At 31.2% G+C, this 115,343-nt stretch carries 109 protein-coding genes, 1 tRNA gene and 1 other RNA gene (1 of these 111 running past the window's edge); 61 read left to right on the top strand and 50 right to left on the bottom strand.

Features of this window, described 5'->3' with window-relative positions; all coding sequences use genetic code 11:
- Positions 1-165, top strand: partial view of a DUF4861 family protein gene (locus tag MC378_RS11650; RefSeq protein WP_242178932.1) — the 3' end only. The gene continues 1,011 nt to the left of window position 1, outside the view; 165 of the gene's 1,176 nt are visible here — the last part of the coding sequence; its start codon lies beyond the left edge, outside the window; the stop codon is at positions 163-165.
- A 69-nt stretch (positions 166-234) separates the two neighbouring features.
- Here the strand turns inward: MC378_RS11650 and MC378_RS11645 are convergent, their stop codons facing one another.
- The 12 genes from MC378_RS11645 to ssrA form a co-directional block, all read right to left on the bottom strand.
- The gene (locus MC378_RS11645) at positions 235-1,260 is read right to left on the bottom strand and encodes a T9SS type A sorting domain-containing protein (protein ID WP_242178931.1); all 1,026 of its coding nucleotides are present in this window, start codon (positions 1,258-1,260) and stop codon (positions 235-237) included.
- 103 nt (positions 1,261-1,363) lie between these two features.
- Positions 1,364-1,534 (bottom strand): hypothetical protein, encoded by a 171-nt coding sequence (locus MC378_RS11640; RefSeq protein ID WP_242178930.1) that lies wholly within the window; start codon positions 1,532-1,534, stop codon positions 1,364-1,366.
- A gap of 26 nt (positions 1,535-1,560) precedes the next feature.
- Positions 1,561-3,792, bottom strand: a complete 2,232-nt coding sequence (locus tag MC378_RS11635) for a LamG-like jellyroll fold domain-containing protein (RefSeq protein WP_242178929.1) — start codon at positions 3,790-3,792, stop codon at positions 1,561-1,563.
- Positions 3,793-3,892: 100 nt separating this feature from the next.
- Positions 3,893-5,899 (bottom strand): C10 family peptidase, encoded by a 2,007-nt coding sequence (locus MC378_RS11630; RefSeq protein WP_242178928.1) that lies wholly within the window; start codon positions 5,897-5,899, stop codon positions 3,893-3,895.
- A 91-nt stretch (positions 5,900-5,990) separates the two neighbouring features.
- Positions 5,991-6,878 carry a LamG domain-containing protein gene (locus MC378_RS11625; protein WP_242178927.1) on the bottom strand — a complete coding sequence of 296 codons (888 nt, stop codon included), beginning with the start codon at positions 6,876-6,878 and terminating at the stop codon, positions 5,991-5,993.
- A gap of 35 nt (positions 6,879-6,913) precedes the next feature.
- Positions 6,914-8,425 (bottom strand): RagB/SusD family nutrient uptake outer membrane protein, encoded by a 1,512-nt coding sequence (locus MC378_RS11620; protein ID WP_242178926.1) that lies wholly within the window; start codon positions 8,423-8,425, stop codon positions 6,914-6,916.
- Between the two features lie 5 nt (positions 8,426-8,430).
- Positions 8,431-11,793: a SusC/RagA family TonB-linked outer membrane protein gene (locus tag MC378_RS11615; RefSeq protein ID WP_242178925.1), complete on the bottom strand. Its 3,363-nt coding sequence runs from the start codon at positions 11,791-11,793 to the stop codon at positions 8,431-8,433.
- A gap of 104 nt (positions 11,794-11,897) precedes the next feature.
- Complete coding sequence (locus MC378_RS11610; protein ID WP_242178924.1) at positions 11,898-13,106, bottom strand: FecR family protein; 1,209 nt, start codon at positions 13,104-13,106, stop codon at positions 11,898-11,900.
- Between the two features lie 174 nt (positions 13,107-13,280).
- A complete protein-coding gene (locus MC378_RS11605; RefSeq protein ID WP_242178923.1) occupies positions 13,281-15,845 on the bottom strand; it encodes a M14 family zinc carboxypeptidase in 2,565 nt (854 codons plus the stop codon).
- A gap of 119 nt (positions 15,846-15,964) precedes the next feature.
- Complete coding sequence (locus tag MC378_RS11600; RefSeq protein ID WP_242178922.1) at positions 15,965-16,525, bottom strand: RNA polymerase sigma factor; 561 nt, start codon at positions 16,523-16,525, stop codon at positions 15,965-15,967.
- Between the two features lie 48 nt (positions 16,526-16,573).
- The gene (locus MC378_RS11595; protein ID WP_242178975.1) at positions 16,574-17,488 is read right to left on the bottom strand and encodes a glutaminase; all 915 of its coding nucleotides are present in this window, start codon (positions 17,486-17,488) and stop codon (positions 16,574-16,576) included.
- A gap of 315 nt (positions 17,489-17,803) precedes the next feature.
- Positions 17,804-18,197, bottom strand: a transfer-messenger RNA (tmRNA) gene (gene ssrA / locus MC378_RS11590).
- Between the two features lie 231 nt (positions 18,198-18,428).
- On the opposite strand from ssrA, the gene MC378_RS11585 reads away from it, so the two are divergent.
- Together MC378_RS11585 and MC378_RS11580 are read left to right on the top strand one after the other, a co-directional pair.
- On the top strand, positions 18,429-19,634 hold the full coding sequence (locus tag MC378_RS11585; protein ID WP_242178921.1) for an NAD(P)-dependent oxidoreductase: 1,206 nt from the start codon (positions 18,429-18,431) through the stop codon (positions 19,632-19,634).
- Positions 19,635-19,856 carry a DUF3820 family protein gene (locus MC378_RS11580; protein WP_242178920.1) on the top strand — a complete coding sequence of 74 codons (222 nt, stop codon included), beginning with the start codon at positions 19,635-19,637 and terminating at the stop codon, positions 19,854-19,856.
- Here the strand turns inward: MC378_RS11580 and MC378_RS11575 are convergent.
- Complete coding sequence (locus MC378_RS11575; protein ID WP_242178919.1) at positions 19,853-20,416, bottom strand: hypothetical protein; 564 nt, start codon at positions 20,414-20,416, stop codon at positions 19,853-19,855. The genes MC378_RS11580 and MC378_RS11575 overlap by 4 nt on opposite strands.
- A gap of 32 nt (positions 20,417-20,448) precedes the next feature.
- Between MC378_RS11575 and MC378_RS11570 the strand changes: the two genes are divergently transcribed.
- Entirely contained in the window at positions 20,449-20,820 is a 372-nt protein-coding gene (locus tag MC378_RS11570; protein ID WP_242178918.1) for a DUF1801 domain-containing protein, read from the top strand.
- Positions 20,821-20,836: 16 nt separating this feature from the next.
- Here the strand turns inward: MC378_RS11570 and kdsA are convergent, their stop codons facing one another.
- Positions 20,837-21,655 (bottom strand): 3-deoxy-8-phosphooctulonate synthase, encoded by an 819-nt coding sequence (gene kdsA / locus MC378_RS11565; RefSeq protein ID WP_242178917.1) that lies wholly within the window; start codon positions 21,653-21,655, stop codon positions 20,837-20,839.
- A 76-nt stretch (positions 21,656-21,731) separates the two neighbouring features.
- On the opposite strand from kdsA, the gene MC378_RS11560 reads away from it, so the two are divergent.
- From MC378_RS11560 to MC378_RS11550, 3 genes are all read left to right on the top strand, one after another.
- On the top strand, positions 21,732-22,688 hold the full coding sequence (locus MC378_RS11560) for a M28 family peptidase (protein ID WP_242178916.1): 957 nt from the start codon (positions 21,732-21,734) through the stop codon (positions 22,686-22,688).
- 12 nt (positions 22,689-22,700) lie between these two features.
- Positions 22,701-23,225 carry a DUF4136 domain-containing protein gene (locus tag MC378_RS11555; protein WP_242178915.1) on the top strand — a complete coding sequence of 175 codons (525 nt, stop codon included), beginning with the start codon at positions 22,701-22,703 and terminating at the stop codon, positions 23,223-23,225.
- 745 nt (positions 23,226-23,970) lie between these two features.
- The gene (locus MC378_RS11550; protein WP_242178914.1) at positions 23,971-24,378 is read left to right on the top strand and encodes a hypothetical protein; all 408 of its coding nucleotides are present in this window, start codon (positions 23,971-23,973) and stop codon (positions 24,376-24,378) included.
- 206 nt (positions 24,379-24,584) lie between these two features.
- Here MC378_RS11550 and MC378_RS11545 read toward each other — a convergent pair whose 3' ends face one another.
- Together MC378_RS11545 and MC378_RS11540 are read right to left on the bottom strand one after the other, a co-directional pair.
- The gene (locus tag MC378_RS11545) at positions 24,585-25,031 is read right to left on the bottom strand and encodes a hypothetical protein (RefSeq protein WP_242178913.1); all 447 of its coding nucleotides are present in this window, start codon (positions 25,029-25,031) and stop codon (positions 24,585-24,587) included.
- Between the two features lie 96 nt (positions 25,032-25,127).
- A complete protein-coding gene (locus MC378_RS11540) occupies positions 25,128-31,718 on the bottom strand; it encodes an alpha-2-macroglobulin family protein (RefSeq protein WP_242178912.1) in 6,591 nt (2,196 codons plus the stop codon).
- Positions 31,719-31,888: 170 nt separating this feature from the next.
- Between MC378_RS11540 and MC378_RS11535 the strand changes: the two genes are divergently transcribed.
- Positions 31,889-33,241, top strand: a complete 1,353-nt coding sequence (locus MC378_RS11535) for a UDP-N-acetylmuramate--L-alanine ligase (protein ID WP_242178911.1) — start codon at positions 31,889-31,891, stop codon at positions 33,239-33,241.
- Here MC378_RS11535 and MC378_RS11530 read toward each other — a convergent pair.
- The 7 genes from MC378_RS11530 to trkA form a co-directional block, all read right to left on the bottom strand.
- On the bottom strand, positions 33,225-34,337 hold the full coding sequence (locus tag MC378_RS11530; RefSeq protein ID WP_242178910.1) for a nucleotidyltransferase domain-containing protein: 1,113 nt from the start codon (positions 34,335-34,337) through the stop codon (positions 33,225-33,227). The genes MC378_RS11535 and MC378_RS11530 overlap by 17 nt on opposite strands.
- The gene (locus tag MC378_RS11525; protein WP_242178909.1) at positions 34,327-35,463 is read right to left on the bottom strand and encodes a phosphoenolpyruvate carboxykinase (ATP); all 1,137 of its coding nucleotides are present in this window, start codon (positions 35,461-35,463) and stop codon (positions 34,327-34,329) included. Before MC378_RS11525 ends, MC378_RS11530 begins: the two co-directional genes overlap by 11 nt.
- Before the next feature lie 85 nt (positions 35,464-35,548).
- Positions 35,549-35,719, bottom strand: coding sequence for a hypothetical protein (locus MC378_RS11520; RefSeq protein WP_242178908.1), 171 nt, complete (start codon positions 35,717-35,719; stop codon positions 35,549-35,551).
- Positions 35,720-35,746: 27 nt separating this feature from the next.
- Positions 35,747-38,971: a T9SS type A sorting domain-containing protein gene (locus tag MC378_RS11515; protein WP_242178907.1), complete on the bottom strand. Its 3,225-nt coding sequence runs from the start codon at positions 38,969-38,971 to the stop codon at positions 35,747-35,749.
- A gap of 104 nt (positions 38,972-39,075) precedes the next feature.
- Positions 39,076-39,843 carry a hypothetical protein gene (locus MC378_RS11510; protein ID WP_242178906.1) on the bottom strand — a complete coding sequence of 256 codons (768 nt, stop codon included), beginning with the start codon at positions 39,841-39,843 and terminating at the stop codon, positions 39,076-39,078.
- A 60-nt stretch (positions 39,844-39,903) separates the two neighbouring features.
- Positions 39,904-41,403 (bottom strand): TrkH family potassium uptake protein, encoded by a 1,500-nt coding sequence (locus MC378_RS11505; protein ID WP_242178905.1) that lies wholly within the window; start codon positions 41,401-41,403, stop codon positions 39,904-39,906.
- 3 nt (positions 41,404-41,406) lie between these two features.
- Positions 41,407-42,753: a Trk system potassium transporter TrkA gene (trkA, locus tag MC378_RS11500; RefSeq protein ID WP_242178904.1), complete on the bottom strand. Its 1,347-nt coding sequence runs from the start codon at positions 42,751-42,753 to the stop codon at positions 41,407-41,409.
- A gap of 385 nt (positions 42,754-43,138) precedes the next feature.
- Here trkA and radC point away from each other — a divergent pair, with 385 nt between their 5' ends.
- The 3 genes from radC (at position 43,139) to MC378_RS11485 (ending at position 46,079) form a co-directional block, all read left to right on the top strand.
- The gene (gene radC / locus MC378_RS11495; RefSeq protein ID WP_242178903.1) at positions 43,139-43,825 is read left to right on the top strand and encodes a RadC family protein; all 687 of its coding nucleotides are present in this window, start codon (positions 43,139-43,141) and stop codon (positions 43,823-43,825) included.
- A gap of 94 nt (positions 43,826-43,919) precedes the next feature.
- Positions 43,920-45,224, top strand: a complete 1,305-nt coding sequence (locus tag MC378_RS11490) for a polysaccharide deacetylase family protein (RefSeq protein ID WP_242178902.1) — start codon at positions 43,920-43,922, stop codon at positions 45,222-45,224.
- On the top strand, positions 45,225-46,079 hold the full coding sequence (locus MC378_RS11485; protein WP_242178901.1) for a hypothetical protein: 855 nt from the start codon (positions 45,225-45,227) through the stop codon (positions 46,077-46,079).
- Here the strand turns inward: MC378_RS11485 and MC378_RS11480 are convergent.
- On the bottom strand, positions 46,019-47,314 hold the full coding sequence (locus tag MC378_RS11480; protein ID WP_242178900.1) for an MATE family efflux transporter: 1,296 nt from the start codon (positions 47,312-47,314) through the stop codon (positions 46,019-46,021). The genes MC378_RS11485 and MC378_RS11480 overlap by 61 nt on opposite strands.
- Position 47,315: 1 nt before the next feature.
- Positions 47,316-48,449 carry a glycosyltransferase family 4 protein gene (locus MC378_RS11475; RefSeq protein ID WP_242178899.1) on the bottom strand — a complete coding sequence of 378 codons (1,134 nt, stop codon included), beginning with the start codon at positions 48,447-48,449 and terminating at the stop codon, positions 47,316-47,318.
- Positions 48,450-48,523: 74 nt separating this feature from the next.
- On the opposite strand from MC378_RS11475, the gene MC378_RS11470 reads away from it, so the two are divergent.
- Positions 48,524-49,207, top strand: a complete 684-nt coding sequence (locus tag MC378_RS11470) for a YjjG family noncanonical pyrimidine nucleotidase (protein WP_242178898.1) — start codon at positions 48,524-48,526, stop codon at positions 49,205-49,207.
- Between the two features lie 50 nt (positions 49,208-49,257).
- Positions 49,258-50,049 carry a hypothetical protein gene (locus MC378_RS11465; RefSeq protein ID WP_242178897.1) on the top strand — a complete coding sequence of 264 codons (792 nt, stop codon included), beginning with the start codon at positions 49,258-49,260 and terminating at the stop codon, positions 50,047-50,049.
- Here MC378_RS11465 and MC378_RS11460 read toward each other — a convergent pair.
- The gene (locus MC378_RS11460; protein WP_242178896.1) at positions 50,046-51,317 is read right to left on the bottom strand and encodes a replication-associated recombination protein A; all 1,272 of its coding nucleotides are present in this window, start codon (positions 51,315-51,317) and stop codon (positions 50,046-50,048) included. The two genes, MC378_RS11465 and MC378_RS11460, sit on opposite strands and share 4 nt — an antisense overlap.
- A 76-nt stretch (positions 51,318-51,393) precedes the next feature.
- Between MC378_RS11460 and MC378_RS11455 the strand changes: the two genes are divergently transcribed.
- Entirely contained in the window at positions 51,394-52,044 is a 651-nt protein-coding gene (locus MC378_RS11455) for a rhomboid family intramembrane serine protease (protein ID WP_242178895.1), read from the top strand.
- Positions 52,045-52,077: 33 nt separating this feature from the next.
- On the opposite strand, the gene rlmB is transcribed toward MC378_RS11455, so the two are convergent.
- The 7 genes from rlmB to MC378_RS11420 form a co-directional block, all read right to left on the bottom strand.
- Positions 52,078-52,821: a 23S rRNA (guanosine(2251)-2'-O)-methyltransferase RlmB gene (gene rlmB, locus MC378_RS11450; protein WP_242178894.1), complete on the bottom strand. Its 744-nt coding sequence runs from the start codon at positions 52,819-52,821 to the stop codon at positions 52,078-52,080.
- An 87-nt stretch (positions 52,822-52,908) separates the two neighbouring features.
- Complete coding sequence (locus tag MC378_RS11445) at positions 52,909-53,643, bottom strand: DUF1735 domain-containing protein (RefSeq protein ID WP_242178893.1); 735 nt, start codon at positions 53,641-53,643, stop codon at positions 52,909-52,911.
- Between the two features lie 62 nt (positions 53,644-53,705).
- Positions 53,706-55,178: a RagB/SusD family nutrient uptake outer membrane protein gene (locus MC378_RS11440; RefSeq protein WP_242178892.1), complete on the bottom strand. Its 1,473-nt coding sequence runs from the start codon at positions 55,176-55,178 to the stop codon at positions 53,706-53,708.
- Between the two features lie 22 nt (positions 55,179-55,200).
- Positions 55,201-58,413: a SusC/RagA family TonB-linked outer membrane protein gene (locus MC378_RS11435; protein WP_242178891.1), complete on the bottom strand. Its 3,213-nt coding sequence runs from the start codon at positions 58,411-58,413 to the stop codon at positions 55,201-55,203.
- Positions 58,414-58,778: 365 nt separating this feature from the next.
- Entirely contained in the window at positions 58,779-60,248 is a 1,470-nt protein-coding gene (locus tag MC378_RS11430) for a SusD/RagB family nutrient-binding outer membrane lipoprotein (RefSeq protein WP_242178890.1), read from the bottom strand.
- Positions 60,249-60,260: 12 nt separating this feature from the next.
- Entirely contained in the window at positions 60,261-63,521 is a 3,261-nt protein-coding gene (locus MC378_RS11425; protein WP_242178889.1) for a SusC/RagA family TonB-linked outer membrane protein, read from the bottom strand.
- A gap of 134 nt (positions 63,522-63,655) precedes the next feature.
- Positions 63,656-65,320: a POTRA domain-containing protein gene (locus tag MC378_RS11420; protein ID WP_242178888.1), complete on the bottom strand. Its 1,665-nt coding sequence runs from the start codon at positions 65,318-65,320 to the stop codon at positions 63,656-63,658.
- A gap of 176 nt (positions 65,321-65,496) precedes the next feature.
- On the opposite strand from MC378_RS11420, the gene rpsL reads away from it, so the two are divergent.
- From rpsL to MC378_RS11230, 38 genes are all read left to right on the top strand, one after another.
- The gene (rpsL, locus tag MC378_RS11415; RefSeq protein WP_242178887.1) at positions 65,497-65,871 is read left to right on the top strand and encodes a 30S ribosomal protein S12; all 375 of its coding nucleotides are present in this window, start codon (positions 65,497-65,499) and stop codon (positions 65,869-65,871) included.
- Between the two features lie 27 nt (positions 65,872-65,898).
- Positions 65,899-66,378 (top strand): 30S ribosomal protein S7, encoded by a 480-nt coding sequence (rpsG, locus tag MC378_RS11410; RefSeq protein WP_091891496.1) that lies wholly within the window; start codon positions 65,899-65,901, stop codon positions 66,376-66,378.
- A gap of 5 nt (positions 66,379-66,383) precedes the next feature.
- Positions 66,384-68,501, top strand: a complete 2,118-nt coding sequence (gene fusA / locus MC378_RS11405) for an elongation factor G (RefSeq protein ID WP_242178886.1) — start codon at positions 66,384-66,386, stop codon at positions 68,499-68,501.
- A gap of 20 nt (positions 68,502-68,521) precedes the next feature.
- Positions 68,522-68,827: a 30S ribosomal protein S10 gene (rpsJ, locus tag MC378_RS11400; RefSeq protein WP_075342599.1), complete on the top strand. Its 306-nt coding sequence runs from the start codon at positions 68,522-68,524 to the stop codon at positions 68,825-68,827.
- A gap of 289 nt (positions 68,828-69,116) precedes the next feature.
- Positions 69,117-69,734: a 50S ribosomal protein L3 gene (gene rplC, locus MC378_RS11395; protein ID WP_242178885.1), complete on the top strand. Its 618-nt coding sequence runs from the start codon at positions 69,117-69,119 to the stop codon at positions 69,732-69,734.
- On the top strand, positions 69,734-70,363 hold the full coding sequence (gene rplD / locus MC378_RS11390; protein ID WP_242178884.1) for a 50S ribosomal protein L4: 630 nt from the start codon (positions 69,734-69,736) through the stop codon (positions 70,361-70,363). Before rplC ends, rplD begins: the two co-directional genes overlap by 1 nt.
- A gap of 9 nt (positions 70,364-70,372) precedes the next feature.
- Positions 70,373-70,663, top strand: a complete 291-nt coding sequence (rplW, locus tag MC378_RS11385; protein WP_242178883.1) for a 50S ribosomal protein L23 — start codon at positions 70,373-70,375, stop codon at positions 70,661-70,663.
- 11 nt (positions 70,664-70,674) lie between these two features.
- A complete protein-coding gene (rplB, locus tag MC378_RS11380) occupies positions 70,675-71,499 on the top strand; it encodes a 50S ribosomal protein L2 (RefSeq protein ID WP_242178882.1) in 825 nt (274 codons plus the stop codon).
- A 6-nt stretch (positions 71,500-71,505) separates the two neighbouring features.
- Entirely contained in the window at positions 71,506-71,784 is a 279-nt protein-coding gene (gene rpsS, locus MC378_RS11375; RefSeq protein WP_015482224.1) for a 30S ribosomal protein S19, read from the top strand.
- A 7-nt stretch (positions 71,785-71,791) separates the two neighbouring features.
- Positions 71,792-72,196, top strand: coding sequence for a 50S ribosomal protein L22 (rplV, locus tag MC378_RS11370; protein WP_242178881.1), 405 nt, complete (start codon positions 71,792-71,794; stop codon positions 72,194-72,196).
- A gap of 11 nt (positions 72,197-72,207) precedes the next feature.
- Positions 72,208-72,933, top strand: coding sequence for a 30S ribosomal protein S3 (gene rpsC / locus MC378_RS11365; RefSeq protein ID WP_242178880.1), 726 nt, complete (start codon positions 72,208-72,210; stop codon positions 72,931-72,933).
- 22 nt (positions 72,934-72,955) lie between these two features.
- Positions 72,956-73,387 carry a 50S ribosomal protein L16 gene (gene rplP / locus MC378_RS11360; protein WP_105050450.1) on the top strand — a complete coding sequence of 144 codons (432 nt, stop codon included), beginning with the start codon at positions 72,956-72,958 and terminating at the stop codon, positions 73,385-73,387.
- An 11-nt stretch (positions 73,388-73,398) separates the two neighbouring features.
- The gene (gene rpmC, locus MC378_RS11355; RefSeq protein ID WP_087565044.1) at positions 73,399-73,590 is read left to right on the top strand and encodes a 50S ribosomal protein L29; all 192 of its coding nucleotides are present in this window, start codon (positions 73,399-73,401) and stop codon (positions 73,588-73,590) included.
- Between the two features lie 20 nt (positions 73,591-73,610).
- The gene (gene rpsQ, locus MC378_RS11350) at positions 73,611-73,868 is read left to right on the top strand and encodes a 30S ribosomal protein S17 (protein WP_018943599.1); all 258 of its coding nucleotides are present in this window, start codon (positions 73,611-73,613) and stop codon (positions 73,866-73,868) included.
- A 1-nt stretch (position 73,869) separates the two neighbouring features.
- Complete coding sequence (gene rplN / locus MC378_RS11345; protein ID WP_004568733.1) at positions 73,870-74,238, top strand: 50S ribosomal protein L14; 369 nt, start codon at positions 73,870-73,872, stop codon at positions 74,236-74,238.
- Between the two features lie 11 nt (positions 74,239-74,249).
- Entirely contained in the window at positions 74,250-74,552 is a 303-nt protein-coding gene (gene rplX / locus MC378_RS11340; protein WP_242178879.1) for a 50S ribosomal protein L24, read from the top strand.
- Between the two features lie 8 nt (positions 74,553-74,560).
- Positions 74,561-75,112, top strand: coding sequence for a 50S ribosomal protein L5 (rplE, locus tag MC378_RS11335; RefSeq protein WP_242178878.1), 552 nt, complete (start codon positions 74,561-74,563; stop codon positions 75,110-75,112).
- A 3-nt stretch (positions 75,113-75,115) separates the two neighbouring features.
- Complete coding sequence (rpsN, locus tag MC378_RS11330; protein ID WP_158841435.1) at positions 75,116-75,385, top strand: 30S ribosomal protein S14; 270 nt, start codon at positions 75,116-75,118, stop codon at positions 75,383-75,385.
- A 163-nt stretch (positions 75,386-75,548) separates the two neighbouring features.
- Positions 75,549-75,947: a 30S ribosomal protein S8 gene (gene rpsH / locus MC378_RS11325; RefSeq protein WP_223444810.1), complete on the top strand. Its 399-nt coding sequence runs from the start codon at positions 75,549-75,551 to the stop codon at positions 75,945-75,947.
- Positions 75,948-75,957: 10 nt separating this feature from the next.
- Positions 75,958-76,503: a 50S ribosomal protein L6 gene (rplF, locus tag MC378_RS11320; protein WP_242178877.1), complete on the top strand. Its 546-nt coding sequence runs from the start codon at positions 75,958-75,960 to the stop codon at positions 76,501-76,503.
- Positions 76,504-76,514: 11 nt separating this feature from the next.
- Positions 76,515-76,865, top strand: a complete 351-nt coding sequence (rplR, locus tag MC378_RS11315; RefSeq protein WP_242178876.1) for a 50S ribosomal protein L18 — start codon at positions 76,515-76,517, stop codon at positions 76,863-76,865.
- 3 nt (positions 76,866-76,868) lie between these two features.
- Positions 76,869-77,393: a 30S ribosomal protein S5 gene (rpsE, locus tag MC378_RS11310; protein ID WP_338048448.1), complete on the top strand. Its 525-nt coding sequence runs from the start codon at positions 76,869-76,871 to the stop codon at positions 77,391-77,393.
- An 11-nt stretch (positions 77,394-77,404) separates the two neighbouring features.
- On the top strand, positions 77,405-77,587 hold the full coding sequence (rpmD, locus tag MC378_RS11305) for a 50S ribosomal protein L30 (protein WP_242178874.1): 183 nt from the start codon (positions 77,405-77,407) through the stop codon (positions 77,585-77,587).
- A gap of 14 nt (positions 77,588-77,601) precedes the next feature.
- Positions 77,602-78,051, top strand: a complete 450-nt coding sequence (gene rplO, locus MC378_RS11300; protein WP_242178873.1) for a 50S ribosomal protein L15 — start codon at positions 77,602-77,604, stop codon at positions 78,049-78,051.
- Positions 78,052-78,065: 14 nt separating this feature from the next.
- Positions 78,066-79,388, top strand: coding sequence for a preprotein translocase subunit SecY (gene secY / locus MC378_RS11295; RefSeq protein WP_242178974.1), 1,323 nt, complete (start codon positions 78,066-78,068; stop codon positions 79,386-79,388).
- A gap of 1 nt (position 79,389) precedes the next feature.
- A complete protein-coding gene (infA, locus tag MC378_RS11290) occupies positions 79,390-79,605 on the top strand; it encodes a translation initiation factor IF-1 (RefSeq protein WP_004568721.1) in 216 nt (71 codons plus the stop codon).
- A 14-nt stretch (positions 79,606-79,619) separates the two neighbouring features.
- A complete protein-coding gene (gene ykgO, locus MC378_RS11285; RefSeq protein ID WP_004568720.1) occupies positions 79,620-79,736 on the top strand; it encodes a type B 50S ribosomal protein L36 in 117 nt (38 codons plus the stop codon).
- Positions 79,736-80,101: a 30S ribosomal protein S13 gene (gene rpsM / locus MC378_RS11280; RefSeq protein WP_165732607.1), complete on the top strand. Its 366-nt coding sequence runs from the start codon at positions 79,736-79,738 to the stop codon at positions 80,099-80,101. The genes ykgO and rpsM overlap by 1 nt, the downstream gene beginning before the upstream one ends.
- Positions 80,102-80,177: 76 nt before the next feature.
- Positions 80,178-80,561, top strand: a complete 384-nt coding sequence (rpsK, locus tag MC378_RS11275; protein ID WP_036825729.1) for a 30S ribosomal protein S11 — start codon at positions 80,178-80,180, stop codon at positions 80,559-80,561.
- 82 nt (positions 80,562-80,643) lie between these two features.
- Positions 80,644-81,249: a 30S ribosomal protein S4 gene (rpsD, locus tag MC378_RS11270; protein ID WP_242178872.1), complete on the top strand. Its 606-nt coding sequence runs from the start codon at positions 80,644-80,646 to the stop codon at positions 81,247-81,249.
- A 93-nt stretch (positions 81,250-81,342) separates the two neighbouring features.
- Positions 81,343-82,335: a DNA-directed RNA polymerase subunit alpha gene (locus tag MC378_RS11265; RefSeq protein WP_242178871.1), complete on the top strand. Its 993-nt coding sequence runs from the start codon at positions 81,343-81,345 to the stop codon at positions 82,333-82,335.
- 60 nt (positions 82,336-82,395) lie between these two features.
- Positions 82,396-82,869, top strand: a complete 474-nt coding sequence (rplQ, locus tag MC378_RS11260) for a 50S ribosomal protein L17 (RefSeq protein WP_242178870.1) — start codon at positions 82,396-82,398, stop codon at positions 82,867-82,869.
- A gap of 94 nt (positions 82,870-82,963) precedes the next feature.
- A complete protein-coding gene (gene carA / locus MC378_RS11255; RefSeq protein ID WP_242178869.1) occupies positions 82,964-84,079 on the top strand; it encodes a glutamine-hydrolyzing carbamoyl-phosphate synthase small subunit in 1,116 nt (371 codons plus the stop codon).
- A 108-nt stretch (positions 84,080-84,187) separates the two neighbouring features.
- On the top strand, positions 84,188-85,474 hold the full coding sequence (gene eno / locus MC378_RS11250; RefSeq protein WP_242178868.1) for a phosphopyruvate hydratase: 1,287 nt from the start codon (positions 84,188-84,190) through the stop codon (positions 85,472-85,474).
- Between the two features lie 187 nt (positions 85,475-85,661).
- Positions 85,662-86,948 (top strand): citrate synthase, encoded by a 1,287-nt coding sequence (locus MC378_RS11245; RefSeq protein WP_242178867.1) that lies wholly within the window; start codon positions 85,662-85,664, stop codon positions 86,946-86,948.
- 84 nt (positions 86,949-87,032) lie between these two features.
- A complete protein-coding gene (locus MC378_RS11240) occupies positions 87,033-87,947 on the top strand; it encodes a dimethylarginine dimethylaminohydrolase family protein (RefSeq protein WP_242178866.1) in 915 nt (304 codons plus the stop codon).
- Between the two features lie 113 nt (positions 87,948-88,060).
- Positions 88,061-88,996 carry a citrulline utilization hydrolase CtlX gene (gene ctlX / locus MC378_RS11235; RefSeq protein WP_242178865.1) on the top strand — a complete coding sequence of 312 codons (936 nt, stop codon included), beginning with the start codon at positions 88,061-88,063 and terminating at the stop codon, positions 88,994-88,996.
- Positions 88,997-89,043: 47 nt separating this feature from the next.
- A complete protein-coding gene (locus tag MC378_RS11230; protein WP_242178864.1) occupies positions 89,044-89,718 on the top strand; it encodes a PrsW family intramembrane metalloprotease in 675 nt (224 codons plus the stop codon).
- Position 89,719: 1 nt separating this feature from the next.
- On the opposite strand, the gene pafA is transcribed toward MC378_RS11230, so the two are convergent.
- The gene (pafA, locus tag MC378_RS11225; RefSeq protein ID WP_242178863.1) at positions 89,720-91,360 is read right to left on the bottom strand and encodes an alkaline phosphatase PafA; all 1,641 of its coding nucleotides are present in this window, start codon (positions 91,358-91,360) and stop codon (positions 89,720-89,722) included.
- Positions 91,361-91,471: 111 nt separating this feature from the next.
- Between pafA and MC378_RS11220 the strand changes: the two genes are divergently transcribed.
- The 4 genes from MC378_RS11220 to MC378_RS11205 all read left to right on the top strand — a co-directional run bounded on the left by MC378_RS11220 (position 91,472) and on the right by MC378_RS11205 (position 94,675).
- Positions 91,472-92,212, top strand: a complete 741-nt coding sequence (locus MC378_RS11220) for an MlaE family ABC transporter permease (RefSeq protein WP_242178862.1) — start codon at positions 91,472-91,474, stop codon at positions 92,210-92,212.
- Positions 92,213-92,983 carry an ABC transporter ATP-binding protein gene (locus MC378_RS11215; RefSeq protein WP_242178861.1) on the top strand — a complete coding sequence of 257 codons (771 nt, stop codon included), beginning with the start codon at positions 92,213-92,215 and terminating at the stop codon, positions 92,981-92,983.
- Positions 92,984-93,040: 57 nt separating this feature from the next.
- A tRNA-Lys gene (locus MC378_RS11210) sits at positions 93,041-93,113 on the top strand.
- Between the two features lie 104 nt (positions 93,114-93,217).
- Positions 93,218-94,675, top strand: coding sequence for a DUF389 domain-containing protein (locus MC378_RS11205; RefSeq protein WP_242178860.1), 1,458 nt, complete (start codon positions 93,218-93,220; stop codon positions 94,673-94,675).
- Positions 94,676-94,709: 34 nt separating this feature from the next.
- On the opposite strand, the gene MC378_RS11200 is transcribed toward MC378_RS11205, so the two are convergent.
- From MC378_RS11200 to MC378_RS11185, 4 genes are read right to left on the bottom strand one after another with little or no spacing between them, the layout of a single operon-like run.
- On the bottom strand, positions 94,710-95,303 hold the full coding sequence (locus MC378_RS11200) for a SprT-like domain-containing protein (RefSeq protein ID WP_242178859.1): 594 nt from the start codon (positions 95,301-95,303) through the stop codon (positions 94,710-94,712).
- Between the two features lie 4 nt (positions 95,304-95,307).
- Complete coding sequence (locus MC378_RS11195; RefSeq protein ID WP_242178858.1) at positions 95,308-95,988, bottom strand: SDR family NAD(P)-dependent oxidoreductase; 681 nt, start codon at positions 95,986-95,988, stop codon at positions 95,308-95,310.
- A 50-nt stretch (positions 95,989-96,038) separates the two neighbouring features.
- The gene (locus MC378_RS11190) at positions 96,039-97,544 is read right to left on the bottom strand and encodes a hypothetical protein (protein WP_242178857.1); all 1,506 of its coding nucleotides are present in this window, start codon (positions 97,542-97,544) and stop codon (positions 96,039-96,041) included.
- Positions 97,545-97,588: 44 nt separating this feature from the next.
- A complete protein-coding gene (locus tag MC378_RS11185) occupies positions 97,589-98,629 on the bottom strand; it encodes a glutaminyl-peptide cyclotransferase (protein WP_242178856.1) in 1,041 nt (346 codons plus the stop codon).
- 259 nt (positions 98,630-98,888) lie between these two features.
- Here MC378_RS11185 and MC378_RS11180 point away from each other — a divergent pair, with 259 nt between their 5' ends.
- The 4 genes from MC378_RS11180 (at position 98,889) to MC378_RS11165 (ending at position 103,053) form a co-directional block, all read left to right on the top strand.
- Entirely contained in the window at positions 98,889-99,140 is a 252-nt protein-coding gene (locus MC378_RS11180) for a type B 50S ribosomal protein L31 (RefSeq protein ID WP_068363688.1), read from the top strand.
- Between the two features lie 183 nt (positions 99,141-99,323).
- Complete coding sequence (locus tag MC378_RS11175) at positions 99,324-100,829, top strand: FMN-binding glutamate synthase family protein (protein WP_242178855.1); 1,506 nt, start codon at positions 99,324-99,326, stop codon at positions 100,827-100,829.
- A 132-nt stretch (positions 100,830-100,961) separates the two neighbouring features.
- A complete protein-coding gene (locus MC378_RS11170; protein WP_242178854.1) occupies positions 100,962-102,722 on the top strand; it encodes an aromatic amino acid hydroxylase in 1,761 nt (586 codons plus the stop codon).
- Positions 102,723-102,738: 16 nt separating this feature from the next.
- Positions 102,739-103,053 (top strand): rhodanese-like domain-containing protein, encoded by a 315-nt coding sequence (locus MC378_RS11165; RefSeq protein WP_242178853.1) that lies wholly within the window; start codon positions 102,739-102,741, stop codon positions 103,051-103,053.
- Between the two features lie 3 nt (positions 103,054-103,056).
- Here MC378_RS11165 and MC378_RS11160 read toward each other — a convergent pair whose 3' ends face one another.
- The 12 genes from MC378_RS11160 to alaS all read right to left on the bottom strand — a co-directional run bounded on the left by MC378_RS11160 (position 103,057) and on the right by alaS (position 114,056).
- A complete protein-coding gene (locus tag MC378_RS11160; protein ID WP_242178852.1) occupies positions 103,057-103,443 on the bottom strand; it encodes a hypothetical protein in 387 nt (128 codons plus the stop codon).
- Between the two features lie 45 nt (positions 103,444-103,488).
- Positions 103,489-104,142, bottom strand: a complete 654-nt coding sequence (locus MC378_RS11155) for a response regulator transcription factor (protein WP_242178851.1) — start codon at positions 104,140-104,142, stop codon at positions 103,489-103,491.
- A 49-nt stretch (positions 104,143-104,191) separates the two neighbouring features.
- Complete coding sequence (locus tag MC378_RS11150; RefSeq protein ID WP_242178850.1) at positions 104,192-106,105, bottom strand: tetratricopeptide repeat-containing sensor histidine kinase; 1,914 nt, start codon at positions 106,103-106,105, stop codon at positions 104,192-104,194.
- A gap of 17 nt (positions 106,106-106,122) precedes the next feature.
- Positions 106,123-106,407, bottom strand: coding sequence for a hypothetical protein (locus tag MC378_RS11145; protein ID WP_242178849.1), 285 nt, complete (start codon positions 106,405-106,407; stop codon positions 106,123-106,125).
- Between the two features lie 122 nt (positions 106,408-106,529).
- Complete coding sequence (locus MC378_RS11140; protein ID WP_242178848.1) at positions 106,530-106,754, bottom strand: hypothetical protein; 225 nt, start codon at positions 106,752-106,754, stop codon at positions 106,530-106,532.
- A 49-nt stretch (positions 106,755-106,803) separates the two neighbouring features.
- Positions 106,804-107,283, bottom strand: a complete 480-nt coding sequence (locus MC378_RS11135) for a DUF6252 domain-containing protein (protein ID WP_242178847.1) — start codon at positions 107,281-107,283, stop codon at positions 106,804-106,806.
- 75 nt (positions 107,284-107,358) lie between these two features.
- A complete protein-coding gene (locus MC378_RS11130) occupies positions 107,359-107,763 on the bottom strand; it encodes a hypothetical protein (protein WP_242178846.1) in 405 nt (134 codons plus the stop codon).
- Complete coding sequence (locus MC378_RS11125) at positions 107,736-108,356, bottom strand: hypothetical protein (RefSeq protein WP_242178845.1); 621 nt, start codon at positions 108,354-108,356, stop codon at positions 107,736-107,738. Before MC378_RS11125 ends, MC378_RS11130 begins: the two co-directional genes overlap by 28 nt.
- A 1-nt stretch (position 108,357) precedes the next feature.
- Positions 108,358-109,449: a hypothetical protein gene (locus tag MC378_RS11120; RefSeq protein WP_242178844.1), complete on the bottom strand. Its 1,092-nt coding sequence runs from the start codon at positions 109,447-109,449 to the stop codon at positions 108,358-108,360.
- Between the two features lie 77 nt (positions 109,450-109,526).
- On the bottom strand, positions 109,527-110,252 hold the full coding sequence (locus MC378_RS11115) for a DUF6498-containing protein (RefSeq protein ID WP_242178843.1): 726 nt from the start codon (positions 110,250-110,252) through the stop codon (positions 109,527-109,529).
- 71 nt (positions 110,253-110,323) lie between these two features.
- Positions 110,324-111,274 (bottom strand): GSCFA domain-containing protein, encoded by a 951-nt coding sequence (locus MC378_RS11110; protein ID WP_242178842.1) that lies wholly within the window; start codon positions 111,272-111,274, stop codon positions 110,324-110,326.
- Positions 111,275-111,437: 163 nt separating this feature from the next.
- Complete coding sequence (gene alaS, locus MC378_RS11105) at positions 111,438-114,056, bottom strand: alanine--tRNA ligase (protein ID WP_242178841.1); 2,619 nt, start codon at positions 114,054-114,056, stop codon at positions 111,438-111,440.
- 160 nt (positions 114,057-114,216) lie between these two features.
- Here alaS and MC378_RS11100 point away from each other — a divergent pair, with 160 nt between their 5' ends.
- Entirely contained in the window at positions 114,217-115,185 is a 969-nt protein-coding gene (locus MC378_RS11100; RefSeq protein ID WP_242178840.1) for a M23 family metallopeptidase, read from the top strand.
- The last annotated feature ends 158 nt before the right edge of the window (positions 115,186-115,343 follow it).

Raw genomic sequence — 115,343 nt, 5'->3', positions numbered from 1 at the left:
AGTAATGCTTATGCGCATTTAAATGTCATCAATAATAAGGTAATCTATTATGCAGGTTTTGCTTGGAAAAAGAGCAAGCAGTTTGAAACAAAACAGGCTTGGATAAATTATTTAAATACTTTTTCTAAACAGATAAACCATCCGTTAGCAATTAGTGTAAAATAAAACCATTTTAATTTTAGCAAAAAAAAGCACTGAAGTCATTTCAGTGCTTTTTTTTTAATGATAGTTTTTTTATTGAACCATAATTTTTTGAATCCCGGTTCCTTTATCAGTTACTGTTTTTATAAAATATACTCCAGTTTTTAATTTAGAGGCATTAACTTCTATTTTAGTGTTTTTTTCAAAGCTATTTATTTTTTTAACAGACTTTCCTAAAAGACTAATCATTTCAATACTTTGAATCGTTTCGTTATTATTCGATTGAACGATAAATATTTTATCAGTTGAAGGATTCGGAAAAACCTTAAATGTAGTGCTGCTATTTTTTTCTAGGCTCAAAGTTGCAGAAAGTGCAACCCAAGTTGGTAAATCTGTACAATCAGTAGCTGTACAAGCTAATTCTCCAGTTGCACTACTTGCTTCATTAAGGGTAACATCTCCAGTCCCTTCTTTCATATTTAATAACATTACTGTATTACTATCTGAAGTATAATCTGCATCTGTAATAGTTGTTTGTAAATTTGCTATATTTTCTGCGGTATTTTTAATTCTAACTTTGTCAATATTTGCATTTAAATAGGTAGCACTACCACCATATGCCAAATAAAAATTAGCCGCTGAAGCATCCTCTTCTATAGCCAATGCATCTAAAGGTAAGGCTTCCTGATTAGCTAAAGTAACATCAACTCCATTTGCATATAATTTAATTGAATTATTTACAGAATTACAGATAACAACTAAATGATTCCATTCATTAATTTGAATTACATTATCAATGGTATTTACAAAAACTTTGTCTGCGCCTGAATTGCTATAATGTGTAAAATAAAATCTTTTTGTATCATCTTTATACAAGGTTAGCGCAAACTGATTCCATCTTTTTAAGACTACATTATTATTAATATCTGTAGACAAGGGTTTTACCCATACTTCAATGGTATAGTCTGTTGCTCCATTTAAATTGTCTAATGTAGCATCCGTAGCATATTTAACTCTTTGATCTACTCCATTAAATTCTAATGCGTAATCGGTTTGTGCAAACGCGCAAAGATTTGTTAAAAAAAGAATAAATAAGGTGAATTGTAATTTTGTTTTCATGTGATAATATATTTAAGGTTTATTGATTTTTTTTATAGGATCATTTTTTATCAAAAAAAAGGGATTAATTTATTAACCCCTTTTTTTAAATTTATTTTTGAAATTAAAACCCTGTTCCTGGTGCTTCAGGACTAGAAGCTTGTGCTTTTTGCGGACTAAGAATTAAATAAGTTCCTAGTGCGGTTAAGGCTGCATATTTACCATATCCTCCTATTTTTTTTAAAGCTTCTTTACGTGTAATTTCTTCTTGTTTGTTTTCTATATTGTTTTTCATGATGTTTCGTTTTTAAAATTTGCTTATTATTCTAAAATGATTTTTTGATTCAATTTTCCTTTTTCTGTTTCTAATTGAATTATATAAACACCACTAGCTACTTTTGGTAACGTTATTTCTTTTACTCCGTTAGAACTAAAAGAGGTCTTCAATACTTGTTTTCCTAAAACATTAAATAACGACATCGTTGTTTTTCCTTGCAAGCCTACAATCTTTAAAGTAGAAACATCCGATTTATAAATACTAATATTCTCTAAGTTCGTTTCATTTACAGACAATACACTTGGTGTAGTATGTATGTAAAATCTTCCAATTCCGTTTAAACTTTCGGTTAAAGTAACCGCATATTCGCTGTTCGCTTCATCCAAACGTGTAAACGTATTATTGTCTCTATCTTCTAAAAAGACTTTGATATCAGAAGGTAAGTTCATTGCTGCTGCTGTAAACCTAAGGGTTTGTCCATTTGCAGCTTTTACACCTACAGGGACTACCATATTTTCGTAATCACTATTTGGTAATGTTTGTCTTGAAAAAGAAATTCCTTCGTTATTGTTTAATAATTCAGTGTAAATACGCAAATCAGAGGCTACTCCATTAAACATACCAATATCAAAACCAGGATCTAAACTTGTTGTGGTACCCGCTGTATAGTTAATTTTTGTATTCTTAGTACTTGTTCCGTTTGTAAGATTTAAATTAATAGAAGTTACAGTACTTCTTAAAGAGCCTTCTTCTATACCATTACTCTGCATTGCTTCGGTAATAGAAGCAGTACCATTAGCTACTTTAGAGTGTACAAAAAAGGCTTGTCCTGGACTAATAAACCCTTCTGTTAGCGCTATATAAGCTCCTGTAGTTCCACTATTAGGGTCCCAAGTGTAAACCGAGTTGTATGCATCTGATAAGTTGTAATTAGTTTCTGTATTTTCTTTAATAAACTTAGCAATGTCTAAATAAGAAGCATAAGGGTTTCCTATTAAGTTCCAATTGTTATCTCCTATTGAAATTGCAGGAGTTTTAGTGTTATAAGCAAATTCACCTGTAAAAGCATAAGATCCTGCAGCTGTTCTTTTTAAAGAATACCCTACACCTTGTCCAAAAGTTCCTGATCCTCCAGCTTGAAGATATACCCACTGACCCGTAGTAGGATCAGCTTCTCCGTTTTGATAGGTAGCAATTCCTTTATTATTACCCGTTCCAGATTCAATGCCATTGTTTGTAACCCAAGTATCGTTATAGGTTTCGTTAAAAACCGGTGAAGAAATTAAATACCATTTCTCATCTTCCACATCTACATTGTAGGTAATGTTTCCAGAAGCTGTTCCGTTTTTGATTAAAGAACCTCCAGAATTAATAGTAATACCATCTGTTTCTGTAATGCTTAAGTCTTTGGCAACAGCTGCTGTTGTTCCGCTAATAATTGGTGCATTGGTAACCTCTGGGATTATAACATTATAAGCAGCGGTTGGTACAGCATTGGTATCCCAATTGCCTGCGGTTGCCCAATCTGCATCTACACTTCCGTCCCAAATGTGATCTAACTCAGCCCAAGTTGGTAGATTCGTACCTGTTAAATCAAAACTTAAACCACTTGCTTCGTTAACTGTTGTTATACCTGTACCTTCATTAAAATTTAACAATACTACTGTATCTGCATCTGTTGTATAGGCTGCATCTGTAATATTTGATTGTAAACTTGCAATGGTTTCTGCCGTGGTTTTGATTCTTACTTTATCTACATTTGCATATAAAGATGTAGCACCAGAATTCAAACCTCCATAACCTACTATAAAATCACCTATTGAAGTAGAAGATAAGGTTAAAGCTGACTGAGTACCAGAAGTAACATTTACTCCATTGGCATACAATTTAATAGTATTCGTTATTGAATTACACACAACAGCTATATGATTCCATTCATTGATGTTAATTACATTTGTTGAAGTGTTTACAAATTTTTTTGTAGTTCCTAATGCTCCACTATAATGTGTGAAATAAAACCTGTTAGAATTAAATAAAGTTAACGCAAACTGACCTTCTCTTTTTAGTACAACTCTACCAGAATAATTGGTAGCTGATGTTGGTTTAACCCAAGCTTCAATGGTATAATCTGTGGCACCATTTAAAGCATCTAATGCTCCATCATTTACGTGTTCAACTCTTGATAAATTATAACTTAAACTATAATCTGTTTGTGCATGCGCCCATACGCTTGTTAAAAATGTAAAAATTAGGACAATTTGTAGTTTTGTTTTCATTGTTTAAATATTTAAAAAGTTAGTAATTGATTTTAATTTTTTTATTACTCTTTGTTTTATGGGGGCATTGTACTCTTTTAATGAACCTTTCTCAATAATTTTATTGGATTAAAATTTTTCTTGTAACATTGATATTGTCTATGGTAATTTGTAATAGGTAAAGTCCACCTTTCGTGTTTTTTACATCTAAATTCCATGAATTTTGCGCTTTCTCTTTGTACTGAATTGGGATTTGTCTACCTGCTAAATCAAACATTTTAAATTGGATGTTTTCGGCAGTTACCTCTTGATGAAAAGAGATGCTTAAATTATTATTTACAACTGGATTTGGAAATAAAGTAATTGAGTTTTGAATTTTAACCAGGTCTTCTGTAGATAATGTTCCCGTATTTAGCTCGTAACTCCATGCTGCATTTGCAGTATCATTTAAAACAATAACACTTATGTTTGCTGCCTCATCTTTAAAACGAACATTGTGTACATCTTGAAAGGTAAAATAAGCGATGGTTTCAGCATCAACGGTAAAATGATTTTCTTGACTTGGTGTAAAATTGCTAGGATACCTATCTGTTTTAGAAATTCTTAATTGGTCGAAATCTGCTTTAATTCTAGAAGAATAAGAACCGTGATATTTTTCTGCAATATTTAAAGCATTTGTAGAGCTTACTAAATTAAAATTAGCACCTTCATAAGAATCCATTAAAATTCCGTTGATAAATAATTTTGTTTTATTTCCAGTATGTGAAACCGCAATATGTGTCCATTGGTTTAATAAAATAGTATTTCCGTTTTTATTAGAAACAATTTCTTCTCCGCTAGCATGTGAGGTATATTTTATGGCAAAGTTTTCTGTGTTTACATCCGTAATCTCTAATCCAAAAACATTTTCTATATCTAAAAGAATATTTCCATCTACGTTACCTTCTTTTAATCGTAACCAAGTTTCTAAAGTATAATCTGTTGTAAAATCTAAATCAAAATCGGGTGTTTGACGCGCATAGGCATATTGGCTACCACCAAAACTTACATATCCATTATACCCTCCCGTAGTAGTGTGTTTTTCTATTTCTGACCAAGAGTTAGCATAGTAACTACCATTCACTTTAGATTTTACTCTAAATTGGTACATTTGACCTGTAGGGTTATTAATGGTGTATTCTTTTGTTGTGATTCCACTAGCTACTTCTTCCCAAGCACCAGCATCTACTTTTTGCTCTAAAGTAAATTCTTCCCATTGTAGTTTTTCGCTTACTTCCCATTTTACTTTAAAACTATTTGCATCTATATTAGTAATTGAGGTAATTTGTGGGTTTGGCAATACATCAAATACAGCACCTGTAATGGTATTATATCCTCCCGAAGTACTTGTCCAACCTTGTATATTATACCAACCATTAATTCCATTATCATCATACCACCCCCAATTTAAGTGGTAATAAGGTAGTCCGTTAATTTCTTTATAACCATCAACCACAAAAACATGTCCATCACCTGTTCTACTTGCGTCTACTGCAACGGGTACAGGTCTTCCTTGTTGAATGTTTTCATACAAACGGTCCCAAAAACTAGACCAAGTAACGTCTTCATAATGCCCCGAAAAACGGAAGAAATTATGATATAAAAATGGTGTTTTGTTAATGTTAGAAGTAGAGCCTGTAGGTTCGTAATTCATTTGTAAAGCAACACCAACATGATACATTAATTCTCCAACAGCTTTTTGTTGACTTTCTGTTGATGCTACATTCATGTATTCATCAAGCATTTCATCCCATTTGTAATAAGTATCATCAAAAAAGGCAGCGTGACGCACTAAAGAGCCATTATAATTTTCTGAATAGACATTACTTCCAATTCCTTTTATTGGCCACTTGTAAAAATGTAAAACTTGTGACATAGAAATGGCTACACAACCCGGTGAACTATGGTAGGGTGTATAATAATTGGTAGGATAAATAGTTTGTCCATTATCATCAACACAATTTACTCCTCCCCAAACATCTGTTAAGAAAGGTTCTACTGTTTGTGTAAAAGAAATTGTGCTAACAAATAATAGAATTATTAGAGTTGTTTTTTTAATTAATTTTAACTTTAAAGTGTCTTTTTTCATATTAGATATTTTAAGAATTGGTAATAAGAATCCTAGAAATCAATTGTAATTAAATGATTTCTAGACTCTTAATTTAATGATGTTATATGTATTAGTCCGTAGGAAGAACGTAATCTTCACTTGTCCAAAAGACGGTATTTATAACTTTTATATAATAAGAATAATTACCTTTGATTTCTACTTTATCAAATTCATTAACAGGATCAAAAGGAGTTAAATTGTTGTCTAAATCCATTTGCAACAAAGTATTGTTGTCTAGTGCTAATCTTTCAAAATGATTCGGTTCAAATTCAGCAGGATATCTATCTATATAGGATACTCTAATATCATCAAAAGAACCTTTAAAGAAATTCATATTTCCTCCTCTATACATGTAGTTAAAGTCAAGCCATGTATCATTTACAGGTTGTATCCAAAGTGGATCTGAACTAGAATCTATTAATTTTCCGTTGATATAAAATTTAGCAACTCCATCTGAAGAAGAACGAGAGATGGCTACATGAGCCCATTCGTCAAATTTAAGATTCACACTAGAATTGCTAGATTCCATTGTTCCTAAAGGTAAATTATCATTATCTAATCTGTTGTACTTTATAGCATAATCTGCATTTGCATCGGCTATTAAATATAATTCAAAATTTCTACCACGTTCACTAATAGTTGCGCCTCCTGCAGTTTGTCCTGATGGTTCGTTTGGATCACCTATTAATGCATCTGGGTCTACTTTAATCCAAAGTTCATAAGTCCAATCTTCACCAGACAAGTCACTTAAATCATCAGAGCTCCCACCACTAAAGGCATAAAATCGATCATCAGCAGTATCAGAGCCTGTAAATGTTGGATAAGTTAAGTTTGCACCTTTCACAAATACGGTATCAATTTGTATAATAGTGCCTGGGTAAACAGGTAGTGCTTCTCTTTCACAAGATGTTAAACTTGCAATTAATATTAAAATAAATGTAAATTTCAATAGTTTCATATTTTTAGAGTTTTTCGTTTTTTAATTATTTTTTTTTATGGTATATACCATCCGTTTATTGAGACATCTTCATTTGGAATTCCGAATTGTGGATTAATACCTCCAAAGGTGTAGAAAGGCTCTATTAATACTTCTAGTTGTTGTGCTGGTATTGGAAAATGTAGTAATGAACCATCTTGTAATTGGCCCTTTCTACGCATATCAAAATATTCAATTCCCATACCAGTTAAAGGAAGTTCAATTGTTCTTTCGTAAGTAATAGCGTTTCGTATTTCTTCTTCACTATTAATGTTTACAGGCTGTAAGCCTCCTCTTGTAACTCTTGTACCTGAGTTTATAATGTTTCCTGCTTCATTCAATCTAGTAAGTTGCAATAATGCTTCTGCTTTAAATAAATCAATTTCTGCTTTACGCATCATAATAACAGGTGCAAAGAAGTTGGCATTGATCCAGCTATCTAAACGAGAGTACCTGTAAGTAGACCATCTATACATACCTCTTTCGGGTCTATTGTTAGATGCATCATATTGAAAATCTGTTTGCACACGTAAATCGTTTGATGTAATACGACCATCGTTTGGAAGATCATCAATACCTCCATCAGGCCAATTTGCAGGAAGGGTATCATCTAATAAATGAACAACTCTCATGTCTACTTTTCCCCAACTAGTTCTAGCCATATAATATTTGTACCAAGACATCCATTTTCTATCAGAACCATTACCGTCTCCTTGTATATTGAAATCGCTTGTGATACCTTTTTCTGCATGAAATAAAACACTTTCCCAATCAATGGCATTGGTTTGTTCTGTGTTTCTTGAGCTATAAACCATTAGACGAGCAATAAAAGAATGTGCTAATTTTGACATTTCTTCATTGGTAAAAGCATTTCCATTAATCCAATCTGATGGAAGTATAAAATCATTATTGTCAAATATTTCAATAGCTTTTTCTAGCTGTTTAATTGCCAAGTCTATAGAAGATCTATAGTCTGTAACTTCTAAAGTAGCATAATCTGTAGTCTCGTCAGAAGGATAAGCTTTGTCAAAAATTAAACCTACATATCCGTTTCCTAGTCCTTGCATAAAATGTGCAAAACCTTTGGTCATCATTGTTTCTGAACCATTATCTCCTATCTCTACACCGTTTTCAATCCCAATCAATACATCGTTAGCAGTTGTTATAACTTTATACATGTATTGCCAGTAATTTTTAGTAATAGAGTGGTAGGCATAAGAAGGAGAATTATCTAAGAAAACTCTTGGTTCTTGACTCATGTCAAGTGTACCATAATTTGCAAAGGTAACGGTTCCCCAATCTGCCATAACCCACATAGCAGGTCCTGGCGAACCAAAATTGTGTTGCTGTTGTGTAAACCATGTATTAAATAGCCCAGAAGCTAAACTTCTTATTCCGTCAGATGTTGAAAGTACAATTTCTGTATCTGGATCATTATAATTTTCTACTTCTAAATCACTACAGCTATTAAAAAATAGACTTGTAGTTAGTACTAATAAAAAGTATTTAAATGTTTTTTTTATCATCATTTTTATTAAAATTTAACTTGAACTGATAATGAGTAATTTCTAAAATTAGGGTATCCAAAATTGTCAAAAAGAAATCCATCGGATCCGGTTTGAGGGTCATAACCTGTATAATTAGTTAAGGTCCATAAGTTTCGTCCAATTATTCCTATTTTTATTTCTTCTATATATTTATTTGAAAAGCTTTTTGTCTTGTCATTCAGTGTATAGTATAAAGAAGCCTCATTTAATTTTAAATAAGAGGCATCTTCAACCCAATAACCATTAATTGCATCGGCATCATATAATGCTTGATAGTAGTCTACGGTTTTTTTATTTTCAGGTCTCGTATGAATTTGATCTATAATTCCTAGTCTATTATCTCTTACTAAATATTGTGCGGTGTGGTTATATAAATCACCTCCTTGTTTCCATTGCCATAGCAAATAGAGCGAGAAGTTTTTATAACTAAATGTGGTATTCAATCCTAAGTTAAAATCTGGATTCGTATCCCCAATTTTTTGAACTTTTTCAGCTCCATTTTCATCTACAAGAACAAAAGGTTTTTCGTTTACAGTTCCAATGTCACTTGTTAATACTACTACACCATCTCTGTTAACCGAGTAATCATTAATGTTTTCCCCTGCGGTTAGTTGTTCTTGCATTTGATCTAACGTTCTAACAAAATCTACACCATACATGGTACCAAAGGTTTCTCCTTCTTTTATTCTAAAAGTGTTTCTAGGACCGGTTCTGTATTCAGGAATGGTAAGTTTGGTTATTTTTTGTCTTGTACGATCAAAAGTTAGCGTTGCTTCCCAATTAATATCATCGGTTGATATAATTTTAGCATTTAACATTGCTTCAAATGTTTTGCTTTCAAGTTCTCCAGCATTTACATTTTGATAAGGGAAACCTCCTGTATGTGATGCTAAGGGTGCTAATAGGTATTGATCGGTTACTTTGGTTTTAGAGTAAGTAGCTTCAAATCGAAATCTGTCTAAAAAAGAAGTTTCTATACCAAGTTCTAATTCTGCCGAACGTGATGGTTTTAAATCTTTGTTACCAAGAGTATTCTTAGAAGCAATACCATCATTTATAGAAAAGGTCTCATCTTTATCTCCAAAACCTGGTCTTAATCCAGAGGTCCCATAAGCAGCTCTAAGTTTTAATTCTTGAATTCCCGGTATTTCTAAATCTTTTGTAAGACGGTAGGCTCCAGAAAGACGGAAGTAGTTTTGCCATCTTTCATTTTCTCCAAACAGAGAAGAACCATCTATTCTAAATAAACCGTCTAAAATATACCTGTCTTTATAAACAAATGAAGCAATAGCAAAATAGTTGGTTGCTCTTATATCCGATCTAAAGTCTGTTGCATCTATCGTTGTTGGATCAAAATTATCAAATATTGGAAAATCATTTAAAATAAAAGAAGTGGCACTAGTTGTTGTGCTTTCAAAATGATTGTCTTCATTTAAATAACTTAATTTACCGTTAAAATCAAGATCTCCCCAGCTCTTTTTAAAGTTTATGGTTGCTCTAAAGGTTTGGTTTAAAGCTTTATAATTTCTTTTACTTAATGCTCCTCCTGTATAAGATAATGCAAAAGGATTACTCTGATTTAGTACCTGTGGATCTGCGCTAGGATCTATATAATTTGGTAATAAATCGTTAATAGTAGTTTTTGGAGATAATATTTTATTATCATAATGTTCCAATTCAAAAGCGTAGGAAGCTTTAAAGCTAATCACGCTGTTTAGTTTCCAGTTAAAATCATAAGAACTTAATAACCTGCTTTTTGCTGCGGTACTTTCTTTTTTCCACAAATCATATAAGGGATTCGCAAATTGTGTATTCCATTGGTTTGGGTAGAAATTATACTCTTGACCATCTATGTTTTTCTTAAATAAATCAACATCAGGATCTGTAGAGGCAACTTCAAAAAAGGCACTTGTACCACCTCCTAAGAAATCATTATTGGTTCTAATATAATTATTACTTGCAGAAATATTTATTTTGTCAGATAATGCATGATCTATATTCAATCTAAAACTTTGACGATCATAACCACCTGTTTCTATAACAACTCCTTCATTTTTATTGTTTTCAAAAGAAACAAAAAGGTTGGTTTTTTCTGATTTATGACCTACTCCAATATAGTTGGTTATATAGGTCCCGTCATTAAACATTTGTTCTTGTAAATCGTTATTAACCCTATATGGTAAATCTTGATAGTGGTCATCTTTTTCTACACGATTTCCGGTAATTCTTGGATCCCACCCAGAAACATAATCACTAGGGTAGTTTACAAATTGATATTTGGTATACGTATCTGTATCTAACCAAGTAGGATCTAGTCGATAATGATGTGACGTAGATAAATCTAAAAGATTTGCTACTTTTTGAAAACCTAGTTCATTTCTAATTGTAATAGATGTTTTTCCTGTAGTTAAATTTTTCCCTCTTTTTGAAGTTACAACAATAACACCATTGGCAGCTTTAGAACCATATAGAGAAGCGGCAGCAGCACCTTTTACAATTTCTATAGATTCTACATCATCTACATTGATATCTGCTAAAGAGCCTCCCATAATCACCCCATCTACTAATAGCATTGGACTATTACCTCCTTTAATAGAGGTAGATCCTCTTAAAACAATATTAGAACTACTTCCTGGAGAACCACTAAAAGAGTTAACGCTTACACCAGCTACTTTACCCTGTAATGATGATGAAACGGATGTTTGTGGTGCTTTTTCTAAGGAAGAAGAATTTAATTTAGAAACAGAAACTGACAATTTTTTTCTTGAAGTACCTGAGGCAACCCCAGAAATAATAATTTCATTTAGTACATTAACGTCAGGTTGTAAATAAATTGCTAAAGTTGTTTTTTTACTGTCAACGATAATGGTTTGGTTTTGAAAACCTAAGTAAGAAAATACGAGGATATCGGTTGGGTTAACAGAAATACTGAATTTTCCATCAAAATCTGTAACAAAACCTTTGTTGCTTCCTTTGATAATAATATTTGCTTCGGGCAATGGTATGCCTGTATCATCATAAACAGTACCCGTAATAAGTATTTTTTCTTGTTTATTAGAACGTGTTCCTTTTTGTCTGACAACAATATCATTTACTTTAATTGAATATTCGATGTCTAACCCCTCAAATGCAATATCTAATACTGTGGATACTGAAGCATTTTGAACATTAACAGCTACTTTTTTATTTAGATTAGGTAAATTACTGTTAAAGAAAAAATCGTAATTGGTTTTTTTAGAAATAAAATTAAACAGTTCGTTTATTGTAAGTTCTTTGTTAATGGTTAATGTTGCTGTTTTTTTCTGTTTCAACTCTTTTTCAGGATTACTATTCTCTGAAAACGAGTTCATTGATAGAATGCTAAAAAACAAAATTAGTAGTTGCTTTTTAGTGCTTTTAAAATGTATTATGTTATAATAGTTTTTCATAAATAAAATTATAGGTGTTTGTATTTTTATTCAAAAAATAAAGTGACTTCGTTATCGTTTATTTGATAGCTAATGCCTTCTGTATATTTAAGCATTTGTAAAAAGTGGTTTAAATCATTTTCCTTTTTTAGAGTACCCGTAAATTGATAATCTCGCTCTTTTCCTTCAAACTTAAATTCGACATTAAACCATCGGTTTAGTTTTGGTATTAATTTTTCTAGTTTTTCATTTCTAAAAATTAAGACTCCAGATGTCCAAGCAACAATATTTTGTACATCTATCTTTTCTACAATGATCTTGTTTTCATTATGATACAATTTGGCTTGATTTCCAGGCTTAATAATGGCGCTTTCTCCTTGTGGATTTGATACTTTGATAGAGCCTTTTACTAAAGTTGTGCTCGTAAAATTGTTTTCTTTATAGTTAGAAACATTAAATTCTGTTCCTAAAACTTTAATTTCTAAATCTGAAGATTTTACTAAAAAAGGGCGTTCTTTATTATGAGCAACACTAAAAAAGGCTTCTCCTTTTAAGTTTACTTTTCTTTCTTTTGTGGTTGTAGAATTATTAAAAGTAATTTCTGATTCAGAATTCAATTCTACTTCTGTTCCATCTATCATAGAAATTTGATAATTTTTACCTTTAGGAACAATTACAGTATAATCTAAACTCGATGTTGTTTTTAAATCATCGGTAGAAACAAACGAAATTTTATCGGAATTTACAGTTACAAAAATTCCATTTTCCATCAACCATTTACTATTGGTATCTTCTTTAATTTTATAATAATCATTTGTTGAGGTTTTTATTAAAATATCAGAGGTATTATAAGTCGCAGCAACTAAATGTTTGGCAAAAGATTTTTTAGAAAATGTAGAGATAACTGCATCTCCTATAGAAAACAAAATAATAAATATGGCAGCATATTTTAATACTTTTCTGAATATGATATACTTTGATTTTTTTGCCGTTTGCTCTTTTTTAGATACTTCTAACAATCGAATATATTGTTCTTGAACAAACTCTTTAGATAGTGTTTTGTCGTCTACATGAAGAGTAAATACCTTGTTTAATATAGAAATAGCCTTTTCAAAGTCAGCTTTTCCTTCAGCATTCAGCTGCTTTTTATATGCTTGCCAAGTTGCATTGCTAAGATTACCATTAGATTTAATCCAAAGAATAAAATCGTCATTATTTAACAATTCCTCAATCTTAAATTTTTGATTTTTTAACATACTTCTGTTAATGATTTATATGTATAAGTAAAACTTTGTTATTTTGTACCATAAGAAAATAGTTAAAATTTATATTTTATTGATTTTTTTTTAAAATAAGTACAAAAAAAAGAGAAATAATCTATTAAAATAGGTATTTCTCTTCATTATAATTAATGTAAATGCTAGTAAGATTTAGGGCACTCTTATGATAGATCCAAAGAAAATAGAATTCATAAATAATTTGTTTGTCCCATACCAAGCTCCTCTAAAATTAGGATTATCTGCAAACATAATCACTCTACCTTTTCCAGTCTTATGAACAATTATAGAAGCTGATTTTGTAAAATAGTTTTGTAAATTCTCATTGGTAACAAAACCATCAATATGTGGGTTTTCTGTGTATTTTGCTACTGTAGAAAATTTGTTTTTACTTGGTGCCAACCAAACTCTATTGTTTTTATAAACAGGTAATTTTCTATTATGATATCCATAACCTATTGGGTGTGTAATATCTAAATCTACTTCAAAAATGGCTCCACCAATACTATTTCTTCCTAAATGTTCTCTAGATTCGCCATAATTTAATCGTTCTAAAGAATTTTTTGGATCCTTTTTATTAACAATTAAACTTTCGTTTACCAGTTTATTTCTAATTGCCCAAGAACTAGCGGTACGTGTTGTAATTAAGGTGTTTCCTGCAGCCACCCAATCTTTTAGTTTCTGTCTACTGTTGGCATTTAGTAAGTTATAATATCCAGAAACCATGATAATTACGTTGTATTTTCTTAAATCGGTTCTATAAAAAATTCGTTCTGGTACTTTACTAATTGGCATTTGCATTCTTTGTTCTAATAAATGCCAAACTTCTCCTGCTTCATAAGATGAAACTCCGCCTTCTACTAACATCATTGCCTTTGGCATTTCTAAAGTAACAAAATTAGAACTACCTAAATCAATTCCTTGTAAACTATATCCCGTCTCAACAGCATTCACTTCAATTTTATATGTTTCACTTACTTCTTTTAAAGCAGTAAATAAGGCTTCTTCAGTAATTTTTTGAACACCAACTGCAATTAACAAACTTCCTCTATCAAATTTCTTTTTGGAGTTTTCTGTACTTACTTCAAAAGGTTTTGTAGCCGTTTTTACGATGACTCCTTTTTCTTGTAAATGATGTAACAATGCAGGAGAGTAGTAATCATCCCAAGAAATTAAGTAGGCATAATCGCTTTTTGTTAGTTTCTCTATTTCAATTTTATTTGTTTCTGAGGATACCTGTTTTTTATAATTTGGCGCTTTTTTAAGTTCGCTATATTTCATATTATAAAAATTAGCCATAGACCAAGAAGAGGCATCATAAAATACACTATCTCTGTATTTTTTATACGTTTCAAACATGGTTCTAACCATTAAATATTGAGGCTGCTTTGTGGGTACATAATAAGAAGAATTTTCATGATATTTTTTATTATCTGTTGCAACTTCTTCCTCTAAATGATATACTTTAATCTGGTGCTTTAATAACAAGTCAATAAAAGACTTTGTTCTATTCTTATCATAATCATCACCAAAAACATATCCTTTTATTTTACTTTTTGAGGCTTTTTCTATGGATGATTTAAAGAAGTTGTTTTGATACGAGTACAATAAATTTTTATTTGAAATAGCTGCTTTTATAGTAGAAAAACTTGCTACAAATTGATTTCTAATGGTAAAAGGAAAAGAAATGGTTCCTGTTGGCGTTTCTTGTATATGACCTCTAGAACTTGCTTGTTCAAATAACAAGGATAAAGAACCTTGTAAGTCTCCATAAGTAGAACCATAACCTGGGTAAGTGGCGTCATATTTCTCTTTTGTAAAATATAAGGACTTAATTTTATCTAAATCTGCTGTAAAATATTTAGCAAAAGCATTGTTTAAAACCGTGTAATTTTCTACTGGAGTTACAGGTTTTAAAGAAGCCGATAATTGTTTTGGTTCAAAGAAAAAAGTACTGTTTGTACCCATTTCATGAAAATCGGTTACAACGTTTGGATACCATTCATGATACCATTTTAATCTAGCGTTACTTTCGGGTTGTACTGCCAATAATAAGTCTCTATTTAAATCAAACCAATAATGATTTGTTCTACCTCGTGGCCAAGCTTCATTATGTTCTATATCATCATTATCTGCAATTAAAGGGGTTCCTCTAAAGGTATTTACCCAATTTGTATGACGATCTCGTCCATCTGGATTGATAACCGGATCTATAAAAATAATAGCTTCTTTAAGATATTCTTTTACTTTTGGATTTTCTGAAGCTAACAATACATAAGCTGTAAGTAAAGCGGCTTCTGTACTAGATGGTTCGTTACCATGTACATTATACCCTAAATTGATAAAAATTGGCAAATCTGAAAAATCTTTTACATCTGTTTTTTCGCTAACAACTTGTAAGTGTTTTTCTTTTAGGCTTTCTATGTTCTTTAGGTTTTCTAAAGAAGAGATAGTCAAGTTAATTAATTTCCTGTTTTCATTCGTTTTTCCATAGATCTTTATGGTGGCATTCTCAGAAAGTTCAGCAAGTTTGGTCATATAAGCAACTACCAAATCGTGCCTTGTATGATAATCTCCAATTCCATATTCTAAAAACTCTTCTGGACTTGGGATGTTTTTATTAAAGGGTTCATAATCACTGTAATAGTAGCTTTGACCGTTAGATAATTGAGACACTAATAATGTAAAAATTACAAATATTCTATATGTGTTTTTCATGAAAAAAAGATAATTAAGAAGTTTATAATGGTACTTTAGAATGATAGTACTCTATTTTTTAGAGTAAACTTATTTAAAATGTACTATGTTTAAAACGTTAAATTTTTATTATTAAAATATTATTTTGATAATAATAAAAATAAGATTTCTATAAAGTTACTACCTAGTTTTCTTAGTTTTTTAATAGCTACAGCCAATATGTTTCTTACCGTTTGGTATTTAATTTCTAATAATTCTGATATCTCAAAATTATTAAAGCCTTGAAAGTATTTTAGATATATTATCTCTTTTTCTCTAGGACTTAACTTTTCTATCAATAATTTTAATTCCTTTAAAACCTTCTCTTTATTTGTATTATCCTCTTCATATGCAACTGTCCCATCTAGAAGCTCAAATTCTATTTTCTTGGTTTTTTTAACTTTATAAATTTGATTTCTTAAACTTTTAAACAAATAAGCTTTTACATTTGTTACTTCAGAAATAGAGTCTTTATAATGTATAATGTTTAAGAAAGTATCATGTAAACAATCTGTAACTTCATGAGCGTTTATGTATCGGAGCCCAAAATTATACATCATTTGATAATGAAAATCATATATTTGATGAAAAGCATTCATATCGCCTTTCATAAATAATTTCCATAGATCTTCTTGTGTATTTTTGTTCGAGTTACTTTGCAAACTTATTTGTTTTTTTAAACATCAATTTTTATTGTATACCATTTTTACCTAAAATATAGATAATTGAGTTTTTGTTGTAAATTCTTCAAGAAATTTTACTCCTTTATATGAGTTTCCTTTTTTATTCAATTTTGGGCTCCAAACAGCAATCACATATTGATTTGGATGTATTGCAATAATTCCTCCACCAACTCCACTTTTTCCAGGAAGTCCTACTTTAAAAGCAAATTCTCCAGATTCGTCGTAAAAGCCACAAGTCTGCAATAAGGCATTTACTCTTTTAGATTGGCTTTTTGTTAATATTGAATTGGGATTTTTTATGGTGTTCCCATTATTTGCCAAAAATAAGAATAATTCAGAAAGCTCTTTACAGTTCATTTCAAGAGAGCAAAGATCAAAATAGAAATCAAGAACTTTTGATGGTTCATTATCAATATTTCCAAAAGATTTAATAAAATTACATAAGGCTACATTTCTAAATCCTATGCTTTTTTCAGATTCTGCTATTTTACGAGAATAATTTATTTCGGAATTGTTAGAAATGTTTCTAACAAAAGCTAAAAAATCTTCTTTTGGATTTTTTAAGTTACTTAGAAGAATATCTGAAATAACAATTGCTCCTGCATTTATAAATGGATTTCTAGGAATTCCATTGTCAACCTCTAGTTGCACTAGAGAGTTAAACGCGGTTCCTGAAGGTTCAACACCAATTCTATCCCATATTTTTTCACCAAGAATCCGATAGGCTAAGCATAGCGAAAGTACTTTTGATATACTTTGAATTGAGAATTTATCATAGCAATTTCCTTGTCCAAAGTTGATCTGGTCAATGGTTGATATGTGTATTCCAAAATTATCTGAATTAACATTGGCTAACTCAGGAATATAAGATGCCAATTGGCCGTTATCATCTATATTTTTAACTTTTTGGTAGGTCTCTTGGATGATTTCTTTAAAGTTCACTTTGTTCATGGTATCGTCTAGCTCTAAAGTGTTGATTCTAGTTAAAATTGATTTGAAGTTGCTAAGTGAAATATAATATTCACTATTTTGAAGTCTAAATATAAATGTAATTTCTCTTGGTTGTATAATTTAATTGCATTTTTTGTAGCTCTTTTTATGAAAATGTTTTTGAGTAGGGCTTGCTTAATAGAAAATGTAAGGTCTTTTGTTTTTTTGTTTTAATTCGTTAAAAATCGAATCTAAAAAAAACTTTTTTTGAGATATAGATAAATAAAAACCTCAACAAATTGACAGGCAATAAGTTGAGGTTTTATAAAGTGGAGACGCCGAGAATCGAACTCGGGTCCAAACAAGCAGCCAAAATGCTTTCTACATACTTAGTTCTTTCTTAATTTTCGACTAAAAGTTGATTAAGAACAATCTGCTTTTAGCTTAACTTCTTTAGTTTCAAAAACCTGTCAAAGTTCCAGGCTTTCTATATTTACTTTTACGATGCCCAAAAGTGAAACGCCGTAAATCAAGGCTTTTCGTGGACATAAAGCTTGCACACCTAGTGTGCCGAGGCCAATCCTACTGTAATTCGGATTATGCAGCTAAAGCGTAGTTATCTTCGCCGTTTAAAAAGTTGAAATTAGGTTTTACGAGTGTTATTTCATAACTCGGTATGCTTACAAATTCACTGTCCTTGCTGTCAAAACCAGTCGTCCCCTCAATGAAATAGCTAAACTTGTTTAGCGTAATTGAATTGATGCTGAATTTATTTCAGCAACTCATCAAAAATTCATTTTATAATGTCAATGATACACTTTTTATAAAAATAATAGTGGATTGCAAAAGTATAAAAAATACAGTTGCTTATCATTATAAATTCTAATATCTTCGAGCAAATATTATACCATTTATTCTGACCCGATATCAGAATCTTATAAAATACAAAAACATGAAGTTTGGCATTATTAAAGAACGTAAAAATCCACCGGATAGAAGAGTGGTTTTTTCTCCTATAAAATTAAAAGAGTTTAAAAATAAATTCCCACAAGCTATTCTAAAAGTAGAATCTTCTAATATTAGAGTTTTTTCTGATGAAGCTTATAAAGAAGCGGGGCTAGAGGTATCGAATAGTATGACGGATTGCGATGTGCTATTAGGCGTAAAAGAAGTGCCTATGGATGCTTTAATTCCTAATAAAAAGTATTTTTTCTTTAGCCATACAATCAAAAAACAACCTTATAACAGAAAATTGCTATTGGCTATTTTAGATAAAAAGATAGAGTTGTTTGATCATGAAACCATCATCAAAGAAAATGGAGCTAGATTAATTGGATTTGGACGCTACGCAGGAATTGTAGGGGCTTATAATGGATTTAGAGCTATTGGCTTAACAAAAAATACATTTAATTTACCCAAAGCAGAAAACTTAGAAAGTCAGCAAGAGTTAATTCAAAATTTAAAGAATATTAAATTAGATCCTATTAAAATTCTTTTAACCGGAAACGGAAAAGTGGCTTTTGGTGCCAAAGAAATGTTAGATGCTATGAGTATAAAACAGGTTTCTGTAGAGGATTATTTAAAGAAACAGTATGCAGAATCTGTATATTGTTTGGCAGATGTTTTAGACTATAACAAACGGAAAGATGGTCTTGTAATTAATAACCAAGATTTTTACAATCATCCAGAAGATTATGTGTCTAACTTTATGCCTTTGGCTAATGTTACCGATTATTTTATTGCAGGACATTTTTATGGAAATGGTGCTCCTTATTTATTTACGAGAGAAGATGCAAAATCAGCAGATTTCAATATAAAATTCGTGGCTGATATTTCTTGTGATGTAGATGGTCCTGTAGCTTCAACTATAAGGGCTTCAACCATTGCAGATCCTATTTATGGTTACAATCCTCAAACAGAATCAGAGGTAAACTTTAAAGACAAAGAGGCTATTGTGGTAATGGCGGTAGACAATTTACCTTGCGAGTTACCTAAAGACGCAAGTGAAGGTTTTGGAGAAATGTTTTTAGAAAATGTAATTCCTGCTTTTTTTAATCATGATAAAGATGGAGTTTTGGCAAGAGCAAAAATGACCGAGAACGGAAAGTTAACGGAACGTTTTTCTTATTTACAAGACTATGTAGATGGTAAAGAATAAATGACAGAAGACAAACAATTTTTAATAGATGTATCTAAAATGAGGATGCCTTTTGGCAAGTACAAAGGTTCTTTTTTAATTGATTTGCCAGAACATTATATTGTTTGGTACAAAAGAAAAGGCTTTCCTAATGGTAAATTAGGGAAGCAAATGGAACTAGTATATGAACTAAAACTAAATGGTTTAGAAGATTTGATTAGAGAAATTAAGAAGAGGTATTAATTTCTTACAGCAACTCCATAGGTCACGTGTGCAATTCCTAAGATCGATAAAGAAGAAGACCAATAAGTCGGAATCAAAATACACATAATTGCCAAAAGCAAGCATAAACCAGATAAAATTAAAAGATTTTTACGTTCTCTATTTTTAAAAAGAAACAATAAAAAAGCATAAAGAATAAGAAAAGTAGGAGTCATATAATCTATATAACCTTGTTGCATTAAAACAAGCAGTATAATAAAAATAAGTAGTATTCCAACCATATATTTCCAAAAGGCGGCTTTGGTTTTGCCATTCCAAAGTTTAAATTGAAATCTTTTGGCACTTCTTTTTCCGCTAAAATACAGGGCTAAAGAAGAAAACAAAAAAACTAAAAAGGCAATGCTAATAATTAGATATTCTATAATTTCGGCAGACAGCATCCCCATCGGATGGTCGTCAATTAAAAAACCATCTAACAGGTTTTTAATCAAATAACCTGCAGAAAAAAAGTAGATGCCTATTAAAATACTTGTAAAACCTTTTAAAGAAAAATTTACCGAAAAATTATCGTGCTTGTTCATATATGATATAACTTTCGCTAATATACAAAAAAATGAAACCAGCAGAAGAATACATTCTAAATCAACCAGAACCTTTTAAATCTATTTTAATGCATTTGCAGATTTTAATTGAAAATAGGTTCCCTGAAGTAGATTTACAGTTTAAATGGAAAATTCCTTTTTATTATTTAGATAGTAAGCCTTTTTGTTATTTAAACCCTTCTAAAAAGAAAGGTTATGTCGATGTTGTTTTTTGGGTGTCTGCACACCTAACAAAATATAATGAACTCTTGATTTCTGAAAATAGAAAGGTGGTAAAATCTTTGCGCTATTTTAAATTAGAAGATATTCGTGAAGAAATACTACTATCGGTTTTAGAAGAAGCCCACCAACTTAAAGACAAAGGATTCTATAAAAGAAAATAACAAGTTTTAATCCGGTTTATAAATTATTGATAGTTTTTCTAATGGCAACTAAATTGCTTAGTAAGCTTTCTAAATTGTTTAAATCTAACATGTTTGCACCGTCAGATTTTGCGTTTGCAGGATCAAAATGGGTTTCAATAAACAATCCATCTACATTATTAACAACACCTGCTCTAGCAATAGTTTCTATCATCTCGGGTCTTCCTCCTGTAACACCAACGGTTTGGTTGGGTTGTTGTAACGAGTGTGTTACATCTAAAATCGTAGGTGCAAATTCTCGCATTTCAGGAATCCCTCTAAAATCTACAATCATGTCTTGATATCCAAACATAGTTCCTCTATCTGTAATCCATGCTTTATCAGAACCTGCATCTTTTACTTTTTGTACGGCATGTTTCATGGCAGAAGGACTCATAAATTGCCCTTTCTTTAAGTTAACAACCTTACCCGTTTTAGCAGCAGCTACAACTAAATCTGTTTGACGAACTAAAAAAGCAGGAATTTGTAATACATCTACATATTCGGCTGCTTTTATAGCGTCAGAAACTTCGTGTATGTCGGTTACTGTGGGGACACCAAAAGTTTCCGAAACTTTACGTAAAATTTTTAAGGCTTTTTCATCTCCAATTCCTGTAAAACTATCAATCCTACTTCTGTTAGCTTTTTTAAAGCTTCCTTTAAAAATATAAGGAATTTCTAATTTATCAGTGATAGAGATTACTTTTTCAGCAATTCTTAAAGCCATTTCTTCACCTTCTATAGCACAAGGGCCAGCTAGTAAAAAAAAGTTGTTAGAATTTGTATGTTTTATGTTAGGAATACTAGATAAAGTCATTTTTAAAAATTTTAACAAAAGTACAAAATAATTATTGCTGATGAATGGTTATATTTAACAACTTAAAACCAACATAATGAAAAAAATCAACCTTATTTACATCTTATTTTTTGCAGTTCTTTTTTCGTGTAAAGAACCTAAAATTGTAGCCGAAACGGTTAAAAAACATCTATATACATTAGCTTCGGATGATATGGAAGGAAGAATGACAGGAACTCCTGGAATAGAAAAAGCAGCAAAATATATAGAAAATGAGTTCAAAAGAATTGGGCTAAAAACCTATGATACGCTTAGCGATTATAGACAAACGTTTACGTTTACAAACAGAAGAACTAAAGAAGAGATTACAACAAGTAATATTGTTGGGGTATTAGAAGGCAAAAGTAAAAAAGATGAATATGTAATTATTTCTGCGCATTACGATCATTTAGGAATTAGAAAAAAAGAAGGAGAATTAGATAGTATTTACAATGGTGCAAATGATGATGCTTCTGGTGTAACGGGTGTTTTAGCTTTGGCTGAATATTTTAAAAATAAAGGAGATAATGAAAGAACAATCGTATTTATTGCTTTTACGGGAGAAGAAATGGGGCTAATTGGTTCTACACATTTTGGAAAAGGAATTGATGCTTCTAAATTTGTAGCGGGTATCAATTTAGAGATGATTGGTAAAGTACCTAGCTTTGGACCTAATACGGCTTGGTTAACTGGTTTCGATCGTTCTGATTTTGGGAAAATTGTTCAAAAAAATCTAGAAGGTACTGGGTATACCTTACATCCAGATCCTTACAAAAAATTCAACTTGTTTTTTAGATCTGATAATGCTTCTTTGGCGCGTTTAGGAGTGCCTTCTCATACTTTTTCTACAACTCCTATTGATGTAGATAAAGATTATCACAAAGCTTCTGATGAAGCAGAAACATTAGATGTAGCTGTCGTAACAGAAACCATTAAAGCAGTTGCAAAAGGAACTGAAAGTATTATCAGCGGAAAAGATACACCAACAAGAGTTGTTATAAAAGATAGAAAATAATCGTTTGTTAAGATGAAAAAGGCACAATACTTCTTTTTACTTTTATTAATGGGATGTTCAGCTTCTAAGGTGATTACAGATTACGATGCGAAAACCAATTTCACTCAATTTAAGACCTATAATTTTTACGAAGATGTAGGAGCTGGTTTAAATGAGTTAGATGTAAAAAGAGGTGTGGATGCTTTAATTGCTCAAATGAATCAATTGGGGTTTAAACAAGAAGAAACCCCTGATTTTTACATCAACTTTAAAACAAAATTATCGCAACCTAAAGTTACCAATACAATTGCTATTGGTTTGGGAAGCGGGGGAAGAAATGGAGGTTTTGGAGTCTCTGGTGGAATTCCTATTGGGGGTAAAAAAATAGATGAAGAACTAACGGTAGAATTTGTTGATGCGAAAACCAATGAACTGTTTTGGCAAGCAATCTTAAAATCAACCATCAAAGAAAAACGAACTCCAGAAGAAAGAACTCTTTATTTTAATGAAGTGATTCGTAAAATTTTGCAAAGCTATCCTGTAAAAAAGAAAGAGTAGTGGCTTACAGCGAGTATTGGGTAGTTAGAGTTTTATAATTTTTAAATGAAAAAAGTGTTGCTTTTATCTCTAAAAAAATGATGGAAAACTTGTTGTGTATGCTAAACAACAAAATGTATGTTGCGGTTCATAAATAACAAATTATAGCCAGAATTAACCCTGTTGTTTATCAAGAAGAACAAAGAAAAAAACACCCACCCAATGTCATTCCGACAGAGTGAAGAATGAACGACGAGGAATCTCCACCAACAGCTTAACTCTCAAAATTAAAACCCCAATCAACGTCATTCCGACAGAGAGAGGAACGAACGACGAGGAATCCCAACCAACAACTAAAAACTCAACATTCAACACTCAACACCCAACCAACGTCATTCCGACAGAGCGAAGAATGAGTGACGAGGAATCTCAATAACTAATAGCTAAAAACTCAACACTCAACACTCAAAACTCAAAATAACACTCATCGCTTTTTGGGACGGAAAAAACAAAGGAACAAAAAACAGGATTCAACTCGCAGAAGAAAAAACTTAGAAATTATTGACCTATTTCATTAAAATTCAGAAGAAACCATAATTCATAATCCATTTTTTTATAAATTGTACTTCCTTATAAAATATTCTTTGATCCGTTTAATTTTAGAGTATAAAATAAAAATTGATGATTATATAACAAGCACAAACAAAAAACCGAACTTGGCATTAAAATTGAATAACTATAAAGAGTAATCGAAAAAATAAATATTATGAAAAAAGCAACTTTACTATTAACACTAATTTTAATAGCTACAATTGGATTTTCACAAAACAAAATTGGTGGAAATGACTCAATAAAAGGAATTGATATTATCATAAGAAAGAACCCAGCAAGTAGACCATTACCAAACCCTGGAAATGACCCATTGATTGACCAAATAAATAAACTGGAATTAGAATATCTCAATTTAAAAGCAATTGAAATTCAGAATAGTTTTGCAAAACAAGATTTGTCTAAACTGAAAACACAAGAGGAAGTTTTTAAAGCGTATGTAAAATATTTAAGTAAACTAAAGAAACAGAAGGGTATAGAAGGTGTTATTGAAATACTTGAGAAAAAAAAAGAGAGAGTAAGACAAGGTATACCAGTGAAAGAAAAGAAAAATAAAAAAAACTAGCTGAAGCCCTGTATAAGTAATGACTAGTTTTAGCTTGCTTACAAAAAATCTTCTAAATTTTCTATTTGCTTTTTAGTTACTTACACAGGTCAATAATCATATACGTATTCCAAGATCAAAACCTAATAAAACTTAGCAAAAACAAGTAAAAAAAGAAAATCCTCTAAAAGTTAATTTAGAGGATTTTTTATATGTACTAAAGTGTATTAAAATTGATATCTTACAGATAAGGCAATATTAGAGTTTAATCCATCTAACCCTCCTGCAATACCAATTTCGGGTCTATAGTCTATAGAAACTAAAATAGGTGCATCAAAATTGTATTCTATTCCTACCACTCCAGAGCCGTAAATTCCTGTTCCGTTGGCAGAAAGAATTCCTCCTCCAACTCCAGCATACCAATTAAATTGCTCTTCTAAATTCCATACCCATTGATACAAACCGGTGGCTTTAAAATTAGTAAACTCATTAGCCAAACCTAAATCAATTTCTAAACGATTGTTTTTGCCTAAAGGTTTTTGGTAAGTAATTTCTCCTCCAACTCCATTTCCTCCTCCAAATCGTAAACCAATGGCATGATCAGAAATGTCTTGAGCATTGATAGACAAACTTGCCGTAAATACCAAACCAAATACTAATAATAGTTTCTTCATAATCTTTTCTGTTTTTAAGTTTAATAATGGTCAAAATTACAACCATTGAATTCTTATAGCAAGATTTAAAATGTAATATTTTGTTAACGGAATGGCTTATTTTTCTAAGACATTAATTCTGAATCCTTTAGAGTGACTGCTAAACTCGGGCGCATACATACTTTGTATGCTTGTAATTCCGTTACTAAAGCTACCTGCATTATGAACTCTTACATCGTATTCAAAAACATAAATACCTTTGGGTAAGCTATCAAAAAAGAAATGGGTAGCGGCATCTTTGCTGCTTTCATAATAGCCTAAATTGTCTTGCCATTTGTATGTGGATAAAACATTAATTGGCTCAACACCAGAAGCTCGCATGTCTTTCATGTGAATAAATTCCATATCTCTATCGCTTTCTAGTTCAATTCTAATTGTAATAATATCACCCACTTTTACTTTGCTGCTTTTGGTAATTTCTTGCAACTCTTTTCCGGTATCTGAATTTACTTTTAAAAATAATTTTTTATTCAATTTTAACGGAGTTTCTGCCGGTGTAATTTTGTCTAAATCTTCAAAATATTGCCAATACAAACCACCCCAAGCAATTCCGTTTCCTTTTTTGTTGATGCTCACGGTTGCCATTTCTTTTTTAATTTCATCAGCCTTCCAAGAAGTTTTAAAATAACCCGTTCCTGCTGCTACTTTTTCATTTTCTAACTTTTTTGGATCAATGCTTTTATCGCCAATACTTATATCAACCATTTCTGTAACAGAAATCCAATCACTTCCATTTAACAACAATGCATACACGGCCTCTGTAGTTGCTTTGGTGGTTTTCCATCTATTAGTTTGCTTGTTTTTTAACAACCAAATTTTTAACTTGTCAATTGTTTTGGTATCGTTTTCAATTTCTGAAAAAACTTCAATAAGTAATGCTTGTGTTTCAATAGGTGCTTGATAGTAGTAATAACCAGAGGTGTTGCTTTTCCAATACATGCCTAATTCTTTAGAGCTAATTGAGTGCTCTTTTAACGATTTTAAAATCTTGTGGGCAACTGCTTTTTGATCGCTTCTAAATAATGATAATGCAATTTGTCCTTTGGCATATAAATTATATGCATTCCAATATTTTGTAGTTTGATTGCTGTAATAATCAATAGCCTTTGTAGTGTTCTTGTCTAAAGAAATTGAAGGATAAAAACTACGCATATACAAATACTGAATGGTAAAATAGTTCAAATTATTTTTAGCTAAATAGGCTTTGTATTTTTTGATTCCTATGGTTTTTGTTTTTGCGGTTTCTTTAATTTCGGTAGCTCTTTTGATTAATTTTTCATATTGTGCTAACAATTCTTCGTCTAAATAGTGAACAGTTTTCTCAATCATTTTTTGTGTTGAGCTGTCAAAATTATCAACGCCTAATTTTTGTAAATGACCAAATCCTGTGGCAATATGTTGGGTAATAAAATTACTGGCAGAACGCCCTCCTTTAAACCAAGAGAATCCGCCAGAATTCATCTGAATGTCTTTCAATTTATGCAAGGCTTTTTCTTGCTCGTTTTTCATTTTATTCAAATCAAACAATAAAGCAATTCGTTTCTTTTGTGCTGTTTCAGATTGTGCATCTCTTAACCAAGGTGTTTCTTGAATAATCAGCGATTTTAATGCTTGATTCTTTTCTAAGTTACTCAACAAAGCATCGGATGATTTCCATGCATTAAATACTTCCTGAATTCTTGGGTTCGAATTGGCTACAAAACTTGCCAATGTATTGGCATAATACCTAGCAAATGTTTGTTCTGCACATTCATATGGATACTCCATTAAATAGGGTAAAGATTGAATGGCATACCAAACGGGATTTGAGGTCATTTCTAAAGTCAACTTATGATTTTTTAAAGTTGATGAGCTGTTGTTCTTTAATTTATCTAACGTAAATGTTTTGCTTTCATTAGAACCAATCCACATGGCTAAGCTTTCTGTAACCAACATACGGTTAGATAAAACGGGCAATACATTTTGTTCTCCATCTGAAAAAGCTCCTGCTTTTGCTACAATTTTATACTGAACAGCTTGTAGGGTTTCTGGAATTGATAAATGCCAAGATACTTTTGTATTTCCATCTTTGTCAACTGTAAAATTCTTAGTCGTGTCTAAGTTTTCTAATTCAATATTTATTGCTTTTCCACTAAGGGCATCTGTTAAAATCAATGTAGCAAATCCACTTAACAAATTATTTGTCAAATTGCTAATCTTTGCAGCAATGGTAATTTGATCTCCTTCACGTAAAAACCTTGGTACGTTAGGCACTACCATCAACTCTTTTTGGGTAACCGTTTGCAATGTTTTTGTGGCCGATGTCAATTCAGATGTATGGGCTAATAATTGTAATTTCCATTGGGTTAACGCTTCTGGCATGGTAAAACTAAAGCTTACTTGTCCGTTTTTATCGGTTCTTAATTGTGGGAAAAAGAAGGCTGTTTCTTTAAAGTTTGTACGTGCTTTTACTTGCAATAATTCTTGGGATATAGCTTTTTTTGTAGTAATAACAATTACTCCATTAACACCTCTTGCTCCATAAAGAGAAGTGGCAGCGGCATCTTTTAAAACAGTCATTTTTGCAATATCACTTTCGTTTATAGTAAGTTCATTAACAAGAACTCCGTCTACAACATAAAGGGGTTGCTTTGCTGCTGTGATACTCGAAAAACCTCTAATACGTATTTGTGATGTATCTTGATTCATTAAACCAAGTCCAGCAACCTTCCCGTTTAATCTAAATGCAGAACCTGTTAGGGTTTCTTTTTTTGCTGTTCCATAACCGCTAATTACAACTTCATCTAAAACGGCATCTTCATCCACATCTAGTTGTACGTTTAAATTTGTTTGAGAGTCTATGCTAAATTCTCTAGAGATATATCCTAAGTAAGTAAATGATAATACATCGCCTTTTTTTATTTTAAGGGTATAATTTCCATCAAAGTCGGTTGTTGTTCCAAAATGGGTGTTGTTAATTTTTACAGAAACTCCGGGTAAAGCTTCTCCATGTTCATCTGCAACAATACCGGTAATAATTCCATCAAAGTCGGTTCTGGTACTTGCTATTTTTCTTTTAAGATCATTTAAATAGGTGCTGTTTAACCAAGTGCCCTCTAAACTAAATCCAAACCAATTATAGGTATTGTGTGTAATACTTGGATAATTGTAGTAATTTCTACGGTTATTAGTAATGTTAAAATAGGTGTTTTTAAAACTGTTAGACGCTTCACTTTTAGAATACGAATAGTAACTGGCTTTTGGTGTGATAGGGTTAAAATTCCATTCATGTGGTTTAAACTCGTCTAAAGAGGCATCGTACATAGAAGCTAAAACTTCTGCCGTTACTTTATCGTTTGTATCATTTTTAATGCTAAAACTCCAAGTTTCTTCTTGTCCTGGTTGTAGTTTGTTTCTAAAAATATCAGTTTCAATTTCTAATTTTTTGGGAGCTTCAACAACATTAATAGGTAAGCTACCACTTTCAAAATAATTGTAATTTACAAAATGATATTTGATAGCAAAACCGCCTAGATCTTCTTTGTTAACTGGTATTTTTATGGTTTTGGTTGAGTTGTTTAATCGAATCAAACGGGTTTCTATAATTTTATGATTCTTTTCTACTTGTACGGTAACGGTTACATTTTTTGAGGCAGAACCAATTTGAATTGCTACCACATCGTCAACTTTATAAAAAGTTTTATCGGTGTTAATTACAAACAATTGCTTGTCTGCTACTTGTTTTTCTTTGGTAGAAAAGAGAGTAAATTTCTTTTCGTCTTTTACAATTTGACCAAATTTATCTTTGCTTTCTAAAATAGCAATGTATTTTCCTGAAATCCATTTTTTACTGTTTTTTAAAAGGAATTCTTTGGTGGTTTCGGTATCAAAATCTTGCTGAAAGACAAGGCTTCCTTTTTTCCATTTCTTTGCATCAGCCTCCGCATCGGTATAGGCTTCATTAGGAAATAATTTTCGAAAGATATGTTCAGGAATATCTTGATAATCTGGTGCTGCCCAAACTCTTTTTCTCTGTGGTTTTTTAGGGGATTCTAATTTATAAATACGAAGACTTCCTTTTGCTGCTACAAATGTTCCATTTAGGTTTTTTGTGTCAATACCAAGTTTGTTTTCTTTGGCATTTTTATCAATATTTTCATCCAAAATAATACTAGCTAATAAAGCATGATAACCTACTTTTATGAGTGTTTTGCTACTTCTTGTTTCTCCGTTTACATCGGTTACATCGGCAGTAATTTCATAATTAAAAATAGGCAAACTTTCTCTAGACACACTTTCATCCGCAATGGCTTTAAAGGTAATAGAGAAATTTCCAGATGCATCGGTGCTACTTTCTCCATGTGTTATTTCTTGTGCTTCAGAACTTACATTGGGCTTGTACCAATAATACCAACTAGGATATTGTACTTTTCGATACACCCTATAAACAACTTTGGCGTCTGTAATATTGGCACCAGAAAACGCTTTTGCAAAACCTTTTACAGTGACAGAATCATTGATTTTAAAACTGTCTGTAATGGGTTTAAATGCTGTTTTAAATTTGGGTCTTTTGTATGCTTCTACAGAGATATAAGAAACGCCATAATCAAAAGTTACCTGCTTGTAATAAGCTACATCATGTGTTTCACTTTCATCAACTTTAATTTTATATTCACCTGTCAAACCATTATCAGGAAGTATAAATTCACCTGTAACAGAACCAAATTCATTCAGTTTCAAATCTAACTTCTCTACTTCTTGACCGTTTACATCTTCTAAAACTATTTTTACAAACTTATCTTTTACAATTTCCGATTGCTCTCCTTGTTTTTTTATAACAATGGCTTTAAAATAGACGGTTTGCCCAGGTCTATAGATACTTCTGTCGGTAAAAATAAAGGGCTTTATACTGCTTTTTTTAGAATCATGGCTATTGTGATTTCTATAATTTTCACTAAGATAATAATTCCCAAAAAGGGCTGCATCAGTTTTAGTTTTTACGGCAATACTTACATTCTGATAATATTTTTTACTTTTAAAAGAGGCAAATCCGTATTGGTCTGTTTTTAAATTTTTATGAATGCGATTTCCTCTTCTTTGTATTTTGTTTGTAAGGCTAATTTCGGCATTTTTAATAGGTTTTCCGGTATTTCTGTCTACGACTTGATAATTGTGTTTGTCTTCAAAATTATTTTCTATAAGAGCCAAATTACTAACTTGTATAGAAGTGGTTCCGTAAATTTGATCTTCGGATAAATCTTCACTTTCTGAGGCAACAATTAAATAAGTTCCATGCTCAAATGCTGGGGCAATAATTTCTGTGCTATGCTGTAAATAATCGTTTTCATTTCTCAAAGTTTCTTGCCAAGTTTTTGCTTTTTCTAAAACATTGATAAGGGTCATTTTCTTTTTAAGTTGATGTATTTTTTGAAATGTTTCTAAGTTTCTTTCAGAGATTTTATAGGCCGTAAAATAGAGCTTGTCAACATTTTTATAATGGATTAAAAAACGGGAATGTTGCTGTATAGGAATATATTTTTCTGCGGTAATAGACAAAGAAGATCGCTCTATTTGTGCTTTTAATGCAATGCTTTTTTTAGCGGCTAAACTCTTAGGGTATTTTTCAATAATTGCATGACAAATGTCTATGGCTTCTTTATTTTTAAAGCGTACTTCTTTATTTTTGCTATAGCTGTATGTAGTAGCTTTTTCGTAATACTTTTTAGCAATTTCAAAAGCATATAAGCTACTTTCTTTAGAATTTTCAAAAATAATACTAGAGGTTTCTAAGGTTTTTAAGAAAACACTTTCTTTGTCATCAAAGGTTCCATGGGTGTTTACATAATAAATTCTTTGCAAATCAATAGCAACTAATGCTTCTTGATTGTTGCTTTTTTGATGAAACTGAATTAATTTTTGATAGATTTTTAAGGTGTTAAATGCCAAAGACAAACGGTCTCTTGTAACCAAACTCAATTTTGAAAATGTGTTTACATCACTTAAATAAATAGGTTCATCTATTTTAAATTGATAACTCGGTTTTGTAATGGTTGCTTCTGAAGTCTTATAAAAGTTCAAAGCATTGTTTGCTAAAAAATCATACAAAGTGGGCCTGTAGTTTTCAGCACCTTTTTGTAAGTGTAAAATGGGGGCAAATTCAGAAATGCTTATTTTTTGAAGTGCATCCGCGTTTTCTAATGAAGCTTTAAAATAAGTGTGAATTTCTTCAAATAAGGTATTCAAATCCCAAGTTCTAAAGTCTTCAAAATTTGTTTTTTCTTTGGTTTTTGTTCGGTTGTAAAAGGTGTATCTATTCTTTTTAAAATATTGCCAATATAAATTGGCCAATACATTTTCTAACACATTTTTGGTCGGAAATTCACTTTTTGAAATATGCTTTTTAAATTGTTGAATAACTTTTAATTGTGCATCTTCTTCTAAAATTAAGGCAAATTTACTTTGGTAAAAAAGCGATTTTATAAGTTGTGCAGAATTATTATCTTTTGCTGCTTTGGCGTAAATTTCTTCAACAATTTTTAATGCCGACTTTGGTAAATGAGCTACTTCTAATTTTTCAACTTTTAACCAAAGAGCTTTATAGTCTTCTTGGGCGTTTGTGATAGAAGAAAAGAATATAATCATTAATAATGTGGTTGTAATTTTTTTCATAATTCAAAAATTGGATGCCTTCAAAGCACGTCTAATTTTAATGGAAAAACAAACCAAAACGAGTAAACAAACCTTTTGAGTTGGTAAAACTACTTTTTGAGTGAGTTTCGTTCTAAATATAATCAATATTGTAAGAAGCTTTTGTATTTTTACCCCTTTAAATTTTATTGATGAACATACATTTTATTGCTATTGGCGGAAGTGCAATGCACAACTTAGCAATTGCTTTACACCAAAAAGGATACCAAGTTTCTGGAAGTGATGACGCAATTCATAATCCTTCTAAATTTCGTTTAGAAAAATACGGGTTACTTCCTAAAGAGTTGGGGTGGTTTCCAGAGAAAATCTCATCAAATTTTGATGCTATTATCTTAGGAATGCATGCTAAAATAGACAATCCAGAATTGTTAAAAGCGCAAGAACTAGGGCTTAAAATATATTCCTACCCAGAGTTTTTATACGAGCAATCTAAAGATAAAACAAGAGTGGTAATTGGGGGTTCGCATGGTAAAACAACCATCACTTCTATGATTTTACACGTGCTAAATTATCATGAAAAAGAAGTAGATTATATGGTAGGCGCACAATTAGAGGGCTTTGAAACCATGGTGCATTTAACCGATGAAAATGAATTTATGCTCTTAGAAGGTGATGAGTATTTAAGTTCTCCTATAGATAGGCGACCAAAATTTCATTTATACAAACCCAATATTGCCTTGTTAAGCGGAATTGCTTGGGATCATATCAACGTATTTCCTACTTTCAGCAATTATGTAGAGCAGTTTAGAATTTTTACAGATTCTATGGTAAATGGCGGAAGTATGGTGTACAATGAAGAAGATCCAATCGTAAAAGAGGTGGTAGAAAGTTCTCAAAATCATATTAAAAAATATCCTTATCATACTCCCCAGCACACCATTAAAAACGGTACTACATTTTTAGATACTCCAGAAGGGGAGTTGCCTTTAGAAATTTTTGGCATACACAATTTACAAAACTTGGCTGGGGCAAAATGGATTTGTCAGCACATGGGGGTCGATGAAGATGATTTTTATGAAGCTATTGTAAGTTTTAACGGAGCGAGTAAGCGTTTAGAAAAGATAGCAGAAAATCAGTCTACAGTTATTTTTAAAGATTTTGCGCATGCTCCTTCTAAAGTAGAAGCCACTACAAAAGCCGTTAAAAATCAATATAAAGATAGAACTGTTGTGGCTTGCTTAGAATTGCATACTTATTCTAGTTTAAATGCAACTTTTTTAAAAGAATACAAAGGGGCTTTAGATGCTGCCGATAAAGCGGTGGTGTTTTATGCTCCCGATGCTGTAAAAATCAAACAATTGTCAGCGGTTACTGAGCAACAAATTGCAAATTCTTTTCAAAGAGATGATTTAATTATTTATACAAACCCAGATCAATTTAAAGCCTTTTTATTCAGTCAAAATTTAGAGAAATCAGCAGTGGTTTTAATGAGTTCTGGTAATTATGGCGGATTGGATTTTGATGAGGTTAAGCGTTTGGTTTAGGTTTTTTAAGTCCTAATTGCACCAACTTTTCTTGTTGCCAACTTTTATCTGTAATCCTTTTTAGCAACCAAGTTCTGTGGGCTTTGTCAAATAGAGATTTGTAAACAATCTTCAATCTGCTTTTTAGAAACAGTTTGTTTTTTGTGGTTTTATATTGTTTTTTTCTAAAACCATCATTTAGTATTTGTTTGTTAAATACTTCTAGATAGGCCTCTGTTTCTTTACTAGAAAGGTATTCTAATGATGTAGGTTTGTTAAAGATTTCATAGCAACTTGCTAAAAAACATTCTAAAGGGGTTTTTAGTTTGTCAAACTTTGTAAAAGCTGTTTTTGCATGGGTTTTTTTCGATAATAAAAAAACATCATAGGCATTTCTTAAGGCGATGTTTTTATAATAAAAACCAGCATCATTAATTTGTTTGGCAATGATAGATAACGAAAGTTGATTTTCATAACTCAATACATAAACTCCTCCTAAAAGTTGAGGGTCTTTTTGTACCAAGTTGTAATGAAACTCATCGGCATAGGTTTCTAGCAAAAGCTCTTTATGAATTTCTACAGCAGCAATATTACCTTTTTTTTGCAATCTAGGATAATGCTTAAACATTGGGTAATCATAGGTTGTATCATGAACTTTGGTATATCCAAAATTAGATAAAACTTCGATTGTTTTGGTATAATCTTCTTTAGAAAATATAAAATCAATATCACCCACCATTCGTTCACCAACATCTTCATACAAGCCTTCTAGCAAATTTCCTGTTCCTTTTAAAAAAATAGGGGTAATACCATTCGCTACTAATAAGGCATTAATTTCTTGGGCTTGAGCTATAATTTGTTGGTTTCGTGCTCTATTCAAATCGGTAATATGCACCATATAATTCACCAATTCTTCGGGTAAATAAGGTAAAAATCCTGCTCTTTTTAAATTACAATACAAAGCAGGAAAAACATAATGTGCAGTACTTAATTTTACCACAGCATCCCAATCTATATGGTTTGTTTTTAATTCGTTTTCAACAATATTTTTATTGTGCTTTTCATAATTTATGGTCAAACATTTTCCAACAAAAAATAGCACTTCTTTATAGGTCATTATCAAATAAGTTTGTTACTGTTTCTATCATTTTCTCATTATTAGAATAGGTAAGTTGGTAGCAGTTTAAGGCTGCAAACCAATCTAAAAAAATAGCAGCGTTTTCTTTTATAGGCGATAACCAAGAATCTGGAACCAACTGCTCAAAGGCATCTATTTTTGAAATCTTTTTACAACTAAGTGCTGCGTCTTTTTCGTATTTAATAAAAACCAATTCTTTACAAGGCAAATGTGCAAAGAAATTAAGGTTGTTTGGTTTTAAATAGCGAACAATTTTATTAAGTCTCTTAAAATCATATTCTGCTGTTGTTGCTAATTCTGGATAGATAGGTAATAAGGTTTCTAAACTATTTTTTTTGATAGAAATGGCAGCAGGAAAACTATAGATTTCTTTTTTAGCAACATCCATAGGTACAAAATCATCTGCCAAACAAGTAAATCCATGGGCTTGCAATAATGCCAATGAAGTACTTTTGCCGTTGCCAGAGTCTCCTAAAAATAAAATAGCTTTTTTTCCATTACTTACGGCAGAGGCATGAAAAACACCCATCCATTCTTTTTCTTCTTTTTGATGAATTTTCTGAATCAATTCCATCGAAAATTTACCTTGAAAGTAATGAATTTCTTGCCGATTCCATCCTCCAATCATACTGCCATCTACAAAAAGAAAGAGATAATTGTGATTGGTAAATACGGCAAATTCGTTTTGATATTTACTAGCTTTGCTTTCTAAATGTGCAAATTTGGGATGCACATAAGACATCTCTAACTCATGGGCAAAAGAAATTTTAAATACAATGTCATTAATTTTATAGTACTTTATAAATTCAAATGTTTTTGGAATTTTTAAATCTCTATAATCATTAACTATTTTAGGGTTTGTCTTTGTTTGCGGACTGTATAATTGTGCTTCTAGATTTAAAACAAAATCAATGGTTTTGTCTATAGGAATACTTAATTTTTCCGACAATTTTTTTGCAATTTCTTTAACAGAAACCCTATTGCTCAATTGTTCTAAAATGGCAGCGGTTGTGTTTTCTAATACCAAGTATTCATTACTGTTCTCAAACCAAGTAAGAGTTTTGTCTTCTATACCTTTATATAAAAATTGAGGCTGTTTGTTCATAAGGAATAAATGTAGTTATTTTAACATTCATACAAAAAAAAAACGCTTCGAAAATCGAAGCGTTTTTATAAAATAATTTAAACAATTAAAATCCTGTTCCTGGTGCTTCAGGACTAGAAGCTTGTGCCTTTTGCGGATTCAATATCATATAAGTCCCTAAGGCAGTTAATGCTGCGTATTTTCCGTAGTTCCCTATTTTCTTTAGGGCTTCTTTACGTGTAATTTCGTCTGTTGTATTTGCTATATTTTTTTTCATGATGTTTCGTTTTTTACAATTAGCAGATTATTCTAAAATGATTTTTTTATTCAATTTTCCTTTTTCTGTTTCTAATTGAACAATATAAACACCACTAGCTACTTTTGGTAACGCTAGTTCTTGTACTCCGTTAGAACTAAAAGAGGTCTTTAATACTTGTTTTCCAAGAACATTATACATAGCAACAGTTGTTTTTCCTTGTGGCAAACCTACCATTTGTAAGGTAGTAGCACTTGTTGTATAAACACTAATGTTTTGTAAGTTGGTTTCATTTACAGACAATACACTTGGCGTTGTATGTATGTAAAATCTTCCAATTCCGTTCAAACTTTCGGTTAAAGTAACTGCATATTCGCTATTTGCTTCATCCAAACGTGTAAACGTATTATTGTCTCTATCTTCTAAAAACACTTTAATATCAGTAGGCAAGTTCATGGCTGCTGCTGTAAATGTAAGTGTTTGTCCGCTTTCTGCATTTACTCCTACAGGCACAATCATGTTTTCATAATCACTATTTGGTAAAGATTGTACTTGGTATCTTTTTCCTTGATTGTCTGTAATTAAATGAGAGTACACTGCAAATGGTTGTGCAACACCTCCAAATAATTCTCCGTCATAACCATTATCAAAACCAGTTGTAGTACCATCTATATAATACATTTTTAAGTATCTAGAAGCTTCTCCGTTATCCATCAATAAATGAACCTCTGGTCTTGTATTGGCGCTACGCTGAAAAGTATCTGGATCCTCATTACTTTGCATTGCTGTTGTAAAAGTTACATCATTCTCAGAATTAGCTTCTACAAAGAATCCTTGCCCTGGAGCAATTTTAAAATTTTCTCCTGCAACTTTAGTTTCGTAACTTCCTGCTGCTTGGTCCCAAAGCCATAAAGTAGCACTTGTAATATCGGAAGTAGTAATACCTTCTTCTGTTAAAAAAGTATTGCTATTAATATAAGCAGTGTAGGGATTTCCTATTAAATTAAAATTGTTACCATTTACACCACCTTGTGTTAAACCAATAGCTACATCACCTGTATTTAAAGTTCCTGTAAAAGAAAGATCTCCTGCAGCACCTAGTTTAGCAGTATATCCTTTTCCATCTTCCAAATTATCTGTAGCAGTATTGGCAAAATAAGCCCATCTGTCATTTACATTTGCTTGTGAGTTGTCATAAGGTGCAAAACCAATATTCGTACCTGTTCCACTTGCAAAGGTGTTATTAGCTCTCATGTCTGTCATGTCTTCTCCACTTACAGGACTAGAAACCAAATACCAAGCTTTGGCATTGTCTGCATCATAAGTAAGGGTTCTTTTATAAGTTACATTTCCTGAAGCAGTACCGTTTACGATTAAAGAACCCCCAGGATTTATAGTAAGGCCATCTGTTTCTGTAATAGTTAAGTCTTTTGCTAAAGCAGCCGTTGTTCCACTAATAATAGGTGCGTTTGCTACTTCTGGAATTACAACATTTTCTGATGCTGTAGGTAATTCATTAGTATCCCAGTTTCCTGGTGTAGCCCAATCTGAATCGATATTTCCTGTCCAAGTTGTTGGAGTGATTAATTTATAAATTGATATATCTCTTTGAGAACCAGTATAACAAGCAAATCTAGGCGCACCTGAATTGTATTGTAATCTTCTATTTGTTACTGCTAAGTTACTTATGTGAAACTCATCTGTTTCATAAGTAATAGTCCATCTTTGATTATCTGTAGTTACGTCATCAACAATTTGAACATTATTGTCACTTCCAGTATAAGAAACATATTTAGCTGTGGAACTATTAAATATCGTTTTTCCCGCTCCATTTGTTTTAATTTCCCAAACTATTGAAACGTCAGGATTTGTAAGCGTATTTGATGCTGGCGTTACATCAGTTTTACCTAGATAAGTACCATTATGAGTATTATTCATTGCGAATGACTCATCTGTCTCATCAATTAATACATAATAACTGCTATCAACGATATCAGAAACATCAGTAATTTTTACAAATGTACCAACACCAGAATAAACGGCAGGTACTTCATCATCTACAATAGTAACTGTATGCGTAGCTTGCGAAATCACCAAACCAGTTACACTACTAGTTTCGGTAATCGTTAAAATAACCGTTTCGTTATCTGCATCTGCATCGTCGTTAATATCTAAGGTAATGTTTTGAGTTTCATTTGTAGAAAAAGACAATGCTGTTGGTGATGTAAAAGTATAATCTCCACCCGCAGCGGTTCCTCCTGTAACACTAACATTGATGTTTATAGGAGTTCCAGAGTAATTGCTAACTGTAATCGGAATGTTGGCACTTGTAAAAGTAGCATCCGTTTCATTTTCAGAACTAGTAGCAGCATCAAAACCAATACTTGGAGGTGTCTCGTCTTCTGTAACAGTAACCGTATGTGTTGCTTGCGTAATAGTTAAACCAGTAACTGGAGTTCCTCCTCCTTCTGCAATTGTTATAATAATGGTTTCATCATCAAAATCATCTAAGTCAGGGTTTATATCAAGATTAATATTCTGTGTGCCATCTTCAGTAAATGTTAATGCAGTTGTATTTAAGACATAGTCTGCACCTTCTGCACTTCCACCAGTTACAGTAACTGTAAGGTCTATTTGGTTACCATCGTAATTAGAAACGGTAACTGGAATATCAATGTCAAAAGTAGCATCGGTTTCATTAACTGTGCTTGTTTCAGCATTAAATGTTACGGTTGGGTCTACAGAAGAAAAAGCTGTCCAAGTTATATTGTCTATAGCAACTCTATTTTCTCCTCCACTACTGCTACCACCAATATTATTGGCTACTTTTATAACAAAACTTCCTAATTGATTAATATTAGGAATTGTAGTGGTAATACCTGTTTCAGTATCATCGTAAGGTACTGTGCCTACACTTACATTGTTAATATATACTGTTACAGAACCAGATCCTGAACCAGCAAAGATTTGTTTTACAGTTAGTGTAATTTCTCCAATACCTCCTGTAATTGTACCTGATTCTACATAGGTATTAGCCTTATCATCATTTAAACCTACTCCCTGTCCTGAAGCGACAAATGTTGCAGTACCAGTTCGTGAATTTGTTGCAGTCCATGTTGAACCATCATCACCAGTCCAAGTTCTAGTAGTGTATGACGTGCTTGAGCTTGTGTCAATGTTGTCAAAAGTTTCAGTCCCTTGCCCAAAAACATAGTTCGTACTAATTGCCATCAAAAATACGAGAGCAATCTTAAATAAGTTGTTTTGTTTCATGTTATAAATTATTTAGAGTACTAATCTACAAAAAAAAACAAAAACAAAAAATTTATAAAAAGATTTTACAATATGGTAATACTAAGCTAACTAAAAAGAACAACTTACTTGGTCATTGTTAAGATTTCATCAAATAAATAGATCACTTCTTCTAGGGCAGGTGTTGTTTTTAAGTGGTTATAAGTAGAGGTGTCATAAGAGTCAAAAGAGGTACATTTGGCTCTTATAATTTTACTGTCTGCTAAAAATTTATAACCTTTTCCAGAGGCTTCTATGCGTACTCCTTTGCCTAAAGGGATATAGGTTTTACAAAGATCGGATACAGAATACATATGTTGTTGGTCCCAATCTACATACCATTTGTTTTTGTAATCATTTTGTGTTTGAAAAATTTCGGTAACTCTGGCTAAAATTTCCTTTACATTCTTCTTTGTTTCGGATGAGTATTTTCTGTTATTATTATTATTATTATTATTTGGGTAATATTCCTTTATAATTGCATTTAGTTTTTCTATAACTGGACTTAATTTTTGGCTCAGGTTCATAGAATAACCTGTTCTACTTCCGTTGGTTTCTCCCATCTTTTTTAAACATTTTCCAGTTTTACACTTAAAGTTTAAAAGGGTAGCAGAACCATCTTTAGCTTCTATAATAATCTCGTCCATTTTTGCTCTATAAGAACCAAATTTATCAAAACAAACCAATTCTTTAGTGGTATTGTCTACCGCCCAAATGGTATGGTACTTATTGTAATCTTTAAATTGTTGGTTTACATAAGTTAAATTTTCAAATACCACATCTTTATCCTGTGCAGTGCTTTTTAAAACGTTTAAAAAGGACAAACAAACAAGTAATAATAGCGCTTTTTTCATAGTAAAAAATAGATTTTGTAAGCACTAAAAATATAAAAAAATAACTAACTAAAAAATTAATTAGCTTTTTCTCCAAAAAAATGGGGTAAATAAAATAAGTACGGTAAACAGCTCTAACCTACCTATTAACATTAAAAAAGAACAAAACCATTTGGCTCCTACAGACAAATGGGCAAAACTGTCTACAGGGCTCACAGAGCCTATAGCAGGACCTATATTTCCTAATGATGAAGCAGCAGCACCCATGGCAGACATAAAGTCTAAGCCCAAAAGGGTTAAGATTACAGAGGAAATGATAAAGATTAGCATGTAAATAATAAAGAAAGAAAGGATATTAAATACAATGGTCTGGTTTATTTTTTTACCATCATATCTTACAGGGATAATGGCATTGGGGTGCAATGCTTTTTTAAATTCTAAAAAACTATTTTTTAGCATTACAATATGGCGCACAACTTTAATGCCTCCACTGGTAGATCCGGCAGAGCCTCCTGTAAAAAATAAGGCAAAGAAAATACCGGTGGCAAAATAACTCCACATGGTAAAATCGGCAGAAACAAATCCTGTAGTAGTCACTACAGAAATTACCTGAAAAAGGCCATGTCGTATAGCACTTTCGGCTCTTCCGTAAACCATAGGGTGGGCAATGCTAGTTTGTAAATTGGGGTCTTGAAAAAAGTAAATAATACTAATAACAATAGCAGAAATACCTAAAACACCAAATAAATAATATCGAAATTCTTCGCTTTTAAATACCTTTTGTATTTTTCCTTTTAAGGCAAAATAGGTAAGTACAAAATTGGTACCGGCTACAAACATAAAAAAGATAATAATATATTGTACCAATGGCAAATGATTGTAAAAGGCTACACTGCTATTTTTGGTAGAAAAACCTCCAGTACTAAGGGTTGCCATAGCATGGTTTATGGCATCAAACCAAGTCATACCTGCTACTTTTAGTAAAAAAAACTGAACAAAAGTTAAAAGTAGATAAATCAAATACAAACGTTTGGCTGTATCTGTAATTCTTGGATGTAGTTTGTCTGCAGAAGGTCCTGGGGCTTCTGCCATAAATAGCTGCATACCGCCAATTCCTAAAAGGGGTAAAATGGCAATGGTTAGTACTATAATTCCCATACCACCAATCCAATGTGTGGCACTTCGCCAAAAAAGAATTCCTTTGGGCATGGCCTCTATATCGGTTAAAATTGATGAACCTGTGGTAGAATATCCAGAGATGGTTTCAAAAAAGGCATCGGTTACACTGGGGATGGCGCCAGAGAGTAAATAAGGCAACATACCTGTTATAGAAAGGGTAAGCCAACCAAGCGTTACTATTAAATAACCTTCTTTTTTTTGAATATTGGTACTTGTGGGTTTGTTAAATAGATAAAGAAGCAATCCTATAAAAACAGTAATTATACCTGCGTTTAAAATCCCCCATTTTTCGGGTTCTTCATAATAAAAGCTAAAGGGAAGGGCTATAAACATAAAAATACCATTTAAAATGGCTGTAATCCCTAAAAAACGATAAATAATTTTGGTGTTTAAAGTAATCATAGCTTATTTAAAAAAACTTTCTACCGCACTAATGGCTTCGGGCAAACAGAAAACAATCACTTTATCGCCGGTTTGTATTTGCATACTCCCAAAAGACGTCATGGGCTTTCCATTTCTAATTATTCCTCCAAATACGGCTTCTCTAGGAAAACGTAAATCTTTTACCGGCTTTTTGGTTACTTTAGTGCCTGCTTGTACTTCAAATTCAAATACTTCGGCATCTATATTATGCAAGTTGGCCAAAGCCAAAACTTCTCCTTTGCGTATATGCCTCAGAATATTACTCGCGGCAATTAGTTTTTTATTGATAAGTGATTCTATGCCAATGGTTTGAGAAATTTCGATATAATCCATATTCTCTACCAAAGCAATGGTCTTTTTAACTCCTTTTGATTTGGCTACCAAACAAGACATAATATTGGTTTCAGAATTTCCTGTTACGGCTATAAAGGCATCGGTTTCTCTAATGTTTTCTTGCTCTAATAGCTCTAAATCTCTTCCATCTCCATTAATCACCAAAGTGTCACTTAACGCTTCGGCTAAATTTTCTGCTTTATCTCTATTTTTTTCAATCAACTTAACGTTAAAGTTGTCTTTACAAAGGTTTCTAGCTGTTTTTTCTCCAATACTACTGCCCCCTAATATGATAACATTTTTGATGTTAAATTGCTTTTTTCCTATAATAGGATACAAGTCTTTCATACTGTAATTGGGTACAGAAAAATAAACCTGATCGTTTAACTGGTATACGGTATCTCCTCTAGGAATAAGGGTTTGGGCTAGATTTTCTCTTTTAATGGCAATCGTAGTAAAATCTACGGTATTAAATTTTTGTCTTGCTTCTTTTACCGTTAAATGCAATAAAGGCGATTTGTAGCCTAAAGAAGTTCCCATTACATTAAAAACACCGCTTTCAAATTCTACAGTATCATTAAAGGATGATCTGTTTAAGAGCATTTTTATTTCATTGGCAGCCAATTCTTGCGGAGAAATCATAAAATCTACTCCAAATTGTTTAAAATCAATCTCACAATTATTTAAAAATTCCGGATTGTCTATTCTTGCAATGGTTTTTTTGGCGCCTAAAGATTTTCCAATCACAGAAATGGTAAAATTGGTGTTTTGACTTTCGGTAACGGCTATTAACAAATCGGCAGAATCAATGCCAATTTCTTTTAACAATTTGATAGAAGTGGCATCTCCTTTTTTGGTAATCACATCTAAATGATTGTTAATGTAGTTCAAACGGTCTCCATCAAAATCTATGATATACGTATCTTGTGATTCGTAAGAAAGCAATTTAGCTAAGTGAAAACCGACGTCTCCAGCACCAGCTATTATAATCTTCATATTAAAAAAAATATTGGAATAGGCCACAAAGATACAAAAGTCTGTTTGAGTTATGAATATTTTAATTTTTCTTTTTTCTGCGGCTTCAATTTTGGGTCTTTTGCTAAAATGAGAACACACGCATGGTAAGTTTCATAAAAATGGGCAGTAATCATGTCAAAATTTATCTAAGAATGGCTACGGGCATTTTATATCAATGCAAGGGGCATTTTTAACATGGGGCAGCGTCATAGCAACGTCATAGGAACGTCATAGTAACGTCATGTCAACGTCATGGTTAATTCATGGTTAATTCATGGGGCAATTTGCCTTCAAAACAGTCCTTTGTTTTTTAAAAAACAGCAATTTTTTTTTACATTTGAGTACGTTTATAGAAATCAGAGATATGGAAAACCGAAGTATAAAATCTTGGGCGGTAGATGATAGACCTCGAGAAAAATTACTAGCAAAAGGTAAAACAACGCTATCTGATGCAGAATTAATTGCCATTCTTATTGGTTCTGGCAATAAGCAAGAAAGTGCTTTGGCACTAGCAAAAAGAATATTACAATCGGTAAACGGTAATATAAATCAGTTAGCAAAACTTTCTGTACAAAAATTATCCGCTTTTAAAGGAATTGGAAATGCCAAGGCAATTGCCATTATTACTGCGCTAGAATTAGGGAAAAGAAGACAGTTAGAAACCGCCTTAGAAAAACCTAAAATTACAAATAGTAAAGAGGTGTTTCAATTAATGCAACCCATTATAGCAGACCTAGAACACGAAGAGTTTTGGGGGGTATTCTTAAATAACGCTAATAAGGTTTTAACAAAATATCAAATAAGTAAAGGGGGCTTAACGGCCACTATTGTAGACATTCGATTGCTCTTTAAAAAAGCTTTAGAGTTAGCTGCTGTGAGTCTTATTGTTTGTCACAATCACCCCTCAGGAAAATTACAACCTAGTAATGCCGACAAACAACTTACTCAAAAAATGAAACAAGCGGGCATAACTTTAGACATAAAACTATTAGATCATTTAATAATTACCGAAAAAGCGTACTTTAGCTTTGCAGATGAAGGCTTAATATAGTTTGCAGTTTTCAGTAGCAGTAAACAATAACTGCTAACTGATAATTGCTAACTGATAATGGATAACTGACAACTGAAAACTGCCAACAAAAAACATGATACTAGTTTATACGCATAAAATAACACCTAGAATTCGTTATATTTTTAAACACATTCTTACAAGAACGCTATTAATTCCTGTAAATTTTACGTCTAAAGTAGAAGAGTTTGTGGCACATAACGGACCCAAAATGTCCTATACCAAAACACCGTTGGCAAACGAGTTCTTTGTAAAAAGCAACGATTTGTTATTCGAGCAAGGGGTAAACGATTTAGAAATTAGCATGCAAAAATGGGACAACGTTCCTTGTTTCTTTGTAACCGGACCAAAATCGGCCATTCCTTTTGATATCTTTGCGGCTAGCTTTTATTTAATTACGCGTTACGAAGAGTATTTACCACATGTTAAAGATGCGCACGGACGTTTTACTGCACAAGAAAGTTTAGCTTACAAAAAGGGGTTTTTAGAAAAACCGGTCATAGATATTTGGGCCTATAAATTATTAGCTGCCTTACAAGAAAAGTTTCCCGATTATCAATATCAAAAAAGAGAATATCAATATATTTCTACCATAGATATAGACAATGCCTATGCCTATAAATACAAAAGCTTAGTAAGAAGTGTTGGAGGCTTTTTTAATGACCTTTTTAGATTTAGAATTTTAAATGTTTGGAATCGTTTTGCGGTGGTCTTCAATATCAAAAAAGATCCTTTTAATACTTTTGATAAAATATTAAGAATCAAAAAAGACTACAAGATTAGAACCGTTTTCTTTTTCTTGATTGGCGATTATACTACGTTCGACACCAATGTTTCTGCCTCTAAAAGTAAGTACAGATTGCTTATCAAAGAAATGGTAGATTATGCTAGGGTTGGATTGCATCCTTCTTATTTTTCTATGGATAATGCAACCATTTTAAAGAAAGAAAAAGAACGTTTAGAAGAAATTACAAATATGCCGGCAACCAGATCTAGGCAACATTATTTAAGGTTTAGTTTGCCAGAAACTTATCAAAATTTAATAGATTTAGAAATTACAGAAGATTATTCTATGGGCTATGCAAGTACCGTTGGTTTTAGAGCAAGTACTTGTACTCCTTTCTATTTTTACGATATAGATTTCGAAATTCAAACACCCTTAAAAGTATTTCCTTTTGCCTTAATGGATACTACCTTAAACGATTATATGAAACTAACTCCTAAGCAATCCTTAGGTAGAATTAGAGATTTAAAAAACCAAGTAAAAGCCGTTAACGGTACTTTTATCACCCTCTTTCATAATGAAAGCTTAAGTGATTATTTGCGTTGGAAAGGATGGAAACGTCTGTACGAGTCTATGATAAAAATTGCCATTTCTTAGATGATAAATTTTGTAAAAAGAAGAAATTTAGATGTTTTAAAATACGATGATTGTATAGAAAATTCGCTACAATCTAGAGTGTATGCTTTTTCTTGGTATTTAGATATTGTGGCAAACAATTGGGGGGTGCTGGTTTTAAATGATTATGAAGCGGTAATGCCAATTCCGTTTAATACAAAGTATTTTATAAAATATGCTACACAGCCTTATTTTTGCCAGCAGTTAGGTATTTTTTCAAAGAATGTTCTTTCCGAAGAGCTTCAAAGAAAAATGCTACATAAAATTCCGTTTAAATTCGTAAAAGTAGCTTTAAGTTTAAATGCAAAAAATCTTTTAGTAGCAGAAGATGAAAGACGAAAAAACTATATTTTAAAACTTCATAAAGAATATGTAGATCTTCAAAAAGATTTTTCTAAAGGAAGAAAACATGCCATAAAAGTAGGGGAGAAGGCAGGGTTAAATTTACTTCCAATTCCTATCGATAAACTTATCGAAATTCAAAATAAAAACTACAAGTATAAAATACCAGAAGCAAAATTAAAGAATTTAGCAAAAGTTTTTCTTCAAAACAACAAAGGAAATATTTTAGGTGTTTTTAAAGACAACGTATTGTTGGGCGGAGGTTTTTTTATAAAAGACAAACACAAAGTTGTGTACTTGTATTCTGCATTTACAGCAGAAGGAAGAAGATTACAAGCAGCAAGTTTTTTAATTGCAAATATTATTAAAAAATACCAGAACTCTAATATAGTTTTAGATTTTGAAGGTGGAAACTTACCTAATATTGGTAAGTTTTACAGAAGTTTTGGAGCAGAAGAAGAAGTGTATGCAACCTTTAACAAAGCCTTCTTATAAAGAATTTTAAAGCAGACAAAAGAAAGCAAACCTGTTAGCCACATTAAAACAGCAGATGTTATTGCTGCTCCTTTTATACCGTATTTCGGAATTAAATAATAATTACTAATAATATTTAGAATTAAAGCAATGATAGCAATATAATAATTTACGTTTGCTTTGCCTATAGAAGATAGAAGGTTTCCAAAAAGTCCTCTAAATATAAAAATTCCAGACACTCCTAGCATCATTATAAAAAAAGTAGAGGTGTATTTTGCAAAGTTATCATCTAGTAATGTTAAAAGAAAGCCTCCAAAGAAATAAGAGATGACTAATAAGAAAATACTTACAAGCAGAAATAAGAGCATATAGCTTTTAATGTATTCTTTAATATAATTTTTATCGTATATTTTTTCTGTAAAAGCTACAAAATCGGTGGCTATAAAAACACGTGGTAAAAATAACAAGCTAAAAGGAATTAATGAAATATATCTATAATTGGTAACCATCTCTGTGTTTGATAATAAGTAACCAATTAATAAAATGTCAATAACAAAAAGGAGTTGTGTAACTACGTTAGATAAGCTTGCAAAAAAGCCATATTTCCAGAAAGTAAGATCTATAATATTTGATTTTATTTTAAGCTTAAAATTAATACCTATCTTTTTTATAAACAAAAGAGACGTAAATATAGGACTAATAACCAAAGCAATTGCATAACCAATTTCGGTAAAAAAATAGCTTAAAACAATGACATTAATTAGCAGTAAAATGCTCTGTGTAATTTCTGTGTAGGCAAATTTTTTATTATCATGATTCAATCGCAATTGTGCTTTTATAATTTCTAAAAGAAAGGAAGGAATAATTATAAAAGACAATAAAATTAAATAAACTTTAGTATTTGGAAATTGAAAATCGATAAAAAGGGCACCAATAGAAATCAAGGTTATTAAGAGCAAAGAAACGAAGAGTCCCTTTTTTAAAACATAGAGAAATAAGCTGTTTTTTTCTTCATTAGTGGTAAGTAAAGCTCCGTACCTTAAAAAACTTTGATGCAAACCTAATCCACTAATAGGAATAATAAAAAGAATAATATTATAAGCAAAAAGTACTACACCCAATTCTTTGTTGGGAACTAATTTTAGCGCAAACCAAGCCGCTAAAAAAGAAAATAACCTTGCAAAAATAGTGGCTAAAAAAACATAGCTTCCTTTCCTGCTTAAAAAATTTGAAATGTATGATCTTAGTAAGTTCAAGCTATTTTTTTAATGATTGATAGTAAAGTAAAGAAAATTTATTTAAAATGATTTCTTTACTAAATTCCTGTTTTACAAAAGCGTGCATTTTTTCTACATCAATATTCTCAAAAGTTTTTTTAGCATTTAAAATTTCTTGAAATAGAGCTTCTTCATCTTTTATAGGAATTACACTGCAAAAATCATGTGTTTTTAAATCCATAGCAATACCCGTATTTGTAGATATAACAGGGGTCCCAGAAGCAATGGCTTCGGTGATTACAATCCCAAAAGTTTCGTAATTACTAAAAGAAATACAAATTGTTGCTTCTTGTAAAAGTATTGCTATCTCTTTTTGATTTTGATGTTCTAAAAAAGAAACCTTACCATTTTTTAAATTTAACTTTTGTAGAAAATCTTTATATTCATTACCGTTATTTCCTACGAATTTCCATTCAAAATAATCTAATTTTTCATCTAAAAGTTTTGCAACTCGTAACATTCCAGAAATGTTTTTATGCGCATCTTTTAAGTTAGATACGTGTACCAGTTTTAAAAATACATTTTCAATTTTCTTAGGAGTAAAGATGTCGGTATCTACCACATTGGGTACTGTTACAAAATTTCCTTTAAACCCCATTTCTTTCATGTTATTAGAAAGATAATCACTTACATTACAAATTGCGAACGCTTTTTTTACAATATACTTTGAAATCAATTTTTGAAAGAAGGGAGTCTTTAAATTGCTAGCTTTTAAATATCCTGTAAAATGTTCTGAAATTAAGTATGGCTTTTTTAGTTTATAAGAAGTTAGTTTTGCAAAAATGCCAAAAGGGTAAATTTCATTGAGATGTATAATATCAAAATCGATAACTTTCTTTAAAAGTAATTGATAAGCTTTCCAAAATAGGGCTATTTTAATTAGGGCATTTTTTTGAGGTTTTACATAGGCAATATGAACGTTCAATTGCGGGCTTTTTTTAGAAACAATTTCTATGTCTTCAACAGAATGATCATCTGTAACAATATGTAATACAGTTACTTTTTGTTGCTTAGAAACGGCTTCTGCATGTCTTTGAATAAAATCTCCGTTGGTTGGAAAAACCCTAGAAGGATACCAACCACATAAAAAAAGAATATGAAGATTTTGTTTCAAAAATAGATCAATTTATATAACAAATATAACAACTATAATATAGTTTATTTGGTAATAATTTTTACTTTTAAGGCATGGATATAGAACACGTCTTTTTCGATTTAGATCATACCTTATGGGATTTTGAAAAAAACTCCGATTTAACTTTTCAAAAAGTATTTGACAAACAAAATATAACAGTAGACTTATCAAGCTTTTTAGATATTTACAAACCTTTAAATAAAGAGTATTGGAAACTTTATAGAGAAGAAAAAGTAACGAAAAGTGAGTTAAGATATGGGCGTTTAAAAAAAACTTTTGACGCAATAAACTATACCATCTCTGATGAGCTAATAGATGTAATAGCTATAGAATATATTGATTTTTTGCCAGATTTTAATCACCTGTTTGATTATACCTTTGATATTTTAGATTATTTAAAAGAGAAATACCAGCTACATATAATCACTAACGGATTTGAAGAAGTACAAACCAAAAAAATGAAATCGTCTAAGATTTTTCATTATTTCGATAAAGTGATTACTTCAGAATCTGTAGGTCTCAAAAAACCCAATCCTAAAGTTTTTATACATGCATTAGAAACAGCAAATGCTAATACCGATAACTCAATTATGATTGGTGATAGTATAGAAGCAGATATAGAAGGAGCAATTAATATTGGCTTAAAAGCAATTCATTGTAATTTCGAAAATGAGAAAATTAATTCTGATAAATTTGTATCAATAAATTCTCTTTTAGAAATAAAACAATATATTTAAACCAGATTAAGTTATTTAACCTATCTGTATAACTTTAAATGATAATTAAAATGATAAATAAAATTTTACTAGGCTTATTTTTGATGATTTGTATGTTTGCCAATGCTCAAAAAAAAAGTGTTAATAATTATAAATATATAATTGTTCCAGAAAAGTTCGATTTTTTAAAGAAAGCAGATCAATATCAAACAAGTTCACTCACAAAATTTTTATTACAAAAGAAAGGATTTACTGTATTTTTAAGTAATGAAGAATTGCCTTCAGAGTTGGCTGTCAATAAATGTTTAGCGCTATATGCTAAAGTGGTAGATAAATCTGGAATGCTTGCCGTTAGAAGTGCAGTCGAATTAAGAGATTGTTTTAATAATGTTGTTTACACATCTCAAGTAGGAAAAACCAAATCAAAAGAATATAAAAAAGCGTATCATCAGGCAATTAGAAATGCTGTTAGCTCTATGCAAGATGTAGTTTATGAATATAAAGAAGAACCTATTCAGAAAGAAGAGGTTATAATAGCAAAGAATATTTCTGATAAAGTAGTTAAAAACGTTGTGATAAGTCCTAAAGTGATAGAAACTCCCTTGGTAAAAGATAAGATTGCTAAAAAAGAGAGTATACTTTCTAAAGAGTTAAAGGTTTTATATGCACAAGAAAAAAACAATGGTTTTCAATTAGTAAATACAAAACCAGAGGTTGTTTTTATGATTTTAAAAACCAATGTAAAAGATGTTTTTATCTTAAAAGACAAAAATGGAATTCTTTATAAAAATGGGACTCATTGGATTGCAGAATATTATAAAAACAATCAATTACACACAGAAAAATATCAGATAAAATTCTAATAATCATATCTGTTTTTCCACCTGTTTTTTAGAATTTCTCTAAATTGATTTTCCCTAGAATTAGCTCCGGGTTCATATATTTTGGTTCCTGAAATTTCATCTGGTAAAAATTCTTGATTTACAAAATTGTCACTATAATTATGAGAATATTGGTAGTTTTTACCATAATCTAAATCTTTCATTAATTTTGTAGGAGCATTTCTTAAATGTAGAGGTACAGATAAATCTCCTGTTTTTTGCACTAAATTTTGCGCATCATTTATTGCCATATAAGAGGCATTACTTTTAGCAGAATTGGCTAAATAGATGGCACACTGACTTAATATAATTCTAGATTCTGGATGTCCAATTACAGATACAGCTTGAAAAGTATTATTGGCTAAAATTAAAGCAGTAGGGTTTGCATTTCCAATATCTTCAGAAGCCAAAATAAGCAATCTTCTAGCTATAAATTTAACATCTTCGCCGCCTTCTATCATTCTTGCCAACCAGTAAACAGCAGCATTAGGATCACTTCCGCGAATCGATTTTATAAAAGCAGAAATAATATCGTAGTGTTGTTCGCCTGTTTTATCATAACGAACCGTGTTTTTTTGAATTTTCTCTAAAACTAAATCGTTCGTAATTTCAATTTCGTCATCTGCCGAAACTAATAATTCAAAGATGTTTAATAATTTTCTTGCATCACCTCCAGAAACTTGTAAAAGAGCATCTGTTTCTGTTAACGTTATTTTTTTAGCCGATAAAAACTCGTCTTCTTCCATCGCTCTGTGTAAAAGAGCAATCAAATCGTTTTTATCAAATGAATTTAAAATATAAACCTGACAGCGTGATAGGAGAGCAGGAATCACTTCAAAACTTGGGTTTTCTGTGGTGGCACCAATTAAAGTAACCCAACCTTTTTCTACGGCACCTAATAAAGAGTCTTGTTGAGATTTACTAAATCGATGAATCTCATCAATAAATAAAATAGGATTTTTAGCCGTAAACAAACCACCACTTTTCTTGGCTTTTTCTATAACATCTCTAACATCTTTTACTCCAGAGCTTATGGCGCTTAATGTATAAAAAGGCCTGTTAGATGCTGTTGCTATGATGTTTGCTAATGTTGTTTTTCCTATTCCTGGAGGTCCCCATAATATTAATGACGGTATAATTCCTTGTTGTATTAAATTAGTTAAAACACCATTTTTACCAACCAAGTGTTGCTGACTAATATAATCTTCTAACGTTTTAGGTCTAATTCTTTCTGCCAAAGGTTCATTCATTCAGTAAAAATAACAAAGATTTCTGACAGAAATTGTAAAAAAGTTATTTGGTTAGATTTTTGTTATTTTTATTTTGATGAATGATGACAATCAATTAAAAGTTTCGAAGTCTGTTTTTTTAATTCCAACCTTATATGTTTTAAGTATTTGGCTAATTTATTGGATTGAAATAACATTTGGATACAATTTTAATAAATTAGGAGTTTTTCCTCGAACTTTATCAGGGTTTAAAGGCGTTTTCTTAACACATTTTATACATAGTGATACAAGTCATCTTTTTAACAATTCTATTCCTTTATTTGTGCTATTAAGCTGCCTTTTTTATTTTTATAACAATGTTGCTTACAAAGTTTTGCTAATCGGTGGTTTTTTTACAGGTTTTTTAACTTGGATCATTGCAAGAGATGCTTATCATATAGGAGCAAGTGGAATTGTTTATTTGCTGTTTAGTTTTGTTTTTTTTAGCGGTATTATAAAAAAACACTATCGATTGGTTGCTGTTTCTTTAATTATTATTTTTCTATACGGAAGTATGATATGGTATGTGCTCCCCATTAAAGACGGAGTCTCTTGGGAAGGTCATTTATCTGGTTTTTTGGTTGGATTTCTTTTTTCCTTATTTTATAGAAAAAAAGGAATTACAAGACAAGAATATCAATTTTCTAAAACAGATTTCGATTTGTTATTTGATGAAGATGGAAATTTTAATCCACCACAAATAGAATAATTAAAAGAAAGAGAAGGAGTAGAGTGAGGAGTTTTAACTCATTCTTTGTCTTACACTTTCATATAAAAAAGCACCGCAAGCTACAGAAACATTTAAAGATTCTATTTCACCTAATAAAGGTAGTTTTGCTTTGTAGTCTACCATTTTTAATATTGAAGGATTTACGCCTCTGTGTTCCGATCCCATAACAATAGCAATGGGTTGATTAAAGTTGATGTCGTACACAGAATCTTCTGTTTTTTCTGTGGCAGCAACAGTTTTAATATCAGAACCTTGCAGTAAAAACAAAGCGTCTTTAATATGATCTACTTTACAAATAGGAATTTTAAATGCAGCACCTGCAGAAGTTTTAATTGTCTCTGCATTTACAGGAGCACTTCCATTTTTTTGAATTATAATACCGTTTACACCTGTACACTCAGCTGTTCTTATAATGGCACCAAAATTTCTAACATCAGATAGTTGGTCTAATAATAAGAAGAGTGGAGTTTTTCCACTTTCTAAAGTTTCTTCTACTAAAGTTTCTAAATCATAAAATTCGATGGGAGAAATTTGAGCGACAGCTCCTTGATGATTACTGTTTTTAGACAGTCTGTCTAATTTTTCAACAGGAACCATGCTAGTTGTTAGTTTCTTCTCTTTAATTAATTTATCTAATTCATAAAAGAGGCTTCCTCTTAAACCTTTTTGTAAGTACACTTTGTTAATAGTTGAACCACTTTCTATGGCTTCTATGATGGCTCTAATTCCAAAAATATTTGTCGTCTCTTCTAACATGCTGCAAAGATATGTTAATAATTTAATTTTTAAGCATAAAAAAACCACCTCAATTGAGGTGGTTTTAATAATTATTTAAGTAATAATTTATATTGTGAAATCCTCTGTAACAAAAGCACCATAGTTTCCTGTAGCAGAAAATACTAAAATACCGTTTGCAGTAACAGTATAGTCATTACCACCATCTCCATAACCGTCATATACCTCTATAGTATAAGTACCTGAAGCTAAACATTCTCTTACAGTTACACCACCAGTCATTCCTGCATAGGCACCATAGTTAAATGGGTTAGAAGCACTTGCCATAACAGTAGTACCATTTGAATCTAAAATTCTCCAAGCAATTTCTTCTGGCCAAGAATCAAAAGCGATGTCTAATTTTATTTTAATACCATTATTAGGACAAAGTTGAGATAATCCAATAGTTAATTTATTAACAACATCTAAGTTTTCTGTAGATTTTAATCTAATAACTAAAGTTTTATCTACAGCTAAATCTACATCATTAACTCCAATAGTTATAGTACCAACATTTGTACCAGCAGGTATTGTAACGCTTGCAGGAACAGTATATGCTGCTGCATCTGCATCTGTAGTATTATTATCAACCATTACTTCGATAGTTCTGTCTGTACCAGAAATATTTGAAGTATAAACATTAATATCTTTAGTGGTAGAAGAACCAATTTCTACACCAATATCTAAAGTTGTAGCTTCAAAAGAAGCAACAGAGTTTCCAAGAGCTTCAACTCCAGATTCTTCACAAGAAGAGAAAGATATTAAAGCTATTGAAAGTAAAAATAAATATATATTTTTTTTCATGATTTTATGTTTTTATTGAATAATGTAAGCTTATAATATTATAAGCTTACATTAAAAGTTTTTTAGTTAATATAAGGGTTATTCTGAACTTCTGCACGAGGAATCATGTAAGTTAATCTATCATCAGAATAAGGAACAGATAGACCTGCATGGAATACGTGGTTAGAACCTCTTGTCATCATTTGTTTATTTCTCTTCATAGATAAATAACTTTTACCTTCTCCCCATAATTCAATTCTAGTTTGTAGAATTACTTCATCTAATAAAGCACTACCAGATAAACCATCAACATATGCATAGTCTGCTGCATTTGTGAATCTTTGAGATAATAATTGTTTTAATCTAGTTCTAGCTCCAGTAGGATCATTTTCTTTTGCTGACATTTCTGCAGAAAGTAAGTACATTTCTGCTATTCTCATGTAAACATAATCATCTTCAATATTTCTTTGTCCTTCAACAACTCTTGCAGCGTTGTAGAATTTACCACGAGGTTGCAAACTGTTAGCAGCATCAAATTGACTTTTTCTAATATCACTAGCTTTGATTTCAGTATATAAAGATTCGTCAATACCCTTTTTATCTCCTGCCGCTTGGTAACTATATGTAAAAACATCCATTTGGCCCCACCAAGAAATTAAGTCTAAACCATTAGATAATGTAATATCAAATCCCCAAAACCAACCTGGAGTAGAAATATTATTAAAACCACCAGTTACTTCTGCACCCGTCATTAAAGGATATCCTGAGGCAATTACTTGATCAGCTAAACCTTTAGCTAATAGGTTTGATGCGCTTTCATCTTTTGATGCATAAACATAAGCTAATAAGGCTCTAGCAACATCTTGATTGATTTTTGTTTTGCTGTTTCTAACAAAACCGTTTAGTAATGAAATTGCAGAAGTTAAATCTTCAATCATAAAATCATATACTAATTGCATGCTTGCTTGAGGTTGAACAGGATCATCTGCATCTTTATATAAAGGTAAAACCTCTGCAGTTGCATCATACTCTGGAGCATACATTTGTGTTAAATAAAAGTAGGCATAAGCTCTTAACGCTTTTGCTTGCCCTAATGAATGTTTTCCTCCATCTGAATCTGGTACAATATCATTACCCCCTAAAGATTTAATAACTAAATTGGCAGATCTTATTACTCTATAGTAATATCTCCAAGGCATATAGTTACTATTGTGTGCATAATCTACTGTTGCTTGTAAATTAACAAAAGATGCATATCTGTTATAGGCATTAGATGTTAGTGCTAAATCCCCAGATAAGAAGTCATTCATAATATCATATCCTTTTTGACCAAAATCTTCATGAGATGTTGTTCCTCCTGTCCCTGTATTTATCATCATAGAATACACCCCATTTAAAGTTGCGTCTAAAATGGCAGGGTTTAATTGCCCTGAAGTTCCTGTATCATCTAAATTAATAAATGATGTTGGACTTCTTTCTAAAAACTCTTCATCACAACTAAAAAATGTTGCAAATACTGCTAGAGTAAATACTGTTTTAAATAAATTACGTTTCATTTTTTTTAGTTTTATATTGTTATTATATTTTTATACGAACACCAAATGTAAATGTAGATAATGGGTTGTATCTGTATCTTGTTGAAGAACCAACTATAGATGCAGAAGGGTTAAATCCTTTTCTAGCACTTAATAAGAAAAGATTATCTCCAGCTAACCATAAGTTTACATTTGAAATTCCTGTATTATTTAAATACTTTGTCGGTATGGTATACCCAATCTTTACATTGTTTAAAGCTAAGTAATCAGATTTCACTAAAAAACGTGTAGAGGTACTGTTTACATTAATATTTTCATTGTCATAAACTCTAGGAATATTTGTTATATCTCCTGGGTTTTGCCATCTATTTCTGATGTCAATGTGGTAGTTGTTTCCACCAGGGTTGTCATTACCTAATACACTTGCATAATTAGCATCATAACCATAACCACCTAAACTATAAGCAAATTGAGAGCTAATATCAAAGTCATATATTTTTGCTGAGATTCTAAATGCTCCTCTAACTTTAGGAATAGCTGATTTTCCTACATATTGATTACTAGCTTCTGTATATGTACTAGTTACTCCTTTTTTAATATCTGCAGTAGGGTTTTTAACAGTATACTCATATAATTCTGCAATTTCTTCTCCAGAATCAAAAGCTCCATTTGCATTGTTATCTACATAATAAGTTTCCCACATTGGGTCTCCATTAGCAGCATTAACACCTAACCATACTGGCATATAGTAATCATATCTACTGTGTCCTTCAGCTCTACCATAAGGGTTTAGTATATCAATAATTTTACTTCTATCTGCAGCAGCGTCAAATGGCATTTTTGTAATTTCGTTATCTAACATTTCTCCATTAATAGATAAGTCTAATTTAAAGTCATCTTTATTAATGATGTGTCCTGTTAAATCAAATTCAAAACCTCTATTTACAATTTCACCATCATTTGTAGTATCAATTGCATCACCAGTAGAAATTGGGATTCTAACACTAAATATTAAATCAAATGTATTTTTAATGTAGTAATCGAATGAACCGTCAATTATATTATTAAATAATCTAAACTCAGTACCTATTTGGTACATTTTACTTGATTCCCAAGTTAAGTCAGCATTTTCTCTTGCTCTTAATGGTAGAGAGATATCTCCTCCTAAGTTATCTAAAGTATATCCATTTTGTCCTGAATAAAAACTAGCACCAGCTTGGTCTCCTTGAATACCATAACTTGCTTTTACTTTTAAGTAGTTGATAAATTCATTACCACTTAAAAAGTCTTCCTTACTCATAATCCAAGATGCACCTGCAGACCAGAATGTACCCCATTTATCATTTGCAAATCTAGAAGTTCCATCACGTCTAATTGTACCAGATAAATAATACTTGTTTAAATAGTTGTAATTAACTTGCGCAAAGTAACTCTCTAATCCTGTTTCTTCAGAGTATCCAGAAGCATCAGGACCAGGGTTAATATAGTTAGAAGGATCATCTAATCCGTTTACTAAATTTACTACAGTATTTTTACTGATGGATGTACGTTGTCTTTTCCATTCATTTGACTCATGAGCTATTAAAGCACTAATGTTATGATCTCCAAAACTTTTGTTGTAATTAACCATTTGTAAAATGTTCTGTGTTACAGCTTGTCTTTGTTCTTTAAATAAACTACCACCTTGACCAACAGCGGAACCATAAAAAGGGTTGTTAATACTGTTATCTACTAAACTATAGTAGTTTGCACCATATTTAGTTGTAAAAGATAAATCATCAGTAATGTTTACTTTGAAAGAAAAATTACCATTGATTGAATGACGTGTGTTTTGTTCTAAGTTAAAAATAGCATCTGCAATTGCATTTGTTTTAGTACCAAAACCTCTAGTATCACCGTAATCGTATTGGTTTCCCCCATAAAAAGGATCTTCTACAATTGCACCAGAAGCATCACGTAAAAATAATGGGTAAATAGAAGGAATATTGTCTGTAAACCAGAAAATACTTCCTGAATCCGAAGATTGTCCGTTTGCTGTTTGTTTAGCAAAAGAATAATCTATATTAGCATTTGCTTCTAGCCATTTTGCAGGTTTGTGTGTAACGTTTAATCTTGTTGAATAACGTTTGTAGCTAGAGTTAATTAAATACCCTACATCGTCTAAATAACCAAAAGAAGAGAAATAAGTTGTCTTGTCATTTCCTCCACTCATACTCAAGTTTGCTTCTGTTCTAGTTGAAGATTGAAAACCATAATCAGACCAGTTTTCTGGAGTGTATTTTCTAGTTACTCCTGGTTTAACTTGTCCTGTAGTAGGGTCAATTAAATCTGCTACAGTAGCTGCATTCCACATATTATACTGTGGACTAATTCCGAAGTCAGAAAACAATCTATCATTAGCACGTGTTACAGGGTCTGCAAAACCTAATAATTCCCCACTATTTCTGATAGACTCCCAAGCAATTCCAATATATTCTTCTTGAGAGGTTATTGCGTCGTATGCAGGTAAAAGTCTCATGTTAACACCCGTTTTTACTTCAACATTGATGTTAGAAACTCCATTTTTACCTTTTTTAGTTGTAATAACAATTACACCATTTGCTCCTCTAGAACCATAAATAGAAGTTGCAGTTGCATCTTTTAATATTGTTGTAGATTGGATATCTGCAGGGTTAATGTTACTAATACTGTTTAAGTAAGGTACACCATCAACAATATATAAAGGATCACTGTTACCATTAATGGTACCAAACCCTCTAATTCTAATTGTAGCAGCACTACCTGGCTGTCCAGAACTATTAATAACAGTTACACCGGCTACCTCACCAGCTAATGCTTGTGAAATATTTGACACAGATTTTGCCTCAATGTTTTCTTGTTTAACTGTCTTAGCAGTACCTGTAAAGGCTTGTTTTGTACTTGTTCCATAACCTACAACAACAATTTCATCTAAAACATTACCTTCATCAATTACCATTTTTACATTTATGGTATTAGATGCTCCTATTGTTTTTTCTACTGCTTTCATACCAATGTAACTAAAAACTAATACATCACCAGTTTTAGCTTTAATGGTAAACTTACCATCAAAATCAGTATCAGTACCTTTATTGGTACCTTTTATTAAAACACTTACTCCAGGTAAAGGTCCAGATTCATCTGTAATAGTACCAGAAACAGTCTTTTCTTGTGCAAAGGAAATTTGCACGACCAACGCTAGTAATAGCGTTAAAATTCCATTAAACTTTGTCTTCATTGTATAATTATTTGAATTAATTAATGCCAAAAGTCTTAAATAAATCTTAAATAAACAATTTTTTAACACTAATATATCTTAATATAATTAAAATATATTAAAAAACATCTAATATGAAACCGACGAGAAGATTGTAATTTTAAGATTCTATCTTGTTTTTATTTGAGATAACAACTCATGTATAAAATTAATTATTTGTTTTTTTTAATGTTATCATTGTTATTGTTCTTCGTCGGTGTAATGTTAACGTAATGTTTTGTTTCTCTAAGATTTTAGTGTTTTTTATTTCTTCTCTTGAGTTATATGAGACAAAAAAAAACCAGAGATTTAAATCTCTGGTTTTTATTAATGTTAGAACGTTGATTTTATTGATCCCACCAAACTTTAGATGTATTGTTATCTGTTGCTGGACTTAAACCTGATAAACCAGATGTATAATTACTTCCGTTTAAAGTGTTTTCATCCGAAGGATAGTTGTATCTTCTTGGGATGTTACCATCGTTGATAGCGTCCGTTGCTGGGTTTAAAGTAGGAATGTTTGTTCTTCTCCATTCTGACCATGCATCAAATCCACTTGGAAATAATGAGACCCATTTTTCTTCTGCGATAACTTTTAACATGTTACCTGCAGCATCAGCAATTCTTGCGTTAACATATGCTGTTTCGTTAGCAGTTCCAGAAATACTTGTTCCTTTTTGGTTATCTAAAGATTCATATGATTTTTTAATACCAGAGGTTAACATTGTTGTTGCATTTTCTGATGACCATCCTCTTTGAGCTCCTTCAGCTCTATTTAAATATGTGTAAGAAGCTGTTAATAAAGGTAAGCTAGGTTCAGCGTCCCAAAAGTTAGTAGACATAGAGCTTTTTCCAGCACCACTACCACTAACGTAACCGTATGGCACTCCATCTTTTGTTGCGTCATCTGCATATACAGTTAATCTGTCGTCCATAGTAGTGTTCGAAGTAGGATTTAAACCTGCGTTACCTTTTAATGCATCTGTAAACTCTTGTGTTAAAAAATAATCAGCTCTTCTGTTGGCGTTCCATGGGTTTGGAAAACCTGCAGCATTGTCAAAAGAAAACCAAGCTTCATCGCTCACGTCTTCAATTACTCCTGCTGCATTTCCTAACGCTTCAGTAAATACATTTGCAGCTTTACCTCCTGGAGCTGGGTATTTTTTAGATAATTGAAGCGATGCTTGTAATAGGAATGAATTTGCGAATTTTTTCCACTTTGCTACATCTCCTCCATAAATAATATCACCTGTAGGTCCAAGTTCAGCTGTGTTTAGCATGTCTCTTCCTGCTTTTATATCTGCAAAAATTTGATCGTAAATATCTTCTTGAGAATCGTATTTAGGTGTGATATTACTTGGGTCTAATGCTTCGCTATAAGGACAGTCTCCAAATGAGTCTGTTATTCTTTTAGCAATAACAGATTTCATGATCATAGCAACCCCAATTTGGTTGGCAGGTGAACCTTGGCTTGTTAAAATAACCGTATGGTTTGCTGGATCTGAATTAAGATCAATTATTGTTTGAAGATTAGATAGTGTTTGTACGTAGTATGATGACCATGGTTGTGGTACTTCATTGTATTGCATCTCATCGGTATACGTTACCTGTGATTGATATTGTACGTTTAATGTAGGTCTGTTTAAATATTCTCTACCAGATCTAGTGGCGTATCTCATCATTGCACCTGCCATAACTGAGGCAGCATTAATTTCACTAGCTTCATTTAAGTTTGCGTTAGTGTCTCCAAAATCTACTGTATCGCAGGCACTTAGTGCGATTGTGATACTTAAAATTATATATTTTAATTTTTTCATTTTTATTGTTTTTTAAAATGTTACTTTAACGTTCATTCCAAAACTTCTAGTACCAGGTAGTTGACCACTTTCTCCATAAGTTTGTGAAAGTTCAGAAGGATCCCATCCATGTTTGTTGTCTTTAGATAAATATAGAAGGCCTAAATTTCTTCCAACTAAGCTGATGACAACATTGTCTACGATATTTTGATTTCCAAATGCAGTTTTTGGAAAAGTGTAAGATAAACTTACTTCTCTAAGTTTAATAAAACTTGCATCATGGATAAAAGGTTCAGCTAATCTGTTACTATACCATTGGGCAAAATATGTAGGTGCGTCTACATAAGTATCTACTGCCGCTCCTGAAGCATCAACACCGGTAACATGTACTCCACCTCCGCTAGCAATATCATCACGAACATTGAATCCTTTGTCATTAATTGCGGCTGTTTCTTCTGTTAAACCAGAGTTAGCACCCCACATTTCAGATAAAGAGAAGAACTTTCCTCCTTTTTGAAAGTCAATTGCAGCATTTAATGTAAACCCTTTATAGCTAAAGGTATTTACAAAACCTCCAGTAAAATCTGGTAAAACACTACCTAAATATTGACCTTGTTCTACGGCGTAGGTACCATTGCTATTAATAATTTTATTTCCGTTAGCATCTCTTTTAATTCCTGCTCCTTTTAGTTGTCCCCAATTGTTTCCTAATTGATGTGTCATTGTTACGAAGGTAAATGCAGAGCTTCCTCCCGGAGCTTCCATTTCTTGTAGGTCGGCAGGTAAACTTTCTACAGTTGTTTTGTTTGTTGCCCAATTTAACCTTGCAATCCAATTAAAATCTTCTGTTTTAAAGATGGCTGCATCAAAACTTAGTTCTAAACCAGTTCTTTGTGTTTCACCTGCATTAGTTAGGTATTCTGTAGTACCAGTTGCAGAAGAGATACTGATAGGTATAATTTCGTCTTTTCTGTTTTCTTTATAGTAAGTAGCGCTAAAACCAAATCTATTTCCTAGGAATTTTAAGTCAACACCTGCTTCTAAAGCGGTATTTATTGCTGGCTTAATATTTGGGTCAATTAAAGTTGCTGACGTGTACATAAGTGATAAATCTCCGTATGGTTTGTCTGAAGTAGGGTAGGTTGGTTCAATTCTTAATGCAGCTACATCATTACCAACTTGCGCCCAACCAGCTCTAAATTTACCAAAAGAAAGAACACTTTTGTCTTCCATTAATTTTGTGAATATAAAACTTGAACCTACAGAAGGATATCCGTATCCGTTGTTGTTACTAGGTAAAGATGAACTCCAATCTTTTCTGTATGAAGCATCAAGGTATAAGAAGTCTTTGTATCCAAGAGAAACTTTTCCGTAAATACTTTTTACATGTTTTCTGTAAGTATACGTTTGTGTTGCAGGTAAAATAGCAGCATTTGAAAACGTGTATAAATCAGGGATAATTAATCCACCAGTTTTTGATCCTGGCACCATATCTGTTGATGCGCGGTCATAACCATTTTTTCTAATATTTCCACCAATAAAAGCTTCTACGTCAATATCTCCGTAATCATTTTTATATGTTATTGAAGAGCTGTAGTTGTTTTCGTATGTTGAACGGTTATATATACCGAATGAGTTGATCCAGTCGTTGTATAAATCCGGAGCAGCTGAATATGATAAGCTGTATGGGAATTCAAAACGTCTAGCGTAATTATTTTGTGATCTAGAAGCTATTGCACTTACTGTGAAATGGTCATCTAATTCGTAGGTAAGATTAATGCTTCCTACTAAATCTTCATTTTTAGCTGTTCTTTTATATCTCTCCATAAAAGTATATGGATTGAACCAGAATGCTGGTTTTTTATAACTTCCACCAAGTGTTGAGTAGTTTGGTCCCCACCAGTTCCATGAAGCAGAATATCCATCAGGAGTTTGTAAATCTTTTAACTCTTTTAAAACTTTTACGTTGATATCTCTATGAAACCAAGAGTTGAATGATCCTGATGTTTGATTACCATAACCATCATCATAATCTCCTAAAACATCACTTTTTGTAAAGTTTACATTTACACCAACCTTAAATTTATCACTTACATCATAATTAAATTTAGTACTTATGTATTGTTTTTTTAAGCTTGTGTATGGAGTGATACCGTTTTGGTTTACATCTGTAAAGCTTAATCTTGCATTGAACTTATCGTCACCTCCGTAGATAGATACAATGTTTTTTAGTACCATACCTGTGTCATAGAAGTCTTTAATATTGTTGGGTTGTGCAGAGTAACTAACTTGTTTTCCATAATAAGGGTTTGGATTGTCTGCTGTTCCAGGGAACCAAGTGTACCAAGGTGCGTATGGTTGGTCATCATATTTAGGCCCCCAACTAACATCATCATAGTTACTATCCCATAATAAGTGACGTGCTCCGTCTAAAGCTGCGTATGAAGGATCGTAAGCTCCGTAAGGACCGTTACCTCCGTTGTAGTCGAATATACCAAAAGAAGCTTCACCAGCATCACCACCACCATATAGGTTTTGGTAATTTGGTAAGTATGCTACTTTTTGATAAGTAGCTGAAGATGTAAATTCAACACCTAGTCCGCTTTTACCAGCTTTGGTAGTTATAACAATTACACCAGCATCTGCACGTTGTCCGTATAGAGAAGTTGCATTAGGTCCTTTTAGAACGGTTAAACTTTCTACGTTGTCCATGTCTATATTGTTTGGATCTGTAGGAACACCGTCAACAACGTATAATGGGTCGTTGTCTTGAGTTAAAGAAATTGCTCCCCTAATTCTAATCTTTCCTGCTTGTCCTAGTTTTGATCCAGCTTGTCCAACAATCTGAACCCCTGCAACTTTACCAGCAAGAGAAGATTTGATGTTAGTTGATTGCGTCAAATTTAAGTCAGCTCCTTTTACAGATTGTGAAGCATAAGAAAGTGTTTTTGCTTCTCTTTTCATACCAAGTGCGGTAACTACAATCTCATCTAATACACTAGCATCTTCTTCCATAGCTACGTTTATTGTATTAGAACCATCTACTTTTTTCTCAATAGTTTTGTAGCCTATATAGCTAAAACTTAAGATGTCTCCTTGTTTAGCTTTAATAGAATACTTACCATCAAAATCTGTTTGAGTTCCTTTTTTAGTGCCTTTAATAACAACACTTACACCGGGTAGAGTTCCAGAACTATCTGAGACAATACCAGAAACTGTTTTTTCTTGAGCAAATGTTATTTGCACAAGGAACGCTAGTAATAGCGTTAAAATTCCTTTAAACTTTGTTTTCATTGTTGATTAGATTTGAATTATTCGATTCAAATATCATAATTAATTATTGAATACACAACGATAAAGTTAATTAATAAGGAATAATCTGTTAAATTGTGTTAAATAACGCTAATTATTAATGAGATTCTGAAATATTAAAAAAAGCTTTTCCAACTAATGCTTAGTTTGCTTTCTTTAGGTATGAAGTCTTGTGAAGAGCTTTTTCCAGTGACTAAGTTTAAGTTTATTTGTGAATTGTTGGTTGTGAATAAATATCCAATTCCTAATCCGATAAGATTTCTGCTGTCTAAATTTGTTTTAACTCTCCCGAAATCCGTAATTGTGTATAGGTAAGATTGGCTAGAAGTTAAATATCTATATTCTAAATTGAAATAAGTAAAGTTGTTTGTAAAGATACTTTGTTCATTAAACCCTCTTATGGTGTTGCTTCCTCCGATTCTAAAGAGTTCATTTTCTAAAATGTCGTCAGAGTTTAAGTATCCGGTGTTATTTTTTATAAAGAAACTGCTTCTTGAGTTTAAATCCCATAGATAGGATGTGGTTGCTGTTATTTTAAATTGAGTTGAATTTAAGTTTTCTGCTTTTCTTTTTCCAAAAGCAGGGTTTATGCTGATGTTAAATTTATCATTGTAGAAAAAATCATTTTTAGGTATGTTATACAGTAGGATGAGCCCTAGGAAGTAGTTTTTATATGTTTTGATGTTGTTGTTAAGGTGTTCTTTTAAATTTTCTGAAGATTCTGAATTATATGTTGCACCAAGTTTTAGTTTGGTTGAGAGGTTGTGTGTTAGTTTTAAATCAAATTTTGTGTTTAAGAAAGTGGAATCTTGCTTGTATATAGAAAATGCAATTTCTGGTGAGATGATGGTATTAAAAATGTAAGGGATCTTCGTAGAGATATTAAATTCTTGTCTCTCGTCTCCAATACTATTCCAATATAAGTTAAAGCTTTCTCCAGAATTTAAAATGTTATTTAGTTTTAAATCTAAATGACCAGTAAATAAAACACCTCCATTTTCTTTGGTAGTAAAGTTTATCAATCCGTCAAAACTATTGTTCTGAAGTTTTTTTAAATAGATATATATTAAAGTAGAATCTGTTGTAAATAAAACTTCGGGCGGTTTTATCTCTTTAACAAAATTTAAATTTTGTAAGATGTTTGATGTGTTGTTTATTTTTTTTTGACTAAAAAGATCTCCTTTTTTAATTTTTAAATAATGTTTAATAAATGATTTTGGAAATTCTTCGTAACCTTTTAAAATGATCCTGTTGATTTTTCTCTTTTTTGATTGATGTATTGTTAAGTTGGCAAAAAGGGTGTCGTTTTTTAATTCAATATTTTTTAATTGAACTTTAGAGAAAGAGAGTCCTTTGTTGTCTAATTCTTTTGAAAACTGTGTTAAAGTAGATTCCAGTTTTTCTATAGGGATGTTAAATTGATTGTCGTTTATTTTTAAACCTTTAAATTCTAGTAGTGAAGTGGGCGAGGTTTTAATTGTTGCGTTGCTAATTTTTTTGTTTAAAGAAAAGTAGGCTGTGTAGGTATTCTTGTTTTTGTTTAAGCTGTCTATTGTATTTGTAAAATAGCCTATTTTTTTTAGATAGTTCGAAATTTTGCTCAACTCTGTTTTTATAGAAATAGAATCTAGATGTTTTTGTGTGTATTCAATTTTTTCTAAAACATCTATTTCCTTTTCTTTTTTGGAGTTAATTTTTAAGGTATAGTCTTGTGCGGATATATTAAAAGAAAAAGAAATTAAAAAAAGTAGATATAGGTAATGGGTGTTTTGTTGTTTCAAATTAAGCTAAAATTAAGTTCAAATGTAAATGAAAATAAGAAAATATTGTTGAAAAAATACTACTTCAAAAAAAATAACATGCTGATATTTGAATAATTAGAAAATAGTTGTACATTTGCCCACCCGTAAAAATAGGGGAAAGTTTAATTATAAACGAAAACAGTTAATTATTTAGTATGCCAACTATACAACAGTTAGTACGTAAAGGAAGAACCAAAATAACTAAGAAGAGTAAATCGGCTGCTTTACAATCGTCACCTCAAAGAAGAGGAGTATGTACACGTGTTTATACTACAACACCAAAGAAACCTAATTCAGCAATGAGAAAAGTTGCCAGAGTTAGATTGACAAATGGTAATGAGATAAACGCATACATCCCTGGAGAAGGTCACAATTTGCAAGAGCACTCGATAGTATTAGTTAGAGGTGGAAGGGTAAAAGATTTACCAGGTGTTAAATATCACGTGGTACGTGGAGCATTAGATACAGCAGGTGTTGAGGGAAGAACTCAACGTAGGTCTAAGTATGGTGCGAAACGCCCAAAAAAGTAAAATTAGTAACTTTTTTAATGTAAAGACATGAGAAAAAGAGCAGCAAAAAAAAGAGTCTTATTACCAGATCCAAAGTTTAATGATCAGCTAGTAACGCGTTTCGTTAACAACTTAATGTGGAGTGGTAAGAAGTCAGTAGCGTTTAAAGTATTTTATGATGCATTGGATATCGTAGAAGAAAGAAAAGGAGAAGGCGAAGAAAAATCGGCTTTAGAAATTTGGAAAGATGGTTTGTCAAATGTGATGCCTCACGTAGAAGTAAGATCTCGTCGTGTAGGTGGTGCAACATTCCAAATACCAATGCAAATTAGACCAGATCGTAAAGTATCTATGGCTATTAAATGGATGATTTTGTATACTCGTAAGAGGAACGAAAAAACTATGGCACAGCGTTTAGCTGCCGAAATCTTAGCTGCGGCTAAAGAAGAAGGTGCAGCAGTGAAAAAACGTACTGATACTCATAAAATGGCGGAAGCTAACAAAGCTTTCTCACACTTTAGATTTTAATAGAAATGGCTAGAGATTTAAAATATACAAGAAACATTGGGATTGCAGCACATATTGATGCTGGAAAAACTACAACTACAGAGCGTATTTTGTTTTATACAGGTGTGTCTCATAAGATTGGAGAAGTACATGATGGTGCAGCTACAATGGACTGGATGGAGCAAGAGCAGGAAAGAGGTATTACAATTACTTCTGCTGCAACAACTTGTACATGGCAGTTCCCTTTAGAAAATGCAGAGCCTACTCCAGATACAATGGGATATCACTTTAATATTATTGATACTCCTGGTCACGTTGATTTTACTGTAGAAGTAAATAGATCATTACGTGTATTAGATGGTTTGGTTTTCTTATTTAGTGCTGTTGATGGTGTTGAACCACAATCAGAAACTAACTGGAGGTTAGCAGATAACTATAAAGTACCAAGAATTGGGTTTGTTAATAAAATGGACCGTCAAGGATCTGACTTTTTAGGAGTTTGTCAACAGGTAAAAGATATGTTAAAGTCTAACGCGGTGCCAATCGTTTTAAACATTGGTGACGAAGATGAGTTTAAAGGTATCGTAGATTTAGTAAAGAATCGTGCTATTATATGGCATGACGAAACTCAGGGAGCAACTTTTGATGTTGTTGCTATTCCTGAAGATATGAAAGATGAAGTGCGTAAATATCGTGCTTTATTAATTGAAGAAGTTGCTAGTTATGATGAAAATCTACTAGAAAAATTTATGGAAGATGAAGATTCTATAACAGAAGACGAAGTGCATACTGCATTAAGAGCTGCTGTTATGGATATGGCAATCATTCCTATGGTTTGTGGTTCTTCTTTTAAAAATAAAGGGGTTCAGTTTCTTTTAGATGCTGTATGTCGTTATTTACCTTCTCCAATGGATAAAGAGGGTATTGTTGGAATTAATCCAGATACAGAAGAACAAGAATTACGTAAGCCTAGTGTAGATGAGCCTTTTGCGGCTTTAGCATTTAAAATTGCTACAGATCCTTTTGTTGGTCGTTTAGCATTTTTTAGAGCATATTCTGGTCGTTTAGATGCAGGTTCTTATGTGTTGAACAATCGTTCAGGAAAAAAAGAACGTATTTCTCGTATTTATCAAATGCATGCTAATAAGCAAAACGCAATTGATTACATCGAGGCTGGTGATATTGGAGCTGCTGTAGGATTTAAATCTATTAAAACAGGAGATACACTTTCAGCAGAAAAATTCCCTATTGTTTTAGAATCAATGGATTTTCCAGATCCAGTAATTGGTATTGCTGTAGAGCCTAAAACAAAAGCAGATGTAGATAGATTAGGAATTGGTCTAGGTAAATTAGCCGAAGAAGATCCTACTTTTACAGTTCGTTCAGACGAGGCTTCAGGTCAGACTATTATCTCTGGTATGGGAGAGTTACACTTAGATGTAATTGTAGATCGTTTAAAACGTGAATTCAAAGTTGAAGTAAATCAAGGTCAACCACAAGTAGAATATAAAGAAGCTATTACTGCAGAAGCAGAACATAGAGAAGTTTATAAGAAACAATCTGGTGGTCGTGGTAAATTTGCTGATATTGTATTTACTATCGGTCCAGCTGATGAAGGTGTTCAAGGATTACAATTCTCTTCTATCATTAAAGGTGGTAACGTTCCTAGAGAATTTGTACCTTCTGTAGAGAAAGGTTTCAAAGAAGCTATGAAGAATGGTCCTTTAGCAGGTTATGAAATGGATTCTATGAAAGTTACATTAAAAGATGGGTCTTTCCACGCAGTGGATTCTGATGCATTATCTTTTGAATTAGCTGCAAAAATGGGATATAAAGCTGCTGCAAAATCTGCAAAAGCTAAAATCATGGAGCCGTTAATGAAATTAGAAGTGTTAACTCCAGAAGAAAACATGGGAGATATTGTTGGAGATTTAAATAGAAGAAGAGGTCAAGTTAACGACATGAGTGATCGTGCTGGATCTAAAGTTGTAAAAGCATTAGTTCCATTATCAGAAATGTTTGGTTATGTAACTGCTTTAAGAACGATGTCTTCTGGTAGAGCTACTTCTACAATGGAATTTTCACATTATGCAGAAACTCCTTCAAATGTATCTGAAGAAGTTATCGCAAAATCTAAAGGTTAATCTACTATAAATAATACAAGATGAGTCAAAAAATTAGAATAAAATTAAAGTCTTACGATTACAATTTAGTAGATAAATCTGCTGAAAAAATAGTTAAGACGGTTAAAAGTACTGGTGCTGTTGTAAACGGACCAATACCTTTACCAACACATAAGAAGATTTTTACAGTATTACGTTCTCCACACGTAAACAAAAAATCTAGAGAGCAATTTCAATTATCTGCTTACAAAAGATTATTAGACATCTATAGTTCTTCTTCGAAAACTATTGATGCTTTAATGAAACTTGAGTTACCAAGTGGTGTTGAAGTTGAGATAAAAGTTTAAGTAAAATATTAACTTTCGGTTTAATTTTGTTAAACCGAAAGTTTTTTATACTTTTGCAACCCGAAATAGAGTAGGGTGAAGCTGTTATTTAGATTAAAATCTAATAATAGTAACATGTCCAGAGCGTTTCGCAAAGGAAAAACGGAAAAACAAAATCAGCGTTGAATTTGTTTTGCGCTGTTTTTTTTGGATGAAATTCTAAGGACAAAAAACGAAACATTAGTTTCAAACAATAATTATTAATAATAGACGCGCTGGGTAAATGCCTATCGTCTAAAATTTTAACTAAATGTCTGGGTTAATAGGAAGAAAAATTGGAATGACCAGCTTATTTGATGAAAACGGGAAGAATATTCCTTGTACAGTAATCGAAGCAGGTCCTTGCGTTGTTACCCAAGTCAGAACCGAAGAGGTTGACGGCTACAATGCGTTGCAGCTTGGTTTCGATGACAAAAAGGCGAAGAGTTCTAACAAAGCGTTAGACGGTCACTTTAAAAAAGCTGGCACCACTGCTAAGAAAAAAGTCGTTGAATTCCAAGGGTTTGAAGAGGAGTATAAATTAGGAGATGCTATTACAGTAGATCACTTTGAAGAAGGTGAGTTTGTTGATGTATCTGGTGTGTCAAAAGGTAAAGGTTTCCAAGGTGTTGTAAAACGTCATGGATTTGCTGGTGTAGGTCAAGCTACTCATGGACAACATAACCGTTTAAGAGCTCCAGGATCTATTGGTGCTGCATCATATCCTGCAAGAGTATTCAAAGGAATGCGTATGGCAGGAAGAATGGGAGGAGATAAAGTGAAAGTTCAAAACTTAAAAGTATTAAAAGTAGTTGCTGAAAAGAACCTACTTGTTGTTAAAGGAGCAGTTCCTGGACACAAAAATGCTTTTGTAACTATTCAGAAATAATGAAAGTAGCAGTTTTAGATATTACAGGAAAAGATACAGGTAGAAAAGTTGAACTTTCTAAAGATGTATTTGGTATAGAACCTAATGATCATGCAATTTATTTAGATGTAAAGCAATATTTGGCGAATCAACGTCAAGGAACGCATAAATCTAAAGAAAGAGCAGAGATTTCTGGTTCTACAAGAAAGATAAAAAAACAAAAAGGAACTGGTACTGCAAGAGCAGGTTCTATCAAGTCTGGTGTTTTTAGAGGTGGAGGACGTATGTTCGGACCAAGACCAAGAAGTTATTCTTTTAAATTGAATAAAAACTTAAAGCGTTTAGCACGTAAATCTGCTTTAAGTATTCAAGCAAACGATAAGAATTTAGTAATAATTGAAGATTTTAATTTTGACTCTCCAAAGACAAAAAACTTTGTTGATGTGTTAAAAGCTTTAGAATTAGATACTAAAAAATCATTGTTTGTATTAGGTGGTGAAAATGCAAATGTTTATTTGTCATCACGTAACTTAAAAAACTCTAAAGTAGTTAATGCTTCAGAAATAAATACTTATGGTGTGTTAAACGCTAATAAAGTAGTTATTACAGAAGGCTCTTTAGAAGGAATTAATACAAATTTAAGCAAATAGGGATTCGAAATGAGTATTTTAATAAAACCTATTATCACGGAAAAAGCAACTAATGATAGCGAGTTATTCAACCGTTATACGTTTGTTGTAGATAAAAAAGCTAATAAATTAGAAATTAAAGATGCTGTTGAAGCAACTTACGGTGTTTCTATATCTAGCGTTAAGACTTTAAACTATCCAATTCAAAGAAATACTAAGTTTACTAAAAAAGGTTTAGTTACAGGTATTAAAAGCGGATACAAAAAAGCTATCGTTCAATTAGCAGAAGGAGAAAGCATTGATTTTTATAACAATCTTTAAGAAAAGACAGAATGTCAGTTAGAAAATTAAAACCAATAACACCAGGTCAGCGTTTTAGAGTTGTAAATGGGTTCGACACCATAACAACTGATAAGCCGGAGAAAAGTTTACTTGCTCCGAAAAAACGATCTGGAGGTCGAAACAGTCAAGGTAGAATGACAACTCGTAATATAGGAGGTGGTCATAAACAAAGATATCGTATTATCGATTTTAAAAGAGATAAAAGCGGTATTCCTGCAACAGTTAAAACTATAGAGTACGATCCAAATCGTACTGCATTTATTGCATTACTTAGTTATGCTGATGGTGAAAAACGTTATGTAATTGCACAAAACGGTTTAAAAGTAGGTCAAACAATAGTTGCTGGAAGTAGCATTGCACCAGAAATTGGGAACGCAATGCCTTTAAGTGAAATTCCTTTAGGAACTACAATTTCTTGTATAGAATTACGTCCAGGTCAAGGAGCTGTTATGGCTCGTTCTGCTGGTTCTTTTGCTCAATTAATGGCAAGAGATGGTAAATATGCAACAGTGAAGTTACCTTCAGGAGAAACAAGATTAATCTTGTTAACTTGTATGGCTACGATTGGAGTTGTGTCTAATTCAGATCATCAATTATTAGTATCTGGTAAAGCAGGTAGAAGTAGATGGTTAGGTAGAAGACCAAGGACTAATGCAGTAAGAATGAATCCTGTGGATCACCCAATGGGTGGTGGTGAAGGACGTTCTTCTGGAGGTCATCCAAGATCTAGAAATGGTATTCCTGCAAAAGGATTTAAGACTAGGTCTAAAACCAAAGCTAGTAATAAGTATATTATAGAACGTAGAAAGAAATAATAAGTTATGGCAAGATCATTAAAAAAAGGACCTTACGTTCACTATAAATTAGAGAAAAAAGTGTTAGCTAATGTAGAGGCTGGAAACAAAACTGTTATCAAAACTTGGTCTAGAGCAAGTATGATTACTCCAGATTTTGTAGGACAAACAATTGCTGTTCATAATGGACGTCAGTTTGTACCAGTTTATGTTACAGAAAACATGGTAGGGCATAAATTAGGCGAATTTTCACCAACTCGTTCTTTTAGAGGACACGCTGGTGCAAAAAATAAAGGAAAAAAATAGGTAGGAAATGGGAGTTCGTAAAAAAAATATGGCAGATCAGTTAAAAGCGGATAGAAAGCAACGTGCTTTCGCAAAGCTTACTAACTGTCCTACGTCACCAAGAAAAATGCGTTTAGTAGCAGATCAAATTAGAGGAGTAGAGGTTGAAAAAGCTTTACAAATCTTAAAATTTAGTCCTAAAGAAGCATCAATCAATTTAGAGAAGTTGTTATTGTCTGCAATTGCAAACTGGCAAGCTAAAAATGAGGATAAATCTATTGAAGAGGCTAGTTTATTTGTAAAAACTATTTATGTAGATAGCGCAGGAATGTTAAAAAGATTAAGACCTGCTCCACAAGGGCGTGCTCATAGAATTCGTAAGCGTTCTAATCACGTTACTTTAGAGTTAGGTAGTAAAAATTTAAGTAATTAATCAAAGTAGAAATGGGACAAAAAACTAATCCAATAGGAAATCGTTTAGGAATCATCAGAGGTTGGGAATCTAACTGGTACGGTGGAAATGACTACGGAGATAAAATTGCTGAAGATGATAAGATAAGAAAGTATATTAATGCTAGATTATCTAAAGCAAGTGTTTCTAGAGTAATTATAGAGCGTACACTTAAACTTGTAACCGTTACTATCACTACTGCAAGACCAGGTATTATTATCGGGAAAGGTGGACAAGAGGTAGACAAGTTAAAAGAAGAGCTTAAGAAAATTACTGGGAAAGAAGTTCAAATTAATATTTTTGAAATTAAACGTCCAGAATTAGATGCAAAATTAGTTGCAACTAGTGTAGCACGTCAAATTGAAAATAGAATTTCTTACAAGAGAGCTATTAAAATGGCAATTCAGGCAACTATGCGTATGAATGCTGAAGGTATTAAAATCCAAATCTCTGGTCGTTTAAACGGAGCAGAAATGGCACGTTCAGAACATTTTAAAGAAGGTAGAATTCCTCTTTCTACTTTTAGAGCAGATATTGATTATTCACTTGTTGAAGCTCATACTACTTATGGAAGATTAGGTATTAAAGTATGGATTATGAAAGGTGAGGTTTATGGTAAGAGAGAATTATCTCCATTAGTAGGTTTGTCTAAAAAACAATCTGGTAATAAAGGTGGTGGTGATAGATCTAAACGTCAACAACCTCGTAGAAGAAAATAATTTTTAAAATTAGAAATTAAAAATGTTACAGCCAAAAAGAGTAAAATACCGTAAGGTACAGAAGGCGAAAGGAAATATGACAGGTATTTCTGGTAGAGGAAATCAACTTTCTAATGGAATGTTTGGTATCAAATCTCTAGACCAGAACTTGTTAACTTCTCGTCAAATAGAAGCAGCTCGTATCGCGGCTACTCGTCATATGAAAAGAGAAGGTCAGTTATGGATCAAAGTATTTCCAGACAAGCCTATCACTAAGAAACCTTTAGAGGTACGTATGGGTAAGGGTAAAGGAGCACCAGATCATTTTGTTGCAGTTATTAAACCAGGTAGAATTTTGTTTGAAATTGGTGGTGTACCAATGGATGTAGCAAAAGAAGCTTTACGTTTAGCAGCACAAAAACTTCCTGTAAAAACGAAGTTTGTAGTAGCAAGAGATTTTGATATTAACGCTTAATTCTAAATAAAATGAAACAATCAGAAATAAAAGAATTATCTATAGCAGATCTTAATGAAAAGCTTGGAGCGTTGCAAAAGAATTATACTGATCTTAAGATGGCTCACGCCATAACTCCAATGGAAAACCCATTGCAGTTAAGAAGCTTAAGAAGAACTGTAGCAAGAATTGCAACAGAATTAACAAAAAGAGAATTACAATAATTCTATAGTCAATTTTAAAGATGGAAAAAAGAAATCTTAGAAAAGAGAGAATTGGTGTTGTATCTAGTAACAAAATGGAGAAATCTATTGTTGTTGCAGAAACTAAAAGAGTAAAGCACCCAATGTACGGAAAGTTCGTATTAAAGACTAAGAAGTACGTTGCACACGACGAAAAGAATGATTGCAACGAAGGAGATACTGTTAGAATCATGGAAACAAGACCTATGAGTAAATCTAAACGTTGGAGATTAGTAGAAATCCTAGAAAGAGCTAAATAATATGTTACAAACAGAATCAAGATTAAAAGTAGCAGATAATACTGGAGCTAAAGAAGTTTTAGTTATTAGAGTTTTAGGAGGAACAAGAAAACGTTACGCAAGTATTGGAGACAAGATTGTTGTATCTGTTAAATCTGCAACTCCTAACGGAACTGTAAAGAAAGGTCAAGTATCTAGAGCAGTTGTTGTAAGAACTAAGAAAGAAGTTAGACGTAAGGACGGATCATACATCAGATTTGATGATAATGCTTGTGTACTTTTAAATCCTACAGAGGAAATGAGAGGAACACGTGTATTCGGTCCTGTTGCTCGTGAACTTCGTGAGAAACAATTCATGAAAATAGTATCATTAGCACCTGAAGTGCTTTAAATTATCATAAAATGAAGAAGTTTAAAATAAAATCAGGAGATACTGTAAAAGTAATTGCAGGAGATCATAAAGGATCAGAAGGTAAAGTTATACAAATCATCAAAGATAAAGATAGAGTATTAGTAGAAGGTGTGAATTTAGTTTCTAAACACACTAAACCAAGTGCTCAAAATCCTCAAGGTGGTATTGTAAAAAAAGAAGCTTCATTACATATTTCTAACTTAATGTTAGTTGAAGATGGTGTAGCTGTAAGAGTAGGTTATAAGGTTGAAGGAGATGCTAAAACTAGAATCTCTAAGAAAACTAAAAAATAATAATAATCATGAGTTACGTACCAAGATTAAAAGCAGAATACAAAGAAAGAGTAATAAATGCTCTTACTGAAGAATTCAGTTATAAGAATGTAATGCAGGTGCCTAAATTAGAAAAAATAGTTGTTTCTAAAGGTGTTGGTGCTGCAATTGCAGATAAGAAATTAATAGATTATGCCTTAGAAGAGTTGACTAAAATTACAGGTCAAAAAGCTATTTCTACAATGTCTAAAAAAGATATTGCTGCATTTAAATTACGTAAAGGAATGCCAATTGGGGCAAAAGTTACTTTACGTGGTGATAAAATGTACGAGTTTTTAGATAGATTAGTTACAGCTTCTTTACCACGTGTAAGAGACTTTAACGGTATAAAAGCTAATGGTTTTGATGGAAGAGGTAATTACAATTTAGGAATTACTGAACAAATCATCTACCCAGAGATTAATATTGATCAAGTGAAAAAAATTAACGGTATGGATATTACATTTGTAACATCTGCAAGTACTGATAAAGAAGCTAAGTCATTATTAGGAGAATTAGGTTTACCATTCAAAAAAAATTAAGAAATGGCTAAAGAATCAATGAAAGCTCGCGAACGTAAGAGAGCGAAAACAGTTGCAAAGTATGCAGAAAAGAGAAAAGCTTTAAAAGAAGCTGGAGACTATGATGCATTGCAAAAATTACCAAAAAATGCTTCACCAGTAAGAATGCATAACAGATGTAAATTAACTGGTCGTCCTAAAGGATATATGAGACAATTTGGTTTATCTCGTGTTACATTTAGAGAAATGGCAAACCAAGGATTAATACCTGGAGTTAAAAAGGCAAGTTGGTAGAAATCAAAAATAAAGCTTAAAAATAAAAATAGAATGTGTATCTTTGCACGCTCTATTTTTTTTGAGTATAAGAATTTTAACTGATTATAGGTTCATTTATCACAGAGAAATCTGTAGCATAAATAGAGGTATTTGAAAACCGTAGTCGCAATATTAAATAAATATGTATACAGATCCAATCGCGGATTTTCTTACTAGAGTAAGAAATGCAATCGCAGCAGGACACAGGGTAGTGGAAATTCCGGCTTCAAACTTGAAGAAGGAAATGACTAAAATTTTGTTTGATCAAGGATATATTTTAAGTTATCAGTTCAATGACGATAAAGTTCAAGGAACTATTAAGATTGCTTTAAAATATGACAAAGAAACAAAAGAGTCAGTAATTAGAAAGATTCAACGAATCAGTACACCAGGTTTACGTAAATATGTTGGCTCTACAGAGATGCCAAGAGTATTAAACGGACTTGGAATTGCTATTGTTTCTACATCGAAAGGTGTAATGACAAACAAAAAAGCACGTCAAGAGAATGTTGGAGGAGAAGTTTTATGTTACGTTTATTAAATCTTAAGAAATGAGTAGAATAGGAAAAAATCCCGTTAGCATTTCACAAGGTGTAGATGTAAACATAAAAGACAATGTAGTAACCGTAAAAGGAAAATTAGGTGAGTTAACTCAAACTATTTCTGACGGAATTACCATTAAAATTGAAGATGGAATTATCACTTTAGATAGAGCATCAGAAAGTAAAGACCATAAAGCACAACATGGTTTAATGAGAGCTTTGATCAATAATATGATTGAAGGTGTAAGTAAAGGTTGGTCTAAAGAATTAGAATTAGTAGGTGTTGGTTATAGAGCATCTAACCAAGGACAAAAATTAGACTTAGCTTTAGGTTTCTCTCATAATATTGTTTTAGAATTAGCTCCTGAAGTAAAAGTTGAAACAATATCTGAGAAAGGGAAAAACCCAATCATTAAATTAACTTCATTTGACAAACAGTTAGTTGGTCAAATTGCTGCAAAGATTCGTTCTTTCAGAGCTCCAGAGCCATATAAAGGTAAAGGTGTTAAGTTTGTAGGTGAAATATTAAGAAGAAAAGCAGGTAAATCTGCATAATTTATAGCATTATGGCATTATCAAAGCTTGAAAGAAGAGCTAGAATTAAGCGTAGAATTAGAAAGATTATTTCTGGAACTGCTACTAAACCAAGATTATCGGTTTATAGAAGTAACAAAGAAATTTACGCTCAACTAGTAGACGATGTAAACGGAGTGACATTAGCTTCTGTTTCATCTAGAAATAAAGAAATTAAAGCAAATACTAAAGTAGAAGCAGCAACAGCAGTTGGAAAAGCAATTGCTGAAAAAGCTACTAAAGCCGGTGTAGAAACAGTTGCTTTTGATAGAAACGGATATTTATATCACGGTAGAGTTAAAGTATTAGCAGACGCTGCAAGAGAAGCGGGTTTAAAATTTTAAGAAATTATGCAAGGATATAAAAACGTAGAAAGAGTTAAGCCAAGCGGATTAGAGCTTGTAGATAGATTAGTAGGTGTACAGCGTGTTACCAAAGTAACTAAAGGTGGTAGAGCATTTGGTTTCTCTGCAATTGTAGTAGTAGGTGACGGAAACGGTGTTGTAGGTCATGGATTAGGGAAATCTAAAGATGTTTCTTCTGCAATAGCAAAAGCTGTTGAAGATGCAAAGAAAAATTTAGTAAGAATTCCTATTTTAGAAGCAACTTTACCTCATGAACAAAAAGGTAAATTTGGTGGAGCAAAAGTGTTCCTTAAGCCTGCTTCTCATGGTACTGGAGTTATTGCTGGTGGTGCTGTAAGGCACGTGTTAGAGTCAGTAGGTATACATGATGTATTATCAAAATCTCAAGGATCATCAAATCCTCACAATGTTGTAAAAGCAACTTTTAATGCTTTATTACAATTGCGTAGTGCGGCTTCAATAGCTAAACAAAGAGGAATTTCTTTGGAGAAAGTATTTAACGGTTAAATCTAAGAACGATGGCAAGAATTAAAGTTACACAAGTAAAAAGTCAAATCGGGCGTCTTAAGAATCAAAAGAAAACTTTAGAGGCATTAGGTTTACGCAGAATGAACCAAACTGTAGAACACGAGGCAACTCCTTCTATAGTAGGTATGGTAAATACAGTTAAACACTTAGTTTCTTTCGAAGAAATTAAATAAGATATTTAGAAAAAATGAGTTTACATAATTTAACACCAGCAGAGGGTTCCATTAAAAAAGGAAAAAGAATAGCAAGAGGTGAAGGATCAGGAAAAGGTGGTACCGCTACAAGAGGTCACAATGGTCAAAAATCTCGTTCAGGTTATTCTAAAAAGATTGGTTTTGAAGGAGGGCAAATGCCACTTCAAAGACGTGTACCTAAATTTGGATTCACTAATATTAACCGTAAGGAATATCAAGGAATCAATTTAGATAAGTTACAATCTTTAGTAGAAAATGGAAAAATAACAGATACAGTAGATTTAGATATTTTAGTTGCTAATGGATTAGCAGGTAAAAACGACCTAGTAAAAATATTAGGAAACGGAGAATTAAAAGCTAAATTAAATATAACTGTACATAAATTTACAGCATCAGCAAAAGCAGCTATTGAAGCAGCTGGCGGAGAAGCTGTTACTTTATAACAACCAAGTAAATGATGAATTTAATTAATAGATTAAAAGACATTTTTAGTATTGAAGAATTGAAAAACAAAATTCTTCTAACTATCGGTTTAATTGCTGTATATCGTTTTATGGCTTCTGTTCCTTTACCTGGGATAGATCCATTACAATTATCAGCGTTAAAAGAAAGTACTTCCGGTGGTCTTTTAGGTTTATTGAATGCATTTACAGGAGGGGCATTTGCTAGAGCGTCAGTAATGGCACTTGGTATTATGCCGTATATTTCTGCTTCTATTGTAGTTCAGTTAATGGGAATCGCGGTTCCTTATTTACAAAAATTACAAAAAGATGGAGAAAGTGGACGTAAAAAAATTACACAAATAACTAGATGGTTAACCATTGTTATTACGTTAGTGCAAGCACCTACGTATATTACAGCTATCAAAACTCAATTTGGTTTAGGACCAGAAGCTTTTTTAGTAAGTGGAGCTACTTTTTGGATTTCATCAATCATCATCTTAACAGCAGGAACAATTTTTGCAATGTGGTTAGGAGAGCGTATTACAGACAAAGGAGTTGGTAATGGTATTTCATTATTAATTACTGTTGGTATTTTAGCTAATTTTCCGGCAGCTTTTTTACAAGAATTTGTTGCTAAAACAACAAATGCTGGTGCTGGTGGAATTATGATGATTCTAATAGAAATCATTGTTTGGTTTGTGGTAATTTTATTAACTGTGCTATTAGTGACTGCTGTTCGTAAGATTGCAGTACAATATGCCAGAAGAACTGTTGCAGGTAACATACAAAATGTTGCAGGTTCAAGAGATTATATCCCTTTGAAATTAAATGCAGCAGGTGTAATGCCTATTATCTTTGCTCAAGCAATTATGTTTTTACCAGTTGCTTTGGCTCAAAGGTTTCCATTTATGGCAAGCTTACAAGATATTAATGGCTTAGGTTATAATGTTATATTTGCTCTTTTAATTATCATTTTTAGTTATTTCTATACTGCAATTACAATTCCTACGAATAAAATGGCAGAAGATTTAAAAAGAAGTGGTGGTTTTATACCTGGTATTAGACCAGGGAAAGACACAGCAGATAGATTAGATTCTGTTTTATCTAGAATTACTTTCCCAGGATCGTTATTCTTAGCAGCTTTATCTATTTTACCAGCAATTGTAGGCCAATTTGGAGTACAACAAAGTTGGGCTATGTTTTATGGAGGAACATCATTAATCATTATGGTTGGTGTTGCAATAGATACATTACAACAAATTAATTCGTATTTATTAAATCGTCATTATGATGGTTTAATGAAAACGGGAAATAGCAATAGAAAATCGAATAAATAATATGGCTAAACAATCAGCAATTCAACAAGACGGAACTATTACAGAAGCATTATCAAATGCTATGTTTCGTGTCGAATTAGAAAATGGACATATTGTTACGGCACACATTTCTGGTAAAATGCGTATGCATTATATTAAATTATTACCTGGAGATAAGGTGAAATTAGAAATGAGCCCATACGATTTATCAAAAGCAAGAATTACTTACAGATACTAAAAAAAACAAAACAGATGAAAGTTAGAGCATCAGTTAAAAAAAGAAGTGCCGACTGCAAAATAGTTCGCAGAAAAGGTAGATTATACGTAATTAATAAACAAAATCCTAGATTTAAACAAAGACAAGGGTAATGGCAAGAATAGCAGGTATTGATATTCCAAAGAATAAAAGAGGAGTTATTGCTTTAACTTACATCTTTGGTATAGGAAGCAGCAGAGCTCAAAAAGTTCTAGCAGAAGCAAAAGTAGATGAGAGCATTAAAGTTCAAGATTGGACAGATGATCAAATCGCAGCAATTAGAGAACAGGTAGGATCTTTCACAATTGAAGGAGAATTACGTTCTGAGGTACAGATAAATATCAAACGTTTGATGGATATCGGATGTCAAAGAGGAATTCGTCACAGACTTGGTCTTCCATTAAGAGGACAAAGAACGAAGAACAACTCTCGTACAAGAAAAGGTAAGAGAAAAACTGTAGCTAACAAGAAAAAATAAGTTAGATAAGTAATCAAGATCTAATCATAGTATATACTATAATGTTAGAAAACTAAATTACTAAAACTGAATAATTATGGCAAAAGCAAGTTCAAAAAAACGTAAAGTAATTATTGATGCTATAGGAGAAGCGCATGTAACTGCATCTTTTAATAATATCATTATTTCTTTAACAAATAAAAAAGGTGATGTAATTTCATGGTCATCTGCAGGTAAAATGGGTTTTAGAGGTTCTAAAAAGAATACTCCATATGCAGCTCAATTAGCAGCAGAAGATTGTGCAAACGTTGCAAAAGAAGCAGGTTTACGTAAAGTGAAAGTTTATGTAAAAGGACCTGGTAATGGTAGAGAATCTGCTATTAGATCTATTCATAATGCTGGTATTGAAGTAACTGAAATTATTGATGTTACTCCTATTCCTCATAACGGATGTCGTCCTCCAAAAAGAAGAAGAGTATAATTAAATATTTTAATTTGATAGGAATTCGATTATCGAAGGAGTAAGCCTTAATTCATAATCCCTATCTATAACACAAAAAGAAATGGCAAGATATACAGGACCAAAAACTAAAATTGCTCGTAAATTTGGCGAAGCAATCTTTGGAGAAGATAAAAACTTCGAAAAAAGAAATTACCCTCCAGGACAGCATGGAAATGCGAGACGCAGAGGAAAAAAATCGGAATATGCAACTCAGTTAATGGAGAAGCAAAAAGCTAAATATACTTATGGTATTCTAGAGCGTCAATTCAGTAACTTGTTTAAACAAGCACAAAGTGCTTCTGGTATTACAGGTGAAATTTTACTACAATTATGTGAATCTCGTTTAGATAACGTTGTTTATAGAATGGGAGTTTCTAACTCAAGAAGTGGAGCTCGTCAATTAGTATCTCACAGACATATTACTGTTAACGGAGAAATCGTAAACATTCCTTCATATAGTTTAAAAGAAGGAGATGTAGTTGCCGTTAGAGAAAAATCAAAATCATTAGTAGCTATTGAAGATGCATTAGCATCTAATAATAATGTATTTGATTGGTTAACTTGGAATGCAGATAAGAAAGAAGGAACTTTTGTAAAAGTACCAGAAAGATTACAAATTCCAGAAAACATCAAAGAACAATTAATCGTAGAATTATATTCTAAGTAATAAATTAATCATATTGTTATTCAGCCAAAGGGTTTATAAGTATTTCTTCACACTTATCAACCGCGCAACTGAAAAACAATTAAAACGAAGACAATGGCAATTTTAAATTTTCAAAAGCCCGATAAAGTAATAATGATAGAATCTACTGATTTTTATGGTAGATTTGAGTTTAGACCCTTAGAACCAGGTTTTGGTTTAACTGTTGGTAATGCTTTAAGAAGAGTACTTTTATCATCTTTAGAAGGATTTGCAATTACATCATTAAGAATTGATGGTGTTGAACATGAATTTTCTACTGTTCCTGGAATTGTAGAAGATGTTACAGAAATTATCTTAAACTTAAAACAAGTTCGTTTTAAGAAACAAATAGAAGAAACTGATAGAGAAACTGTATCTATTTCTTTATCTGGTCAAGAGCAATTTACAGCTGGAGATTTACAGAAATTTATTTCTGGTTTTCAAGTATTGAATCCAGATTTAGTAATTTGTAATATGGATAAATCTGTAAAGTTAAATGCAGAAATTACAATAGAAAAAGGTAGAGGATTTGTACCTGCTGAAGAAAATAAAAAAGCTTCTGCACCTATAGGAACAATCTTTACAGATTCTATTTACACGCCAATTAAGAATGTAAAATATGCAATCGAAAACTTTCGTGTAGAACAAAAAACGGATTATGAAAAATTAGTTTTCGATATCGATACTGATGGATCAATCAATCCTAAAGATGCATTAACTGAGGCGGCAAAAATATTAATTCACCACTTTATGTTATTCTCTGATGAGCGTATCACTTTAGAGGCAGATGAAATTGCACAAACAGAAACGTATGATGAAGAATCATTACACATGCGTCAGTTATTAAAAACTAGATTAATCGATATGGATTTATCTGTAAGAGCTTTAAATTGTTTAAAAGCTGCAGAAGTAGATACATTAGGAGATTTAGTTTCTTTTAATAAAAGCGATTTAATGAAGTTCCGTAACTTCGGTAAAAAATCATTAACAGAATTAGAAGAACTAGTTATTGTTAAAGGTTTAAATTTCGGAATGGATTTAACAAAATATAAATTAGATAGAGATTAATCTTTCATATTTTGCTCCTCAAAAAGGGTAGATGCAAGATGAAAGTATAAAACAAACGTCATGAGACACGGAAAGAAATTCAATCATTTAGGTAGAAAAAGAGCGCATAGAAAAGCTATGTTAGCAAATATGACTTGTTCTTTAATAGAACATAAGCGTATTAATACAACAGTGGCAAAAGCAAAAGCTTTAAGAGTTTTTGTAGAACCATTAATTACAAAGTCTAAGACTGATACAACTCACAACAGACGTATTGTATTCTCTTATTTACGTGATAAATTTGCAGTAACAGAATTATTCAAAGAAATATCTGTAAAAGTTGCAGATAGACCAGGAGGTTACCTTCGTATCATCAAATTAGGAAATCGTCAAGGAGATAATGCTCCTATGGCAATGATTGAATTTGTTGATTACAACGAAATTTATAACCCTAAAGGTAAAAAAGCTAAGAAAACTACTCGTAGAGGAAGAAGCAAAAAAGCTGAATCTGCTCAAGTAGAAGGAACGGCAACAGAAGAAAAATCTGAAGAATAAAAAATGAAAATTTTTTAAATTATATAAAAGGGATAAACGTTTACGTTTATCCCTTTTTTTATATTTTTACATCAACAAAACACAACTTTAATCAATGAAGTATCAAACACGTAAGAAAGCTTTAGTTTTATTAGCAGACGGAACCATTTTTTATGGTAAATCCGTTGGTATTGAAGGAACATCAACAGGTGAAATTTGTTTCAATACTGGTATGACAGGTTATCAAGAAATTTTTACTGACCCATCTTATTTCGGTCAAATCATGGTTGCAACCAATGCACATATTGGTAATTATGGAATTAATAATGAAGAAGTAGAATCTGACGGAATTAAAATTTCTGGTTTAATTTGTAGAAATTTTAGCTTTACACATTCACGTGTTGATTCTGATGGGAATTTAAAAGATTGGTTTGAAAAACATAATGTAGTAGCTATTTCTGATGTTGATACAAGAGCATTAGTTGCTTATATTAGAGATAATGGAGCAATGAATGCTATTATCACAACAGAAATAAACGATATTGAAACTTTAAAAAAACAACTTGCTCAAGTGCCAAGTATGGAAGGCTTAGAATTGGCTTCAAAAGTATCTACAAAAGAACCTTATTTTGTTGGTGATGAAAATGCTACTATTAAAATTTCTGCCTTAGACATCGGTATTAAAAAGAATATTTTAAGAAACCTAGTAAAAAGAGGTGCTTTTATTAAAGTTTTCCCTTATAATTCTAGTTTCTCAGATTTATCTTCTTTTAATCCTGATGGATATTTTATTTCAAATGGACCTGGAGATCCTGAACCTTTAGTAGATGCTCAAAATTTAGCAAAAGAAATCATAAAAAAGGATTTACCCTTATTTGGTATTTGTTTAGGACATCAAGTTATAGCATTGGCAAATGGAATATCGACTTATAAGATGCACAATGGGCATAGAGGAATTAATCATCCTGTTAAGAATTTAATTACGGGTAAAGGAGAAATTACTTCTCAAAATCATGGTTTTGCAATTAATCGTGAAGAAACAGAAAATCATTCCGATATAGAAATCACTCATGTTCATTTAAATGATAATACAGTGGCAGGAATTAGAATGAAAGAAAAGAATGTTTTTTCTGTACAATATCACCCTGAAGCAAGCCCTGGACCACACGATGCAGAATATTTATTTGATCAATTTATAGAAAATATTAGAAAATCTAAGGTAGAAGCGTAAACGTTTTCGTAATTAAAGGCTCTTATAATCCATAAAAGTAATTCAATTTTATAATTTAGCAACAACAAATTTTTATCCTTTGTAAAGGATTCTTAAAAAACAAAAAAAATGAGTATCATAATAAGCGTACATGCACGTCAAATTTTCGATTCAAGAGGAAACCCTACAGTAGAAGTAGATGTTTTAACCGATAATAATATTTTAGGTAGAGCAGCCGTTCCTTCAGGAGCATCTACAGGAGAACATGAAGCAGTAGAATTACGTGATGGTGGTAAAGATTACATGGGTAAAGGTGTTTTAAAAGCTGTTGCAAATGTTAATAATATTATTGCTGAAGAACTTTTAGGAACTTCTGTATTTGAACAAAATGCAATTGATCAATTAATGATTGATTTAGATGGTACGCCAAATAAATCTAAATTAGGAGCAAATGCAATTTTAGGGGTTTCTTTAGCTGTAGCAAAAGCAGCAGCAAATGAATTAGGGATGCCTTTATACAGATATGTTGGAGGAGTATCAGCAAATACATTACCTCTACCAATGATGAATATTATTAATGGAGGTTCTCATTCTGATGCACCGATTGCTTTTCAAGAATTTATGGTAATGCCTGTAAAAGCAGAAACTTTTTCTAAAGCGATGCAAATGGGATCTGAAATTTTCCATAATTTAAAAAAAGTTTTACATGATAGAAACTTATCTACAGCAGTAGGTGATGAAGGAGGTTTTGCACCAACTTTAGAGGGTACAGAAGATGCTATTGAAACAATTGCATTGGCCGTTAAAAATGCAGGTTATATATTTGGTGATGAAATTAAGATTGCTTTAGATTGTGCCGCTGCAGAATTTTATGTTGATGGTAAATATGACTATACCAAATTTGAAGGAGCAACTGGAAAAATTAGAACAAGTCAAGAACAAGCAGATTACTTAGCAGAATTAGCTGGTAAATATCCTATTATTTCTATTGAAGATGGGATGGATGAAAATGATTGGGATGGATGGAAATATTTAACTGAAAAAATTGGAGATAAGGTTCAATTAGTAGGTGATGATTTATTTGTTACTAATGTAGAGCGTTTGTCTAGAGGTATTGAAAACGGAATTGCAAACTCAATTTTAATTAAAGTAAACCAAATTGGTACTTTAACAGAAACAATTTCTGCAGTTAATATGGCTAAAAATGCAGGTTATACTTCTGTAATGTCTCATAGATCTGGTGAAACAGAAGATAATACTATTGCAGATTTAGCAGTAGCTTTAAATTGTGGTCAAATTAAAACAGGTTCTGCTTCTCGTTCAGATAGAATGGCTAAGTACAATCAACTTTTAAGAATTGAAGAAGAATTAGGAGAAGTTGCTTTTTTTCCAAAAGAAAAAGCATTTAACATCTAAGTTAAAACAAAATTTTATATTTAAAATCCTCATAATTTTTATTGTGAGGATTTTCTATTTATTATAGATTCTTTAAATAAGATATCTTTATTTTTTTATATCTAAAATCTATGGGTACTATCTTTCAAAATACTTAATTATTTGGTATCTTCGCGGTAGTCTACAAAAAATAAAAATAGAGAGAATTATGTCAGATACTGCAAGGTTACAAATAGGTGAAAATTCGTATGAATTTCCTTTAGTAAAAGGAACAGAAAATGAAGTTGCTATTAATATTAAAACATTAAGAACAGCAACAAATGGAGTAATAACTATTGATCCTGGATATAAAAATACAGGTTCTTGTGAAAGTGCTATTACTTTTTTAGATGGAGAAAAAGGAATTTTAAGGTATAGAGGTTATTCTATTGAAGAATTGGCAGAAAAGGCAGATTTTTTAGAAGTTGCTTTTGCATTAATTTTTGGAGAGTTACCAACTAAAGAACAGTTAGAAAAATTTCATAAGGATATAAAATCGAATTCGGTTGTAGATGATGATATCAAAAAAATTGTAGACGCTTTTCCAAAAAGTGCACACCCAATGGGGATTTTATCTTCATTAACAAGTGCATTAACAGCTTTTAATCCGTCTTCAGTAAATGTAGATTCTGAAGAAGATATGTACAACGCTATTGTTAAAATTATGGGGAAATTCCCTGTTTTAGTAGCTTGGACAATGCGTAAAAAACAAGGTTTACCATTAAACTATGGTTCTAAATCTTTAGGGTATGTAGAAAACATTATGAAAATGATGTTTGAACAACCAAATGAAGATTATGAAATTGATACAGTTGTAAAAGATGCATTAGACAAATTGTTAATTTTACATGCAGATCATGAGCAAAATTGTTCTACTTCTACAGTAAGAATAGCAGGTTCTTCTCATGCAGGTTTATTTGCTTCATTATCAGCAGGTATTTCTGCTCTTTGGGGGCCATTACATGGTGGTGCAAATCAAGCTGTTTTAGAAATGTTAGAAGCTATAAAAGAAGATGGAGGAGATACCAAAAAATATATGGCTAAAGCAAAAGATAAAAATGATCCTTTTAGATTAATGGGCTTTGGACATAGAGTATATAAAAACTTTGATCCTAGAGCAAAAATTATAAAAGTTGCTGCCGATGAAGTTTTAAACAATTTAGGAATTCAAGATCCAATTTTAGCTATTGCTAAAGACTTAGAACAAGAAGCTTTGAATGATCCTTATTTTGTTGAGCGTAAATTATATCCAAATGTAGATTTTTATTCAGGAATTATATACAGAGCTATGGGGATTCCTGTTGAAATGTTTACTGTTATGTTTGCATTAGGTCGTTTACCAGGTTGGATTGCACAATGGAAAGAAATGCGTTTAAATCATGAACCAATTGGTCGTCCACGTCAAATTTATATTGGTGAAAATTTAAGGCCATTCAAATCTATAGAGAATAGATAAGAATATTAAAATTATATATAACTAAATGTTATTCAAGTTGAAGTCTTCACTTTAAAATGAATAACATTTTTTATTTTTATAACTATGTTAAAACTACATGTTCAAAACGAAACATCTAAACTTAGAGCCGTTATATTAGGTTCTGCAAAAAGTAATGGAGCAATACCAAAATTAGAAGATTGTTATGATCCTAAAAGTAGACAGCATGTGCTAGCGGGAACATATCCAAAAGAAGAAGATATGATTTTGGAAATGGAAGCTGTTGCCGAAGTTTTTAAAAAATATAATGTTAAAGTATATAGGCCTCAATTAATAGAAAACTATAATCAAATATTTTCTAGAGATATTGCATTTGTTATAGAAGATAAGTTTATTAAAGCTAATATATTACCCGATAGAGCTCAAGAAATTGAAGCAATTAATCACGTAATATCTCAAATAGATCCAAAGAATGTTATAGAACTAGCTGAAGAATGTCATGTAGAAGGAGGTGATGTTATGCCTTGGAATGAATATCTTTTTGTGGGGACTTATTCTGGAGAAGATTATTCAAGTTATATCACTGCTCGTACAAATACAGCTGCTGTACTTGCTTTACAAGAATTATTTCCAAACAAAATTGTGAAATCTTTTGAATTAAGAAAAGACAATATAAATCCTAAAGAGAATGCATTGCATTTAGATTGTTGTTTTCAACCCATTGGAACAAACAAAGCAATACTTCATAAAAATGGATTCCTTATTGAAAGTGAATATGAATGGTTATTAAACTTCTTTGGAAAAGAAAATGTTTTTGAAATTACCAAGGATGAAATGTACAATATGAATAGTAATGTTTTTTCGATTTCTGAAAACGTTATTATCTCTGAGAAAAACTTCACTCGATTAAACACTTGGTTGCGTGAAAAAGGGTTTATGGTAGAGGAAGTAAAGTATTCAGAAATAGCTAAACAAGAAGGCTTATTACGTTGTTCTACAATGCCTTTGATTAGAGAATAATAAATACTAGTTAGCCATATTGAAAGAAAGTTAAAAATACGGTCAATTATTTATTAATTCTGTATTATTTACATCATAAAAAAGTCTAATTTTGTTACCTAGATTTTTATAGAATGCAACAAACTACAAATACTATTTTAATGATTCGCCCTATAAATTTTAGGATGAATGAGCAAACTGCAGTAAACAATTACTTTCAAGAAGATCTTGATTTTAAAAATGCAGAAATCAACAGTAAAGCACAGCAAGAATTTGATAATTATGTATTTAAACTTCGCAGTTTTAGTGTTAATGTAATTGTAATTTCAGACACAAACGAATTTGATACTCCCGATTCTGTTTTCCCAAACAATTGGGTTTCTTTTCATGAAAATGGTACAGTAGCTTTGTATCCTATGTTTGCAGAAAATCGTCGTTTTGAAAGAAGAGAAGATATTTTAGAAGAACTTGAAAAACAAGGTTTTTTAATAGAAAACATTATTGATTATACTTCTGCAGAAGAAGAGCATATCTTTTTAGAAGGTACAGGTAGTATGATTTTAGATAGAGTTAATAGAAAAGCATATTGCGCATTATCTGCAAGAGCAGATGAAGAATTATTTATAGAGTTTTGTGAAGATTTTGAGTATACTCCGGTAATTTTTACGGCTTATCAAACTGTAGAAAATAGTAGAGAAGAAATTTATCATACAAATGTTATGATGTGTGTAACAGAAACATTTGCTATTGTTTGCTTAGATAGTATTGATGATAAGCATGAAAAGAAAAATTTACTAAAAAACTTAAAAGAAGATGGTAAAAAAGTAATTGCTATTTCAGAAATACAGATGCATCATTTTGCTGGTAACATGTTGCAAGTTAGAGGAGAAAATAATGATCTTTTTTTAGTAATGAGTCAAGCTGCAAAAGACATTTTAACAGATCAACAAATTACTCAAATAGAAAATCATTGTAAAATTATTTCTAGTTCTTTAGAAACAATTGAAGCTTGTGGTGGTGGAAGTGCACGTTGTATGATGGCAGAAGTTTTCTTGCCAAGAAGGAAATAATTACTTTCTTCACTGTTGTAAAAAACTCTTTTTGATATATTTACAAAATGAATTTATTACTATTAGCAGTTGCTCCAGTATCTATAATTATAATTTACATTTATTTTAAAGATAAGTTTGAAAAAGAACCTATTGCATTTTTATTTAAGAACTTTCTTTTAGGTGCTACAGTAAGTATTTTAATTACTGCAATTTTAGGCACTTTAGTTGCTAGATTTATCCCTTTAACAGATGCTAGGAGTATTGTACAGCAATTTTTTCAAGCATTTATTGTTGTTGCTTTGGTTGAAGAAATCTCTAAATATATTATTGTTAAGTTTTATGCTCAAAAAAATAAAGAGTTTAATGAGCCATTTGATGGTATTGTTTATGCTGTAATGGTTTCTATGGGTTTTGCTGCTTTAGAAAACGTATTGTATGTTTTCCAACATGGAATAGCAACAGGAATCACAAGGGCGTTTACAGCTGTTCCTGCACATGCCACTTTTGCTATTTTAATGGGATACTTTATGGGGAAAGCAAAGTTTTCTAAAAATAAAACTCTTTTAAATTTAACTGGGTTATTAATTGCTACAGTTTTTCATGGAGCTTATGATTTCTTTTTGTTTATCAATTTTGTCCCAGGAATTACAATTGGTGCTTTTATATCTTTAATTATTGGAATTATTCTTTCTAATAAAGCGATAAAAAAACACCAAAATAATTCTGTATTTAAATATTAGTTTATTTCTTTAAAACTTCGTCAATAATTTTTCCTGATGTTCCGTTTGGTGCTTCTATTTTTAATAAGTTTGAAATTGTTGGAGCAATGTCTATAATCTCATATTTTTTTGTTGAAGATCCTTTTTTAATTCCATTTCCGTAAAAAATAATTGGTACATGTGTGTCATAAGAGTAACCAGAACCATGACTTGTACCTGTTCTACCACTGATTAAAGTTGCAGGATTAGGAATCATTAAAACATCACCAGAAAGTTTTTGATTATAACCATTTTGTAAAGAATTTAAAATTCCATCAGAAAAATGAGTTGTTTGTAAAGTTCTTGCAGTAACAGCTTTGTAAACTCCATCAAAATTAATGACTTCATCGGCTAGTTTTTGTGCAACATCATTTACGTTTAAACCTAAGGATTCTATTTTCTTTTTATCTAAAAAGATTTGATAATTTGAAACATTCTCAATCAATTCTTCTGAATTAAAATATTTTTTAGTAGTTTCTAAAATAAAGGTTCTAAATTTTTTAATATCTAAATAATGTGCAGGAATTTTAAGCGATTGTAAGTATGCAGGAACATGAACAGCAGCATGATCTGCAGTTAAAAATAAAGTATAATTATCTTTACCTACTTGAGTATCTAAAAATTGAAATAAGTTAGCTAAATCTTTATCTAAACGTAAATAGGTGTCTTCTGTTTCTATGGCTGAAACCCCGTATTTATGACCAACATAATCTGTAGAAGAGAAACTAACTGTTAAAAAATCTGTGAATTCCGATTTTCCTAAATTTTCTCCAATGATTGCTGCTTTAGCAAAATCAACAGTAAAAGTATTACCCGCAGGAATTGCTTTTATTAAAGAAAAGTTACCGTTTTTTGCTCTTAGATCTTTTAACTTTTTGGGAAAAGTAGGTGTTTCTTGTCCTTTAAATTTTCCTTCAAAGATATTATTATCCGCTCTACTTTTTGTGTAGGTATTTATATCGTAAAGTGTTTCCCAAGTTGTATTTAAATACTCGTCTGCTTTGTTATTTGTATTAAAGTCTGTAACCCACTTTGGCAATTTATCCATGTAAAAAGTACTTGTTATCCAAGTATTATAATTACCTCCATCATACCAATAAGCTCCGTTTGCAGTGTGTCCAACAGGTAAAATTGCAGAACGATCTTTTATAGAAATTCCAATAGTTTTTCCTTTCATGTTCTGAGCTAAATGTAATTGATCAGCAATTGTTGTCGTATATAATCTGTGTGGAGATTTTTGCCCGTAAGTTCCGTCATTTCCAACAGTATTGTATGTATTGTCATCTACACAATAAATAGATTTCTTTGTTTTTTTATCATACCAATTATTAGAAATAATTCCATGATTACTTGGTGTTGTTCCGGTAAATACAGAAGTATGTCCAACTGCAGTATAGGTTGGTATATAGTTAAAATGTGCGTTTTCTAATGAAAAACCATTTTGCAAAAGTCTATTAAAACCATCAGCACCATATCTGTCAGCAAACCTTGTTAAATAATCATACCTCATTTGGTCTACAACAATTCCAACAACTAGTTTAGGTTTTGTTGCTTTTTTTTCTTGAGCTTTACAAGCTAAAAGTGTAATTATAGATAGGATAGATAATAAGATTATTTTTTTCATTTTACTAAGGATGTGTTTTTATTAGTCAAATGTAATTATTTTTTATTTTGATGGCTATTACTTTACAATCAATTAATGATATTTTAATACTTTAGCATAAAATTAGACTGAATGAAATACCTAGAAGATATTGGTAAATATTTTATGATGCTAGGACAGGTTTTTAAAAGACCACAAAAAGGCAGAGTTTTTTATGAAGCATTAATAAAAGAGATTGAAGAATTAGGTCTAAAGTCTTTAGGTATTATAATGTTTATTTCTTTTTTTATCGGAGGGGTTATCGCTTTACAAACCGCTTTAAATTTAGAAAATCCTTTTATACCTAAATCATTAATTGGTTTTGCGGCAAAACGTTCTATAATTTTAGAGTTTGCTCCTACTTTTTGTTCTATAATTTTAGCCGGTAAAGTAGGCTCTTATATAACTTCTAGTATTGGTACAATGCGGGTAACAGAACAAATAGATGCTTTAGAGGTTATGGGGATTAATTCTTTAAACTATTTGGTATTGCCAAAAGTAATCGCAACCGTTTTTTTCTACCCTTTTTTAATTGCTTTAGCTATGATTTTAGGAATATTTGGAGGATGGGTTGCTGGCGTGCTTTCTGGATTGTTTACAGGAGCAGATTATATAGAGGGGATTCAAACAACATTTAACCCTTACTTAATTAGATATGCTATTATAAAAACCTTAGTGTTTGCTTTTTTAATTGCAACGGTACCTTCATTTCATGGTTATTATGTGAAAGGTGGATCTATAGCAGTGGGGAAAGCCAGTACACAATCTGTAGTTTGGACTACAGTTTTAATAGTGATAGCAAATTATTTTTTAACTCAAATGTTACTTACTTAAATGATAGATGTTAAAAATTTACACAAAGGTTTTGGAGGAGTTCAGGTCTTAAAAGGAATTACAACTAATTTTCACCCAGGAAAAACGAGTTTAATTATTGGTCAAAGTGGATCGGGTAAAACCGTTTTTTTAAAATCTTTGATAGGTTTACACACTCCGGAAGAAGGGACCATTTCTTTTGATGGAAGAGTAAGTACAAATTTCACTAATGAAGAGAGAAGACAATGGAGGCAAGAAATTGGTATGGTATTTCAAGGAAGTGCCTTATTTGATTCTCAAACAGTAGAAGAGAATGTTATGTTCCCTTTAAAAATGTTTAAAAAACAATCTCAAAAAGAGATGCTAGAACGTGTGAATTTTGTGTTAGATAGAGTTAATTTAACAAATTCCAATAAAAAATTTCCCGCAGAATTGTCTGGAGGAATGCAAAAAAGGGTTGCAATAGCAAGAGCAATTGTGATGAACCCCAAATATTTGTTTTGTGACGAACCTAACTCTGGTTTAGATCCTCAAACAGCCATAGTAATAGATAAATTAATTCAAGAAATAACAGATGAATATCAAATTACAACAGTAATTAATACTCACGATATGAATTCTGTAATGGAAATTGGAGAAAAAATTGTTTTTTTAAAAGATGGTAGAAAAGCATGGGAAGGGAGTAGCAATGAAATATTTAAAACTGATAATGAAGCAGTTGTAAGTTTTGTGTATTCTTCTAATTTATTTAAGAAAGTAAGAGAGGCATATTTAAATGAAAAAAACTTGTAATTAATTTGGTTTTTATAAAATACTTTCTATCTTTGCAGCCGCTAAAAAGAAAAGAATGACCTGGTAGCTCAGTTGGTAGAGCATCTCCCTTTTAAGGAGAGGGTCCTGGGTTCGAGCCCCAGCCCGGTCACAAAAAAAGCTTCACAATCTGTGAAGCTTTTTTTATGATTTTTTTGTAGATAGTCAGTTTTATAATTTTGTATCTTTCCAAAGATTTTTTGAAACATAAAAAACATGGAAGAAAATACTAAAAAAGTTGAAGCTGTAGAGCAGTCTAAACAAGAGATGAGGGAAGAAGCAAGAGGATTGCTTGTTAGTATTAAAAAATACTTAAAAGAACTTTTCGATTTTAGACACGATACAGATCATGAAGCTACCATAGAAGCCATCAAAGCAGATATTACTTTTAAAGGGGCAACAGCTTGGATTCTTATTTTTGCTGTTTTTGTGGCTTCTATAGGGTTAAATGCTAACTCTACTGCTGTTGTTATTGGTGCCATGTTAATATCTCCTTTAATGGGGCCTATTTTAGGTATTGGGATGTCGTTTGCAATTAATGATATTGATACGTTTAAAAAATCATTAACCAATTTAGGTACAATGATTGGTTTAAGTTTGTTTGCTTCTTTTTTGTTCTTTTATTTCTTTCCTTTAAGTGAGGACAATTCCGAATTATTGGGTAGAGTTAGCCCAGATATACGTGATGTTTTAATTGCCTTTTTTGGTGGTTTGGCATTAATGGTTGCTAGAACAAAAAAAGGAACAATTGCTTCTGTGATTTTTGGAGTTGCAATTGCTACCGCTTTGATGCCTCCGTTGTGTACTGCGGGGTATGGTTTAGCAAAAGGTAACTTTCAATATTTTTTGGGTGCCATGTATTTGTTTACAATTAACACCATATTTATTGCTTTAGCTACATTTTTGGTGTTAAAATTGTTAAGTTTTCCAATGTATAAATATGCCAACGCAGCAAAGAGAAAGCGATATGCTACAATTGCTGCTGTTTTAGGTATTTTAGTGATGATTCCTGCTGTATATACTTTTGTGAAAGCTTTGGATGAAAGCAGAGTTAATGCCCAATTAAAAGCTTTTATTAAGAACGAAATAAGTACCATTGATAATTTTCAATTAATAGATGACGATTACGATCCTGAAACGAAAGTATTAAAGCTAAATTTTTTTAATGAAGTAAGTGGGGCTGAAAGAAATATGCTTGAGAATAGGTTAAATGACCCTAACTACTTGCGAATAAAAGATATTAAAATAAATATAAAAGGAAGTGATACTAAAAGTTTTGAATTGATAACGACAGCTTACAAGGAAAAACGTGAAGAACTCCAAGAAAGTAAAAACATAATTACAGGATTACAAAAACAAATTACAGATTTACAGGGTGTTATATCTAATTTAAATGATAGAATTGAACAAGATGCTCATAATAAAAACAAAAAAGCAATTGCATTTAGTAGAATAGCTAAAGATGCAAAAATTAGATATAGTGATATTGAAGAAATTGGTTTTGCTAATGTGTTATTATCAAAAGATTTTATAAAAATTGATACCATTCCTGTGGTTACTTTAAAATGGAATTTAAGACTACCAGATAGTATTATTAGTCCTAAAGAAAGAGAGTTAAGAAGTTGGCTTCAAAAAGAAATGGAGTTAGATACTTTATTTATTAAAAGAAATTAATAAAAAAGGACACTCAATTGAGTGCCTTTTTTTATTATGCGACGTGTAGTTTTACTTCTACATTTTGATTGAATAAATAAACTTTTTTAGTACTCATATTTAAACATTCAAATCTTGTTCTGCGTTTATTACCTCTTTTATAGATTGTGTTTTTAAAGATGAATAGACTTCCATATGGAATGTTAAAAATAAAACATTTCCCAGTTTCGGCTCTATTTCCTTTTAAAGCTAAAGATAACTGAACATCTGCATCGGTACTTGCTTTTGGGTTTTTTAGATATTTTGCTAAATAAGGAAGTACTTCTTTTGGGTAGATTTGTGGTTGTAAAAAAGGCAACATTAAATGTTGAAAGATTGTTTTCCATTCAATACCATGAGGTTGCACCCTGCCAAATTTTTGATGTGTAACATGGTGTGCAATTTCATGAACTAAGGTTAATAAAAATTGATGTTTGTTAAGGTTGTTATTTATGGTAATTTGAAATTTTCCGTTGGGTAGTTTTCTAAAATCACCATGTTTTGTTTGTCTTTGATTTACTATTATCAAATCAAAAGAATGTTTGTCAATTAAAAATTGAACAAATGGAATCGCTTTTTCTGGTATGAATTTTTGATATTCTTTTTTCAAAAAATTATGGAGTTGTAGAGGAAACTTGTAATACCTTTCCGTTGTAAAATTGATTTCCTGTCAAAGAAAAATTATAAATATAGTTTGCCATTTCATTTGCTGAATTTGGAGCAATATATCCAGGAAAAGCTTCTTCTAGCATTTCTGTTTGTACGGCACCTAAGGCTAAAACATTAAATGCAATTTGTTGTTCTTTGTATTCTTCTGCTAATAATTCAGATAAAGTAATTACAGCTCCTTTTGCAGAACTATACGCTGCTAATCCAGGGAATTTTAAACTACCTTGTATTCCTCCCATAGAGCTAATCGTAACAACATGGCTTCCTTTTTGTAGAAAAGGAATTAAATTTTTAGTAATTTCTGCTACCGCAAAAACATTAATTTTATAGACTTCTAAAAAATCATTAGAAGTTAATTCTGTAAAAGGTTTATTGATTAATTTTCCTGCATTATTTATTAAAACATCAACTTTTTTCCAATTGTTGTTTACAAAATTAATTGCTTTACTGATGTCTGATGCATTAGATAAATCAACAGAAATTGTAGTAATGTTTTTATGATTAAAAGAATCTAATGGGTTTGTGTTTCTAGACAAAGCCAAAACTTGATGCCCTTTTTCTGCAAACATTTTGGCGAGTTCAAAACCAATTCCTCTACTAGTTCCTGTGATTACAATATTTTTCATGTGCTGAAATTTAAAGAAGCAATCTACTTAATTTTTTGAGAAATCTTATATTAAAAATCAATATGTTGATAAGCACCAATATCTGGATTTGTAGTTCTGTCAACTCCCATAATATCTAAAGAAAAAGGAGTCGTTGTTGCTTTGTTAATAGCATCAGAATCTTGACCAATAATAAAATCTTCATTTTGAGAATCTCTAAAATGAGAAAATCCGTTTAAAATAATATTTTGATAATTTGGATTGTTATCAAAATCTAATTCTGTAACATTGGCAAAAGAATTGTTAGAATCTGTAAATTGTATCATAGAATTACTGATATTGTAGTTGAATAAACTTCCATCAACTTTATCTAAAATAAATTCGATATTATTGTTTCCATCAAAAATGCAGTTGATAAAATTTGCCGCATTTAAATCTCTAGTTTCTGTAATTTCTTGTCCACTAGCATTTGTATAAGTAAAATGATTGTTAACTAACACAGCAGGTAATTGTCTAATTCCGCTATTCCAAAAGTTTGCAAAAGTAGAATGTGTAAAATTATAAGTTCCTCCAACAGTTGCAGCTAAAGAGGCTTGTCCTGCAGAACCAATAACAACGTTATGTGCTTCTATATTTGTTTCTCTTGCAAGAATCCCGTAGTTAGAATTGTTGTAGATTTCTGTATTTTGAAGTTTTAAAGTTGGAGTAGAAGCAGATCCAATGCTATCTATTAAAATACCGATAATTCCGTTTTTAATTTGTGTATGATGAATTTCGTTGTCTTTACTACCAGCACGCATCCAAATTGTACCCCATTGTCCTGGGGTTGTGCTAAAAGAGTTTTCTAGTCGATCTCCTTCAAAAATTACTTTTTCGGATAAGGTTCCGTTTACTTTTAATGTTGCTTTGTCATCAATGATCAATCCCGAATTATTATGGAAATGTACTTTTGCACCTGCTTCTATAGTTAGTGTTTTATTAGCAGGAACCGCAGCATAACCATAAATAACAGTTGGTTTTGTATTTGTAAAAGTCAATTCGGTATTCGTTAAAAAACGACCTTTAATTGTAGTTGGTTTTCCGTCTAAAGTTAAGCTATCAATCTTCATCGAAATAGGGTCTTTTCCTGGAAATATAAAATTAGCATCTTGTACTAAAGTTACTAAATCTACATCTTGTTTGTTATTGCCATTGTCAAACAAAATTTTGTCTGTATATAATGGGTTTGTTGTGTTTGATGCATCTATTGTAGTTTCTATAAAAACATAAATACTGTCTTTAGCAAGAATATCGATATCGTTAAATTCTTTACCTGGAATTCCATCAACATTTAACCTGTAATTAGATGATAGCCCATTTTCTAATTTGATTTGAGGAATTGTTATTGCTTTATTTCCTCTATTATAAACTTTTAGATTATAGGTAGCAGAACCAATATTGGTAAAAATGGTGTCTAAAAAAACGGTGTCTTTAGAGAATTCTAGATTGCCAAAACTAGGAATAGTTTCAAAGTTTTTTCTACAAGAACTTACAGAAAGAAGTATAATACAAACTAGAAAAGTTAAGAAATAACGCATAAATCAATTTTATATAAAAGTAGAACTTTAAATTTAGAGAATTATTATTTTTTGATTAATTCAATTTCAAAAAGTTTTCCCCAGTTTTTACCTGTAACAAATAATCTGTTGTTTTCTTTGTCAAAGGCAATTCCGTTTAAAACTTCATCTTGAGGAACTAATTTTTGAGTTTTTTCCATAACGCTATGCAAAGATTTTAAATTAGCAATTCCTTCTACAATTCCTGTTTTTGGGTCTATAATTACAATAGCATTTTGTTGATATTTGTTTGAGTAAATTTTACCATTGATCAATTCTAATTCATTTAAATCCTTTACAGCATATTTGTTTGTGTAAACTTGAATAGATTTTTTTTCTTTTAAAGTAATTGGGTCTAAAAACCAAATTTTGTTGGTTCCGTCCGATTTTAAAAGTTCTGTTCCGTTATGAGTTAAGCCCCAACCTTCTTTACTTTTATTAAAAGCAAATTCTTTTTCTTGCTCAAAAGTTTCTAGGTTATAAACAAAACCTTTCTTTGCTTGCCATGTTAACCAGTATATTTTGTTGTTTAAAATGGTCATACCTTCGCCAAAATACTTTTTATCTAAATCTATTTTTTGCAAAACCTTACCAGTTTTAATTTCTACTTTTCTTAAAGTAGATTGTCCTCTACGTCCGGTAGTTTCATATAAAAAACCATTGTAATATTCTAGTCCTTGTGTGTAGGCTTTTGTATCATGAGGATATTCGTTAATAATTTTGTAGGTATAAATTGCAGGAGCTTTATCTGCCAAAACTTCAAAAGTACTATTTACTTTTTTTGTTTCTTCGAGATAAAAAACCAATGCAGACACAGCATGTTTACCAACTCCAAAATCATCAGTGTTTATTTTAAAAGAGTTTCCATTGGCAGTTACTTCATTTCCGTTTACAAAAAATTGTACCTTGTTAATTGGTTTGTCATTTTTTTCTTTTAAAGAAATTGTAATAGATTGATTTAATGTTACCTTTTTAGGTGTTTCTAAACTAAATTTGTAATCGTTAGAACAAGAAGTCATCAGAAGCAAAAAAGCAAAAAAGAATATTATTATAGAATTATTTTTCATTATGTATATAAATTTCAATGTTTTAAAACGTAAAGATTCAAAAAAAGTGTCTTAAAAAACAACTTTTACTACTTAAAAGTAGGTGTAATTTAGTTAAAGTATCATTTAGACCAAATAAAAACAATTTATTTATTTGTAAATTAAAAAATTAGGTTAAATTTGCATCCTCAAAATAGAAATAACTATTTAGAGATTTAGAGCGAAGCTTTACCAACTTTACTCATGCAAACATAACATTAAAGTATTAAAATATAATAAAATGAAAAAAGGAATTCATCCAGAAAATTATAGAATGGTAGCATTTAAAGATATGTCTAACGAAGATGTATTTTTAACTCGTTCTACAGTAGATACTAAAGAAACTTTAGAAGTAGATGGTGTAGAGTATCCTTTAGTAAAATTAGAGATTTCAAGAACATCTCATCCATTTTACACTGGTAAATCTAAACTTATCGATGCTGCAGGTCGTATTGACAAGTTCAAAAACAAATACGCAAAATTCAAAAAGTAATCTTTTTAGAATTTTAAAAAATATAAAAGCTTCTACATTTATTTGTAGAAGTTTTTTTTGTTCGTTACTTTTTTTAGGTCGGGCTTTACACTACAATCCCTAAGGCAAACTATTTGTAAGGGATGTTTAAAATATCGTACTAATTGAGTACTTTTAAGGTCTTTTTTAAACAACCATTTTATAATGAGAAATACGATACTTTCAGTTTTTATAGGAGTTAATATTTTATTCGGAATTTTAGTTTACTTCATTCCACAAACAGGAACTATAATTTTATTTTCTATAAGTATAATTTTATTACTAATTGCAATTTATGATAGTTTGCAAACACAACACTCTTTATTAAGGGCCTTTCCGTTAGTTGCACGTTTGCGTTGGCTTTTTGAGGAAGAAAGAGATAAAATTCAGCAATATTTTATAGAAGACAATTTAAACGGAACTCCCATAAATAGAGAAAAAAGAAGTTTAGTATATCAACGATCTAAAGCGCAGATAGAAACGGTTCCTTTTGGTACACAACACAATGTTTATGCTAAAGGATATGAGTTTGTAAAACATTCTTTGTTTCCTAAAGATCATCATAACATAGCTGGAGAAAGAGTTCTTTTTGGTTCTGATAAATGTTTAAAAAAATATAATGCTTCTCTAATCAATATTTCTGCAATGTCTTTTGGTTCTTTAAGTAAAAATGCAATTATGGCATTAAATCAGGGAGCAAAAATGGGGAATTTTGCACATAATACAGGTGAAGGAGGGATTTCTCCTTACCATTTACAAGGAGGAGATATTATTTTTCAAGTTGGAACGGGTTATTTTGGAGCGGGAAAATCTGTAAACGGAAAACGTGTCTTTGACGATGAGGTTTTTAAAGAAAATGCAATTCGTCCAGAAGTAAAAATGATAGAAATTAAGTTTTCTCAAGGAGCAAAACCTGGTCATGGAGGTATTTTACCTGCTAAAAAAAATACAGAAGAAATTTCTAAAATTCGTTCTGTAGAACCATTTACTAGGGTAGATTCTCCTCCAAGTCATTCTGCTTTTACAGATTTTGATAGTATGATTTCTTTCATTCAAAAAGTTAGAGATTTATCAGAAGGAAAACCAGTAGGAATTAAATTCTGCGTTGGGAATAATGAAGAAATAGAAGAAATGATTAAAGCCTTTGCCGAAGCTAATAATTACCCTGATTTTATTACTGTAGATGGAGGAGAAGGTGGAACCGGTTCTGCTCCAATTGAGTTTACAAACTATATTGGAACACCGTTGCTAGAAGGATTGGTTTTTGTAAATAAGTTATTGGTTAAGTATAAGCTTAAAAATCAAATTAAAATTATTGCAAGTGGTAAAGCTATTGATGCTTTTGATATTGTAAAATACATTGCTTTAGGAGCCGATGCAATTGCTATGGCAAGAAGTTTTATGTTAAGTTTAGGTTGTATACAAGCTAGAGAATGTAATTTAGATACTTGTCCTGTAGGTGTTGCAACACAAGATGATGATTTGGTAAAAGCTCTTGTTGTAGAAAAGAAAAATGTTCGTGTAAAAAACTATCACAATAAAACTATTGCTGCAGTAAAAGAAGTTGTAGCGGCTATGGGAGTTGAATCTATACCTGATTTAAAACCCAATCAAGTTTTTAGAAGGCAAAAAGATCAAGAAATTAATAGTTTAGAAGAGCTTTACTATTAATAAAAAACTATAATCCATTTTAGTTTTTTTAAGGAAATCAAATAAAGCCTAAAGGAAACTTTTAACATCAAAAGCAGAGGTAATAAGTTGTAAAATTTGTAATTTTACGAGGTAAATTTTATCAAATTTTTAATGAATATACACTTTCAACTAAACGAAGTAACAAAAAAACTTCCTAAACATTTACATAAATTTGTTGTAAAGCAACCTTATGATGAATATACAGCTCAAAACCAAGCCGTTTGGAGGTATGTAATGAGAATGAATGTTGATTATTTGAGTAAAGTTGCACACAAATCATATATAAAAGGATTAGAAAAAACAGGGATTTCTGTTGAAAATATTCCTTATATGGAAGGCATGAATCGAATTTTAAAAGAAATTGGTTGGGCTGCTGTTTCTGTAGATGGTTTTATTCCTCCCAATGCATTTATGGAGTTTCAAGCATATAATGTGTTGGTGATTGCTTCTGATATGAGAACGATTAATCATATAGAGTACACACCAGCACCAGATATTATTCATGAAGCTGCAGGTCATGCTCCTATAATAGCAAATCCAGAATATGCCGAGTATTTAAGGCGTTTTGGAGAAATTGGAAGTAAAGCAATTTCTTCTTCTAAAGATTATGAAATGTATGAAGCTATTAGGCTTTTATCAATCTTAAAAGAAGATCCAAATTCTACTGAAAATGAAATTCAGGAAGCACAAGCAAAAGTTGAGTTTTTACAAGATAATATGGGTGAGTTATCTGAAATGGCTCAAATTAGAAACTTGCATTGGTGGACTGTAGAATATGGTTTGATTGGAAACTTAGATTCTCCTAAAATTTACGGTGCAGGTTTGCTTTCATCTATAGGTGAAAGTGCTTGGTGTATGAGAAAAGAAGTTAAAAAAGTAACCTATTCAATTGATGCTGCTAATGTAAACTTTGATATTACAAAACCACAACCTCAATTATTTGTTACTCCTGACTTTGCTTATTTAAGTTTAGTTTTAAATGAGTTTGCAAATACAATGGCACTGAGAACTGGAGGGTTAAAAGGTGTACAAAAATTAATAAAGTCTAAAAATTTAGGAACAGTAGAATTAACAACTGGAATACAGATTTCAGGTGTTTTTACAAATGTAATTAAACATAAAAATAATAAAGTAGCATATTTTCAAACTACAGGTCCAACAGCTTTAGCTAATAGAGATAAAGAACTTATTGGGCATGGAATTACAACTCACCCTAATGGATTTGGAAGTCCTGTTGGAAAATTAAAAGGAATTAATTTACCAATAGAAGATATGAGCCCTAGAGATTTAAAAGCTTACGGTATTTATGAAGGAGAACAAATGAATCTAGAGTTTGAAAGCGGGGTTGTTGTAAAGGGAACGGCAATTACAGGTACAAGAGATCTACGAGGAAAAATCTTGATAATTTCTTTAAAAGAATGCACAGTTACATATAAAGATAAAGTATTATTTAAACCAGAATGGGGTATTTATGATATGGCAATTGGTAAAGAACTGGTTTCTGCTTATTCCGGTTCTGCAGATGTAACTTCTTTTGAAAACTTAGGAAAAGTTTCTGAAACAAAAACACATAAAATAAATTATTCTGAAGAGGAACAAAATCTATATAAACTATATGCAGAAGTTAGAGTTTATAGAGAAGAAAACAATACCACTGAAGAAAAAATTAAAACAATATTTAATCAACTTAAAACTAATTTTCCTTTAGATTGGTTATTGTCATTAGAACTGTTTGAATTAGCTTTGCAAAAAGAATTTTCAATTCAGTTTGAAATTTTAAAACATTTAGAAAAGCTACAAGAAAATACAGCTTTTAAAAAATTAATAGAAAACGGGTTGAATTTATTAAACGTAAATCAATATCAATCTTAAAAAAAAATAAAAGTATATGGGATTATTTGGTATGTTCGGACAGAAAGATGCTTCAGAAGAAATAAAAGAATTTTTAAAAAGAGATGCAGTAATATTGGATGTAAGAACTTTAATGGAGTGGAATGAAGGCCATATTGAAGGAGCAAAACATATTGTTTTAAATTTAATTCCTTTAGAATTAGAACAGATAAAATCTTGGAAAAAACCTATAATTGCAGTTTGTAAAAGTGGAGGCAGAAGTGGACAGGCAACTCAATTTTTAACACAAAATGGTTTTGAGGTAATTAATGGTGGGCCTTGGCAAAATGTAGCTAAATTTACAGAAGATTAATTCTTAATTGTAAAATCCATTTCTACGTAATCTTTTTAATCTGTTATAAATTTTTATAGAGTGTGTTACTTTTTTTATAACAGCAAAAGCACCACCTAACATTGCGCCTACAAAAAGCCCCATTGTTAGTGGATCAAAATCGTGCCCTGTAATTATATATTTTGCATAAAAAGTTATTGCTCCAATAATGATAGAAATTAAAAAGGTTTGGAGTTTTGAATGTGATAAGAAGGCATAAATACTACAAAAAATCCCTGTAATAATAGATGTTGCTGTGATTTTTGTAAAGAAAAGCTCAGTCATTTTTACTTCTTCTGGCATAAACACAGAAGTAATAAATACACCGATTAAGGATCCTAAAAGTATACCTATAAATATATTTTTAATCATTTTTTCAAAGGGAATTATTCCCTAAAGGTATAAAATAATTTTGATTTAAATGAGGTTTTGTTTTTGAGCTTTTATAACGGCTTCCATTTTACTATGAACTTGTAGTTTTTTGTAAATATTTTCAATGTGTTTTCTTACCGTAGAAGGAGAAATGATTAAATTTTCTGCGATACTATTGTAATTTAAACCTTTGCTTAATTGTATTAAAATTTCGGTTTCTCTTTTTGAGAGTTTAATAGTTTCTGTTTCTTCTAATTTTGCATCTAATAGATTAGGGTTTCTTAATAAATTTAAAGTTTTTAGAGCAATACTTGGTGTCATTGGTGCACCGCCTTTAGTAACTTCTATAATGCTTTTATAAAGGTTTTCTGCATCTATTTCTTTTAGTAAATACCCATTTGCACCTGCTTTAATTGCTTTAAAAACATAATCATCATCATCTAAAACAGTTAGAATGATTATTTTAATTTGCGGGTATTTATTTTTTACAATTTCTGTAGCTCTAACTCCATTCATTTCCGGCATTTGAATGTCCATTAAAATAACATCGATGTTGTGGTTGTCTTCTAATTTTCCAATTAATTCTGCGCCATTATTTGCATGGAATTTTATAGTTACATCGTCAAAAAAAGAAAGTTTTTCTTTGATAGTCTTTACTAGGAAATAATTGTCTTCTGCAATACAAATTTTTAATTTCATAATGGTTAATTGATTGGTTCTGTAAATTACAAATAATTAAGATTAAAATTTATACGCCATTTGCCGTATCTTTTAAAGTGGTACTTAAGGTAATTTTTGTTCCTTTTTTAAGCTTAGAAACTATATTTATTTCCCCATCAATTTCACTCATGCGTTTTTCCATATTGCTAAGACCATTCCCGAGATCAACATTTTTAAGGTCAAAACCATCACCATTATCAGTAATTAAAATTTGTAATTCATTATTTTCTTTTGATATGTAGATTTCTACTTTAGATGCGTTTGCATACTTTATAGCATTGTTAATTGCTTCTTGAATTACTCTAAAAATATTTATCCCTTTAATTGTGGAAAGAGATACATTTGTATCTATTTTTTGATGAATTTCAAAAGTTATGTTTTCTGTAGCGCTTTTTGCTTTTTCTATAAACGATAAAATTCTGGCATGTAAATCTTCCATAGAAATCTCATTCTTATTCATTGCCCAAATGGTATCTCTTAATTGATGAATAGTTTCTGAGGTAAAGGAACTAATGTTTGCTAATTTATCTTTTAATTTTGTGTTAGCGTCTTTTGTAATGAATTTTAAATTATCAATAGATGAGATGATAAAGGTAAGTTGAGATCCAATATTGTCATGTAAATCTCTAGAAATTCTAAGGCGTTGTTCTTGTAATTTGTTTTGAGTTTTTATAATTGCTAAAGCATCTTTTAAATCAATTTCTTTTTGTAGTTGTTTTCTTTTAATTTGATTTCTTTTGTAAATATTGAAAAATATAATTCCTAAAATTAATAAAGCAGAAGTAATTAATATGGCATATAAATTTCTGTTTTTTATAGCTAATTCTTTTTCTAAAAGCTGTTCTTTTTGAATCGCAATTTCTTTCTCTTTCTTTTCAGTTTGATACTTAGTTTCAATTTCTTGAATGGTTTTTATGTTTGTTTTTTTTGCAATACTATCTTTAAAATGTAAGTATTTTTTATGATGATTTAAAGAGGATTTATAATTGCCTTTTTTTTCAAAATAATCTGTATAATTTAACAATGCATTTTCAATATCTTCTGAGGTTTGATATTTTTTTGCAATACGATATGCACTATCTATATATGTTTTAGATTCTTTGAATCTCTCAATCTCTAATAAAACTTGAGCAATATTATTATAACTAGCACTTACACCAGCAAAATTTCCAATACTACGTTCTATATCTGCCGATTTTTTAAAATAATAAATTGATGAATCTATGGCTTTAAGGTAGTAATGTACAGAGCCTACATTGTTTAAAGATTCTGCAATTCCTTTTTTGTCTTTTAATTTTTTCTCTAAGGATAATGAGTACCTAAAATTAGTTAAAGCCTTTTCCAAATCTCCTTCATTTGCATATACAATTGCAATATTGTTGTAAGCTTGAGAAATTCCTTTGTTGTTATTTAATTTCTCAAATACTTTTATTGCTTTATCATAATATTCTAGAGATTTTTTGTTGAGGTTTATATAATTATAAACTATAGCAATATTGTTATGTACAGTTGCAGTTTCATTCAACATCTTCTTTGCTTCATAAATTTCTAAACTTTTTAAATAGTTAGAAATAGCATCTTCATAAAGTCCAAGCTTTCTATTACAAGCACCAATATTATTATAGATAGCGGCTTTAATTAAAGAATCTGTTGTAACTGTTAGTGCATCTTCAGAATATTTTTTTGCTTTTTGAAATTCTCCTAAATCTCTAAAGACTATTCCTAAGTTGTTTTTAGTTTTACTAACTTCTTTTTTGTTATTATGTCTTTCTGCTATTTCTAAAGCATTTGTAAGTACTTTTATGGCTTCCTTTTGATTTGTTTTATACAAATCCATTGCTTCTTTATTAAGAGCATTTACATCTTGGGCGTAATTATTTAAAGAGTTTAAAAACAAACAGAAAAACAGTATTCGTAATAATTGTTTTTGTTTAAGCTTCATAAGGTTGTTTTTTAGTTTTAATGAAAAATTTCTTGTAAAGAAAAATCAATATTTAAAATATCAACTTTAATGTTTAGAAGCTTTTGTTGTATTTGTTTTTGATAAAATTTTACTTCTAAAGGACTATTTTCTAGTTCCTCACGTTTCTTTTTTTCAATTTTAATTTCTAAAGATAACAACTTTAATTTATTTGCTTTTTCAATTTTTAATTTTTGACATGTTATTTTATGAAATAGAATTAAACTAAATACAATAATAAGTAATAGTAGTATAAGAAAAGAGTTTTCAAAAAGAGGTTGCATAGACTTTAGAAGTTTTATTTGGTTTTTATGAATCTAATATATTTAAAAGGTGTTGGCTGGTTTCTTAATAAGAATAAACTGACCATCTGTAATCCCAAACAACAATTTGTATGTTTTAATGATCAGTTAAACTGACCTAACCAGGGATTTGTTTCTGTTGATGAAATGTTAGTTTCTTTTAATTCTCCAGATCTTGTCATAGAAACATCGAAAGAAATTTGATATGTACAAGTATTTCTAAATTGAATTTCTGTAGAACCAGATGTTGTTAATATTGGGTTTTTATTAGTGATTTTATAATATTTATTTTTAAGTTTATCATACAAATCTCTGTAAACAATTGTCAAAAAAAAATACGACAGATGCCGTATTTTTCTTCCTTTTCATAGAATTTAATTAACTTTTTGGGGCGCTAAATTCTCCTTCAGTTACTGTTTTGGTAGAATTCCCAGCATTTGAATTGATACCTGTAAAAGAAAAAGTTCCAGACATTGTTGTTGATGTGTCTTCTGTAATTTTAATGGTTCCGTTACCAATATTAAAAGTTGACATCCAAGTTGTAATAGGACTTATTGTCCCGTAAGAAATTGAATTTACATTTGTTATTGCATCTCCAGTATTATAAGTACCAACTCCAGTGTAATTCATGATATTAATTCTGATATAGTCACCTCCAGAAGTAGAGCCTTGTATTGCTGCAACTTGATTTGATACTGTAGCGGCTACGGTAGACTTTAATGAAGCAAAATCATTTCCATCAATTTTGGCAGTTAAAGATCCTTCTCCTGTTAAGCCTAATTCCTCGTCAGTACTATCTGAACAAGAAAATAATATAGCAGCAAAAATAAATAGTGTTAACGTTTTTAAATTTTTCATAATATTTAGTTTTAGAATTAGATGTTACAAATTACAGCCAATAAAAAAGTTTTAACAATACGACATTTGACGTATTTATTTTTTTTTGATAAATTTTTTATAGATTAATAATAAAATTATTAGAGTTAAAACGCTTAGCAAAATAGGCAGTCCATAGATTGCCAAATAGAAAATAAATCCTACAGCATTGTTAGAAATACCATCAACTTTATATGGGTTTTGAATATCTATATTAGCGAAATTATAGGTGTTAAAATTTTCTTCAGAAAAACGATCTATTGTTTTAAAATAAGTTTCGCTATCTGTAGTTATTTTTTTAAAATTGAAGTTTTTTAACGTTTCACCATAAGTAATTACAAAATTAGGATCTGGGCTTTTACCATAATCTAACATCGAAAATTTTAGGATATTATTCTCTTCGTTAAAATAAAGTGTTGTTGGAGAGCTAGCTTTTACTGCATCGATAGTAATATTGTCCATAATTTGAGTGTAAAAATTCCCTTTTTTATAGGAGATTTCCACAATGAACCTGTTTCTATCAAATAAATAAAGGCGTTTTTATTATCAGTATTATACCCTTCTAAAATTTTAGCATTGTTAGTGTTAGCCAAAAAGTACACTGAAAATTTGGTAATTTCATTAGGAGGAAATGCAACTTCCCAAACATACCAATTGTCATTTACTGTGTTAGGTTTGTTGTAAAGAGTGGATTCTTTTCCATTAATAAAACCTTTAATTTTATACAAACCATCAACCCTAACATTATTTGCTTTATGCTGAAAAGAGATGTTTTCAAATACATTGTTTACAGGATAACCTACTTTTATTTTTAGGGTATCTGTAGATGTATTTTTAAAATAATAATTTCCTTTTACAGTTGCAAAACCTTTGTAAAGTTGCATGTAAATATCTTCAGATTTCATCTGAATTTTTTTATATGCAATAGAGTCTTCAGGATATAAAAGAGTAAAACTGCCACTTCCACCAGCATTCCATATTCCAGGTTGAGCAGAATTTGAAACTAATAAAATGCTTCCTAAAAAAACAATAAGTAAGTTATAGAATTTTTTCATTTTACTTTAGCTTATTAAAAAACTCATCTAGCTGTTTTTCTAAAAAAGTGTTGCATACATTGTAAAAACCTTGAGCGTATTTATCTCCATCTACATCAATCCATTTTGTAGTGTTAGAGAAACGGTCTGCTTTTGCATCTAAATAATTAGAGAAAGTTGTAAAAGAAGTTGGTACAAAAGAACCTTGTTTTTGGTAAGCAACAATTTTCTGTTTCTTTAATACACCGTTAATTTCTAAATCTTTTCTTAAGTTTCCGGTAAATTGAGCTAGTGCTCCCAAGCCTGCTTTACCTTGAGTAAATTGTACACTAGAAATGATCGGATATGTATCTGAAGCTCCTTTTATTTTTACAGAACCAAATAATTTTCCTATTGTAGTTTTTTTCTTTTTAAACTTTTGAGGAATAGAAATTACATGATTGTTTACCAAACGTAAGTTAGTTTTAATTTTAACTTTTGCTGCTCTTCCTTTCATCCAATCATTTCCAGATTCAGAAAAAATCACGTATAAATTCACATCTGCAATTATTGCATTGTCTAATGCTTTAGAAAGTTTAGGTTGTAGACCTATGCCGCCTAAAAAACCTTTTTTAATTTCCCCTTTACTTGTTTTCCTTTTATAAAAAGAAGTGAAGTTCTCTGGGACACAGGTTATAATTCCATTAAGATTTTCTACAAGTAAAGGCCCTGTAGACTTTTTCCAATCTTTAAAAACAGTTGTTTTTTCAGCAACATCGGAAGCAATAATTTCATAACCTTCACTTTGAAGACGGTTTATAAAGTTTTGATAAACTTTATTGGTTTTAGCTTGCATTTTGTTGGCGTCAATACCACCTAAACCTACAGCTGCTTTTGCAGTTGCATTACTTGTATTTCCTCCAATTCTTCCTCCATTTCCACCAGCTTTAAAATCGATAGCTTCTTTGTATATTTCAAAATTCACATTAAAAGAATTGATGTAAACTTTCTTAGGAGCTTTTTTCATTCTGTTCATTCCATATTTCTGACTTTTAATTTTTAGCTCACCAATTCCTTGAGAATTGATTGTCTGAACAAAAAAAAGAAGAAGAATGAAATTAAATAGATTTTTCATAATTTGTGTTTTAAAGTTACAATACAAACTTCTTTAAAACCCATAGGGTAGGCAATACGTCATTTGACGTATATTTACTATTCTGTAAAAATAATAAGTTGTTTTTTTATTTCTTCTTTGCTTGCTTTTTCATTAGCTAATTTTTCTGATACTTTATCTAGAATTTTAGAATCTTGTTTAATAGATTCTAGAACTAAATCGATAAGCAATCTAAAAAAGATTAATAAGATTGCTGCAATAATACCTGCTCCTGCTTCACCAAAAACAATAAAAAAGAAAGAAAGTATTACAACAAATTGTTGAATAAAAATACGAACGTAGGGTTTAAACATAATTTCTTGTGCTGTAAATGTTTTATATTTTTCATTTTTTAGATAATCGCTTATAAATTTACCTAGGTGCATAAAAATAATTGCAGGTAAGGCATACCTAACATCTTCTAAATTAAGAATAGCAATATAATTATCAATTATATGAAAAGGTTCTTTTATGATTTCATTTGCTTCCATTCCAAACAACGCAAAACCAAAAATAGATTGAATAGCAACAAAAAATCCGTAATGAAATAAGAAAAAAAGAATTAAACCATAGCTTTCAGATTTTTTTCCTTTTGATTTACTATATCTGATACACCACAACATTTTTAAAGCATTAAAAACACCAATAATAAGGGTTTCTAGAAAATAGACAAAAAGAATAGACATTGTAGATGCTTTCCCTATGTATAAAAGGAATAATAGGTATATAGAACTTAACCAAATAAAAGCATTCTGTTTTGTTGGGTATAAGATGTCTTTTAGCATTTTTTAGTATTTTAGAGCTGTAAAATACCAATAAAATTCTTAAAAAAGAAATAGGTCAAATGCCGTATTTTTTAAAAACACATAAACGAAAATTGTGTTTTTAGTTTTTCTTTTTTTTCTTCTAAGCTTTTTAGAAACTGTTGATGTTGTGCTGAATTTTGATTAAAAGGCCTGTGTGTAATCCCTTTTTGTATCGTTGCTACTTCTATCATCGTTTTTTTAGAATCACTAGAAAACCAAGTTTCAGAGAATTTATTCCAAATATATTGGATGGCTGTTTTACTTGGATGAATCATATCTTCTGTGTAAAACCTGTAATCTCTTAGTTCGTCCATCATAATTTCATAGGAAGGGAAATAATGAGTGTTTTTTCTATGGTTTATAATTTTATGAATTGCAGCTATTAAAAGAGATTTACTTAAGGTGTTCTCTATAAAACCATCTTTTAAATGACGAACAGGAGAAACCGTAAATATTATTGTTGTTGTGGGGTTTATACTTTTAATTAATGCTATAATGCCTTCTAGAGTTTCTGAAATTTCATCGTATGAAAGTAATTCTTTTAAGAATTTTTTTTGTGGAATCTTATGACAATTCGCTACTATTTTATCTTCTTCAATAAATCTATATACCCAAGAGGTTCCTAGTGTAATTATAATATGAGAAGCTTCTTTTAAGTTTTTATTAGTTGATGAAATTGCCGAATTTAAGCTTTCTAAAAGTTCTTTTTTATCACTAGAACTTAAACTAGAATGTGCCTCTAAACAATGCCAGCGTTCATTTTGGAAAATTAAATCTTTGTCAGAATATTCTTTTTCGTTAATTGCATTTGTAATGAAGTTTTCAATTGCTTTTGGGTGAAATAAAATTCCAAAAGGATTTTGGTTTGATTGAAACTTATAATAATTTAATTTATCTCCAATGTTTTTTGAAAAACAAGAGCCTAATAAGAAAACTTTTGAATGGTAATCTATTAAATTGTGTAACTGATTTTTTATAGGGATTTGAGTTCTAAAATTCATTTTTTGTAACATTTTCAATTATAGACTGTCTAATCATATCTATTAAATTATTATAATCATGAAAAATAAAAAGCCCCAATTCCAATCATTAAAAAAGAAGTTCTTAAAATTTTACAAATGCGAATTGAAAAATTTCAATAAACTTTTAGGAATTCAATAAGTGTTATTTTAAATAATCTTTTGCTTTTTCTAGTGCTTTAGGGATTCCGCCAGGGTTTCTACCTCCAGCAGTGGCAAAAAAGTTTTGTCCACCACCACCACCGTGAATTAATTTTCCTAATTCTCTAACTACTTTACCTGCATCATAACCACGTTCGTTAGCTAGTTCTTTAGAAATATAACAAGTTAACATGGCTTTATCTTTTGAAGGAGCAGTTGCAAACAACAAGAATAAATTTTGATATTCTTTTCCTATAGCAAAAGCTAAATTTTTAATTCCGTTAGCATCTAAATCTACTTTAGTTGCTAAAAACTGTACGCCATTAATTTCTTGTAATTGGTTTTTTATTTCACCAGATAAATTTTGTGCTTTATCTTTTAACAATTGTTCAATTTGTTTTTGCAATGAAGCATTTTCATCTTGTAATTTTTGTACAGCTTTTACAGGTTCTTTGGTGTTATTTAACAGATCTTTTATTTCAAATAACGCTCTATTGTTTTCAAAATAAAAATCTTTAACAGCATCATTTGTTATGGCTTCAATTCTTCTTATTCCTGCAGCAACTGCACTTTCAGATTTAATTTTAAAGTGCCAAATATCACTGGTGTTTTTTACATGAGTTCCACCACAAAGTTCTACGGATTTTCCAAATTTAATAGCTCTTACTGTATCTCCATATTTTTCACCAAACAAAGCCATAGCACCTTCATCAATAGCTTGTTGCATAGGAATGTTTCTTTTTTCTTCTAAAGGAAGTTTGCCTGTAATTCTTGCGTTTACAAAGTTTTCTACATCTCTTAATTCTTCTACTGTTAATTTTGAGAAATGAGAAAAATCGAAACGTAAAGATTTTGAATGTACAGCAGAACCTTTTTGTTCTACATGAGTTCCCAGAACCTCCCTTAAAGCTTGATGTAATAAGTGAGTTGCTGTGTGGTTACATTCTGTTCTATGACGTTGTTTTTCGTCTACAACAGCTTTTAATGGTTCATTTAAATGCTTTGGAAGATTTTTTGTGAAATGTATAATTACATTATTTTCTTTTTTGGTATCTAAAATGTAAATTACATCTCCATGGTTGTCTTCTAGATACCCTTTGTCTCCAACCTGTCCACCACCTTCTGGATAAAAAGGCGTTAGGTTAAAAACAAGTTGATACATTTCTCCATCTTTTTTTGAAGTTACTTTTCTGTATCTAGTAAGGTTTACATTAGATGTTAATGTATCATAGCCAACAAATTCTTCAATAGCATCATCTTTTAAAATAGTCCAATCTTCTGTAGACATTTCGCTAGCTGCTCTAGATCTATTTTTTTGTTTTTGAAGTTCTTCTTGAAAACCTTTTTCATCTAAAGTATAACCTTTTTCAGAAAGAATTAATGCTGTTAAATCAATTGGAAATCCAAAAGTATCATACAATTCAAAAACTTTTTCTCCAGAAATTTCTTTAGATTTTGATGCAGAAATAATTCCATCTAACAAAATTAAACCTTGGTCTAAAGTTCTTAAAAAAGAGGTTTCTTCTTCTTTTATTACGTTTTCTATGAGTTGTTTCTGTGCTTTTAATTCAGGAAAAGCACTCCCCATTTTTTTACTTAATACATCTACTAATCTGAATAAAAAAGGTTCTTTTTTATCCAAAAATGTAAATCCGTAACGTAAAGCTCTTCGTAAAATTCTTCTAATTACATAGCCCGCACCTGTATTACTTGGTAATTGACCGTCTGCAATAGAGAAAGCAACTGCTCTTACATGATCTGAAATTACCCTTGTGGCAATGTCTTGTTTTTCATTAGAACCATATTTTGTATTGGTTACTGCTTCTATTTCTCTAATAATTGGTGTAAAGACATCTGTATCGTAATTAGATTGCACCCCTTGTAAAACCATACACAAACGTTCAAATCCCATACCTGTATCAATATGTTTGTTAGGTAGGTTTTCTAAAGAACCATCTGCTTTTCTATTGTACTGCATAAAAACCAAATTCCAAATTTCTACAACTTGAGGATGATCTTCATTGATTAAAGTTTTGCCATCTACTTTTGCTTTTTCTTCTGCAGAACGAATATCTACATGGATTTCAGAACATGGTCCGCAAGGTCCTTGTTCACCCATTTCCCAGAAATTATCTTTTTTATTTCCTTTTAAAATACGATCTTCAGAAATAAATTGTTTCCATAGGTCATACGCTTCAGTATCTAAACTTAAATTGTCTTCATCATTTGATCCCTCAAAAACAGTTACATATAAAATATCTTTGTCAATTTTATAAACTACGGTTAGTAATTCCCAAGCCCACGCAATGGCTTCTTTCTTAAAATAATCGCCAAAAGACCAGTTTCCTAACATCTCAAAAAGAGTGTGGTGATACGTGTCGTAACCAACTTCTTCTAAATCATTATGTTTCCCAGAAACACGTAAACACTTTTGCGAGTCGGTAATTCTGCTCTTTTTTGGCGTTCCATTTCCTAAAAAATATTCTTTAAATGGTGCCATCCCAGAATTTACAAACATTAAAGTTGGATCATCTTTTGTAACCATTGGTGCAGAAGGCAAAACTAAATGTGATTTTTCTTTGAAAAAATTTAAAAAAGTAGAACGAATATCTTGTGATTTCATAAAAAAGAAGTTTCCAAAACTTTGGATTGTGTTAATATATCTTTAAAAATACCACTTAAAAAAAGCAGTTATAAAACATTTTGTAAATTTGTGAGTTATTAAAAATAAGATTTTAATAAAAAACTAATTTTAAGCGTACAAAAATAGTACATTTAGCATTATGGCAAAAGTAAAATATTATTACGATGCAGATACACTTTCTTACAGAAAAATTGATGTAAAGAAAAGTGATTATTATAAGAAAACAGTTTTTGGGCTTTTTACCATATTGTTAATTGCTTTTATTGGCTTTATTGTTTTTAGTCAATTTATAATGTCTCCAAACGAACGAGCACAAAAAAGAGAGTTAGATAACTTAAAATTGCATTACGAATTACTTTCTAAAAAAATGAAAGAGAGTTCTTCTATTTTAGCCCAACTACAAGAAAGAGATAATAATATTTATAGAACTTATTTTGAAGCAAATCCAATACCAGAAGAACAAAGAAAAGCTGGTTTTGGTGGAGTAAATAGGTATAAACAACTAGAGGGGTTTGATAATTCTTTAATGATTAAAAACTTAACGAAGGAAGTGGATATTTTATCAAAACAATTGGTAGTACAATCTAAATCTTTAGATGAAATTGTAGGGCTAGCTAAAGAAAAAGAAAAAATGTTAGCTTGTATTCCTGCTATTCAACCTGTAAAAAAAGAAGATTTAACAAGAATGGCTTCGGGTTATGGAATGCGAATGCATCCAATATTAAAGTATAGAAAAATGCATAAAGGAATGGATTTTACATCTCCTGTAGGCACACCAATTTTTGCAACTGCAAATGGTAAAGTTGTTAGAGCACAAAGAAGTAGCTCTTATGGAAATGTAGTTTATATAGACCATGGATATGGATATAGAACTATTTATGCACATATGAGTAAAATTAAAACCAAGAAAGGAAAAATTGTAAAAAGGGGAGATTTAATTGGTTATGTTGGTAATACAGGTTTGTCTGCTGCTGCACATCTACATTATGAAGTCCATAAAAATGGTAGAGCTGTAAATCCTATTAATTTTTACTATGGAGATCTAAGTCCTGTTGAGTTTGCTGCAATGCAAAAAGCAGCAGCAGAAGAAGGGCAATCATACGATTAATTTTGTGCTTAGTGTTTAAACGAAGAGCTAGAATAAATAAGTTTTAACTTTTTTAAATTTCTGAATCATTTTTTTTAATTTTGATTACTGATTACTGATTACTGATTACTGATTACTGATTACTGATTACTGATTACTGATTACTGATTACTGATTAC

The sequence above is a fragment of the Polaribacter marinus genome (genome assembly GCF_022662535.1).
Classification (GTDB): Bacteria; Bacteroidota; Bacteroidia; order Flavobacteriales; family Flavobacteriaceae; genus Polaribacter; species Polaribacter marinus.
Note: the sequence above shows the minus strand (reverse complement) of the source record. Positions and strands in the feature narration are given on the sequence as shown.

Excerpts from the sequence above, each read along its gene's own strand:
- MC378_RS11645 (WP_242178931.1), bottom strand. The coding sequence starts at position 1,260 with ATGAAAACAAAATTACAATTCACCTTATTTATTCTTTTTTTAACAAAT.
- MC378_RS11640 (WP_242178930.1), bottom strand. The coding sequence starts at position 1,534 with ATGAAAAACAATATAGAAAACAAACAAGAAGAAATTACACGTAAAGAA.
- MC378_RS11635 (WP_242178929.1), bottom strand. The coding sequence starts at position 3,792 with ATGAAAACAAAACTACAAATTGTCCTAATTTTTACATTTTTAACAAGC.
- MC378_RS11630 (WP_242178928.1), bottom strand. The coding sequence starts at position 5,899 with ATGAAAAAAGACACTTTAAAGTTAAAATTAATTAAAAAAACAACTCTA.
- MC378_RS11625 (WP_242178927.1), bottom strand. The coding sequence starts at position 6,878 with ATGAAACTATTGAAATTTACATTTATTTTAATATTAATTGCAAGTTTA.
- MC378_RS11620 (WP_242178926.1), bottom strand. The coding sequence starts at position 8,425 with ATGATGATAAAAAAAACATTTAAATACTTTTTATTAGTACTAACTACA.
- MC378_RS11615 (WP_242178925.1), bottom strand. The coding sequence starts at position 11,793 with ATGAACTCGTTTTCAGAGAATAGTAATCCTGAAAAAGAGTTGAAACAG.
- MC378_RS11610 (WP_242178924.1), bottom strand. The coding sequence starts at position 13,106 with ATGTTAAAAAATCAAAAATTTAAGATTGAGGAATTGTTAAATAATGAC.
- MC378_RS11605 (WP_242178923.1), bottom strand. The coding sequence starts at position 15,845 with ATGAAAAACACATATAGAATATTTGTAATTTTTACATTATTAGTGTCT.
- MC378_RS11585 (WP_242178921.1), top strand. The coding sequence starts at position 18,429 with ATGAAGTTTGGCATTATTAAAGAACGTAAAAATCCACCGGATAGAAGA.
- MC378_RS11580 (WP_242178920.1), top strand. The coding sequence starts at position 19,635 with ATGACAGAAGACAAACAATTTTTAATAGATGTATCTAAAATGAGGATG.
- MC378_RS11575 (WP_242178919.1), bottom strand. The coding sequence starts at position 20,416 with ATGAACAAGCACGATAATTTTTCGGTAAATTTTTCTTTAAAAGGTTTT.
- MC378_RS11570 (WP_242178918.1), top strand. The coding sequence starts at position 20,449 with ATGAAACCAGCAGAAGAATACATTCTAAATCAACCAGAACCTTTTAAA.
- kdsA (WP_242178917.1), bottom strand. The coding sequence starts at position 21,655 with ATGACTTTATCTAGTATTCCTAACATAAAACATACAAATTCTAACAAC.
- MC378_RS11560 (WP_242178916.1), top strand. The coding sequence starts at position 21,732 with ATGAAAAAAATCAACCTTATTTACATCTTATTTTTTGCAGTTCTTTTT.
- MC378_RS11555 (WP_242178915.1), top strand. The coding sequence starts at position 22,701 with ATGAAAAAGGCACAATACTTCTTTTTACTTTTATTAATGGGATGTTCA.
- MC378_RS11550 (WP_242178914.1), top strand. The coding sequence starts at position 23,971 with ATGAAAAAAGCAACTTTACTATTAACACTAATTTTAATAGCTACAATT.
- MC378_RS11545 (WP_242178913.1), bottom strand. The coding sequence starts at position 25,031 with ATGAAGAAACTATTATTAGTATTTGGTTTGGTATTTACGGCAAGTTTG.
- MC378_RS11540 (WP_242178912.1), bottom strand. The coding sequence starts at position 31,718 with ATGAAAAAAATTACAACCACATTATTAATGATTATATTCTTTTCTTCT.
- MC378_RS11535 (WP_242178911.1), top strand. The coding sequence starts at position 31,889 with ATGAACATACATTTTATTGCTATTGGCGGAAGTGCAATGCACAACTTA.
- MC378_RS11530 (WP_242178910.1), bottom strand. The coding sequence starts at position 34,337 with ATGACCTATAAAGAAGTGCTATTTTTTGTTGGAAAATGTTTGACCATA.
- MC378_RS11525 (WP_242178909.1), bottom strand. The coding sequence starts at position 35,463 with ATGAACAAACAGCCTCAATTTTTATATAAAGGTATAGAAGACAAAACT.
- MC378_RS11520 (WP_242178908.1), bottom strand. The coding sequence starts at position 35,719 with ATGAAAAAAAATATAGCAAATACAACAGACGAAATTACACGTAAAGAA.
- MC378_RS11515 (WP_242178907.1), bottom strand. The coding sequence starts at position 38,971 with ATGAAACAAAACAACTTATTTAAGATTGCTCTCGTATTTTTGATGGCA.
- MC378_RS11510 (WP_242178906.1), bottom strand. The coding sequence starts at position 39,843 with ATGAAAAAAGCGCTATTATTACTTGTTTGTTTGTCCTTTTTAAACGTT.
- MC378_RS11505 (WP_242178905.1), bottom strand. The coding sequence starts at position 41,403 with ATGATTACTTTAAACACCAAAATTATTTATCGTTTTTTAGGGATTACA.
- trkA (WP_242178904.1), bottom strand. The coding sequence starts at position 42,753 with ATGAAGATTATAATAGCTGGTGCTGGAGACGTCGGTTTTCACTTAGCT.
- radC (WP_242178903.1), top strand. The coding sequence starts at position 43,139 with ATGGAAAACCGAAGTATAAAATCTTGGGCGGTAGATGATAGACCTCGA.
- MC378_RS11490 (WP_242178902.1), top strand. The coding sequence starts at position 43,920 with ATGATACTAGTTTATACGCATAAAATAACACCTAGAATTCGTTATATT.
- MC378_RS11485 (WP_242178901.1), top strand. The coding sequence starts at position 45,225 with ATGATAAATTTTGTAAAAAGAAGAAATTTAGATGTTTTAAAATACGAT.
- MC378_RS11470 (WP_242178898.1), top strand. The coding sequence starts at position 48,524 with ATGGATATAGAACACGTCTTTTTCGATTTAGATCATACCTTATGGGAT.
- MC378_RS11465 (WP_242178897.1), top strand. The coding sequence starts at position 49,258 with ATGATAAATAAAATTTTACTAGGCTTATTTTTGATGATTTGTATGTTT.
- MC378_RS11460 (WP_242178896.1), bottom strand. The coding sequence starts at position 51,317 with ATGAATGAACCTTTGGCAGAAAGAATTAGACCTAAAACGTTAGAAGAT.
- MC378_RS11455 (WP_242178895.1), top strand. The coding sequence starts at position 51,394 with ATGAATGATGACAATCAATTAAAAGTTTCGAAGTCTGTTTTTTTAATT.
- rlmB (WP_242178894.1), bottom strand. The coding sequence starts at position 52,821 with ATGTTAGAAGAGACGACAAATATTTTTGGAATTAGAGCCATCATAGAA.
- MC378_RS11445 (WP_242178893.1), bottom strand. The coding sequence starts at position 53,643 with ATGAAAAAAAATATATATTTATTTTTACTTTCAATAGCTTTAATATCT.
- MC378_RS11440 (WP_242178892.1), bottom strand. The coding sequence starts at position 55,178 with ATGAAACGTAATTTATTTAAAACAGTATTTACTCTAGCAGTATTTGCA.
- MC378_RS11435 (WP_242178891.1), bottom strand. The coding sequence starts at position 58,413 with ATGAAGACAAAGTTTAATGGAATTTTAACGCTATTACTAGCGTTGGTC.
- MC378_RS11430 (WP_242178890.1), bottom strand. The coding sequence starts at position 60,248 with ATGAAAAAATTAAAATATATAATTTTAAGTATCACAATCGCACTAAGT.
- MC378_RS11425 (WP_242178889.1), bottom strand. The coding sequence starts at position 63,521 with ATGAAAACAAAGTTTAAAGGAATTTTAACGCTATTACTAGCGTTCCTT.
- rpsL (WP_242178887.1), top strand. The coding sequence starts at position 65,497 with ATGCCAACTATACAACAGTTAGTACGTAAAGGAAGAACCAAAATAACT.
- rpsG (WP_091891496.1), top strand. The coding sequence starts at position 65,899 with ATGAGAAAAAGAGCAGCAAAAAAAAGAGTCTTATTACCAGATCCAAAG.
- fusA (WP_242178886.1), top strand. The coding sequence starts at position 66,384 with ATGGCTAGAGATTTAAAATATACAAGAAACATTGGGATTGCAGCACAT.
- rpsJ (WP_075342599.1), top strand. The coding sequence starts at position 68,522 with ATGAGTCAAAAAATTAGAATAAAATTAAAGTCTTACGATTACAATTTA.
- rplC (WP_242178885.1), top strand. The coding sequence starts at position 69,117 with ATGTCTGGGTTAATAGGAAGAAAAATTGGAATGACCAGCTTATTTGAT.
- rplD (WP_242178884.1), top strand. The coding sequence starts at position 69,734 with ATGAAAGTAGCAGTTTTAGATATTACAGGAAAAGATACAGGTAGAAAA.
- rplW (WP_242178883.1), top strand. The coding sequence starts at position 70,373 with ATGAGTATTTTAATAAAACCTATTATCACGGAAAAAGCAACTAATGAT.
- rplB (WP_242178882.1), top strand. The coding sequence starts at position 70,675 with ATGTCAGTTAGAAAATTAAAACCAATAACACCAGGTCAGCGTTTTAGA.
- rpsS (WP_015482224.1), top strand. The coding sequence starts at position 71,506 with ATGGCAAGATCATTAAAAAAAGGACCTTACGTTCACTATAAATTAGAG.
- rplV (WP_242178881.1), top strand. The coding sequence starts at position 71,792 with ATGGGAGTTCGTAAAAAAAATATGGCAGATCAGTTAAAAGCGGATAGA.
- rpsC (WP_242178880.1), top strand. The coding sequence starts at position 72,208 with ATGGGACAAAAAACTAATCCAATAGGAAATCGTTTAGGAATCATCAGA.
- rplP (WP_105050450.1), top strand. The coding sequence starts at position 72,956 with ATGTTACAGCCAAAAAGAGTAAAATACCGTAAGGTACAGAAGGCGAAA.
- rpmC (WP_087565044.1), top strand. The coding sequence starts at position 73,399 with ATGAAACAATCAGAAATAAAAGAATTATCTATAGCAGATCTTAATGAA.
- rpsQ (WP_018943599.1), top strand. The coding sequence starts at position 73,611 with ATGGAAAAAAGAAATCTTAGAAAAGAGAGAATTGGTGTTGTATCTAGT.
- rplN (WP_004568733.1), top strand. The coding sequence starts at position 73,870 with ATGTTACAAACAGAATCAAGATTAAAAGTAGCAGATAATACTGGAGCT.
- rplX (WP_242178879.1), top strand. The coding sequence starts at position 74,250 with ATGAAGAAGTTTAAAATAAAATCAGGAGATACTGTAAAAGTAATTGCA.
- rplE (WP_242178878.1), top strand. The coding sequence starts at position 74,561 with ATGAGTTACGTACCAAGATTAAAAGCAGAATACAAAGAAAGAGTAATA.
- rpsN (WP_158841435.1), top strand. The coding sequence starts at position 75,116 with ATGGCTAAAGAATCAATGAAAGCTCGCGAACGTAAGAGAGCGAAAACA.
- rpsH (WP_223444810.1), top strand. The coding sequence starts at position 75,549 with ATGTATACAGATCCAATCGCGGATTTTCTTACTAGAGTAAGAAATGCA.
- rplF (WP_242178877.1), top strand. The coding sequence starts at position 75,958 with ATGAGTAGAATAGGAAAAAATCCCGTTAGCATTTCACAAGGTGTAGAT.
- rplR (WP_242178876.1), top strand. The coding sequence starts at position 76,515 with ATGGCATTATCAAAGCTTGAAAGAAGAGCTAGAATTAAGCGTAGAATT.
- rpmD (WP_242178874.1), top strand. The coding sequence starts at position 77,405 with ATGGCAAGAATTAAAGTTACACAAGTAAAAAGTCAAATCGGGCGTCTT.
- rplO (WP_242178873.1), top strand. The coding sequence starts at position 77,602 with ATGAGTTTACATAATTTAACACCAGCAGAGGGTTCCATTAAAAAAGGA.
- secY (WP_242178974.1), top strand. The coding sequence starts at position 78,066 with ATGAATTTAATTAATAGATTAAAAGACATTTTTAGTATTGAAGAATTG.
- infA (WP_004568721.1), top strand. The coding sequence starts at position 79,390 with ATGGCTAAACAATCAGCAATTCAACAAGACGGAACTATTACAGAAGCA.
- ykgO (WP_004568720.1), top strand. The coding sequence starts at position 79,620 with ATGAAAGTTAGAGCATCAGTTAAAAAAAGAAGTGCCGACTGCAAAATA.
- rpsM (WP_165732607.1), top strand. The coding sequence starts at position 79,736 with ATGGCAAGAATAGCAGGTATTGATATTCCAAAGAATAAAAGAGGAGTT.
- rpsK (WP_036825729.1), top strand. The coding sequence starts at position 80,178 with ATGGCAAAAGCAAGTTCAAAAAAACGTAAAGTAATTATTGATGCTATA.
- rpsD (WP_242178872.1), top strand. The coding sequence starts at position 80,644 with ATGGCAAGATATACAGGACCAAAAACTAAAATTGCTCGTAAATTTGGC.
- MC378_RS11265 (WP_242178871.1), top strand. The coding sequence starts at position 81,343 with ATGGCAATTTTAAATTTTCAAAAGCCCGATAAAGTAATAATGATAGAA.
- rplQ (WP_242178870.1), top strand. The coding sequence starts at position 82,396 with ATGAGACACGGAAAGAAATTCAATCATTTAGGTAGAAAAAGAGCGCAT.
- carA (WP_242178869.1), top strand. The coding sequence starts at position 82,964 with ATGAAGTATCAAACACGTAAGAAAGCTTTAGTTTTATTAGCAGACGGA.
- eno (WP_242178868.1), top strand. The coding sequence starts at position 84,188 with ATGAGTATCATAATAAGCGTACATGCACGTCAAATTTTCGATTCAAGA.
- MC378_RS11245 (WP_242178867.1), top strand. The coding sequence starts at position 85,662 with ATGTCAGATACTGCAAGGTTACAAATAGGTGAAAATTCGTATGAATTT.
- MC378_RS11240 (WP_242178866.1), top strand. The coding sequence starts at position 87,033 with ATGTTAAAACTACATGTTCAAAACGAAACATCTAAACTTAGAGCCGTT.
- ctlX (WP_242178865.1), top strand. The coding sequence starts at position 88,061 with ATGCAACAAACTACAAATACTATTTTAATGATTCGCCCTATAAATTTT.
- MC378_RS11230 (WP_242178864.1), top strand. The coding sequence starts at position 89,044 with ATGAATTTATTACTATTAGCAGTTGCTCCAGTATCTATAATTATAATT.
- pafA (WP_242178863.1), bottom strand. The coding sequence starts at position 91,360 with ATGAAAAAAATAATCTTATTATCTATCCTATCTATAATTACACTTTTA.
- MC378_RS11220 (WP_242178862.1), top strand. The coding sequence starts at position 91,472 with ATGAAATACCTAGAAGATATTGGTAAATATTTTATGATGCTAGGACAG.
- MC378_RS11215 (WP_242178861.1), top strand. The coding sequence starts at position 92,213 with ATGATAGATGTTAAAAATTTACACAAAGGTTTTGGAGGAGTTCAGGTC.
- MC378_RS11205 (WP_242178860.1), top strand. The coding sequence starts at position 93,218 with ATGGAAGAAAATACTAAAAAAGTTGAAGCTGTAGAGCAGTCTAAACAA.
- MC378_RS11195 (WP_242178858.1), bottom strand. The coding sequence starts at position 95,988 with ATGAAAAATATTGTAATCACAGGAACTAGTAGAGGAATTGGTTTTGAA.
- MC378_RS11190 (WP_242178857.1), bottom strand. The coding sequence starts at position 97,544 with ATGCGTTATTTCTTAACTTTTCTAGTTTGTATTATACTTCTTTCTGTA.
- MC378_RS11185 (WP_242178856.1), bottom strand. The coding sequence starts at position 98,629 with ATGAAAAATAATTCTATAATAATATTCTTTTTTGCTTTTTTGCTTCTG.
- MC378_RS11180 (WP_068363688.1), top strand. The coding sequence starts at position 98,889 with ATGAAAAAAGGAATTCATCCAGAAAATTATAGAATGGTAGCATTTAAA.
- MC378_RS11175 (WP_242178855.1), top strand. The coding sequence starts at position 99,324 with ATGAGAAATACGATACTTTCAGTTTTTATAGGAGTTAATATTTTATTC.
- MC378_RS11170 (WP_242178854.1), top strand. The coding sequence starts at position 100,962 with ATGAATATACACTTTCAACTAAACGAAGTAACAAAAAAACTTCCTAAA.
- MC378_RS11165 (WP_242178853.1), top strand. The coding sequence starts at position 102,739 with ATGGGATTATTTGGTATGTTCGGACAGAAAGATGCTTCAGAAGAAATA.
- MC378_RS11160 (WP_242178852.1), bottom strand. The coding sequence starts at position 103,443 with ATGATTAAAAATATATTTATAGGTATACTTTTAGGATCCTTAATCGGT.
- MC378_RS11155 (WP_242178851.1), bottom strand. The coding sequence starts at position 104,142 with ATGAAATTAAAAATTTGTATTGCAGAAGACAATTATTTCCTAGTAAAG.
- MC378_RS11150 (WP_242178850.1), bottom strand. The coding sequence starts at position 106,105 with ATGAAGCTTAAACAAAAACAATTATTACGAATACTGTTTTTCTGTTTG.
- MC378_RS11145 (WP_242178849.1), bottom strand. The coding sequence starts at position 106,407 with ATGCAACCTCTTTTTGAAAACTCTTTTCTTATACTACTATTACTTATT.
- MC378_RS11135 (WP_242178847.1), bottom strand. The coding sequence starts at position 107,283 with ATGAAAAATTTAAAAACGTTAACACTATTTATTTTTGCTGCTATATTA.
- MC378_RS11130 (WP_242178846.1), bottom strand. The coding sequence starts at position 107,763 with ATGGACAATATTACTATCGATGCAGTAAAAGCTAGCTCTCCAACAACA.
- MC378_RS11125 (WP_242178845.1), bottom strand. The coding sequence starts at position 108,356 with ATGAAAAAATTCTATAACTTACTTATTGTTTTTTTAGGAAGCATTTTA.
- MC378_RS11120 (WP_242178844.1), bottom strand. The coding sequence starts at position 109,449 with ATGAAAAATCTATTTAATTTCATTCTTCTTCTTTTTTTTGTTCAGACA.
- MC378_RS11115 (WP_242178843.1), bottom strand. The coding sequence starts at position 110,252 with ATGCTAAAAGACATCTTATACCCAACAAAACAGAATGCTTTTATTTGG.
- MC378_RS11110 (WP_242178842.1), bottom strand. The coding sequence starts at position 111,274 with ATGAATTTTAGAACTCAAATCCCTATAAAAAATCAGTTACACAATTTA.
- alaS (WP_242178841.1), bottom strand. The coding sequence starts at position 114,056 with ATGAAATCACAAGATATTCGTTCTACTTTTTTAAATTTTTTCAAAGAA.
- MC378_RS11100 (WP_242178840.1), top strand. The coding sequence starts at position 114,217 with ATGGCAAAAGTAAAATATTATTACGATGCAGATACACTTTCTTACAGA.